Origin of the sequence: Nocardioides sp. NPDC092400, assembly GCF_040684155.1 — a bacterium.
GTDB lineage: Bacteria > Actinomycetota > Actinomycetes > Propionibacteriales > Nocardioidaceae > Nocardioides.
Window position 1 is genome coordinate 642333 of record NZ_JBFBFJ010000001.1, and the last position, 113742, is coordinate 756074.

Here is a 113742-nt window from a genome sequence, read left to right on the forward strand (position 1 = left end):
CGACACGGTGCCGGGAATACAACCGGACCGAGGTCCGTTTGGGCTGGCGACCGTTCGTCGCACGACCCCAGGAGCAACCATGTCCCAGACCCGCGTCGCCGTCCTCGTCGGCAGCCTCCGCGCCGACTCGCTCAACCGGAAGATCGCCGAGCTGCTCGCGGCCCGGGCCCCGGAGGGAGTCGAGGTCGACATCGTCGACGGCCTCGAGAACCTGCCGTTCTACAACGAGGACATCGACGGCGAGACCGCCCCCGACGCCGCCACCCACGTGCGCCGCCAGGTGGCCGCCGCCGACCGCGTCCTGGTCGTCACGCCGGAGTACAACGGCACCATGCCGGCCGTGCTCAACAACGCCATCGACTGGCTCTCGCGCCCCTACGGCGCCGGCGCGCTGGTCGCCAAGCCGTTCGCGGTCGTCGGCACCACGCCCACGCCGTACGGCGGCCGCTGGGCCCACGCCGACACGGTGCGCTCCGCCAACGTCGCGGGCGCGGTCGTCCTCGAGGACGTCACCGTCTCCCAGCCGGGCGTCGAGGTCGACGTCCTCAACGACGAGGAGGTCCTCGGCAAGCTGCGCGGCGCCCTCGAGGCGCTCGTCGCCTACGACGCCGCGCCGTCCTCGGCCGCCTGACCCGCCGGCTCCTGCCGGCTCCTGCCGGCCGAGCGACTGACGCAGTCGTGCCTGACGGCTAGCGTCGGTCGCATGGCCGACCTCCACGACCTGACCGCCCTCGAGCAGGGCGCCCTCGTCCGGCGTGGTGAGGTCTCGAGCCTCGAGCTCGTCGACCACTACCTCGAACGCGCCGACCGTCTCGACACGGTCGGCGCGTTCGTCACGCTCACCCCCGAGCAGGCGCGTTCGGCGGCCGCGACGGCGGCGTCCGCGCCCGGTCCGCTCGCGGGCGTGCCGACCGCGGTCAAGGACCTCAACCTGACCGCCGGTGTCCGGACGACGTTCGGGTCGGCGGCGTTCGACGACTTCGTCCCCGACACCTCCGACGGCGTCGTGCTGTCGCTGGAGGCCGCCGGGCTGGTGAGCCTCGGCAAGACGAGCACGCCGGAGTTCGGGTCGCCCTGCTACACCGAGCCGGACGGGCGCCCGCCGGCGGTGACCCCGTGGGACCGGACCCGGATGGCGGGCGGCTCCTCCGGCGGAGCGGCCGCGGCGGTCGCGGCCGGCCTGGTGCCGGTCGCGCAGGGCTCCGACGGCGGTGGGTCGATCCGGATCCCCGCCTCCTGCTGCGGACTGGTCGGCCTCAAGCCGTCCCGGGGGCGGATCTCCGGCTTCCCGATGTACGGCGACCCGGTCGGCCTGGCCACCGCCGGGCCGGTCGCGCGCACGGTCCGCGACGCGGCCGCGCTGCTCGACGTCCTGGCCGGCCGGCGGTCCGGCGACCCGTCCTGGGCGCCCGAGCCGAGCGGCACGTTCCTCGAGTCGTGCGACTGGTCGCCGGGGCGCCTGCGGGTCGCGCGGTTCGTGGAGCCGGTGATCGCCGACGCCGAGCTCGACCCGGCGGTCGTGCAGGCCTGGGAGGACGCCTCCCGCCTGCTGGAGTCGCTGGGCCACGAGGTCGAGGACGTCGCCGTCCCGCTGCCCCGCGAGGCGGTGCCGGAGTTCGAGACCTGCTGGGCGGTGCTGACCGCGATGTCGGCCGCCCCGGAGGGTCGCGAGCACCTGCTCAGGCCGCTCACCCGGTGGCTCGGCGACCGCGGTCGCGCCGTCAGCGGGCCGGAGCTGGGACTGGCGATCGGGGCGGTGCGGAGGTTCGCCGCGGAGGCACTGGTCGCGCTGGCGCCGTACGACGCGGTGCTGACGCCGACCCTCGCCGCGCCGCCGCTGCCGGTCGGCGCGATCCGGGACGACGCGGACCCGGCGGCGGACTTCGAGGCGCAGAAGCGCTTCACGCCCTGGACGTCGGCCTGGAACGTCACCGGCATGCCGGCCGTCTCGCTGCCGCTGCACTGGACCGACGACAGGCTGCCGGTCGGCGTGATGCTGGCCGCCCGGCCGGCCGAGGAGCAGCTGCTGCTCGCGCTCGCCGCCCAGGTCGAGGAGGCCGCTCCGTGGGCGCACCGCCGGCCGCCCCAGTGGTGACCGTCCTCGCGCACACCGCCCACCTGGCGGCCGCGGACCTGGCCGCCGCGCGGGCGCTGGTGGACGCGGCCTTCGACGACTTCACCGACGCCGACTGGTCCCACGCCCTCGGGGGGATGCACGCGCTGGTCCGCGTCGACGGCGTGCTGGTGGCGCACGGCTCGCTGGTCCAGCGGCGCCTGCTCGTGGGGGCCGGGGCGGGGGAGCGGTCGCTGCGGTGCGGGTACGTCGAGGCGGTCGCCACGCATCCCGGCCAGCGGCGTCGTGGTCACGCGACCGCGGTCATGGCGGCGCTGGAGGGGCTCGCTGCGGCGTACGACCTGCTGGCGCTGTCGTCCTCGGACGCCGGCGCCGGCCTGTACCGCGGCCGCGGGTGGGTCCCGTGGCGCGGGCCGACCTCCGTGCTCGGGCCGCGCGGCCGTGAGCGGACCGCGGACGACGACGGCTCGACGTACGTGCTGTGCGGCCCGGACCCCTCCGGCGTCCGCCCGCTCGACCTCGACCTGCCGCTGGCGTGCGACTGGCGGGAGGGCGACGTCTGGTGACGCCGCCCTCCGGCGCGGTCGTCGCTCAGATCGTGACCGCGATCTTGCCGCGGGTGCGGCCGTCCTCGTTGGCGCGGTGGGCGTCGCCGATCCGCTCGAGCGGGTACGTCGCGGCGAGGTCGACCCGCAGCGCCCCTGCCTCGGCGAGGGCGCGCAGCTCGTCGAGGTGCTCGGCCACGGGCCGGACGAAGACGTACCGGCCGCCGATGCGCAGCACCGTGTCGGCGTCCACGACGGAGGCGACCCTCGAGACGTCGTGCACCTGGTTCGGTGCGTCCTCGAGGGCGTCGCCGCCGATGAGGTCGACGACCGCGTCGACCTTGGCCGAGAGCTGCTCGCTGATCGTGCCCTGCGTGTAGTCGACGACCTCGTCGACACCGAGCCGGCGCAGGTAGTCGTGCTTGTCGCTGCGGGCGGTGCCGACGACCGTCGCACCGCGGGACTTGGCGACCTGGACCGCGAACTGCCCGACGCCGCCGGCCGCCGCGTGCACCAGCACGCGGTCGCCCTCGCCCACCTCGAGCGCCTCGACGACCAGCTGCCAGGCGGTGAGACCGGCGAGCGGGATCGCGGCGGCCTCCTCGAAGGAGAGGTTCGCCGGCTTCCGGACGACCGTCCGCTCGGGCGCTGGGACCAGCTCCGCCGCGGTGCCGAACGCGACGTCGTCGCGCCGCACGTAGCCGTAGACCTCGTCGCCCGGCTGGAGCCCGGACCGCACCGACGGCCCGACCGCCTCGACCACGCCCGCGACGTCCCAGCCCGGGATGATCGGCAGGTGGTGGGGGTAGGCGCCCTGCAGGTAGCCCTCGCGGATCTTCCAGTCCACCGGGTTGACGCTCGTCGCCCTGGCTCGGACCAGGACCGTGTCCGGGCCCACGGGCGGGTCGGCGACCTCCCGCACCTCGATCACGTCGGCCCCACCGAATCGGTCGTACACCGCTGCGCGCACGCGCTCTCCTCCGTCTGCTCGTCCTGCTCGGTCTCCGTTCCTCATCGGTCCCACCGCCCCAGGTATTCCATCCGGGCCCGCCCCGCCGCCGCCGGTCGAGCAGCGAGCGAGCGTCGCCTTGTTGGTCGAGCAGCGAGCGCGAGCGAGCGTCGCCGAGACCCGGCCCTGTTGGTCGAGCAGCGAGCCTTGGCGAGCGTCGTCGAGACCCCGTGAGGTGCGCAGGGCCTATGGGTGGTCGTCTGGGCCAGCTTGCCGCTGGTCGAGCAGCGAGCGCTGGCGAGCGTCGTCGAGACCCCGCGAGGTGCGCGCAGGACCTAGAGATGGTCGTCGGGCCGCCGGGTGGGCTCGGCTCGAGGCTCCTTTTTCGAGTCGTGTGGTTGCGCGCCGCTGGGGTCGAGGTCCTGGGCGCGGCTGCTTCTCGGCCCACGGCCGGCGGGGGTCGACCGCTGTGGTTGCGGTGGAGGAGGGAGTCGCTCTGCTCGGCCTAAGTCCTCCGGTGGAAGGCGACCTCCCCTCCGGGCAGGTGGGTGGTGTCGTACGCAGGGTCGTGGATGCGGGCGTGGTGCCTGGGGCAGAGGTTCCGGGCGTTCGTCAGGTCGGTGGCTCCGCCGGTGGACCAGGGTTGGTCGTGGTGGGCGTGGCAGAGGTGGGCGGGCCAGTCGCAGCCGTCTGCGGTGCAGGTCGGTTGGGTGAGGTTCAGCGCCCGGCGCTGAGCGCCGGAGAAGAGGCGGGTGGTGCGGCCGAGGTCGAGCAGCTCGGACCTCGACCCGAGGACGGCGGGAATCAAGCCTGCCTCGCAGGCCAGTCTCCGTGCGGTGGCTGCGGAGATGGTGGCGCCGTCGTCGAGGACACCGGGTGCGAGTCCGCCGAGGAGCGAGGCGATGTCCATGGTGATGACGACGGTGGCGTTGAGCCCGCCGAGCTTCGGGACCGAGGCGGTGGGGAGGCGTTCGAGGAGCTCGCAGAACGCGTCACCCATCCGTTCCGGTGACGGCCGCCGCTCCACGGGCTCGGATCCGCCTGGTTCCTGGGTGGCGGCTTGGTGCTTCGGGGCCGCGAACGCCAATAGGGTCTTCTTCAGCATGGCGCCGTGCAGCTCGGGGATCTTGAACTTCCCGACCACCGACCCGCGGCCGTCGGGGCTCATCGTCAGCCACGCGGTCTCGCGGGCGAGCCGCTCCTCGGCCTCCAGGGCACGGGCGTCGCGTGCCTCGCCGACCTCCGGGGCCACGACGGTAAGGACGTGCTTGGCCAGGACCCGCAACGCCTTGGGGTCACGGTGCCGCGCCTCGGCCAGCAGGTGCTGCTCCGCACGGAGCGGGATGGTCGGGTCGTCCAGGCCGGCGGGCAGCTTGTCGAGGCACTCGGTGATGACGCGAGCGTGATCGACCGACACCTCGCCCTCGGCGAAAGCCGTTGCCGTCTGGCAGTGGCGGTCCAAGGACTCGGCCAGCCGCATGCGGTGCTTCGCAGCGGGACGGGTCTGATGCGTTTCGGTCGCCCACCAAGCGGCGGTGTCGGTGGCACCGACCCGCTCGCCGGCGTGCCGGCGGTCGGCTTCCGCGACCAGGCGTAGCTCCAGGGCCTCGGCCTGCGCGCGCAACCGGGTCGCCTCGACCAGGGTGTCGGTGACGTCGTCGTCCGACATCGACCACAGGTGGACCTCGGCGGCCGAGCGCATCTGCTTGCGGGTCTTCGCGACGGCGCGGCACACCACGTGTGTGCTGCGTCGGGAGTCCTTGGCCATGGATCTACTCAAGCACCGACCACCGACAGTCCCGAGGTCGTTTCCCCAGGTCAGACCACATCGTGGACGACAAGTTCGGTGAGTTCTCGCCGGCCGACTCGAGAGCCCCAGGCCCTGCGCACCTCACCGGGTCTCGACGACGCCTCGCCAGGGCTCGGCTGCTCGACCAGCAGGGCGACCTGGCAGCCGGCAGACCGCCGCGTCCACCCGCCGTACCCCTCTCGAAGCTGCCCCCACCGCAACCCCCCATGACCAGGAAGCCGGAGGCGCGCACCCGAGGCCCTGCGCACCTCACCGGGTCTCGACGACGCCTCGCCAGGGCTCGGCTGCTCGACCAGCGGGGCACCGTCCGGCGGCCGGGGGCGAGCACCTGAGGCCCTGCGCACCTCACCGGGTCTCGACGACGCCTCGCTGGCGCTCGGCTGCTCGACCAGCGGCAGCCGGGAGACCGCCTCGGCCACGCGCCGTGCCTCTCCCGTAGCTGCCCCCACCGCCACCACCCATGACCCGGCACTAGGAGACGAGTACCCGAGGCCCGCATCTCACCGGGTCTCGACGACGCCTCGGTGGGGCTCGGCTGCTCGACCAGCGGGGCACCGTCCGGCGGCCTGAGGCGCGCACCCGAGGCCCTGCGCACCTGACCGAGTCTCGACGACGCCCCGCTGGCGCTCGGCTGCTCGACCAGCGGGGCACCGCCCGGCGGCCGGAGGTGAGCGCCCTGCGCGCCTCGCCGGGGCTCGGCTGCGCGACAGGCCGGGGTCAGTCGCCGAGGCCGCGGGCGTGCAGGGCGTCGCCGGTCTCGTGGGCGCGGGCGACGACGCGGACGACGAACGGTGTGAGGTGGGCGCGGGGGTGGCGGCCCAGGCCGCGGGCGCGGGCGGCGTCACGGGTCTCGAGGGCGAGGGTGAGGGTCGCGGGGAGGGCGGCGACGGCGAGGGAGAAGGCGAGCGCGACCCGCTCGGGGTTGACCCCGACCCGGCGGAACGGTCGCAACCACCGCACGATCGCGTCGAGCAGGGCGTTGACCGGGGTGGTGGCGGTGAGGACGAGCGCGGCGAGTGCGAGGGCGACCAGGTCGAGCGTGGTCTCGGCGGCGCGGGGGAGCCCGTTGACCCACCACTGGACCGCCGAGACCACGACGACGAGGACCAGCAGCCCGCGCAGCGCGCGTCCCACCGCCGCGAGCGCGACCCGGGCGAGGAGGGCGGCGCCGACCGCCAGGGCCAGCGTGACGAACGACGCCGGCATCGACCGGACGACCACGACGGCGACGCTGAAGACGGCGAGGAGGAGCACCTTCGGCCCGACCGGCATCCGGTGCAGCACCGTCCGGCCCGGCTGGTAGGTCCCGACGAGCAGCGGGTGGCTCACGGCGTGGTCACCGCGGCGACGTAGTGGGCCACGGCGGCGGCCGGCTCGCCGTCGTACGCCACGGCACCGTCGAGCACCACCAGCACCCGGTCGCAGCGGGCGGCCAGGTCGAGGTCGTGGGTGACCAGGACCAGCTGCTGGGGCAGCGAGAACAGCAGGTCGGCGATCCGCCGGGTGTTGGCCAGGTCGAGCAGCGTGGTCGGCTCGTCGGCGACCAGCACGTCGGGGGAGGTGGCGAGCACGCCGGCGAGGGCCAGCAGCTGCTTCTGCCCGCCGGAGAGGGCGTGCACCGACACGTCGGCGTGCCCGGCAAGGCCGTGCTCGGCGAGGACCGCGAGCGCGGCGGCGCGGCGGCGGGCGGGGTCGCGCTCGGTGCGCCGCAGGGACAGCTCGACGTCCTCCACGCAGGTGGGCATCACCAGCTGGGCGGACGGGTCGGTGAAGCAGAACCCCACCCGCCGGCGTACGGCGGCGCCCTCGCGCGCCACGTCGAGCCCGTCGACCAGCACCCGGCCGGACGTCGGCGCGACCAGCCCGTTGAGCAGCCGGGCGAGGGTGGACTTGCCCGAGCCGTTCGCGCCGACCACGCCGATCCGGTGCTCGGTGAGCGTCAGGGTCGTCGGCTCGAGGACGACGCGGTCCCCGTCGGGCGTGGGCACCGCGACGGACGCGGCGTCGAGGTCGATGCGGGGCACGCGAGCAGTATCAGCGGCGGTGCAGCAGCTGCGGGAACGCGCGGTGCACCTCGGCGGCGACGAGGGCGACGAGGGCGGCCTTGAGCAGGTCGCCGGCCCAGAACGGCGCGTCGTACCCCCACGCCACCGCCCAGGAGACGTCGAACCAGTACTTCATGCCGACGATCCCCAGCAGGTGGTTGACCACGACCGCGGGCACGGCGCAGAGGAACACCCAGAACGCCCGGCTCTTCCGCCTGCGCCCCGCCACCTGCCGCACGAGCAGCCCGGCGAGGCCGGCGACCAGCGGGAAGGACCACAGGTAGCCGGCGCTGGCGCCGGCGAACGAGCCCAGCCCGCCCTCCCTGCCGGAGAACACGGGCAGGCCCGCGGCCCCGAGGCCCAGGTAGAGCGCGACCGCGAGGAGGCCGCGGACCGGGCCCAGCACGCACCCGGCCAGCAGGATGCCGAAGGTCTGCAGCGTGATCTCCACGCCGGCGCCGCCGACGGGCACTCCTCCGACGAGCGCGCACGCCGCGACCAGGGCGGCGAACGCCGCGACCAGCGAGAGGTCCGTCGTCGTCAGTCGGGGACGGCGCGGCGCGGCGGTGGTGGGCTCGGAGGTCATCGTCATCGGTGGTCCTTCACGGAGGTGGCAGGCACCTGAACGCTGGTCAGGTGAACGGCGTTCAGGTTAGGGTGTGACCGGTCGTCCGGTCAACGGGACCGCACGACCACGGCCGAGGTGCGGCGGAGAGGGGCGGGACGGTGCGCAACCACCGGGTGGACGTGGTCGACCAGGCCCTGCGGGTGCTCGACGCCCACGGCCTCGCCGACCTCACGATGCGGCGGCTGGGCAAGGAGCTGGGCGTCCAGCCGAGCGCGCTCTACCACCACTTCCCGAGCAAGCAGCTCCTCCTCGCGGCGGTCGCCGACGAGCTCCTCGTCAGGGGAGCACGCCCGGCACCGGTCGGCACCTGGGAGCAGCGCGTGCTGGCCCTGTGCGTGGAGCTGCGGGACGCGATGCTGGCCTACCGCGACGGGGCCGAGGTCGTGGCCACCGTGCACGCCTTCGGGCTCGGCGCGCAGGCTCCCGAGCACGCCCTGGCCGAGGCCGTCGCCGGCTCGGGCGCACCCGACGACCTCGTCCGAGCCGCGACCCGCACCCTGCTCCACCTGGTCTTCGGTCACACGATGGACGAGCAGACCCACCTGCAGGCCGGCAGCGCCGGGGCGATCGAGGACGGCCCCCGCCAGCGCTCGGACTTCACCGTCGGTGTCGGCCTGGTGGTCGACGGGATCCGCGCACGCGTGGGCGCGGTCGGTGCGGCCGACGCGCAGCCGTAGGATCCGAGCGTGCTGATCCGTCTCCCGCTGTCGCTCCGCGCCGAGGAGCACGAGCTGAACCCCCTCGCGCCGCACCCGGTCGAGATCGCGATCATGGTGGGGACGCTGCTGGTGTTCCTCGCCCTCGTGGCGCTGGTCGTCGTGCTGGTCGTGCGGTCCCGCCGCCGGCGCTGACGAAGCGCTCAGCCCTCGACGAGCGCTCCGTGCTGCTCGGCGAGGAGGACGGCACCCGCCACGTCCAGCCTCGTACGACGCAGACGGGCCGTCGTCAGGTCGACCCCGTCGAGGGTGGCCCCCCGCAGGTCGGCGCCGTCGAGCACCGTTCCCTGGAGCACCGCGTCGGTGAGCAGGGCGTCGCGCAGCACCGCCCCGGTCAAGTCGGACGACGACAGGTCGCTCTCGCGGAGGTCGAGGCCGGTGAGGTCGAGGCGCGCCAGGCGCGTGCCCCGGACCGTGACGCCGCGCCAGACCCCGCCGCCGACGACCCGCAGCGACCGCAGGGTGCACTCGCTGAGCACCGACCCGGTGAGCTTGCAGCCCTCCAGGGTGGCGTCGGCGAAGGAAACCCGCCGGAAGTCGCAGCCCACGAACGCGGTCGAGACGTGCCGGGAGGAGTCGAGGCGGCCGCCGTGGAACGTGCACCGCTCGAAGACCGCTCCCCGCGAGGTCGCCCCGGTCAGGTCGACGCCGGTGAAGGTGCACCCGACGTACCGCGCGGCGCCGAGGTCCTCGCCGTACAGGTCCAGGTCGTGCAGGTGCTCGTCCTCGACGTCGACGGTGCTCATGGGCGTGAGCCAAGCACACGTCGCCGACGCTCACCCGCCGGCCAGCGACCAGCGGTGCAGCAGCCGGCAGCCGTCGGCCTCGTACCACGCCAGGTCCAGCGCGTCGACGCGGGAACGGGCCGGCAGCACCCCGCCCAGCAGCTCGAGCGTCGAGGCCTCCGTGACGGCGTCGGAGCGCAGGTCCAGGGTCAGGTGGGGGACCGGCTCGAACTCCCCGGCGTACGGCGGGCACTGCGGGAACGCCTGCGCCAGCCGCGCGGTCAGCTCGCGGAAGGGTCCGTCCGGCTGGGGCACGAGGTGGATGATCCCGTTCGGGAACGTCGCCACCTCGGCGAGCACGACGTCGAAGGCGGGGGTCGACGCCGCGATCGTGCCGACCGCCGCCAGGTCTCCGGCACCCGGCGCGGGCAGCCACGGCCCGAGCGCGGTCACGTGCGCGTGCACGAACGCCGGGTCGCTGGACACCCAGGCGGGGTCGTAGTGCGCGTGCCGGCCCCGCACGACCTGCTCGAGCGGCGGGACCGGCACCTGCAGCACGGTGTGGCCGGGATGCGTCACGCCGGGGAGTCAAGCACCCCCACCGGGTTCACCAGCGTGCCGGCGTACATCAGCGACTCCGCCTGGTCGGCGATGTCGACCATCTGCAGGGTGTTGCGCAGCTGCAGCCGGTTGAGGCAGCTGTGCCGGAACTCCGCCCGCAGCAGGTCGTACGCCGCGTGCCGCTCCGCCAGCTCGGGGTGGTCCTCGCGGTGGCGCACCAGGCAGTCGCGCACCTCCGCCCAGAACGCGCGCTCGTCCAGCACCCCGTCGAGGTGCAGGACCGCCGCCACGTGCCGCAGCACCCCGTCCAGGACGTCGGTGTGCAGCGCGAGGGCGCGGACGTCCTGCGGGACGTCGGCGCGGATCCGCTCGACCTCCGGCGGCAGCGGCTGGTCGTCCATGACCGCGACCTCCTCGCCGACGTCCTTCATCACGACGCGGTCGACGACGCCGTCGCGGAGCACCAGCACGAGGTTCTCGCCGTGGGGCATGAACGCCAGCTCGTGCGCGACCAGGCAGTGCGCGACCGGCCGGACGTAGGCGTCGAGCCAGCGCCGTACCCACTCCCGGGCGGGCAGCCCGGAGCGCGCCACCAGCGCGGAGACGAACGCGCGACCGTCGCCGTCGCGGTGCAGCAGCGAGGCCATCGTCGCCAGCCGCTCGCCCTCGGCGAGCCGGGGGAGCGGGCTCTCGCGCCAGAGCGCGGCGAGCATCTTCTGGTACGGCGACCGCACGCCCTGCCGCTCGGCGAGCCGGTGGTAGGCGTCGCCGGTGTAGCCGATCGCCGCCCGCTCGCGCAGCACCGTGAACCCGCATGCGCGGAGCTCGGGGTCGCCCTCGACCAGGCCGGCCACCCAGTCGTTGATGGCCGGCGTGGGACCCATGTAGGCGGGCGAGAGACCACGCAGGAAGCCCATGTTCTGCACCGCCAGCGCGGTCTTGACGTAGTGCCGCCCGGGCCGGCTGGTGTTGAAGAACGTCCGGATCGACTGCTGCGCCCGGTAGTGGTCGGGCCCCTCGCCGAGCGGCACGAGGTCGCGCCGCGCGACGTCGGGGGCGAAGGTCACCGCCACCCTGCTGCGCCACTGCCACGGGTGCAGCGGGAGGTAGAGGTACTCGCCCGGGTCGAGCCCCAGGTCGCGCAGCCGCTTCTCGAACCCCACGCGCGTGTCGTCGTCGAGCTCGGCCGCCCACAGCGCGTCCTCGGTGAGGTCCGCGGACAGCGAGAGCCGCGTGTGCTCGCGCCGGGCGGCGACCCACACCAGGCGGACCGGCGCACCCGCCTCGGGGGAGTACGCCGCGTGGTCGTCGACGCCGAAGCCGATCCGCCCGTTGTTGGCCAGGAAGCCCGGGTGGCCCTCGGTCATCGCGGCCTCGACCGCCTGGTAGCCCTCGGCCGCCGGGCGCTCCAGCAGCGTGTCGAGCAGCTCCTCGGCCGACCGCGTGGAGTGCTCGAGCTTCCAGGCCGCCGACGCGAGCGTGGCGGCGAGCTCCTCGAGGTAGGTGGGCAGCAGGCCGTCGGGGATGCCCAGCAGCGGCGCCAGCTCGACGACGAGGTCCTGCACGTCCAGCGGCGCCGGCTCGCCGTCGAGGGTCCGCTCGACGCTGGCCGGGTCGACGGCCCAGTGCTCGAGCGCGAGCCGCTCGGCACGGAACCGGTACGTCGCGCGGCCGTCGGGGGAGGCCAGCTCCCAGGCGCCGGGGGTGGTCGCGACCGGCTCCAGCAGGCGCTCGTGGGAGAGCTCGGAGAGCGCCTTGGTGACCAGGTGCCGCTGCGCGCGGGCCAGGTGGTCGGGCGCCAGGTGGTCGGCGAGCAGGTCGCTCGCGCGGCCGGTGGCCGCGGACGACGGGGTGGGCAGGGGGGACGGTCGGTCCAGGACGGACAGGACGGCCTCCTTCTCGACGGGGGTGGTCAGGTGGACGGTGCGGAGCTCGCGGAACCCGAAGGCGGTGTTCATCGCGCGGATCGCGCCGTTGCGGGCGTCGGGCTCGACCACCACGCGACGTACGGCGGGGTCGGCGAAGCAGTGGTCGAGGACGGCGGCGAAGACCCGGCGGGTGAAGCCCGGCACCGGGTCGCCGGTCGGCGGCGCGACGAGCACGTGCATGCCGAGGTCGCCGGGCCGCAGGTCGGGCAGGTCCGCGACCGGCGACTGCCCGGACCGGACCGGGTCGTAGGTCTCGGCCAGGAACGCCGGCTCGCCTCCGACCCGACCCAGCCAGGCGTGGTGGTGCGGGTCGTCGGCGATCGCGGCGTACTCCGCCGCGACGTCCTGCACGGTCGCGCCCTGCATCAGCCAGAACGCCGAGCGCGGGTGGGTGACCCAGCGGTGCAGCAGGCCGAGGTCGCGGTCCAGGTCGAGCGGCTCCAGGGTCGTGCCCGCGGAGGAGGGGGTCATCGCGGCACGCTCCGCAGGTGGTCGGGGACGCCGAAGGACTGCACGGCGATCCGCTTCTCCACGGGGTAGACCTCGCGGCCGGTCAGCGCCGCGATGATCACCGAGTTCCGGTAGGCACCCATGCCGAGGTCGGGAGCCACGAAGCCGTGGGTGTGCTCCTCGGCGTTCTGCACGAAGACCTCGGATCCGCCGTGGTCGACGGCGTAGGCCGCCGACGCGAGGTACCGCCCCTGCCCGTCCAGCCGCAGCCGGTCGCGCACCGGCTCGAGGAAGTCCGGCACGCGCGCGGCGTACCCGGTCGCGAGCACGAGGCCCTCGGTGCGCACCGAGACGTCCTCCCCGGTCTCGTCGTGGTGCAGCCCGAGCGTGTACGCCGTGCCGTCCCAGGCCGCCTCGGTCACGGCCGTGCCGGTCATCAGCGTGGTGCGCGGCCCGGCGCCCTGCACCCGCAGGCGGTAGTGCAGGTCGAAGATCGCGTCGACGAGGTCGCCGCTGATGCCCTTGTAGAGCGAGCGCTGCTCGCGCAGCAGCCGGTCGCGCGTCCCGGCCGGGAGCCCCTGGAAGTACGTCGTGTACTCCGGCGAGGTCATCTCGAGGGTGAGCTTGGTGTACTCCATCGGGAAGAACCGGGGGCTCCGCGTCAGCCACACCAGCTCGTAGTCGTGGTCGGGGCTCTCGCCGAGCAGGTCGTGGTAGATCTCCGCCGCGCTCTGCCCGCTGCCGACGATCGTGATCCGCGGCAGCCGCTGGAGCGCCTGCTTGTGGACGAGGTAGTCCGCGGAGTGGATGGCCGGCCCTCCGGCGTCGCGCACGCAGGAGAGCACGCGCGGCTGCGTGCCGGTGCCGAGCACGACCCGCCGGCCGCGGAACACCTCCCCGCGGGCGGTCGTCACCACGTAGCAGCTGCCGTCGTGCTCGACCGCGGTCACGGCCTGCCCGAAGCGCACCGACCCGAGCCGCTCGGCGGCCCAGCGGCAGTAGTCGTCGTACTCCCGCCGCAGCGGGTAGAAGGACTCGCGGATGTAGAACGGGTAGAGGTTGCCGGTCTCCTTGAGGTAGCTCAGGAACGACCAGCGCGAGGTCGGGTCGGCCATCGTCACCAGGTCGGCGAGGAACGGCACCTGCAGCGTCGCGTCGTCGAGCATCATCCCGGGGTGCCACGCCAGGTGGTCCCGCGCCTCGAGGAAGACACAGTCGAGGTCCTCGACCGGGTCGGCGAGGCAGGCGAGGCCGAGGTTGAACGGGCCCAGCCCGATGCCGACGACGTCGTGGACGTGGCCGGTGCTCATGCCGCCACCTCCGCGGTGAGCTCGCGGCCGAGCCCGGCGACGGCGTCGGTGACCGCGAGGACGTCCTCGAGGGTGGCCATCGGGTTCAGCAGGGTGAGCTTGAGCCAGCAGCGTCCGTCGACCTTGGTGGCGGCGACCATGGCCGCACCGCGCTCGTAGAGGGTGGCGCGGATGCGCCCGGCGAGCAGGTCGGCGGTGTCCTCCGCCAGCCCGGCGGGCCGGTAGCGGAACACCACCGTCGAGAGCTGCGGCGTCGCCGCGAGCTCGAGGTCCGGGTGGTCGGCCAGCCGCGCGCCGACCGCGGTGGCCAGGTCGACGACGTCCTCGACGTAGCCGCCGATGGTGTCGGGCCCCATCACGCGCAGCGTCAGCCACAGCTTGAGGGCGTCGAACCGGCGGGTGGTCTGCAGGCTCTTGTCGACCTGGTTGGGGTGCCCGGTGCCCTCGGGGTCCTTCGGGTTCAGGTAGTCGGCGTGCCAGGTCACGTGGCCGAGGTGGCGCCCGTCGCGGACGACCAGCGCGCTGGAGGAGACCGGCTGGAACCAGGTCTTGTGGTAGTCCACCGTCACCGAGTCGGCCCGCTCGATGCCGTCCAGGCGCGGGCGGAGCCGGGCGGAGGCGAGCATGCCGCCGCCGTACGCCGCGTCGACGTGCAGCCACGCGCCGTACGCCGAGGCGAGGGCGGCGACCGCCGGCAGCGGGTCGACCGCGCCGAAGTCGGTGGTGCCGGCCGTCGCGACGACGGCCATCGGCACCAGCCCCGCCTCCCGGACGCCGGCGAGCGCCCGGCCGAGCGCGGCGGGGTCCATCCGGTGGTCGGCGTCGACCGGGACGGTGAGGACCGCGTCAGGGGAGAGGCCCAGCAGTCGGGCGGCCTTCTGCACGCTGAAGTGGCCGTCGACCGAGGCCAGGACCCGCAGGTCCGTCACGGGGTGGCCGGCGACCAGCGCGGCGTCGCGCGCCAGGTGCAGCGCCTGGAGGTTGGACTGCGTCCCGCCGCTGGTGAAGATGCCGTCCGCGCCGGCTCCGAAGCCGATCCGGGCGGCGGTCCAGTCGACCAGGTGCCGCTCGACGAAGGTGCCTCCGACGCTCTGGTCGAAGGTGTCGAGGGAGGAGTTGACCGATGACACGAAGAGCTCGGCGAGGAGCGCCGGCACCACGACGGGGCAGTTGAGGTGCGCGACGTACGACGGGTCGTGGAACCAGACCGCGTCGTCGAGCCAGACCCGGCTCATCTCGGCGAGCGCGGCGCCGGTGTCGCCGAGCGGGCGGTCCAGGTCGACGTCGGCGACGACCTTCGCGGCCTGCTCGGGCAGCACGCCGGTCGCGGGCCCGGACTGGGCGCGCAGCGCGTCGGCGAGGTGGTCCAGGCCGAGGCGCATGCTGGCGAGGAAGTCGTCGAGGTGGTCGGGGTGGAACAGGTGGCGGGTGTCGCGGGCACGCTGGCGCGTCGGTGAGGCTGGGAGCACGAGCCTTGTCCTTCCGAGTTAGGTAAGGCTCACCTTATTGACACCCGATGACGGGTCCGCAACCCCTGGCCCGCTCCCTGGGACTCTTGTCACACTCCGGCCGCGTCGCGGCCGCGCGAGGCGGGAGGGCTCAGCGCGGGGAGAGGGCGACGATCGCGACGTCGTCGTGGGTGACGCCGGACTGGAACGCGACGACCTCGTCGGTGAGCGCCTCCACCAGGCTCGCGACGTCGCCGGTCCCGAGCCGGTCGAGGGTGGCCAGCAGGCGCTCGTCGCCGAAGTAGGCCTCCGCACCCCGCGCCTCGGTGACCCCGTCGGTGTAGAGCACGAGCGCCTCGCCCGGCAGCACCCGCAGCTCGACCTCGGCCCAGGTCTGGTCGCCGAGCACGCCCACGAGCGGGCCGCCCACCGCCAGCTCGACCGGGCGCCGGCCGGGCCGCAGCAGGATCGGCGGAGGGTGTCCGCCGGCGCTGACGGTGACCTGCCAGGCGCCGTCCGCCTCGCGCCTCATGCGCATCAGCACGACCGTGCAGAAGCGCTCGGTCTCGTGGGCGCCGACGACGTCGTTGAGCTCGGCCAGCAGGTCGGAGGGCCGGTGGTGGAGCACCGCGAGCGCGCGCACGGTATTGCGCACCAGCGAGGTCACGACCGCCGCGTCGACGCCCTTGCCGGACACGTCCCCGAGCACGACGACGTGCTCGTCGGGGGCCGTGGGGAAGACGTCGTAGAAGTCACCGCCGACCTGGGTGCCGTCGCCGGCGGGGCGGTACGCCGCGGCGAGGTCGAGGCCGGGGACCTGCGGCGGGACCGGCGGGATGAGCGTCTGCTGCAGGGTGCGGGCCAGCGAGCGGGCCCGGTCCTCGGCGGCCCGGGCCTCGTCGCGGGCGCGCAGCAGGTCCTGCTCGTAGCGCCGGCGCTCGGTCGCCTCGAAGACCGCGACGTGGACCTCCCGCTCCGCCCCGCCCGCCCCGTCCGGCCCGTCCGGCTCCCGCACGAGGGTCGCGTTGAGGAGCACCGGGAGCCGGGCCCCGTCCGCGCAGCGCAGGTCGACGGCCAGCTCGTGCACCGAGCCCTGGAGCCGCAGCAGCGGCGCGTAGTGGGTCTCGTGGAAGATCCGCCCGCCCGGGGTCAGCAGCTCGACCAGCCGTCGGCCGACCACCTCCTCGGCGCGCCGCGCCGTCCAGCGGAGGAACGTCGCGTTCACCGTCACGACCCGGCCGTCCGGGTCGGTCGTCAGGAGGCCGCACGGGGCCCGGTCGAGCAGCCGCGCGGCCGGCTCGGCCTGCTGGAGCCCACCCGTCGCGGGGCTCAGGCCGCGGCCTGCTCGTCGAGCCATGCGCGGATGGCGTCGGCCGTCAGCTCCGGGGAGCTGAGCTGGGGGCAGTGGCCGATGGCGTCGAGGACCACCAGGGTCGCGTCGGGCAGCTGCTCGGCGACGTACGCCCCCACCTCGACGGGGGCGATGACGTCCTCGCGGCACTGCAGGACCAGCGCCGGCACCGCCACGTGGGGCAGGTCGGCGCGGTTGTCGGAGAGGAACGTCGCCTCGGCGAAGCGGCGCGCGACGTCGGGGTGGGTGCGGCAGAACGCCGCTGTGAGCTCGTGGCCCAGCTCGGGTCGGTCGGGGTTCCCGACGATCGCCGGTGCCATGGCGGCCGACCAGCCCAGGTAGTTGCTGGCCAGGGAGGAGAGCAGCTCGTCGATGTCCTCGCGCGTGAAGCCGCCGGTGTAGCCGTCGTCGTCGAGGTAGCGGGGGGAGGGCCCGACCATGACCAGGCCCGCGAACAGCTCCGGCTCGGCGATGGTGGCCAGGGCCCCGATCATCGCCGCGACCGAGTGGCCGACCAGCACGACGTCGCGCAGGTCGAGGGCCTGCAGCACGTCGAGGAGGTCGGCGGCGTAGCCGTCGAGGTGCCGGTGCCGGTCGGGGTCGTACGCCGCGGGGTCGCTCCCGCCGGCGCCCGCGAAGTCGAACGTCACCACCCGGTGGCGGTCCGCGAACGCCGGGGCGACGTGCCGCCACATGCTCTGGTCGCACCCGAAGCCGTGGGCGAACACCAGGGGTGGGGCGTCGAGTGGTCCCTGGACGGTCACGGCGTGGCGCGTCACGGGGTCCATGCCGGTGACGCTAGCGGGGGGCCCGGCCGGCGGCCAAGAGTCGAACGGCTCCGTCCGGTCGCTTCAGTCGAGGCAGAACTCGTTGCCCTCGACGTCCTGCATCACCAGGCAGGACTCGTCGACCCCGTCGGCGGGCAGCAGCCGTACGTGCACGGCGCCGAGCGCCTCCAGCCGCGCCCCCTCGGCCTCGAGCGCCGCCACCCGCTCCTCGCCGACGAGTCCGGTGCCGACCCGCACGTCGAGGTGGACCCGGTTCTTCACGACCTTCCCCTCCGGGACGCGCTGGAAGAACAGCCGCGGCCCGGCACCCGTCGGGTCGACGCAGGCGAACGCCGAGCCCTGGTGCTCCGGCGGGAGCGAGGCGTCGAAGTCCGCCCACGAGCCGAAGCCCTCCGGCGGCGGCGGCACGACGTACCCCAGCACCTCGCACCAGAAGCGTGCGACCCGCTCCGGGTCCGCGCAGTCGAACGTCACCTGGACCTGCCGCACCGTCGCCGTCGCCATTGACGCACCCTAGTCCGCGGACCGCGCCTCGGTCAGCCGTCGCGGGAGCTTCAGCGGCCAGCCGACGAAGCTCCCGGTGGGCCGCTGAAACTTCATCGGCCAAGCGCCAGTTCCATCGGCCGGCCGATGAGATGTCGGCCGACCGAGCGGCCGCTCGACGATGTCGCCCTCGTGCTCGCCGCGGACGGTCAGGGCCGGCTCGGGGCCGTGGACCTGACGCTGTCCGACCCCTGATCCCGGCCCCGATCCCGGCCCTGACCCTGGCCGGGACCAGCGCTGACACCGGCGACCGCCAGCAGGCGCTCGCACTCCTCGACCAGCCGCCGGCGCAGGGGAGCGCCGCGCTCGGCGAAGGCGCGCTGCGCGGCGACGTACTCCTGCTTGCCCTCGGGCGTCTCGACGCGCACCGGGTCGAAGCCCAGGTCCTGCAGGTCGTACGGCGCGGCCCGCATGTCGAGCTCGCGGATGTCCCGCGCCAGCTCGAAGCAGTCCGCGACCACGTCCGAGCTGATCATCGGCGTGAGGCGGAAGGCGTGCTTGTAGAGGTCCATGCCCGCGTGCAGGCAGGCCGGCTGCTCGAACGCCGGCCGGTCGGCGCTGGTGGGCCGCAGCGTGTTCAGTGGACGGGCCGGGCCGGTGAAGAACCGGTAGGCGTCGAAGTGGGAGCAGGCCACCTTGTGCGACTCCACGACCGCGTCGGTGCCGGCCGGACCCAGGCGCAGCGGCCAGTCGGCGTGCCGCGTCTCGTCCTCCTCGAGCCGGTAGACCATCGCCCACTCGTGCATCCCGAAGCAGCCGAAGTTCGCGGGTCGCCCCTCGGTGGCCGTCAGCAGGGTGTGCAGCGACTCGAGCAGGGGCCGCTGAGAGCGCACGTGCTCGGCCGTGACGGTGACGACGTCCCCGGCCGTGCCGCCCGGGAGGACCCCGTACCCCTTGAGGTCGGAGAGCTCGTCGGCGCCGACCAGCCCCGTGCCGTGGCCCGGGTGCCAGCGCCGCAGCTGCGCGGGCCGCTGGGAGTAGTAGGTGAAGAGGAAGTCGTGGACCGGGTGCTTGACCCGTCCCTCGCGGCGCGTGAGGTGGGGGCGCACGAACGTGTCGACGCGGGCCGCGTGTGCCGCGGCTCTCGCCTGCCACTCGGCCCGGTCCAGCACCTCCACGGGCGTCGATGCTAGGTCGATAGTGTCGTGGTGTGCGCATCGCGAGATTCACCACAGGCGAGGACCCGCAGTACGGCGTCGTGACCGGCGACCTCGACGAGTTCGGCCAGCCCGGCGAGGACGCGGTCGTCGTCGCGCTCGCGGGCGACCCGTTGTACGTCGGCGTGAAGCTGCTCGACACCGAGCACCGGTTGGAGGACGTCCGGCTGCTGGCGCCGGTGCTGCCGCGCAGCAAGGTCGTCGGCATCGGCCGCAACTACGCCGCGCACGCCGCCGAGATGGGCAACGACCTCCCGACCGAGCCGCTGATGTTCCTCAAGCCCAACACCAGCGTGGTCGGGCCCGGCGACCCGATCTTCTACCCGCCGCAGACGAGCAACCTCCACTTCGAGGGCGAGCTCGCGGTGGTCATCGGCCGGATCTGCCGCGACGTGCCGCCGGAGCAGGCGACCGACGTCATCCACGGCTACACCATCGCCAACGACGTGACCGCGCGCGACCTGCAGAAGGGCGACGTGCAGTTCACCCGGGCCAAGGGCTTCGACTCCTTCTGCCCGCTGGGTCCCTGGATCGAGACCGACCTGGACCCCCAGCACTTCGCCGAGGGGGTCCGGGTCCAGACCTACCTCAACGGCGACCTGAAGCAGGACGGCAGCACCGCCGACCTGATCTTCGACGTCCCGACGCTCGTCTCGTACGTCTCGAGCGTGATGACGCTGCTGCCCGGCGACGTCATCCTCACCGGCACCCCGGAGGGTGTCGGTCCGATGGAGGTGGGCGACGAGGTCGAGATCTCGATCGCCGGCCTCGGCACTCTCACGAACAAGGTGGCCCAGCGTTGAGCAGCACCCCCGTCCGCGTCCGGATGGCCCCGTCCCCGACCGGCAGCCCGCACGTCGGCCTCGCCCGCACCGCCCTCTACAACTGGGCGTTCGCGCGGCGGCACGGCGGCACCTTCGTCTTCCGGATCGAGGACACCGACAAGGAGCGCAACACCCAGGAGTCCTACGACTCGCTCATCGACCTGATGCAGTGGCTCGGCCTCTCCTGGGACGAGGGCGTCGTGGTCGGCGGCCCGCACGGCCCCTACCGGCAGTCCGAGCGCACCGACATCTACACCGACGTGCTGGCGCGGCTGCGCGAGTCGTCCTACACCTACGACTGCTTCTGCACCACCGAGGAGGTCGACGCGCGCCGCAAGGAGTCCGGCTCCAAGGTGCTGGGGTACGACGGGTTCTGCCGCGACCTGTCCGCGGAGCAGCGTGCGGCGTTCGAGGCCGAGGGCCGCGCGCCGGTCGTGCGGTTCCGGATGCCCGACGGGTCGATCACCTTCGACGACCTCGTCCGCGGGGAGATCACCTTCCAGACCGAGCACGTGCCGGACTTCGCGCTGGCCCGCGCCAACGGCGACCCGCTCTACACGCTGACCGCCCCGGTCGACGACGCCACGATGGAGATCACCCACGTCCTCCGCGGTGAGGACCTGCTCTCCAGCACGCCCCGCCAGATCGCGCTTTTCGAGGGGCTCAAGGCGATCGGCGTGGCGAAGGAGACCCCGGCGTTCGGCCACCTGCCCTACGTCATGGGGGAGGGCAACAAGAAGCTCTCCAAGCGCGACCCGCAGGCCCACATGGCGCTCTACCGGGAGCAGGGCTTCCTCCCCGAGGGACTGCTCAACTACCTCGCGCTGCTGGGCTGGTCGATCGCGGCCGACCGCGACGTCTTCACGCTCGAGGAGATGGTCGAGGCCTTCGACATCGGCGACGTCAACCCCAACCCGGCACGCTTCGACCTGAAGAAGGCCGAGGCGATCAACGCCGCCCAGATGCGGCTGCTGTCGGTCGAGGAGATCACCCAGCGGGCGCTGCCGTTCCTCGAGGGCGCCGGCGTGGTCGACGCCACCTCCGCGGCCGACCGGCAGCTGCTGGACCTGGCGATGCCGCTGGTGACCGAGCGGATCAACAAGCTCACCGAGGCCGTCGACATGCTCGGGTTCCTCTTCGTAGCCGAGGAGGACTTCACGCGCGACGAGGCCGACGCCGCGAAGCTGCTGGACGAGAAGGGCGTCGAGGTCGTGCAGGCGGCGTACGACGCCGTCGAGGGGCTCGAGACGTGGAGCACCGCGGCCATCCAGGAGGCGCTGCAGGGCAAGCTGGTCGAGGAGCTGGGCCTGAAGCCGCGCAACGCCTTCGGGCCCGTCCGCGTCGCGATCACCGGGCGCCGGGTCTCCCCGCCGCTGTTCGAGTCGATGGAGCTGCTGGGGCGCGACCGCAGCCTCTCCCGCCTCCGCTCCGCGCTGGGCTGACCCCGTGACGCAGGCCCCCGCGCCGTACGCGCCCGTCCCGGTGGAGACCGGCCTCACCTACGAGCGGCTCCACCGGCTCGGGCGCACGGGCTGGTGGCGGCCGCTGGTCGGCGTGCTGTTCCTCGTCGTGCTCGTGCTGGTCCTCCAGATGGTCACGACGGTCGTGCTGGCGCTGGCCCTGGTGCTGCGCGGCGACACCGTCGACCAGGCGCTCGACCGGCTCGCGGGGGACACCGTCACCCCGTCGTTCCTGGCGCTGGTCAACATCGGCTGGGCGCTCGCCATCCCGGCGGTGTGGCTGGTCGGCTTCGCCCTGCACCGGATGCGGCCGGGCTGGGTGTCCTCGGTGGGCCTGCGGCTGCGGTGGAAGTGGTTCGCCGCCTGCTTCGGCGTGGCGTTCCTGGCGCTGTTCGCGACCCTGCTCGTCTCGGCGCTGCTGCCCGCGCAGGCCGACGGCGCCGAGGTGTCGACAGACCTCAACGAGTTCACGCGGACCACGCGTGACTTCGCGCTCGTCGTGCTGCTGCTCACCCCGCTGCAGGCCGCGGGGGAGGAGTACGCCTTCCGGGGCTACCTCACCCAGGCGTTCGGCGGCCTGGTCCGCTGGCGCTGGGTCGCCGTGGTCGTGCCGGCGTTCCTCTTCGCCCTCGCCCACGGCCTGGGGCAGGACCTGCCGATCTTCTTCGACCGGTTCGCCTTCGGCCTCGTCGCCGGCACGCTCGTGGTCCTCACCGGCGGGCTGGAGGCCGGGATCGCTATGCACGTGCTGAACAACTGGCTGGCCTTCGGCATCGCCCTGGCGTTCGGTGACATGACCTCGGCGCTCAACCCCACCGGCGGCACCTGGTGGAGCATCCCGGTGACCCTGACCCAGTCGCTGGTGTTCCTCGGCCTGACCCTGCTCGTGGCGCGGATGATGGGCGTCGGGAGGACGGTCGACCGGGCCGTTTTGGAGCGCCGAAACACTCGCGTGTAAGGTTCTCGACCGTGCCCACCGCCACGGCGGAGGGCACGAAACTGCCGTCATAAGTCTTGTCGGTCAGTGGGATATGGTGTAATTGGCAGCACGACTGGTTCTGGTCCAGTTAGTCTAGGTTCGAGTCCTAGTATCCCAGCGAGTCGCAGGTCCCAGGTCTCCTCGGAGGCACCGGAAAGCCCGCGATTTTGTGCGAACGACAGCCCCGGCTAGAGTTCCGCAGGCGCTCGAGAGAGTGCCAAGGCAAGCCCCCGTTGTGTAGCGGCCTAGCACGCCGCCCTCTCAAGGCGGTAGCGCCGGTTCGAATCCGGTCGGGGGTACGTCGCAGCAGGGCCCGGATCCGCTCTGGATCCGGGCCCTGACTCATTTCCGGCTGCTCCGCTGCCCGGTCTCGGTCGAGCAGCCCGGGCGCCGGTCCTCAGGCGCAGAGACCGTTGGCCGCGGCGACGTCCTTGGACCCGCTCTGCTCGTCGCCGCTGATCGCGTCGCGACCGAAGGTCCCGAGCGGCTCGTCGTCGACGACCTTCGTCCACAGGCGGTCGGCCTCGGGCGTGAGGTACAGCCGCCCGTAGTCCGGGTCGCCGACAGCGAACTCCGCGACCGGCGCGGTGACGAAGCGGATCTTCGCCAGGTCCGCCCGGCGGAGGGACCGAGCGAGGTCGGCGAGGTCGGTGACGCTCGCCAGGTCGGGGCTGGTCTGGATGGAGCCGGCGAGGGCGTTGGCGAACCCGAAGACGCGGTCGGGGCGGGTCAGGGTCCCTGCCGACATCAGCGTCGCCAGCATCGAGGAGACGAAGGCCTGCTGGCGCCGCATCCGGCCCAGGTCGGAGTTGGGGGTCGAGCTGCGCTGGCGCACGTAGGCGAGGGCGTCCTCGCCGTCGAGGACCTGCGTCCCCGCGTCGAGGTGGATCCGGTGCTCGGGGTCGTCGATCTCGGCCGGGATGCACACCTCGACGCCGCCGAGGGCGCCGACCATCTCCTTGAACCCGCCGAAGTCGACCACCACGTAGTCGTCGACGTAGACCCCCGTCACGGCCTCCACCTGCGTCGCGGTGCAGGCGGCGCCGCCGAGGGCGTACGCCTCGTTCCACATCGCGTCGCCGTCGCCGGGCACCACCTCGCCGTCGACCTCGCAGTCGGGTCGCTCGACGAGGGTGTCGCGCGGGATCGAGATGCCGTACGCCGAGCGCCGGCCCTCCGCGACGTGCAGCAGCATCGTCAGGTCCGACCCGCCGCCACCCGCCTCGCCGTCGATCCCGCAGCCCGCGCACGCGCGCTCGTCGGTGCCGATGACGAGGATGTTCAGCGAGCTGGTGGGCAGCTTCGGCTGCTCGCGGACGACCCCCGCGGTGTGGGGGATGGACGCGCCCTCGTCGATGCGTCCGTCGAGGTGGCGGACGACGAGGACGACGGCGATGCCGGTGACCAGGGCCAGGCACAGCTGGGTGACCAGCACGACCTTGAGGACGGTTCGGCGGTACGTGCGGTGGGCCACATCGCCCATCGTCCCAGGCGGACGGGCGCGGCGCGGCCGATCGCGGACGGCGGCAGTGTCCGATTCCCGCCAGCCGACGTCGGCGGCGTGGGCGAGGATGGGGCTGTGACGACGACCGACGGCGACCTCCGACTGGACCCCGAGTCCTGCTACCGCGCGGTGAAGTCGCGGGACCGTCGCTTCGACGGCGTCTTCTGGACCGCCGTGCGGACGACCGGGATCTACTGCCGGCCCAGCTGCCCGGCGCGCACCCCGGCGTACGGCAACGTCACCTTCCACCCCAGCGCCGCGGCGGCCCAGGCGGCCGGCTACCGGGCCTGCAAGCGGTGCCTGCCGGACGCGACCCCGGGCAGCCCGGACTGGGACGTCGCGGCGACGGTGGCCGGCCGGGCGATGCGGCTGCTCGCGGACGGCGTGGTCGACCGGGAGGGGGTCGAGGGGCTCGCCCGCCGGGTGGGTTACACCCCGCGCCACCTCTCCCGGATCCTCCTGGCCGAGCTCGGCGCCGGCCCCCTGGGCCTGGCGCGCGCCCGTCGCGCCCAGACCGCCCGCGTGCTGATCGAGACCACCGACCTGGCCTACGCCGACGTGGCCTTCGCCGCCGGGTTCGCGAGCGTCCGGCAGTTCAACGACACCGTCCGCGAGGTGTACGCCGCGTCCCCGACCCAGCTGCGCGGTCGTCGCGACCGGCGCGGCGGCGACGGCACCGTGACGATGCGGCTCGCCGTCCGCACCCCCTTCGCGGGCCGTGCGCTGCTGGACTTCCTCGCCTACCACCTGGTCCCGGGGGTGGAGGTCGCCGGCGACGGCTGGTACGCCCGGACCCTCGACCTGCCGCACGGGCCGGGCGTCGTGCGCCTCGACCTCGCCGACGAGCGGGACCCTGGGCGGACGGCGTTCGTCGCCGCGACGCTCACCCTGCACGACCTCCGCGACACGACCGCCGCCGTCGAGCGCGCCCGGCGCCTCCTCGACGCCGACTGCGACCCCGTGGCCGTCGACGACCACTTCGCCGGCGACCCGGTCGTCGGGCCGCTCGTGCGTGCCTGCCCGGGGTTGCGCGTGCCGGGCCAGGTCGACGGTGACGAGACCGCCCTGCGCACCGTCGTCGGGCAGCAGGTCAGCGTCGCGGGCGCCCGCACGGTGCTCGGGCGCCTGGTCGCCGAGCACGGCCGCCCGGTGGACACCGACGTCCCGGGCCTCACCCACCTGTTCCCGGACGCGGCCACGCTGGCCGCGGTGGACCCGGCGACCCTGCCGATGCCGCGGGCGCGTGGTCGGGCGCTCGTCGGCCTCGCCACGGCGCTCGCGGCCGGCGACGTCGCGCTCGACCGGGGCGCGGAACGCGGCGACGTGCGCCGCCGGCTCCTCGCCCTGCCCGGCATCGGGCCCTGGACGGCCGACTACGTCGCCATGCGCGCCCTGGCGCACCCCGACGTCTTCCTGCCGACCGACGTCGGCGTGCGCAACGCCCTGCGCGGGCTCGGCCACGACGACGTCTCCGTCACCAGGCTCGTCGCCGGGGCGGACGACTGGCGGCCCTGGCGCTCCTACGCGCTGCTGCACCTGTGGAACACCCTGATGCCACCCACCGCACCACCGGACCGGACGGAGGCCACCTGAGATGTGGACCGTGATCGAGAGCCCCGTCGGCGAGCTGCGCCTCGTCGAGCGCGACGACGCGCTGGTCGCGATCGAGTTCGCCCCCGTCGTCGAGCTGGCGGAGGAGAACCGCGACGACACCCACCCCCTGCTCGTCGAGACCGCGCGCCAGCTGCGCGCCTACTTCGACCGCGAGCTCGAGGAGTTCGACCTGCCGCTCGCGCCGGTCGGCAGCGACTTCCAGCAGCGGGTGTGGGCCGAGCTGCGCCGGATCGGGTACGGCGAGACCGCGTCGTACGGCCAGGTGGCGCTGCGGCTCGGCATGACCGCCGCCGCGTCCCGCGCGGTCGGCCTGGCCAACGGGCGCAACCCGATCCCCATCGTCGTGCCCTGCCACCGGGTGATCGGCGCCAACGGCACGCTGACCGGGTACGCCGGCGGCCTGCCGCGCAAGCAGCTGCTGCTCGGCCTGGAGTCCGCCGGGCTGTTCTGACGGGCAGGGGGCGTCACTCCGCGGCGGCGCGGCGCAGCGACTCCGAGAGCCGCTCGGCAGCCGCGAGCACCGCGGGGGCGTGCATGCGACCGGGCTGGCGGGAGAGCCGCTCGAGCGGGCCGGAGACGGAGACCGCGGCGATGACCTTGCCGCCGGGGGAGCGGACCGGCGCCGAGACCGACGCGACGCCCTGCTCGCGCTCGCCCACGGACTGCGCCCAGCCGCGGCGGCGGATGCCGGAGAGCGCGGCGGCGGAGAAGGCGGAGTTCTGCAGGCCACGGTGCATCCGCTCGGGGTCCTCCCACGCCAGGAGCACCTGGGCGGCCGAGCCGGCGCGCATCGTCAGCTGGGAGCCCACGGGGATCGTGTCGCGCAGGCCCGAGGGGCGCTCGGCGGCGGCGACGCACACCCGGTGCTCGCCCTGCCGGCGCCACAGCTGCGCGGACTCGCCGGTGATGTCGCGCAGTCGCGCGAGCACCGGCCCGGCGGTGGCGAGCAGCCGGTCCTCGCCGGCGGCGGCGGACAGCTCGGCGAGGCGGGGGCCCAGCACGAAGCGGCCCTGCATGTCGCGGGCCACCAGGCGGTGGTGCTCGAGGGCGACGGCGAGGCGGTGCGCGGTGGGGCGGGCCAGGCCGGTCCCGGCGACGAGCCCGGCCAGGGTGGCGGGGCCCGACTCGAGGGCGGTGAGCACGAGAGCGGCCTTGTCGAGCACGCCCACTCCGCTGGTGGTGTCCATATGGCAATACTGCCGTCTCGCATCATGGGATGCAAGGGTCTACAGTGGGGACGTACCGAGAAGTACGTCACGAGCACGTCATGAGGGAGAGACACCATGGGTCGGACCCTGTCCGAGAAGGTCTGGGACGAGCACGTCGTCCGCTCGACGCCGGGAGAGCCGGACCTGCTCTACATCGACCTCCACCTCATCCACGAGGTGACCTCGCCGCAGGCCTTCGACGGCCTCCGGCTCGCGGGCCGGCAGGTCCGCCGCCCCGACCTGACCCTGGCCACCGAGGACCACAACGTCCCGACGCTGGACTGGGACAAGCCGATCGCGGACCCGGTATCCCGCACGCAGGTCGAGACCCTGCGGCGCAACGCCGCGGAGTTCGGCGTCCGCCTGCACCCGCTCGGCGACCTCGACCAGGGCATCGTCCACGTCGTCGGCCCGCAGCTGGGCCTGACCCAGCCGGGCATGACGATCGTGTGCGGCGACAGCCACACCAGCACCCACGGGGCCTTCGGTGCGATCGCCTTCGGCATCGGCACCTCCGAGGTCGAGCACGTGCTGGCCACCCAGACGCTGATGCAGGCCAAGCCCAAGACGATGGCCGTCACCATCAACGGCAGCCTGCCCGAGGGCGTCACGGCCAAGGACATGGTCCTGAACCTCATCGCGCACACCGGCACCGGCGGCGGCCAGGGCTACATCGTGGAGTACCGCGGCCAGGCCATCGAGGAGCTCTCGATGGAGGGCCGGATGACGGTGTGCAACATGAGCATCGAGTGGGGCGCCAAGGCCGGGATGATCGCGCCCGACCAGACGACCTTCGACTACATCGCCGGCCGCCCCGAGGCGCCGACCGGCGCCGACTGGGACGCGGCCGTCGAGCACTGGGCGAGCCTGCGCACCGACGACGACGCGGTCTTCGACAAGGAGATCGTGCTCGACGCCAGCGTGATGACCCCGTTCGTCACCTGGGGCACCAACCCGGGCCAGGGCGTGCCGCTGGGCGCGGCCGTCCCGGTGCCCGCCGACTTCGAGGACGTCAGCGACCAGGTCGCCGCCGAGAAGGCCCTGGAGTACATGGGTCTCGAGGCCGGCACCCCGATGCGCGAGGTGAAGGTCGACACCGTCTTCGTCGGCTCCTGCACCAACGGCCGGATCGAGGACCTTCGGCTGGCCGCCGACATCATCAAGGGCCACCACGTCGCCGCCGACACGCGCCTGCTCGTCGTCCCCGGCTCGGTCCGGGTGCGGCTGCAGGCCGAGGAGGAGGGCCTGGACGTGGTCTTCAAGGAGGCGGGCGCCGAGTGGCGCGGCGCCGGCTGCTCGATGTGCCTGGGCATGAACCCCGACACCCTCCAGCCCGGCGAGCGCAGCGCCTCGACCTCCAACCGCAACTTCGAGGGCCGCCAGGGCAAGGGCGGGCGCACCCACCTGGTCTCGGTGCCGGTGGCTGCCGCCACGGCCGTCCGCGGCACCCTCTCCTCGCCCGCCGACCTCGAGCCCGTCGCCGCGCCGGCGACCGTCTGAACCGGAGCACGTCCATGGAGAAGTTCACGACCCACACCGGCGTCGGCGTCCCGCTGCGCCGCAGCAACGTCGACACCGACCAGATCATCCCCGCGGTCTACCTCAAGCGGGTGACCCGCACCGGCTTCGAGGACGGGCTCTTCGCAGCCTGGCGCAACGACCCGTCCTTCGTCCTCAACAACCCGGTGTACGCCGCCGGCTCGGTGCTCGTCGCCGGGCCGGACTTCGGCACCGGCTCCTCGCGCGAGCACGCCGTCTGGGCGCTGCAGAACTACGGCTTCAAGGCGGTCATCTCGCCGCGGTTCGCCGACATCTTCCGCGGCAACTCCGGCAAGGCCGGGCTGCTGGCCGCCCAGGTCGACGAGAAGGTCGTGCAGCGGCTCTGGGACCACCTCGACGAGCACCCGGGCGCCTCCATCACCGTCGACCTGGAGACCCGGACCGTCCGCGCCGGCGAGGGCGTCGACGCGATCGAGGACTCCTTCGACATCGACGACTACACCCGGTGGCGGCTCCTGGAGGGCCTCGACGACATCGGCATCACCCTCGGCCACGAGGGCGACATCTCCACCTACGAGGGCTCGCGCCCGCAGTGGAAGCCGGTCACCCAGCACGCCTGAACCGGCTCCCGCCAGCGCCCGCTGCCGACGTCCTGCGCCGACGACCGCCTCCCGCGGTCGTCGGCGCGGTCGTTGTGGCCCGGGCCACTTGTCCCTAGCGTGCGTGCTCGAGGGTCGAGCACGAGCTCGGCGTCCGGGGTTCGTCGGAAGGACAGCCAGATGAACAAGTCCGAGCTCATCGACACGCTCGCCGAGCGGTTCGACGGCAACAGGAAGGCGGCGGCGCACGCGCTGGAGTCGGTGGTCGACACCATCACCCGCGAGGTGGCCAAGGGCAACAAGGTCGCGATCACGGGCTTCGGCTCGTTCGAGAAGCGGGTCCGCGACGCGCGCTGGGTGCGCAACCCCTCGACGGGCGAGCGGGTCAAGGCCGAGAAGACCGCCGTGCCGAAGTTCAAGGCCGGCGCCCAGCTCAAGGACGTCGTCTCCGGGGCCAAGAAGCTCCCGGCGCTGACCGTCGCCGCCTCGACGGGTGCTGCGCGGGCGGCGGCCGGTGCGGCCCTCAAGGCCGCGCCCGTCGGGCCCGGCAAGGGCTCGGCCGCGGCCGGGAAGTCCGCGGGCAAGTCGGCGGGGAAGTCCGGGGGGAAGCAGCCCGCCAAGGCGCCGGCCAAGACGAGCGCGGCGGCGCCGACCGCGGGGAAGTCGGCCGTCACCACCTCCGCGGCGACGACGAAGGCGGCGGCCAAGAAGTCGCCGGCGACCAAGTCCGCCGGCACGAAGGCCGCGGCCTCGAGGACGACCCCGGCCAAGAAGGCGACCCCGGCCAAGAAGGCGACCCCGGCGAAGAAGGCGACCCCGGCGAAGAAGGCGACCGCCAAGAAGACGAGTGCCGCAGGGAGCACCGCCAAGAAGAGCACCGCCAAGACGAGCGCCGCGAAGAAGGCACCAGTCACGAAGACCGCCGCGAAGAAGACCCCCGCGAAGAAGGCCGCCGGCGGCTCCAGCTGACCACCGGCGGACCAGGCGCCTCAGGCCAGGCCGAGCTCCTCGACGAGCGGCGCCGTCCTCGGGCCCAGCCCGAGGACGGCGGCCTCGCGGAGGTCGTCGAGGTCGTCGACGTCGCGCCGCAGCGTCCGCAGCCCGCCGCGCACCTCGAGCGCGCCGACGGCCAGGTGAGCCTCACGCGAGCCGACGCCGAACTGCGGGTCGAACTCGGCGTACGGCGCGGTGTAGAGCGTCGTGCCGAGCCCGGCGGCGTCGGCGACGAACGACGCCCCTCCCGGGACCAGTCCGTGCAGGGCGTCGTCGAGGTCCTCGGCCCGCAGGGCCGGGAGGTCGGCGCACAGCGCCACCGGCTCGAGCTCGGGCCAGCGGCGCCCCGCCTCCGCGACGGCCTGCCGCAGCGCGGAGTTGAGGTCGTTGGTGTCGCCGTCGGGGATGGCGGCGCACCCGAGCGCCACCAGCTGCGCGCTGAACCCCGCGTCGTCGGTCGCCACGAGCACCTGTGCGACCGCGTCGGCGGCCAGGCAGGCGGCGACGGTGTCGACCGCGAACGCCGCGGCGAGGCGGCGTCGTTGGTCGTCGCCGAGGCCGCCGAGGCGGGACTTCCCGAAGGCGGGAGGCTTGACGGGGACGACCACGACGAAGCGGGCGGGGGAGCGAGGTCCCGGGGGCTGGGCAGACATCGCTCCCGATCCTCTCAGGCGCCGGCGACCCGGGCGAGTAGCCTGCGGTCGTGACGGTCCGGAAGCTGCAGCAGAAGCGAGGCTGGGCGTGGAACATCGCGGTCGCGATCGTGAAGCCCACGCTGCTCGCCACGACCCGCCACGAGTGGGAGGGCGGCGACAAGATCCCGGTGCGCGGCGGCTGCATCCTGGTCATGAACCACATCTCGCACGTCGACCCGCTCACCGCGGCGCACATCGTCTACGACCACGGCCGGATCCCGCGCTACCTGGCCAAGTCGGGACTGTTCAAGAACAAGGCGCTCGGCTTCTTCCTGCAGGCCGCCGGGCAGATCCCCGTCGAGCGGCTGACCCGCAACGCGATCGGCGCGTACGACGCCGCGGTCGCCGCCGTCCGCGCCGGTGAGTGCGTGGTGGTCTACCCCGAGGGCACGATCACCCGCGACCCCGACCTGTGGCCGATGACGGGGAAGTCGGGCGCCGCGCGGATCGCGCTGGAGACCGGGTGTCCCGTGATCCCCGTCGGGCAGTGGGGCGCGCAGGAGCTGCTGGCGCCGTACGCGAAGAAGCCGGACGTCGTCCCCCGCAAGCTGATCAGGATGAAGGTCGGCGACCCCGTCGACCTCGCCGACCTCCTCGCCCGGCCCCGCAGTCCCGAGGTCGTCCAGGAGGCGACCGACCGGATCATGGCCGCGATCACGGTGCTGGTCGAGGACGTGCGCGGCGGCACGGCACCCGCCGAGAGGTTCGACATGCGCAAGCACGGGGTACGACCGACCGGCAACCCGCGCCGCCACGAGATCGGGGAGGACCCCGCATGACCACTGTCCCGAGCCAGGACGCCCCGGGTGGGCGCGGCAAGGTCGCCGTCTTCAGCGCCGGGTCGTGGGGGACGGCGTTCTCCATCGTGCTCGCCGACGCGGGCAACGACGTCGTGCTGTGGGCGCGGCGGCCCGAGGTCGCCGAGTCGATCAACGAGCGGCGCGAGAACCCCGACTACCTGCCCGGCATCGAGCTGCCGCCGTCGGTGTCGGCCACGCACGACGTGGAGAAGGCGCTGCACGGCGCCGACGTCGTCGTGCTGGCCACCCCCAGCCAGTCCCTGCGCGAGAACCTCACCGCGTGGGCGCCGTACGTCGAGCCCGGCGCCGTGTTCGTCTCGCTGATGAAGGGCGTGGAGCTCGGCACGCTGGAGCGGATGAGCGAGGTGATTGGCCAGGTCACCGGCGCCGGACCGGAGCGGATCGCCGTCGTCAGCGGCCCCAACCTCGCCAAGGAGATCGCGCGGCGCGAGCCGGCCGCGTCGGTCGTCGCCTGCGAGGACGAGGACGTCGCGCGGATGCTGCAGCAGCGGTGCCACACGGCGGCCTTCCGGCCCTACACGAGCGTCGACGTCCTCGGCTGCGAGCTGGGTGGGGCGTACAAGAACGTCGTGGCGCTGTCGGTCGGCATGGCGGTCGGCCTGGGCTTCGGCGACAACACCACCGCCTCGTTGATCACCCGCGGCCTCGCCGAGACCGCGCGGCTCGCGATGGGCCTCGGCGCCAACCCGCTGACCCTGATGGGCCTCGCCGGGCTCGGCGACCTCGTGGCCACCTGCTCCTCGCCGCTGTCGCGCAACCGCACGTTCGGCGAGAAGCTCGGCCAGGGGCTGAGCGCCGCGGAGATCTACGCCTCGACCCGCCAGGTCGCGGAGGGCGCGAAGTCCTGCTCCTCCCTGCTGGCGCTGGCCCGGCAGACCGGTGTCGACGCACCGATCGCCGAGCACGTCGACGCCGTCGTCGCCGGGCGGATGACCGCCCAGGAGATGATGGAGTCCTTCATCGCCCGCGACACCAAGGCCGAGACCGACTGAGCGAGCGAGCAGCGGCGACCGAGCAACGAGGTCGCCGCGTGGCTCGCGAAGGTCGAGCAAGCGACGCGACCGAGGAACGAGGTCGCGCGAGCGGGTCGAGACCCGGTGAGGTGCGCACCGCGGGTGGGGACCTCACCGGGTCTCGACGACGCTCGCCGGCGCTCGCTGCTCGACCAGCGCGGCTGTTCGCGAGCGCTCGCTGCTCGACCAGCGGGCGGTGCCTCAGGTGAGGTCGTCCAGCGCGACGCGGAGGTCCTCCCACAGGTCGTCGACGTCCTCGACGCCGACGGAGAGCCGGACGAGCGCGTCGGGGATCGTGGCGGGCTCGGCCTTCCAGCGACGGCGCCGCTCGAAGGTGGACTCCACGCCGCCGAGGGACGTGGCGTGCACCCACAGCCTCGTCTTGTGGGTGAGCAGGTCCGCGGCCATGGCGCCCTGGGCCAGCACGATCGCCACGATGCCGCCGAACCCGGGGTAGCGGACCTCCCCGATCGCGGGGTGGTCGCCCAGCCGGCGCGCCAGCTCGGCGGCGTTCGACTGCGCCCGCTCGACGCGGAGGTGGAGGGTGCGCAGGCCGCGCAGGGCGAGGTAGGCCTCGAACGTGCCGGGCACCGCGCCGAGCAGGTCGCGACGGCCCTTGATCACCCCGTGCAGCTCGTCGTCGGCGGTGACGACCGCGCCCATGAGGACGTCGCTGTGGCCGGCGAGGTACTTGGTGACCGAGTGCACGACCAGGTCCGCGCCGGACTCCAGCGGCCGCTGGAGCAGGGGAGTGGCGAAGGTGTTGTCGACGACGGCGTACGCCCCGGCCTCGTGGGCGGCGGCGATGATCGTCGGGAGGTCCGCGATCTCGAGCGCCGGGTTGGTGGGCGACTCCAGCCACACCAGCGCGGCGTCCTCGCAGGCCCTGACCACCGCGGCGGTGTCGGTCACGTCGACCAGCTCGGTGCGCAGGCGGCCGCGGGCCTCGAGGTCGCCGAGCTGCATGGCCGTGCCGGTGTAGCAGTTGCGGGGCGCGACGACCTTGGCGCCGTTGCCGACGAGGTCCAGCACGGTCGCGACGGCGGCGAGCCCGGAGGAGAACGCCAGCGCGCGGCCGCCCTCGAGCCCGCCGAGGGCCGTCTCGAACGCGCTCCAGGTCGGGTTGCCGTACCGGCCGTACTCCCGGTCACCCCCGGCGACGAAGGTCGAGGCCGGCGTGATCGGCTCGTTCAGCGGCTGGTCGGCGACGTGCGGAGGGCGGCCCAGGTGCACCGCGCGGGTGCCGGTGCCCATCGACGCGAGGTGGTCGGTCAGGTGGTCGGGCGCGTCCGCAGTCATGGGACAACCCTAGGTCGATAGGGTCGGACGGTGATCCGCAAGCCCCGCGTCGCTGTCGTCTTCGGTGGCCGTTCCAGCGAGCACGCCATCTCGTGCGTGACCGCCGGCAGCGTCCTCCAGGCCATCGATCCCGAGCAGTACGACGTCGTGCCGGTCGGCATCGCCCGGGACGGCCGCTGGGTGCTGGAGTCCGGCGACGTCGAGCGGCTGCGGATCGGTGCCGGCGACGGCGCCGACCGGATGCCCAGCGTCGACGGCGAGCGCGCGACGGTCGCGCTCGCCCCCGACGCGGCCGGGACCGACCTCGTCGTCACCGAGGCCTCGGCGCCGCCGCGCACGCTCGGCGAGGTCGACGTGGTCTTCCCGCTGCTGCACGGCCCGTGGGGCGAGGACGGCACGATCCAGGGCATGCTCGAGATGGCCGGGGTGCGGTACGTCGGCGCCGGCGTGCTCGCGTCCGCGGTCGCGATGGACAAGGCCTACATGAAGGTCGTCCTCGCCGCCGCCGGCCTGCCGGTCATGCCGAGCGTGGTCGTCACCGCCCGCGAGTGGTCCGCGGACCCGCAGGAGTGCCGGGAGCGCTCCGCCGGGCTGGGCTACCCGCTCTTCGTGAAGCCCGCCCGCGGCGGCTCGTCGATCGGCATCTCCAAGGTCCACGACCCCGCCGGCCTCGACGCGGCGATCGAGCACGCCCTCGAGCACGACCCTCGGGTGCTGGTCGAGGTCTGCGCCACCGGGGCCCGCGAGGTCGAGTGCGGCGTGCTGCAGGCGCTGGACGGGTCGACCGAGACCAGCGTCCCGGCGGAGATCCGGATCACCGGTGACCACGAGTTCTACGACTTCGACGCCAAGTACCTCCCCGAGGAGGCCACCGAGCTCGACGTGCCCGCCGTGCTGCCCGACGGCGTGGAGGAGCGGCTGCGCAGCCTGTCGGCCGCGGCGTTCGAGGCGGTCGGGTGCGAGGGGCTGGCGCGGGTCGACTTCTTCGTCTTCCCCGACGGCTCGCTGGTGGTCAACGAGCTCAACACCATGCCCGGGTTCACCCCTCTGTCGATGTTCCCGCGAATGTGGGCGGCCACCGGCCTGGACTACCCGGCGCTGGTCGACCGGCTGCTCCGCCTCGCGCTGGCGCGCGACACCGGCCTGCGCTGACGCCCTGCCCCGGAGCAGCACGACGCCCCGCGCCCGGCGGGCACGGGGCGTCAGGTGCGGTCCTCAGATGTGGACGACCGGGCAGGTGAGGGTGCGGGTGATGCCGTCGAGGGTCTGCACCTTCGCGACGACGAGCTTGCCGAGCTCGTCGACGTTGCGCGCCTCGGCGCGCACGATCACGTCGTAGGGCCCGGTGACGTCCTCGGCGAGGGTGACACCCTTGACCTGCGCGATCTCGCGGGCGACCTCGGCAGCCTTGCCGACGTCGGTCTGGATCAGGATGTACGCCTGGACGACCATCGTGGTGCTCTCCCTGCTGCTCAGCGCTGGACTGCGGTTCGGCGTCAACCTACCCCCTGGTCGCCACGCGCCGACAGCCCGGCGCCCGCTCGCCGCCCGGCGGGCGTCTGGTGGGATGGGTCCATGGCTGCGAGTGCTCCGTTCCCCGCCGGCGCGACGTTGGGCGACGCCGGTGAGTTCGGCCTGATCGAGGCGTTCACCCGGCTCTTCGAGCAGGGCGAGCACGTCCTGGTGGGCCCCGGCGACGACGCGGCGGTGCTGCGCGTGCGCACCGGACACGTCGTGGTCTCCACCGACCTGATGGTCGAGGGCCGCCACTTCCGCCGGGAGTGGGCGTCCGCGGAGGACGTCGGGCACCGTGCCGCCGCGCAGAACATCTCCGACATCAACGCCATGGGCGGTCGCGCCGGCTCCCTGACCGTCGGGCTCGCCGCACCGGCCGACCTCGAGGCGCAGTGGGCGCTGGACTTCGCCCGCGGCTTCGCCGACGAGTGCGCCCTCGTCGGCGCGAGCGTCGTCGGCGGCGACCTGACCCGCGCGGACGAGATCGTCATCGCCGTGACCGTCCTCGGCGCCTGCACCGTCTCCCCGGTGCTCCGCTCGGGCGCCCGCCCCGGGGACGTGCTCGCCCTGCACGGCCGGCAGGGCTGGGCCGCCGGGGGACTGGCGGTGCTCGGCCGCGGCTTCCGCTCCCCGCGCGTGCTCGTCGAGGCCTACCGCCGCCCCGCCCCGCCGTACGACGCCGGGCCGGCCGCCGCCGAGGCCGGTGCGACCTCGATGATCGACGTCTCCGACGGCCTGCTCGCCGAGGCCGGCCACCTCGCCTCGGCTTCCGGGGTGGCGATCGACGTCCGCCGCGGCGCGTTCGAGGTCCCCGAGCCGCTGCACGCCGTCGGCGCTGCCCTCGGCGCCGACCCGCTCGGCTTCGTGCTCGGTGGCGGCGACGACCACGCCCTGCTCGCGACCTTCGACCCCGCCGACGTCCCCGAGGGCTGGGACGTGGTCGGCGAGGTCACCGAGCCGGCCGACGGCGCGGTCGGCGCCGTCACCGTCGACGGCGCCCCCTACGACGGCCCGACCGGCTGGACGCACTTCTGAGCCGTTCCGGCGCCCCGGGCGGGCGGGCGTCGCTGCTTGCAACGCGCCGTTCGAAGGACTACCGCGCCGGCGGATCGGCGCGGCAGTGCCTCCAACGGCGCGGCAGACCACCGAACGGCGCGTTGCACGCCCCGACGGCGCGGCAGACCACCGGACAGCGCGTTGCACGAACGCCCGGGTGCGCGCCGGAAGGCGGGGAAAAGCAGGAGGCCGCCACCCCTCAGGGGTGACGGCCTCCGCGGATCGACTCGCTCAGCGAGTGACCTTGCCGGCCTTGAGGCAGCCGGTGCAGACGTTGAGCCGCTTGGGCGTACCGTTGACGGTCGCACGAACCCGCTGGATGTTGGGGTCGAAACGACGCTTCGTGATCTTGCGCGACCACGGCCGGTTGTTGCCGAAGCCAGGCTTCTTGGCGCAGATGTCGCAGACGGCAGCCACCGTGAACTCCTGATGATCGATTACGTGTGAGGCGCCCGACGAGCGGGCAACCGGGCGAGAATATCTGACGAGTGGGTCCACCCGGAAATCGTCGCCCGAGGCCATACCCTGGCTCCTCGTCATCCGCCAGGACCGGCCCCGACCATCGTGCCACGGTCCACGGTCACCCACGACAGTCGAGGACGCCGATGGAGCAAGTGCCGGGCCACGGCGCCATCTCGCTCGCGGTCGTGCTGCGGTTCGTCGACATCGCGGTCGAGGCTCTCGCCGAGGCGCGCGAGGAGGTGGACGCGCTCAACGTCTACCCGGTGCCGGACGGCGACACGGGCACCAACATGTGGCTGACGGTCTCGGCGGCGCGCGACGCGCTGCGCGAGGCGACCGGTGGCGGGGACCCCGACGCCGACCTCGGCCCGGCCCTGGCGGCCCTGGCGCGCGGGGCGCTGCTCGGTGCCCGCGGCAACTCCGGGGTGATCTTCAGCGAGATGCTGGGGGCGATCGCCCGGCGGCTCGCGTCCGGCCGGGGCGGCGAGCGCAACGCCGCGGTCATGGCCGACGCGCTCCGGCACGCCAGCGACGCGGCGTACGCCGCGGTGGGGGAGCCGGTCGAGGGCACGATGCTCACCGTGGGTCGCGCCGCCGCCGAGGCGGCCGGGGAACGCGCTGCCCAGCCGGGTGCGCGCGCCCGCGACGTCTTCGCCGCCGCCGCGGAGGCGGCCCGCACCGCCCTCGCGCGTACGCCGGAGCAGCTGGCCGTGCTGCGCGACGCCGGCGTGGTCGATGCCGGCGGTCGCGGGCTGAGCGTGGTGCTCGACGCCGCCGAGACGGTCCTGACCGGCCGCCGGCCGGTGCCGGTGACCGCGCCCCTGGGCAGCCACCTGATCCCGCAGCCGGCCATGGTGCAGCACGAGCTGTCCCCGGACGGTCCGTCCTACGAGGTCATGTACCTGCTCGAGGCCGACGACGAGCACATCCCGCCGCTGCGCCGGTCGCTGGGCGCGCTCGGCGACTCGCTGGTGGTCGTCGGCGGCGAGGGGCTCTGGAACGTCCACGTCCACGTCGACGACGTCGGCGCCGCGATCGAGGCCGGCATCGAGGCCGGCCGGCCGCACCGGGTGCGCGTCACCCACTTCGCCGAGCAGGTCGCCGAGGCACGTCGCCGCACCCCCGCGCGCGCCGGGCGGAAGGTCGTGGCCGTCGCTGCCGGCCCGGGACTGGCCCGGTTGTTCGAGGAGGCCGGCGCGGTGGTCGTGCACGGCGGGCCGGGCCGCCGGCCGAGCACGGGGGAGCTGCTGGAGGCGATCACCTCCTGCGGCGCCTCCGAGGTCGTCGTGCTGCCCAACGACCACGACTCCGTGCGGGTCGCGCAGGTCGCGGCCAGCACCGCCGAGGGCGACGCCCAGGGCGGCCTGCGCGTGGCGGTCATCCCGACGCCCGCCCAGGTCTCGGGGCTGGCCGCGCTGGCGGTCCACGAGCCGGGCCGCTCCTTCGACCAGGACGTGCTCGAGATGACCGCGACCGCCCGGCACGCCCGCCAGGGGGCGGTCACCGTCGCGGCGCGCCGGGCGATGACGATGGCCGGCCCCTGCGAGGTCGGCGACGTCCTCGGCGTGGTGGCGGGCGACTTCGTGGTCGTCGGGGAGGACCAGTTCGCCGTGGGCACGCAGGTCCTCGACCGGCTGCTCGGCGGCGGCGGCGAGCTGGTGACGATCGTCGCCGGCGCCGAGGATCCCGAGGGCGCCCTCGCCACCCGGTGCGCCGGCTGGGTGGAGGAGCACCACCCCGCTGTCGACGTCGTGGTGTACGACGGTGGCCAGGAGCGGTACCCGCTCCTGGTGGCGGTCGAGTGAGGGGAGCGGACACCGCGTGATCACCGTCGAGACGCCGGTCGCAGCCGTGCTGGGCGACCACAAGGGCAAGCGCGCCAAGATCGAGGAGAAGCTCGGCATCCGCACGGTCGGCGACCTGCTGCACCACTTCCCGCGGCGCTACGTCGAGACCAAGGAGCTCACCAAGGTCGACGAGCTGCAGCCCGGCGAGGTCATCACCGTGGTCGGCGAGGTCGTCGCCTCCGACGTCCGCACCTACACCGACCGGCGCACCGGCCGCACGGCGTACCGCCTGGACACGACGCTGACCACCGACGGCCCGCGGCTGCGGATGTCGTTCTTCGCCAAGGGCCGCCACGTCGCGGAGTGGAACGCCCGCCGCCTGGCGGTCGGCCGGCGCGGGCTGTTCGTCGGCGGCGTCAACGCCTTCCGTGGCGAGTGGCAGCTGACCAACCCCAAGATGGTGCTCTTCGGCGAGGGCCCCGAGGGCGGTCCCGGCGGGCCCGACGCCGAGGACGTCGAGGCCGAGCTGGACGCCCTGGGCGCGCTCTACCCGATCTACCCGCTCACCAGCGGGGTGGAGTCGTGGGACCTGCAGCGGGCGATCACCTTCGCGCGCAGCGTCGTCGACGAGGTGCCCGACCTCCTGCCGCCCGACGTCCGCGACGAGCACGGCCTGCTGCCCGCCCGGCGGGCCCTGGACTGGGTGCACGCGCCCGACGACCGTCGCCAGGTCGGCGCGGCGATGAAGCGGTTCCGCTTCGAGGAGGCGCTGGTCACCCAGCTGGTCCTGGCGCGGCGCCGCCGGGCGCTGCGGGACCTCGGCGCCCGGACCCGCACCGGCGGCGAGGGCGGGCTGCTCGCGGCGTTCGACGCCCGGCTGCCCTTCGAGCTCACCGCCGGCCAGCGCACGGTGGGGGAGGAGATCGAGCGCGACCTCGCCGAGCCGCACCCGATGAACCGCCTCCTCCAGGGCGAGGTCGGCTCGGGCAAGACCCTGGTGGCGCTGCGGGCCATGCTCCGGGTCGTGGACTCCGGCGGGCAGGCGGCCCTGCTCGCGCCGACCGAGGTGCTCGCCCAGCAGCACCACCGCTCGATCACCGCCATGCTCGGCGACCTCGCCGCGGGCGGCATGCTCGGCGGCGCCGCGGACGGCACGAACGTCGAGCTGCTCACCGGGTCGATGACCAAGGCCCAGCGCACCGGTCCGCTGTCCCGGCTGGCCACCGGCGAGGCGGGCATCGTGATCGGCACCCACGCGCTGCTCGAGGAGCACGTCTCGTTCTTCGACCTCGGCCTGGTCGTCGTCGACGAGCAGCACCGCTTCGGCGTGGAGCAGCGGGCCGCGCTGACCGACAAGGCCGGCACCCCGCCGCACGTGCTGGTCATGACCGCCACGCCGATCCCGCGCACCGTGGCGATGACGGTCTTCGGCGACCTGGAGACCTCGACGCTCACCGAGCTGCCGGCGGGCCGGGCACCGATCCAGACCAACGTCGTGCCGCTCGCCGAGCACCCCGGCTGGATGGGGCGGGTGTGGGAGCGGGTCCGCGAGGAGGTCGCCGCCGGCCACCAGGTGTACGTCGTGTGCCCGCGCATCGCGGGCGACGAGCTCGAGCAGGGCGGCGAGGACGCACCCGCCGACGACCCCGGGGCGCCGGGGGAGGACACAGGTGAGAAGGCGGGGGAGAAGGCGGGGGAGAAGAAGGCCGCCCGCACCGGACCACCCCTGGCGGCCGTGGAGGAGGTCGTCGCGGAGCTCGCCGCCGGCCCGCTCGCCGACCTCCGCGTCCAGGCGCTGCACGGCCGGATGCACCCGGAGGAGAAGGACCGGACGATGCGCGCCTTCGCCGCGGGCGACGTCGACGTGCTGGTCTCGACCACGGTCATCGAGGTGGGCGTCGACGTCGCCAACGCGACCACGATGGTGCTGCTCGACGCCGACCGGTTCGGGGTCTCCCAGCTGCACCAGCTGCGTGGTCGCGTCGGCCGCGGCGGGCTGCCGGGGCTGTGCCTCCTGGTCTCGCGCGCCGAGGCCGGCACGCCGGCGCGCGAGCGGCTCGACGCCGTCGCCGGGACCACCGACGGCTTCGAGCTGAGCCGGGTGGACCTCGAGCAGCGCCGCGAGGGCGACGTGCTCGGCAAGAACCAGTCCGGCTACCGCTCGAGCCTGCAGAACCTCCGCGTGCTCCGGGACGAGGAGACCATCGTGGCGGCGCGGCAGGCCGCCGAGACGCTGCTGGACCGCGACCCCGCGCTGGCCGGTGCGCCCGAGCTGGCCGCGGTCGTGCGGGACATGGAGCTCTCGGTGGCCGGCGAGTACATGGAGAAGTCGTGAGGGACCAGTGACGAGGATCATCGGCGGGTCCGCCGGCGGGCGGCGGCTGGCCACCCCCCGCGGGGCCGCGACCAGGCCCACCAGCGACCGGGTCCGCGAGGCGCTGTTCTCCGCCGTGGAGTCCTGGTGCGGCTCGCTGCACGGCCTGCGCTTCCTCGACCTGTACGCCGGCTCCGGCGCGGTGGGCCTGGAGGCGTGGTCCCGGGGCGCCGGGGTGGTCACGCTGGTCGAGCAGGACCGCCGCACGGCCGCCCTCGTCCGCGAGAACGCCCGGACCATCGGCTTCCCCCGGGCCGACGTCGTCGCGGCCGCGGTCGGCACGACGCTGCACCGGGCGCCGGCCGCGCCGTACGACGTGGTCTTCAGCGACCCGCCGTACCCCCTGGACGAGGCGGGCCTGGCCCGCGACCTGCTCGCCCTGGTCGAGCACGGGTGGCTCGTCCCCGACGCGCTGGTCGTGGTCGAGCGGTCCGTGCGCAGCCCCGAGCCGACCTGGCCCGACGGCATCGAGCCGGTCCGGGAGCGCCGCTACGGGGAGACCGTGCTCTGGTACGGTCGCGCCGCCCGACCCACCGACGACCCTCCCGCCGGCGACGACCCGGCCGAGGACTAGAGCGGAGCCGCACGTGCGCCGAGCCGTCTGCCCGGGGTCCTTCGACCCCGTCACCCACGGCCACCTCGACATCGTCCGACGCGCCTCGGTGCTCTTCGACGAGGTCGTCGTCGCGGTCGGGGTCAACGCGTCGAAGAACCGGCTCTTCGAGGCCGAGGAGCGGATCTCGATGCTCGAGCAGGCCTGCGCCGGCTGGGACAACGTCCGCGTCGACGGCTTCACCGGCCTGCTCACGACGTACTGCCAGGAGAACGACGCCGTCGCCGTCGTGAAGGGCCTGCGGGGTGCGGGCGACTTCGAGTACGAGCTGCCGATGGCGCACATGAACACCTCGCTCACCGGCGTCGACACCGTCTTCGTCCCCACCAGCCCGGAGTGGTCCTTCCTCTCCAGCAGCCTGGTCAAGGAGGTCGCGACGTACGGCGGCGACGTCTCGGCGTTCGTGCCGGCACCCGTGCTCGAGCGGCTCACCGCGCGGCTGGCCGAACGGCGTGCCGCCCGTGCCTGACGCCTCGCGACCTGCGTTTTGTCCGATCGTCGGCACGCCGGTTAGGCTTCTCGCTGATCTGTACGTGCCCGGACCGGAAGTGATCTCCTGAACAGCCTGGACCCGAGAGCGCCGCTCGTGCTCGACACCCGCGAGCTCGGCCGCCGCCCGGGGTCCCAGCGACAGGTGACGCGGACGGTGCCGGCACCGCCAGATCTGGGCATCGAAGTCCTCAAGGTCCCCGAGGGGTCGCCGGTCGAGCTCGACCTGCGCCTCGAGGCGGTCATGGAGGGCGTGCTGGTGACGGGCACGGCGCGAGCCGTGCTCGAGGGCGAGTGCGCACGGTGCCTGGAACCGATCGAGGACGACACCGAGGTCACGTTCCAGGAGCTGTTCGTCTACGACGACCCTGCCCACCAGGGCGACTCCGAGGACGACGAGGTCAGCAAGCTCGAGGACGACCTGCTCGACCTCGAGCCGCTGCTGCGGGACGCGGTGGTGCTCGCACTGCCGTTCCAGCCCTTGTGCGAGGACGACTGTCCTGGCCTGTGCACCGAGTGCGGTGCACGCCTGGCCGAGGACCCCGACCACTCGCACGAGGCGCCGGTCGACCCGCGGTGGGCGGGCCTCGCGGCCCTGCAGGACCAGGACTCCCAGGACAGCTGAGAGCCACCAAGACAGCAGGACCGACCTCGGTCCCGCGAGCAGCACCGAAGCCAGGTACGGCCGGCACCACCGGTCCAGAACGAGGAGAGAACAGTGGCAGTCCCGAAGCGGAAGATGTCGCGCAGCAACACGCGTCACCGTCGGTCGGCCTGGAAGGCCGTCGCGCCCACCCTGGTGACCTGCGCGAACCCCGCCTGCGGTGCCAAGCACCTCCCGCACCGTGCGTGCGGCGAGTGCGGCCAGTACGGCGCTCGCGCCGACCGTCGTCAGGTCATCTGAGAACCGGTCCACTGACCAACTACAGCGAGCTGCGCGCGGCGCTCGGGGATCCGGAGCTGGACCCCGAGCTGCTGGAGCGTGCGCTCACGCACCGTTCCTACGCGTACGAGAACGGCGGCCTGCCGACCAACGAGCGCCTGGAGTTCCTGGGTGACTCGGTGCTCGGCGTCGTCGTGACCGAGACGCTCTACACGACCCACCCCGACCTCTCCGAGGGTCGGCTGGCCAAGCTCCGCGCCGCGGTCGTCAACGCCCGCGCGCTGGCCGAGGTGGGTCGGGCCATCGGCCTGGGCGACCACGTGAAGCTCGGTCGTGGCGAGGAGTCGACGGGCGGTCGGGGCAAGGCCTCGATCCTCTCCGACACCGTCGAGGCGGTCATCGGGGCCGTCCACCTCTCCGGTGGCGGCTTCGAGACCTCCGCCCGCGTCGTCCACCTCCTCTTCGACCCGCTCATCGAGGCCGCCTCGGCCATGGGTGCGGGCCTGGACTGGAAGACCTCGCTGCAGGAGCTCGCCGCCGAGCACGCCCTCGGGGTCCCCGAGTACGTCATCGAGGACGAGGGCCCCGACCACCAGAAGACCTTCACCGCGCAGGTCCGGGTCGGCGACAAGCTCTACGGCAACGGTGTGGGCCGCTCCAAGAAGGAGGCCGAGCAGGCCGCCGCGGAGACGGCGTACGGCGAGATCGCCACCGCCCTGGGCGTCACGGACCCGGCGGCCGACGCCGCCACGAGCACCGCCACGAGCACCGCCACGAGCACCGCCACCAGCACCTCCCAGCACTCCGCCTGAGCCGTGCCGGAGCTGCCCGAGGTCGAGGTCGTCCGCGCCGGCCTCGAGCGGCACGTGCTCGGCGCGACGATCACCCGCGTCGACGTCCTCCACCCGCGACCGGTGCGCCGCGACCCCCGCGGGCCGGAGGGCTTCGCCCAGGCGCTGGCGGGGCGCCGCATCGTCGCCGCCCGCCGGCGCGGGAAGTACCTCTGGCTGCCGCTCGACGACGGCGACGCGCTGATGGCGCACCTCGGCATGAGCGGGCAGCTGCTGGTGCAGCCGCCCGACGCGCCGGCCGAGCGGCACCTGCGGGTGCGGCTGGCGCTCGACGGCGCGGACGAGGGGCGCGAGCTGCGGTTCGTCGACCAGCGGATGTTCGGCGGCCTCTCGGTCTCGGCCGGCGGCGCCGGGTTGCCGCCCGAGATCGCCCACATCGCCCGCGACCCTCTCGACGAGCAGTTCGACCTCGACGACGTCGTACGTCGCGTGCGGCGCCGGACCTCGGGCGTCAAGCGGCTGCTGCTGGACCAGAACCTCGTCTCGGGTGTCGGCAACATCTACGCCGACGAGGCGCTGTGGCGCGCGCGCCTGCACGGCGAGCGTCCGGGGGACCGGCTGACGGGTCCGCAGGTGCGCGAGCTCCTCGGCCACGTGCGCGACGTGATGACCGACGCGCTCGCCCAGGGCGGGACGTCGTTCGACGCGCTGTACGTCAACGTCAACGGCGAGTCCGGCTACTTCGACCGCTCGTTGCACGCCTACGGGCGCGAGGGTGAGCCGTGCGACCGGTGCGGGACGCCCATCCGCCGGGTGGCGTTCATGAACCGCTCGTCGTACTTCTGCCCGCGCTGCCAGCCGGTGCCGCGCCGGCGACGCCCGGTGCCGGCGGGTGTCCCGCCGGTGGTGCCCGTCCCGGATTGACCGGACGGCGCCTCGGTGGGACTCTTGAAGACGGCCCGCCTCCGCGCGGCACGCCCCCGGTGGCCATCTGCGCCGCCCCCCCGGCCCCACGAGGACCGCCCTCCGCACGACCATCTCCGAACCGAAGGAAGACCCCATGGCCAAGGCGCTGATCGGCTACCTGGACAGCGACCTGCGTGACCCCCGCCTCTCGGCGGACAACGCCCGTCTCCGCGCCCGCGTCCGCGAGCTCGAGGCCCTCGTGCTCAAGCTGAGCGAGGAGAACGACCGCCTCGTCGCGGCGCAGGCCGCCGACATCCTCGACCGCGAGTCGGCGCTGCAGGAGATGCAGCCCGCCTGACCCGCCGACCGGCGCCGCGGGTCCTGCGACGGTCGCGGCTGGCGCCGCCCGCCGCGGGTACCTCCCCGGCATGGCGACGACGATCGGACGAGGCCTGGCCGCAGGGGCCGTGGGCACCACGCTGCTGAACGCGGCCACCTACCTCGACATGGCCCTCACCGGCCGCGAGGCGAGCGCGCAGCCGACGCGCACCGTGCTCCGCCTGGCCGGGTCCCTCGGGCTGGAGCCGCCCACCGACGGCGGTCGGCCCGAGGCGTACGGCGCGCTCGCCGGCACCGCGACCGGTCTCGGCCTCGGCGTGGCCGCCAGCGCGCTGCGCCGGGCCGGGCTGCGCCTGCCGGGGCCGGTCGGGGCGGTGGCGACCGGTCTCGCGGCGATGGCCGCGACCGACGTGCCGATGGCCGCCGGCGGGCTCACCGACCCGCGGGAGTGGTCGGCCGCGGACTGGACCCGTGACGTCCTCCCGCACCTCGCGTACGGCGCCGGCGTCCAGTGGACCCTCGACCGGGTCACGCCGCCGGCCGGCGAGGTGGCGCCGACCGGGCGGGTCACCGCCGGGCTGCTCGGGCGCAGCCTCGCGCTGGGCGCCGCTGCCGGCAGCCGCACGTCCCTCGCCGTCGCGGGTCCGGCCCTGACGTCTGGCAACCGTGCCCGGGGCGTCCTCAGCGCCGGGCTGGTGGCTGCAGAGGTGGTCGGCGACAAGCTGCCGCAGGCCCCGAGCCGGCTCCAGGCCCAGGCGACGGGCGGCCGGCTCCTGGCCGGCGCCGGCGGCGGCGCCGCCCTGGCCGGCCGTGCCGACGCCCCGCGGGTCCTCGCGGTCCTCGCCGGGGCCGCGGGCGCGGCGATCGGCACCGTCGCCGGAGCGCTGTGGCGGGACGCCGCCGAGCGCCGCGGGTGGACCTGGCGGGCCGCCGTCGCCGAGGACGTGGCCGCGGTCGGGCTCACCGCGCTCGCCGTGCGCCGGAGCTGAGGGCGCCGACGCGACGCGCGGGGGCCGCAGGGCGGCCTCACGGACCGGCGCGGGAGGTACCCTGAGGCCGCTGAGCTTCCCCCGCGCGGCGCCCGCCAGCCGCCGCGCGCACGTCAGCGCCGATGCCCACCGGTGTGAGGGAGCCCCCGTTGTACCTGAAGAGCCTGACCCTGAAGGGGTTCAAGTCCTTCGCGTCCTCGACGACGCTCCAGCTCGAGCCGGGCATCACCTGCATCGTCGGCCCGAACGGCTCGGGCAAGTCCAACGTCGTCGACGCGCTCGCCTGGGTGATGGGCGAGGCGAGCGCCAAGTCGCTGCGCGGCGGCAAGATGGACGACGTCATCTTCGCCGGCACCTCCGGCCGCCCACCGCTGGGGCGCGCCGAGGTGGTGCTGACCATCGACAACTCCGACGGCGCCCTGCCCATCGAGTACGCCGAGGTCACGATCAGCCGCACGATGTTCCGCTCCGGCGGGTCGGAGTACGCCATCAACGGCAGCACCTGTCGGCTGCTCGACGTCCAGGAGCTGCTCTCCGACTCCGGCATCGGCCGCGAGATGCACGTGATCGTCGGGCAGGGCCAGCTCGACCAGATCCTGCACGCCACGCCCGAGGACCGCCGCGGCTTCATCGAGGAGGCGGCGGGCGTCCTCAAGCACCGCAAGCGCAAGGAGAAGGCGCTCCGCAAGCTCGACGCGACCGAGGGCAACCTCAACCGCCTCAACGACCTCCTCAGCGAGATCCGCCGGCAGCTCAAGCCGCTGGGCCGGCAGGCCGAGGTCGCCCGGCGCGCCCAGACCGTGCAGGCCGACGTGCGCGACGCCCGCGCCCGGCTGCTCGCCGACGACCTGGTGACCGCGCGCACCGCGCTGGAGCAGGAGCTGGCCGACGAGTCGGTCCTGGTGCAGCGTCGCGAGCAGGTCGAGGCGGCGATCGCGTCGGCCCGGGAGGCCGAGGCCGCCCTCGAGGCGGCGCTGCGCGAGGACCTGCCGACGCTCGCTGCGGCCCAGGAGACGTGGTTCGCCCTGTCCGGGCTGCGCGAGCGCCTGCGCGGGACCCAGTCCCTGGCCGCCGAGCGCAGGCGCAACGCCGCCGGCAGCGCCGGCACCGAGCACCGCGGGGGGCGCGACCCTGAGGAGCTCGAGGCAGAGGCGGAGCGGATGCGCGAGAACGAGCAGCGCACCGCCGCCGAGGTCGACCGGCACCGCACCACGCTCGAGGAGGCCGTCGCGGCCCGCCGGGCCGCCGAGGACGCCGCCGCGGAGGAGGACCGCCGCATCGCGGCCCTCCAGCGTGCGGCCGCGGACCGCCGTGAGGGGCTCGCCCGGCTGCACGGCCAGGTCAACGCGCTGCGCTCGCGCGCCTCGGCCGCCGACGACGAGGTGGGTCGGCTCTCCCTCGCCCGCGAGGAGGCGCTGGCCCGCGCCGACCGGGCGCAGCGCGACTTCACCGCGCTGGAGACCCGGGTCGCCGGCCTCGACGCGGGGGAGGAGGGCCTCGACGCCGAGCACGAGGCGGCCACCTCGCTGCTCGACGACGTCGAGGAGCGGTTGGCCAAGGTCCGCGACGCGGCCCAGCAGGCCGACCGCGACCGCTCCGCGCTGGCGGCCCGCAAGGACGCCCTCGAGCTCGGCCTGGACCGCAAGGACGGCGCCGGCGCGCTGCTGGGCGCCGCCGACGCGGTCCCGGGCCTGCTCGGGTCGGTCGCGGCACTGCTCACGGTCCGTGCGGGCTTCGAGACCGCCGTCGCCGCCGCCCTCGGGCAGGCCGCCGACGCGGTCGCCGTCGCCGACGCGGCGGCCGCGGTCGACGCGATCGCCCACCTCAAGGGCGAGGACCTCGGCCGCGCCGGCCTCGTGCTCGGCGGCGCGGGGACCACCGGAGCGACCGACCGGCCGGCGCTGCCCGGCCACGCGACGTACGCCGTGGACGTGGTGGAGTGCCCGGAGGAGCTGCGACCGGCGCTGTCGCGCCTGCTCGACCGGGTGGCCGTCGTGGACGACCTCGACACCGCCCGGTCCCTGGTGGGCGACCTGCCGGACCTGACCGCCGTCACCCGCGAGGGCGACGTGCTGGCCGCCCACTTCGCCGCGGGCGGGTCCACGAGCCGCCCCAGCCTCATCGAGGTGCAGGCCGCGGTCGACGAGGCCGCCGCGCAGCTGGCCGAGGTGACGGCGGCGGGGGAGCGGCTCTCCTTCGACATCTCCCGGCTCGAGGCCGAGCGGCTGGAGGCGCAGAAGCGCGCCGACGTGGCGATGGCCAAGCTGCACGAGTCGGACGCGACGCTGGCGGCAGTGGCCGAGGAGCTGGGGCAGTACGGCTCGCAGGCCCGCGCGGCCCGCGGCGAGGCCGAGCGCCTCGCGCAGGCCATCGCCAAGGCCCAGGAGGCCCGCGAGCAGGCGGTGGCGGGACTCGCCGACCTCGAGACGCGCCTGGCCACGGCCCAGGACGCTCCCGAGGAGGAGCCCGACACCGGTGACCGCGAGCGCCTGGTCGCCGCCGCCCGCGACGCCCGCCAGGGCGAGATGGACGCCCGGCTCGCGCTGCGCACCTCCGAGGAGCGTGCCCGGGCGCTGCACGGGCGGGCCGACGGCCTGCTGCGCGCGGCGCGCGCGGAGCGCGAGGCGCGGGCGAAGGCGGCCGAGCGCCGCGAGCGGCTCATGCGCGAGGGGCGGGCCGCGGAGGCGGTCGGCACGGCCGTGGCGCACGTGCTCGTCCGGCTCGAGGTCTCGGTGACCCGCGCGGCCGAGGCACGGACCGCCGTCGAGCAGGCCAGGGCGGGGCGCGAGCAGCAGCTGCGCGACGTGCGGGCCCGGCTGCGCGACCTCGCCCGCGAGCACGACGAGCTCGTCAGCTCCGCCCACCGCGACGAGCTGGCCCGCGCGCAGCAGCAGATGCGGATCGAGCAGCTCGAGCAGCGCGCTGTCGAGGAGCTCGGCCTCGCGCCCGACGCACTGGTCGGCGACTACGGGCCCGACCAGCCGGTGCCGGTCGCACCTGCCGCCGACGCGGCCGAGGACGACCCAGCCCCCGAGCCTGCGCCGTACGTCCGCGCCGAGCAGGAGAAGCGGCTGCGCGCCGCCGAGCGCGCCCTGTCGATGCTGGGCCGGGTCAACCCGCTGGCGCTCGAGGAGTTCTCGGCGATGGAGGAGCGGCACAAGTTCCTCACCGAGCAGCTCGAGGACCTTCGCAAGACCCGCAAGGACCTCCTCGACATCGTCCGCGAGGTCGACACCCGCGTCGAGCAGGTCTTCACCGAGGCGTACGCCGACGTGGAGCGGGCCTTCGACGCGACGTTCGCGCGGCTCTTCCCCGGGGGCGAGGGACGCCTGGTGCTCACCGACCCGGGCAGCATGCTGACCACCGGCATCGAGGTCGAGGCCCGCCCCGCCGGCAAGAAGGTCAAGCGGCTCTCGCTGCTCTCCGGCGGCGAGCGCTCCCTGGTGGCGGTCTGCTTCCTGGTCTCGCTCTTCAAGGCCCGGCCCTCGCCGTTCTACATCCTCGACGAGGTCGAGGCGGCGCTCGACGACACCAACCTCGGGCGGCTGCTCGAGATCTACGAGGAGCTGCGGGAGAACTCCCAGCTGCTCGTCATCACCCACCAGAAGCGGACGATGGAGGTCGGGGACGCGTTGTACGGCGTGACCATGCGAGGGGACGGCGTCTCGGCCGTCATCAGCCAGCGGCTGCGGGAGCCGGAGCCGGCATGAGCGACCGCACCCGCCCCACGCGCGCCGACTACGTCGCGTGGCGCACGATCACGACCCGGTGGCGCGACGACGACGCCTACGGGCACCTCAACAACGCGACGTACTACGAGATGTTCGACACCGCGGTGAACGCCCACCTCTACGAGGCGACCGGCGTCGACATCCGCAGGCTGCCGCAGATCGGCATCGTCGCCGAGACCGGGTGCCGGTACTTCCGCGAGATCGGCTTCCCCGCACCGGTCGAGGCGGGCCTGGTCTGCGAGAAGGTCGGCACCTCCTCGGTCGTCTACCGGATCGGGCTGTTCCAGGGCGACGGCGAGGAGGCCGCCGCCGAGGGCCGGTTCGTGCACGTCTACGTCGACGACACCGATCCCGCGCGGCCGGTCACCCCGGTGCCCGACGTGATCCGCGCCGCCGTCGCCCCGCTCCTGCGCTGACCCGGTGGGTTGCCCCGTGCGCCCCAGGGGTAACACTGAGGAGTGCTGACGATCTCCCTGGTGATGCTGTTCATCGTTCTCGTGGCGGGGCTCGTGGTGACGTACGTCGCGTTCCCCCACCGCGGCCAGCAGGTGCCGCAGGCGCCCTGGCTCGGCGAGGCCATGGAGCGCGTGGCCGAGCGTGCCCCGGTGCTCGACCCCGAGGCCGACGAGGCCGCCGGCGCCCGCCGCCACTGACCCGCGGCACGCGTTTCGGGGGCTCCCGCCCCGGATGATTGGATGACGCCATGGAAGCCGTCTCCGCCCTGATCCTCATCGTCGCGCTCGTGGGCCTCGGCCTCGTCGCGGCCGTCACCGGGCTCATCGTCGGGCGGCGGCGGTCGCCGAAGCCGCTGCCGAACACCCACACCGACGTCATCGTCCGGCCGCCGTCGGAGGCGCCCGAGGATGAGGCGGCGGTCGAGCTCAGCTCACCGCCGGCGACCCTCGAGCCGGAGGTCGAGGCCGAGGTCGCGCCGGTCGACGAGGCGCCCGTCCTCGAGCGCCCCGAGGGCACGGCCAGCCGCCTGGTGCGGCTGCGCCAGCGCCTGGCCGGCTCCCAGGGCTCCCTGGGCCGCGGGCTGCTCGCCCTGCTGAGCCGCGACCGGCTCGACGAGGACACCTGGGAGTCGATCGAGGACACCCTGCTCACCGCCGACATCGGCGTCGCGCCCACCCAGGAGCTGGTCGACCGGCTGCGCACCCGGATGCGGGTCGAGGGCGGCACCGGCGCCGACGCCCGGACCGTCCTGCGCGAGGAGCTGCTCACGCTGGTCGACCCCTCGATGGACCGCCGGCTCCAGGTCAGCGGCGAGGACGGCCGGCCCGGCGTGGTGCTGGTCGTGGGCGTGAACGGCGCCGGCAAGACCACCACCGTCGGCAAGATCTCCCGGATCCTGGTCGCCGAGGACCGCAGCGTCGTCCTCGGGGCGGCCGACACGTTCCGTGCGGCTGCGGTCGAGCAGCTCGCGACCTGGGGCGAGCGGGTCGGCGTCGAGGTCGTCCGCGGCCCGGAGGGCACCGACCCCGCCAGCGTCGCCTTCGAGGCGGTCAAGGAGGGCGTGGACCGCGGCATCGACACCGTCATCGTGGACACCGCCGGCCGCCTGCAGAACAAGGCCGGCCTGATGGACGAGCTCGGCAAGGTCAAGCGCGTCATCGAGAAGCAGGCGCCGGTCACCGAGGTGCTGCTCGTCCTCGACGCCACGACCGGGCAGAACGGCATGATCCAGGCCCGCGTCTTCAGCGAGGTCGTCGACGTGACCGGCATCGTGCTCACCAAGCTCGACGGGTCCGCCAAGGGCGGCATCGTGGTCGCGGTCCAGCGCGAGCTCGGCGTACCGGTCAAGCTGGTCGGCCTCGGCGAGGGCGCCGACGACCTGGCGCCGTTCGACGCCGGCGCGTTCGTCGACGCACTGCTCGGCTGACGCGCCCGGCGACCGGGCCGGGCAAACACGGCACGCCCGGTCCGTAACCGGGACGTAACGAAACTCCAGGACTCGTTTCCTGCTCGCAACATCGCGCGGCGGGCAGCGAAACCTCGGCCGCCGAGTGTTCTCGACAGCGGCCGGACCCGCACCTGACAGCGACGTCAGTCGACGTGCGGGCCGGCCTTCGACGAGAGCAACCCTGGAGGTTTCGTGGACGGCTATTACGCCTTCATGCTGGTGGCGACAGCCCTGGTGCTGATGATGACGGTGCCCGCACTGGCGCTCTTCTACGGCGGCATGTCCCGCTCGAAGTCCGTGCTGAACATGATGATGATGTCCTACATCGCGGCTGCGATCGTCGGCATCCTGTACGTCGCGGTCGGCTGGTCGATGGGCTGGGCCGGCGACGGCACGCTCTTCGCGAACCCCTTCGACCTGTTCTGGCTCGACGGCGTCGGCACCGCCGACTACGTCTTCGTCATGTTCCAGATGACCTTCGCGATCATCACCGTCGCCCTGATCAGCGGCGCCGTCGAGGGCCGGATGAAGTTCGGCGCGTGGCTGGCCTTCGTGCCGCTGTGGGCGCTGCTCTGCTACTTCCCGATGGCCCACATGGTCTTCAGCTGCACCGAGGACTCGCTCATCTGCGGACGGATCGGCGCGCAGGACTACGCCGGTGGCACCGCGGTCCACATCAACGCCGGCGTCGCGGCGCTCGTGCTGGTGGTCCTCCTCGGCAAGCGCCTCGGCTGGCCCCGCGACAAGATGCGCCCGCACAACCTGACGCTGACCATGCTCGGCGCGGGCCTGCTGTGGTTCGGCTGGTACGGCTTCAACGTCGGCTCGATCGTCGTCGTCGACCAGGACATCCCCTCGGAGATGGGCCGCACGTTCGCCAACACCACGCTGGCCACCATGGCCGCCATCCTCGGCTGGCTGGCCGTGGAGAAGCTGATCCACAAGAAGGCCACCTCGCTCGGCGCCGCCTCCGGCATCGTCGCGGGCCTGGTCGCCATCACCCCGGCCGCGGGTGCGGTCGACATCGAGGGCGCGGTCGCCATCGGCGTCATCGCCGGTGCCGTGTGCGCCTGGGCCGTGGGCCTGAAGTTCCGCCTCGGCTACGACGACTCGCTCGACGTCGTCGGCGTCCACCTCGTGGGCGGCATCGTCGGCACGCTGCTCATCGGCCTGTTCTCCACCTCCGACGGGGCCGGCGGCATCGACGGCCTCTTCTACGGCGGCGGCGCCGGCTCCCTGGGCGACCAGGCGCTCGGCGTGGTCGTCGCGGTGGTCTACTCGGCGATCGTGACCGCGGTCATCGCCCTGGCCATCAAGTTCACCATCGGCCTGCGGATCACCGAGGACGACGAGGTCGAGGGCATCGACCTCAGCGCCCACGGCGAGTCGGCGTACGACCTGCACACCAGCAGCCTGGGCGGCGGCGGCAAGTCCGGCGTCCTCGCCGCACACACCGCCCCCGCCTCGGAAGGAGCCAACGCATGAAGCTCGTGACCGCGGTGATCAAGCCGCACAAGTGGGAGGACGTCCGCGAGGCGCTGGAGACCTTCGGGGTCACCGGCATGACCGTCAGCGAGGTCAGCGGGTACGGACGCCAGAAGGGCCACACCGAGGTCTACCGCGGCGCGGAGTACGACATCGCGCTCGTGCCGAAGATCCGCATCGAGATCGTGGTCGACGACAGCGACGCCGACGACGTGGTGGGGATCGTGGTCAAGACCGCGCAGACCGGCCGCATCGGCGACGGCAAGGTCTGGGTGAGCCCGGTCGAGACGGTGGTGCGGGTCCGCACCGGCGACAAGGACGAAGCCGCCCTGTGACCACCCCGACGGCCCGGCCCTCCCCGCGTGGGGGAGCCGGGCCGTCGGCATGGTCGGGCATGATCGGCCCACCTCAGCCCAGCGACCAGGAGAACCGATGAAGCTCGTCACCGCGGTGGTCAAGCCGCACAAGTGGGAGGACGTCCGGGTCGCCCTGGAGTCCGTCGGCGTCACCGGGATGACGGTCAGCGAGGTGAGCGGCTACGGGCGGCAGAAGGGGCACACCGAGGTCTACCGCGGCGCGGAGTACGACGTCGCGCTGGTGCCGAAGCTGCGGCTCGAGGTCGTCGTGGCCGACGGCGACGTCGACGAGGTCGTCGGCGCCATCGAGCGCGGCGCGCAGACCGGCAAGATCGGTGACGGCAAGGTCTGGGTGAGCCCGGTCGACTCGGTCCTGCGCGTCCGCACCGGCGAGCGCGACGACGAGGCCCTGTGATCTCTCGCGCCCCCGCCCCTCCCGGCACGGTCCTCCCCGCCGGCCCCAGGACGCCGTGACCGCCGCCGACCGTGCCGCCCGCACCGCCGACGCCGACGCGCTGTGCGTCAAGGCCTACGACGGCGTCGGCGGTCCCGATGCGGGGATGGCGCTCGTCGCCGTCGGTGGGTACGGCCGCTCCGAGCTGGCGCCCCACTCCGACCTCGACGTGGTCCTGGTCCACGACGAGGGGGTCGACCCCGGCGAGGTGGCCGAGCAGCTCTGGTACCCCCTGTGGGACTCCGGGGCCCGCGTGGACCACTCGGTGCGGGCGCTGCCGGAGATGGTCACCGCGGCCGAGGCCGACCTCAAGGTCGCGCTCGGCCTGCTCGACGTGCGCCACCTCGCGGGCGACCCCGGGCTGTCGCTGCGCCTGCGGACCACGATGCTCGCCCAGTGGCGCCGCGGTGCCCGGGAACGGCTGCCGGAGGTGCAGCGGCTGGTCCGCGCGCGCCACGACCTGGTCGGCGAGCTCGCCCACGTCTCGGTGCCGGACCTGAAGGAGGCCGAGGGCGGGATCCGCGACGCCACCGTGCTGCGAGCGCTGGTGGCCACCTGGCTGGTCGACGTCCCCCACGTCGAGCTCGAGCGGGTCCGGCTGGCGCTGCTCGACGTCCGCGACCTCGTCCACGACGTCGCCGGGCGGCCCAGCGACCGGGTGGTCCCGGAGATGTGGGCCGAGCTGGCCACCCGCCTCGAGCTACCCGACGCCCGCGCCGCGCAGGTGCACGTCCGCGAGCTCGGCCGGCGGATCACCCACCTGTCCCGGCTGACCTGGCGCCGCGTCGAGGACTACCTGGCCCGCCCCGCCGCGGTCGGCGCGCGCCGACCGGCCCTGACCCCGCTGGCCGAGGGGGTCGCGATGGCCGGGCGCGAGGTGGTGCTGGACGGCCGGGCGCGACCGGCCCAGGACCCCGTGCTGCTGCTGCGCGCGGCCGCGCACGCCGCCGAGCGCGACGTCGTCCTCGCACCGCCGACCGCCGCCCGCCTGGCGCGGGAGTGCGCGCCGCTGCCCGACCCGTGGCCCCCCGAGGCCCGCCAGCTGCTGGTGCGGATGCTCGCCTCCGGGCGCGGGCTGCTCGACACCTGGGAGACGCTGGAGGAGACCGGCGCGCTGGGGGCGGTCCTGCCGGAGTGGGACCGCATCCGGCTGCTCCCGCACGCCTCCGCGATCCACCGCTACACCGTCGACCGGCACGTGGTCGAGACCTGCGTGGAGGCCTCCGGCCTGATCCGGTCGGTGGCCCGCCCCGACGTGCTGATGGTCGCCGCGCTGCTGCACGACATCGGCAAGGGCAGCCTGACCGAGCACAGCGTGGCCGGCGAGCCGATCGCCCGGGACATCGCGCGGCGGATGGGGTTCGACGAGGCCGCCGTGGACCTGGTCGGCACGCTCGTGCGCTGGCACCTGCTGCTCGCCGAGACCGCCACGACCCGCGACCCCGACGACCCCGCGACGGTCGAGCTGGTCACCTCCCGGGTCGGGTCGGTCGAGGCGCTGTCGCTGCTGACCGCGCTCACCGAGGCCGACGCCAAGGCGACGTCCCCCAAGGCCTGGTCGTCCTGGCGCGCCGGCCTGGTGCTCGACCTGGCGCGCCGCGCCCGGGCCGCCCTGGACAGCGGGTCGGCGCCGCCGCCCGTCGTCGCCGACGAGGTCCCCGTGCCGGAGGAGGTGCGCCGCGGCGGGATCTCCGTCGAGGTCGAGGAGCTGGCCGACGGCTCGCGGGTCACGGTGGTTGCACCCGACCGGGTGGGCCTCCTCGCCGACCTCGCCGGTGTCCTCGCCCTGCAGCGCCTGCCCGTGCGCGCCGCCCGCGCCTGGTCCCAGGACCAGCACGCGGTCAGCATCTGGGAGGTCGGCGCGCAGGGGCTGGACCCCGCCGTCCTCCGCACCCGGTACGACGCCGTCCGCTCGGGCTCGGTCGACGCGGCCGCCCGGCTGCGGCCGGCCGGCCCGGACGTGCTGGCGCCGACCGTCGCGGTGCGCCCCGAGGCCTCCGAGCAGTCGACCGTCCTGGAGGTCCGGGCGACCGACCGGCCCGGCGTCGTGCACCTGGTCTGCGCGGCGCTGGCGCGGCTGGGGGTGGCGGTGCGATCGGCGCACGTCGACACCCTGGGGCCGCAGGCGGTCGACGTCTTCTACGTCCAGGAGGTCGACGCCGGGCCGCTGCCGGACGGCCGCGCGGCCGAGGCGGCCCACGCCGTCCGGGCGGCGCTGTCGGGGGAGTAGCGGCCCCGCGCCGACCGACCGCGACGGTCAGCAGCAGCGCGACTGGGGGTTGTGCTCGCGGAGGTCCGAGCGGTGCCGTTCGTACTCGCGACGGGTCATCGGCTGGACGCCGTCGCGCTCGCACCGCGCCAGGTAGGCCTCCCACCGGGACTCGCCGGTGACCTCCCTGAGGTACCACCGGACCTCGCCGAGGACGCCTCGCCCCGTCATCGTCGGCCCCCCACCGGTTCGGCTCGCCGGGACTCCTCCCAGGCGCGCAGCGCCTCCTTCTCCTCGGCGGTGGGGAAGAAGTCGGCCGGTGCGACGATCCGCGAGGGGGTGTGCGGCACCTCCGTGGTCGGCAGGCCGCCGGCCCGGGCGGCGCGCACCCAGACGACCACGGCGTTGGCGACGACCACGATGACGAGCACGGCGAAGGCCGCCTGCAGCACCCCGTTGAGCGTGGAGTTGAAGACCACCTGGTCCATCTGCCCGGCGTCGGCTGCCGGGGCCAGCACCTCACCGGCGTCCCGTGCCTCGCGGTAGCGGTCGGCCTGGGCGAAGTAGCCGATCGCCGGGTTGTCGGAGAACACCTTCTGCCAGCTCGCGGTCATGGTCGTGACCAGGTCCCAGACGAGGGGGATGCCGGGGACCCAGGCGTAGCGGAGCTTCCCGTGCTTGATGAGCAGGGTGACGCACAGCGCGAGCGCGATGGCGGCGAGCAGCTGGTTGGCGATGCCGAAGAGCGGGAAGAGCTGGTTGATCCCGCCCAGCGGGTCGGTCACGCCGATGTAGAGCATCGAGCCCCACGCGCCGACGACGACGGCGCTGGCGATCCAGGAGGCCGGCCGCCACGAGGTGTCGCCGAACCGCTTCCAGACGTTGCCGACGGTGTCCTGCAGCATGAACCGGCCCACGCGGGTGCCGGCGTCGACGGCGGTCAGGATGAAGAGCGCCTCGAACATGATCGCGAAGTGGTACCAGAACGCCTGGAGCCCTCCGCCGAACGCCTCGGAGAAGACCTGGGAGAGGCCGAAGGCCAGCGTCGGCGCACCGCCGGTGCGCGAGATGAGCGACTCCTCCTCGACGGCCGCCGCGGCCGCGGCCAGCTGGTCGGGGGTGATCGTGTAGCCGAGCCCGGCGACGAACTGGGCGGCGCTCTCGACCGTCCCTCCGGTGGCGCCGGCGGGGGCGTTCATCGAGTAGTAGAGCCCCTGGTCGATGACGACCGCGGCGATCAGCGCGCTGATGGCCACGAAGGACTCCATCAGCATGCCGCCGTACCCGATCATCCGGACCTGGCTCTCCTTGGCGATCAGCTTCGGCGTCGTGCCCGAGGAGATCAGCGCGTGGAAGCCCGACAGGGCGCCGCAGGCGATGGTGATGAACACGAACGGGAAGACCTTGCCGGAGAAGACCGGCCCGTCGCCGTCGGTGGCGAACGACGTCACCGCGTCGGCCTGGATCGACGGCGCGGCGATGACCAGGCCGACCGCGAGGAGCACGATCACGCCGACCTTCATGAACGTCGAGAGGTAGTCGCGCGGGGTCAGCAGCATCCACACCGGCAGCACGGAGGCGACGAAGCCGTAGACGACCAGGCAGATGACCAGCGTCTCCTTGGAGAGAGTCAGGTCGTCGCCGAGCGACGAGCCGTCGACCCAGCCGCCGCCGACGATCGCGAGCAGGAGCAGCACCACGCCGATCGCGGTGACCTCCAGGACGCGCCCCGGGCGCAGGTAGCGCAGGTAGAAGCCCATCAGCAGGGCGATGGGGATGGTGAGCCCGATCGAGAACACGCCCCACGGGGACTCCGCCAGCGCGTTGACCACCACCAGCGCGAGCACCGCCAGGATCAGGATCATGATCGCGAACACCGCGATGAGCGCCGCGACACCGCCGACCAACCCGACCTCGTCGCGGACCATCTGGCCCAGGCTCCGGCCGTCGCGGCGCATCGAGAAGAAGAGCACGACCATGTCCTGGACGGCGCCGGCCGCGACGACGCCGGCGACGATCCAGATCGTCCCCGGCAGGTAGCCCATCTGGGCGGCCAGGACCGGCCCGACGAGCGGCCCTGCGCCCGCGATGGCCGCGAAGTGGTGGCCGAAGAGCACCCGGCGGTCGGTGACCTCGAAGTCGACGCCGTTGTCGAGCCGCTCGGCGGGCGTGGCCCGGGTGTCGTCGACCTCGAGCACCTTCCGGGCGATGAAGCGTGCGTAGAACCGGTAGGCGATGGCGTAGGAGCACAGCGCTGCGAACAGCATCCACAGCGCCGAGACGTCCTCGCCCCGGGACAGGGCGAGGACCGCCCAGCAGACGGCGCCGACGACGCCCACGGCGGCCCAGAGGGCGATCGACCGGGGGTCGCGGCGGTGCGGCGGACGGGTGGGCTGGCGGACGTCGGTGGCCGTGCTCATGGGGGTGCTCCTGTCCCGAGTGACTGCGCTCACCCTCGCACGCCGAGCGGGCGGAGGGTAGCCACGGCACCCGGTTAGGATTTGGGTGTCCGACCACCCGTCGTACCCGTCACCGATCGTCAGGATTCACGTGTTCGCCACCCTCTCCGACCGGCTCGCCGACACCTTCAAGAACCTCCGGGGCAAGGGTCGGCTCTCCGAGGCCGACATCGACGCCACCGCCCGCGAGATCCGGATCGCCCTGCTCGAGGCGGACGTCGCGCTCCCGGTCGTCAAGGAGTTCGTGGCCGCGGTCAAGGACCGCGCCCGCGGCGAGGAGGTCAGCCAGGCGCTGAACCCCGCCCAGCAGATCGTCAAGATCGTCAACGAGGAGCTCGTGACGATCCTCGGCGGCGAGACGCGCCGCCTGCGGTACGCCAAGAGCGGCCCGACCGTGATCATGCTCGCCGGCCTCCAGGGCGCCGGCAAGACGACCCTGGCCGCGAAGCTCGCGCTCTGGCTCAAGGAGCAGGGCAAGACCCCGCTCCTCGTGGCCTGCGACCTGCAGCGCCCCAACGCCGTGCGCCAGCTCGAGGTCAACGGCGAGCGGGTCGGCGTCCCGGTGTTCGCGCCGGAGCCCGGCAACGGCGTGGGCGACCCCGTCGCGGTGGCCCGCGCGTCGATCGAGGAGGCCAAGCGCCGCCTGCACGACGTCGTCATCGTCGACACCGCCGGCCGCCTCGGCGTCGACGCCGAGCTGATGCAACAGGCCTCCGACATCCGCGACGCGGTCTCGCCCGACGAGGTCCTCTTCGTCGTCGACGCGATGATCGGCCAGGACGCCGTCTCCACCGCCCAGGCCTTCCTCGACGGCGTCGGGTACGACGGCGTCGTCCTCACCAAGCTCGACGGCGACGCCCGCGGTGGCGCGGCGCTGTCGATCGCCTCGATCACCGGCAAGCCGGTCATGTTCGCCTCCAACGGCGAGAAGATGACCGACTTCGACCTGTTCCACCCCGACCGCATGGCCTCGCGCATCCTCGACATGGGTGACGTGATGACCCTGATCGAGCAGGCCGAGAAGGCCTTCGACTCCGAGCAGGCCATGAAGGCGGCCGCGAAGCTCAGCGGCCAGGGCGGCGAGTTCACCCTCGACGACTTCCTCGAGCAGATGCAGCAGGTCCGCAAGCTCGGCTCGATGTCGAAGATCATGGGGATGCTCCCCGGGATGGGCCAGTTCCGCGAGCAGCTGGAGAACTTCGATGAGCGCGAGATCGACCGAATCCAGGCGATCATCCAGTCGATGACGCCGGCCGAGCGGGCCAACCCCAAGATCATCGACGGCTCGCGCCGGGCGCGCATCGCGAAGGGGTCGGGCCGCCAGGTCTCCGACGTCAACCAGCTCGTCGACCGGTTCTTCGAGGCGCGCAAGATGATGATGCAGATGGCGCGCGGCGGCGGGATCCCCGGCATGCCGGGCATGCCCGGCATGGGCGGTCCCAAGAAGGGCAAGGCCAAGCCGCAGCAGAAGAAGGGCAAGGGCGCCAAGCGGTCCGGCAACCCGGCCAAGGCCGCCCAGCAGGCGGCCGCCGAGAAGGAGAAGGCAGCCGCCGCCGCGGCCGCCAACCCCTTCGGCACCCCCGGCGGTGCGGACGTGGACTACGAGCAGGCCGCTGCCGCCCTCGACCTGCCGAAGGACTTCTCGAAGTTCCTCAAGTGACCACCACGCTGGTGGTCGACGGCGCCAACGTGGTGGGCAGCCGCCCGGACGGCTGGTGGAAGGACCGGGCGGGTGCCGCCCGCCGGCTGCACGAGCAGCTGCTGGTGGGGGACACGCCCCAGGACGTGGTCGTCCTCGTGCTGGAGGGGGCGGCCAAGGGCGGCGTCCGGCCCGGGCGCGACCAGCACGTGCGCACCGTGCACGCGAAGGGCTCCGGCGACGAGACGATCGTCGCCGAGGCCCGGGCGGCGGCCGGACGGGGCGAGCGGGTCACGGTGGTGACCGCCGACCGGATGCTGCAGGCGCGGGTCGAGGGCGTCGGCGCCCTCGCCGTCGGGCCCTCCTGGCTCCTCGACCTCATCGGCTGAGCCGGCCCGCTAGCGTCGGGGCATGGCTGCGTTGAGGTTCTCCGGACCGGTCCTGCCCGACGGCGGGAGCCGCGACCTGTACGTCGTGGACGGCACGGTCACCTACGAGCCGCAGGCCGGCGCGGAGACGGTCGCCCGCGGGTGGATCGTCCCGGGCCTGGTCGACGCCCACAACCACCTCGGCCTCGAGGACCACGGCGCGGTCGAGGAGTCCGAGGTCGAGGGCCAGGCGCTGGCCGACCGTGACGCCGGCGCGCTGCTGCTGCGCGACTGCGGCTCCCCGGCCGACACCCGCTGGGTCCAGGAGCGCGAGGACCTGCCACGCCTGGTGCGGGCCGGGCGGCACGTCGCGCGCACGAAGCGCTACATCCGGGGCTACGCCCACGAGGTCGAGCCGGCCGACCTCGCGACGTACGTCGGTCGGGAGGCGCAGGGGAGCGACGGCTGGGTGAAGGTGGTCGGCGACTGGATCTCCCGCGACGTGGGCGACCTGGCGCCGTCGTTCCCGCCGGAGGCGTTCGCCGAGGCGATCGCGACCGCCCACGCCGAGGGTGCGAAGGTGACCGCCCACTGCTTCGGCCGCGACGTGCTGCAGGGCCTGCTCGACGCGGGCATCGACTGCATCGAGCACGGCACGGGCCTCTCGCTCGACCAGCTCGACCAGATGGCGTCGCGGGGCGTGGCGCTGGTGCCGACCGTGATGCAGACGGCCAAGTTCCCGACCTTCGCCGAGCAGGGCCGCGACCGGTTCCCCGACTACGCGGCCACGATGGAGGACCTGCACGCCCGGCGCCGGGAGGTGCTGATGTCGGCCCACGAGGCGGGCGTGGCGATGTACGTCGGCAGCGACGGCGGCGGCGCGCAGCGGCACGGCTGGCTCGCCGGCGAGGTCCTGGCCATGGTCGAGCTGGGCCTGCCGGCCGAGGACGTCGTCGCCGCTGCGTCCTGGCGCGGCCGGGAATGGCTGGGGTTCCCGGGCTTGGAGGAGGGCGCGAGCGCCGACCTGGTCGTCTACGACCGCGACCCCGTCGCCGACCCCACCGTGCTGTGGGAGCCGGTCTGCGTCGTGCTGCGGGGCCGCGTCGTCGGTCGCGCGCCCGTCTAGGGCACCTGCCCGCCGGTGCGGGCCAGGGTGCGGGTCGGTCCCCGGGGGCGCCCCGTCCCCCAGCGGACGGCGGTGACGAGCAGGACGACCAGGCCGGCGAGCCCCAGGACGAGGGGCACGGCGACCGTCGCGACGATCCCGCCCACGAACCCGCGCACGTCCGGGGCGTGGCCCACCTGCACCGGCGCACCGCCCGCGGCGCAGGTGACCTCGAGCTCTCCGGAACCGGGGCGGAACCGGCTGTCGGCGGTCCACTCGCCGCTGCCGTCGGACTTCTCGAAGGTCCCGCCCACCGGCCCGAGGCGGACCTCCTGCCCGGTGGTCGCGTCGACGACCCGGCAGGCGGTCGGGTCGTCGGTGCGCAGCCAGAGCACGCGGTCGCGGTCGTCGTCCACCGTCACGAGGTGGGGCCGGCCGTCGCCGGAGACCGTGGCGTCGGTGTCGAGGAAGCCCGAGAGGGTCCAGACCAGGAGTCCGATCCCGGACGCGACGGCCGCCACGAGGAGCGCGCCGCCCATTGCGAACCACCAGCCGCTCGGCCGGGGCCGGCGCGGGTCCGGCGCGCCCGGCCCGGCGGCGTACGGTGGGGGTGTCGGGGGGCCCGGCGGGACGCTCATGCCCGCACCCTGCCCGATTTCGCCGCGCGGACGCCGTTCTGGCAGACTTCGCCGCTGAGTCCTGCGCGCCCGGACCCTCTCACCCGGACGCAGCTGGACCCATCCGAGGAGCCCGACCCGGTCCCCACCTGGTGGCGGTGCACCTCACCACACACGACATCCTGAGGAGACACCACAGCTGTGGCCGTCAAGATCCGTTTGAAGCGCCTGGGCAAGGTCCGGGTGCCGCAGTACCGCATCGTCGTCGTCGACTCGCGCAAGAAGCGCGACGGTCGCGTCCTCGAGGAGATCGGCAAGTACCACCCCAAGGAGGACCCGTCGTACATCGACGTCACCTCCGAGCGGGCGCAGTACTGGCTCGGCGTCGGCGCGCAGCCGACCGAGGCCGTCGCCGCCATCCTCAAGGTCACCGGCGACTGGCAGAAGTTCAAGGGTGAGCCGGGCGCCGAGGGCACCCTGCGCCACGCCGAGCCCAAGCGGGACAAGCTCGAGATCTTCAACGAGGCGCTCAAGGAGGCTCAGAGCGAGCCCCGCGGCGACGCGACGACCAAGAAGGCCGCGAAGAAGTCGGCCGAGGCCGCCGCTCCCGAGGCCAACGTGACCCCCGGCGTCGAGACCCCCGAGGGTGCGACCGAGGAGGCCGAGGCCGTGGAGACCGCCCAGACCAAGTCGGACGCCGACCCCGAGCGTCCTGACGCGGACAAGCAGGCCTGAGCACGATGCTGGCCGACGCGCTCGAGCACCTCGTCCGCGGCGTCGTGGACAACCCCGACGACGTGGTCGTCCGCGACAAGCAGCTCCGTCGCGGCTCGGTCCTCGAGGTCCTGGTGCACCCCGACGACCTCGGCAAGGTGATCGGGCGCGGCGGCCGCACGGCGTCCGCGTTCCGCACCGTCATCTCGGCGCTCGCCGGACGTGAGGGTGCGCGGATCGACTTCGTCGACGTCGACCGGCGTCGCTGAGTCCAGCACTCCGGACGGGTGCCGCTCCCTGTGGGGGCGGCACCCGTTCGCATTTTCACCGATTCCCTGGAGGAGAGCAGCAGTGGAGACGATCGAGCTGGTGGTCGGGCGGATCGGCAAGCCGCACGGCATCCGCGGCGAGGTGACGGTCGACGTGCGCACCGACGAGCCCGAGCGGCGGTACGCCGTGGGGGCCCGGCTGCGGGCCGAGCCGCCCCGCGGCTCGGCCTCCCCGCTGCGCGAGGTGACCGTCGAGAGCGCGCGCTGGCACCAGACGACGCTGCTGGTCTCCTTCGCCGAGATCGCCGACCGGAACGCCGCCGAGGCCGCCCGCGGCATCGTGCTGCACGCGACGATCCCCGCCGACGAGACCCCGGCCGACCCCGACGAGTACTACGACCACCAGCTCATCGGCCTGGCGGCGTACGACCTGGAGGGGACCGAGCTCGGCACGGTCTCCGCGCTGGTCCACGGCGGCGCGCAGGACCTGCTGACGATCCGCACGCCCGAGGGCCGCGAGGCGCTGGTGCCGTTCGTCAAGGCCCTCGTCCCCGAGGTCGACCTGGCGGCCCGACGCGTGGTCGTCGCCGACCGGCCCGGCCTGGTGACGCCGCTGCCCGAGGACGCGTGAGCCGGCGGTGCGGCTGGACTACCTGACGATCTTCCCCGACTACCTCGCGCCGCTGCAGCTCTCGCTGCCGGGCAAGGCGGTGGCGTCGGGGCTGATCGAGGTGCACGTGCACGACCTGCGCGCGTGGACCCACGACCGGCACCGCACCGTCGACGACACGCCGTACGGCGGCGGCGCCGGCATGGTGATGAAGCCCGAGCCGTGGGGCGCCGCGCTGGACGACCTGGCCGTCGAGGGGGCGACCGTGGTGGTGACGACGCCCTCGGGGGAGCCGTTCACCCAGGAGCTGGCCCGCGAGCTGGCTACCCGCGAGCGCCTGGTCTTCGCGTGCGGCCGCTACGAGGGGATCGACCAGCGGGTCCTCGACCACGCCCGGACCGTCACCGAGGTCCGCGAGGTCTCGATCGGCGACTACGTGCTCAACGGCGGCGAGGTGGCTGCGCTCGCGGTGACCGAGGCCGTCGTGCGGCTGCTGCCCGGATTCATGGGGAACGCCGCCTCGCTGGTCGAGGAGTCCCACGAGGACGGGCTGCTGGAGTACCCCGTCTACACCAAGCCGGCCAGCTGGCGCGGCCACGACGTGCCGCCCGTCCTGCTGTCGGGCGACCACGGTGCGATCGCCCGCTGGCGCCACGAGCAGGCGGTACGCCGCACCGCCGAGCGCCGGCCGGACCTGCTGCACGGCAGCGCGGTCGCGGGGGAGTGGGAGGTCGTGCCCGCCGTGCGCGCCGATGCCCCGGAGATCCTCACCCTCCAGCTCGCCTGCTGGGTCCGCGAGGCGATCGCCAACGACGACCTCGGGATCCCGCCCCTGCACGAGGACCTGGCGACCGTCACCGACTCGCTGGCCACCTGGGACACCTACGTGGTGCGGGTCGCCGGCCGGCTGGTCGGCTCCGTGCGCGGCCGGCTCGACGGCGACGTCTGGGAGATCGGGCGGCTGATGGTCGCCCCGGACCTGCGCGGGCGCGGCCTGGGCCGGCTGCTGCTCGAGCACGTCGAGGCGGTCGCGCCGGCCGGCGCCGCGTCGTACCGCCTCTTCACGGGCAAGGGCAGCGCCGACAACCTGCGGATGTACAAGAAGGCGGGCTTCCGCCTGCGCGAGGTGCTCGACGGGCGATCGGGCCCGGCGGTGCTCACCAAGCGGATTTCTGGCCGCTGATCGCGCTGTGGCAGACTGGTCCACCGGCCCAGTCGGCCGAAGGACCGCTCCGAGCACACACCCGGGGGGTCCGCGCCGGGCTCCTGCCACAGGGGGAGTCCTGCGCCGCCGGCCACGCGCACTGCGCCACCCGCACCGTCAACACTCGAACCGCGGCTGACCTGTGGCACTCGCGAGGAGCAGTCATGAGCAACAACCTGGTGGCCGAGCTCGGCAACAGCGCCAAGCGCGACGACGTCCCGGCCTTCCGCGCCGGTGACACCATCAAGGTCCACGTCAAGGTCGTCGAGGGCAACCGCTCCCGCGTCCAGGTGTTCCAGGGCGTCGTGATCCGCGTGCAGGGCTCCGGCATCGGCCGGACCTTCACCGTCCGCAAGGTCTCCTTCGGCGTCGGCGTCGAGCGCACCTTCCCGCTGAACTCCCCGATCTTCGAGCAGATCGAGATCGTCACCCGCGGTGACGTCCGTCGCGCGAAGCTGTACTACCTGCGCAACCTGCGCGGCAAGGCCGCCAAGATCAAGGAGCGCCGCGAGGCCTGATGCGTCTCGGGTGGGCCACTCCTCCCTAGACTCTGCGCGTGACCACCGAAGACCGCGACCTCGATCCCGCCGACGACACCGTCGGCACGCCGGACGGGTCGCGGTCTTCGTCGTCTCCCGACGGCGCGGCGGCCGAGAAGAAGCGCAAGCACCTGCCGGTCTGGCAGGAGACGATCCTGCTGCTCGGCATCGCGCTGGTGCTGGCCGTGGTCATCAAGGCGCTCTTCGTCCAGGCCTTCTACATCCCCTCGCAGTCCATGGAGCCCGGGCTGGTCAAGAACGACCGGATCCTGGTGCAGAAGGTCTCCTACTGGTTCGGCCGCGAGCCGCAGCGCGGCGACGTCGTCGTCTTCGAGGACCCGGGCAGCTGGCTCAGCGACAGCGAGGACGCCGAGCCCACCAACGGGCTGACCTCGCTGATGGCCAAGGTCGGGCTCTACCCGACCGGCGGCCACCTCGTGAAGCGGGTCGTCGGCGTCGCCGGCGACACCATCACCTGCTGCGACAAGAAGGGGCGGATCTCGGTCAACGGCAAGCCGCTGAACGAGGACGCCTACGTCAAGCAGGAGAAGGGCATCGACTGCCGCGGACCGATGACCGGCAACTGCAGCTGGTCGGCCGGCCCCGTGCCCGAGGGCCAGCTGTTCGTCATGGGTGACAACCGCGGCCACTCCGCCGACTCCAGCGCGCACCTGTGCCTGCCCGAGCAGGAGACCGACTGCACCGAGAACCCCTACGTCCCGGTGGACTCCGTGGTCGGCAAGGTGTTCGTGCTGCTCTGGCCCACCGACCGCTTCGACTGGGTGGGGCGTCCCGACGCGTTCGCGGACGTGCCCGACCCGTCCTGACCCCTCCGGGAACCCGTGAGCGTCCTCCCACGTGGCTCGACCGTCCGGCGTGACGCCGGCATCTACGGCTACGAGCGCGCCCTGCGCCGGCACGGAATCGAGCCGATCGCCGGGGTCGACGAGGCCGGCCGCGGCGCCTGCGCCGGGCCCCTGGTCGCCGGTGCCTGCATCCTCCCGTCGGGGAAGGCCGGCATCGTCCCGGGCCTGGCCGACAGCAAGCTGCTGACCGAGAGGGCGCGCGAGCGCTGCTACGACCAGGTCGTGCGGCGCGCGGTGGCCTGGTCGGTCGTCGTGGTCCCGCACGACGAGTGCGACCGGCTCGGCATGCACGTGGCGAACGTCGAGGCGCTGCGCCGGGCCGTCGCCCTGCTCGACGTGCCTCCCGCGTACGTGCTCACCGACGGGTTCCCCGTGGACGGCCTGGGGGTGCCCGGCCTGGCGGTCTGGAAGGGCGACCGGGTCGCGGCGTGCATCGCGGCGGCCTCGGTCCTCGCGAAGGTCACCCGCGACCGCATCATGCGCGAGATGGACGCCGACTGGCCGGCGTACGACTTCGCGACGCACAAGGGCTACATCACCGAGACCCACACCGCGGCGCTGCTGCAGCACGGCCCGTCGCCGGTGCACCGGATGCGGTTCGTCAACGTGCGCCGGGCGGCCGGGCTCAGGCCGGACGACCGCGTGCACAATGAGGACGCCGTACCCGTCGAGGCCCTGGAGGACCTGTCATGAGCGCCGAGGACCTCGAGAAGTACGAGGCCGAGATGGAGCTGACGCTCTACCGCGAGTACCGCGACGTCGTCGGCATCTTCAAGTACGTCGTCGAGACCGACCGCCGGTTCTACCTGTGCAACCAGGTCGACGTGAAGGCCCGCACCGAGGCCGGGGACGTCTTCTTCGAGGTGTCCATGTCCGACGCCTGGGTCTGGGACATGTACCGGCCGGCGCGCTTCGCCAAGAACGTCAAGGTGCTCACGTTCAAGGACGTGAACGTCGAGGAGCTCCAACCTTCGGACATCGATCCGCCCAAGCCGTAGTCCGAACGGGTCATTTCGGCCCGAAGTGCTAAGCCTCGGTCTTATGGTCGTCGCGGGGTCGGGCGGTCGTGGGGACAGCCCGCGGCACGCACGCCAGGGGACCAGCAGTGACGAGCAGACGCGCACGCACGCGCCGTACCGAGCGCGGGGCCGCTGCCGTGGAGTTCGCGCTGGTCGCCCCACTGCTGCTGATGCTCGTCTTCGGGATCATCAGCTACGGGTACATGCTCAGCTTCCGCCAGGCGCTGAGCCAGGCGGCGGCCGAGGGAGCCCGGGCGGCGGCCGTCTCGACCGTGGCGACCTCGCGCGAGAGCGATGCCGTGAAAGCGGTCAACGAGGGGCTGCGCTCGTACGGCGTGACGTGCGCCGCGGGCAAGCTGGTCAAAGGCTCCGCGCAGGTGGGGACCTGTGCGGTGTCCGCTCCCGCCTCGTGCGCCGGGCACGGTACGGCCCCGCCGCTCTGCCTGTCAGTGACCGTGGACTACGCCTACCGCGCACACCCGTTGACGCCTGCCTTCCCCGGGCTCGGCACCGTGCTCCCCGACCGGCTCGCGTACACCTCGTCCGCACGGGTGAGCTGAGTGCGTCGCCGTTCCGACGAGGGAGGCGTCACGGTCCTCGTGGCCGTCTCGATGACCGTCCTGCTGCTCGTCGCCGCCTTCGCGGTCGACCTCGGGATGCAGAGGGTGGCGAGACGGGACATGCAGGCGTTGTCGGACATCGTCGCCCTGGACCTCTCCCGGGAGATGACGGGCCACGACGCCGCGACCGTCCTCGCCAGTACCGCGTTCCGTGCTGCGGTCAAGGACGCGGTGGCCCGCAACGACGACAAGGTGCTCGGCAGCGCGCCGGACGTCCGCGTGGAGGTCGGTCGCGTGGTCGACGGGACCTTCACTGCCGCGGGAGCAGTCAGCTACGCGACGAGCTCGGCGACGGTGTCGTCGCCGTCGGTCACCGCAGGGTCGATGGTCCCGAACGCCGTCCGGGTGACCGCGTCGAACGGGGTCGACTTCGCCTTCGCGACCGGTCGCGGCGAGGTGTCGAGAGCGGCCACGGCGTCGTTGTCGTCCTTCGCCTGCTACAAGCTGGGATCCTGGGCCACCAAGGTCGACACGGGCGACTCCGCGCTGCTCGACCCCGTCCTCCGCAAGATCGCCGAGCAGTCCGGAGCGTTCTCCAACGGCGCGGCGGTCGCAGCGTTGAGCTACACCGGCCTGGCAACCGCCGCGGTGGACCTCACCCAGCTCGCGGTGCGGCTCGGCGTCGGGTCGGTCGACCAGCTCGCCACGACGACGGTGACCATGAAGCAGCTCCTGGTGGCCGTCCGGGCACTGGCCCAGCCCGCCAGCACGGCCGTCGTGAACGTGCTCGACGTCCTCGTGGCCAACGCCAGCTCGACCGTCAGCGTGCAGCTCGGCAAGCTGGTCGGCGTCTCGAGCGGGGCGGGCTCGATGGCGGGCGCCACCGCGAACCTCCTGGACCTGGTCGGAGGCGCCGTGTCCGCGGTCAACGGCACCAACCTCGCCAACGTCCATCTCGGCGCCGGGATCCCGGGCCTCGCCAACGTCAACCTCCGGGCCAAGCTGGTCCAGGGCCCCCGGCAGTACTGCGGTGCTCCCGGGGACGGCACCACCATCGGGGTCGCGTCCGACACCGAGCAGCTGGGCGTCCACGTCGACGGCACCCTGGCACCGACGACGACGAGCTTCGTGCCGCCGGTCATCGAGGGCCTCCTCGAGAACGTCGTCTCCGCGCAGATCACTGCCGAGAACCACGTCGCGATCGACCTCAGCGTCGCCGGGACGAGCTCGAGGCTGAAGGCGGTGACCTGTGGGCAGCCGGACGGCATCGTCGTCGACGTCGAGAACGGGGTCGCGACCCTCTCGGTCCGGACGCCGCTGCGCGCGCGGGTGGGGGCGAAGGTCCTGGACGGCTCCTTCCTCGGACTGCCGAGCCTCGCCGAGGCGGTGATCGCCGTGGACGCCGAGGTGCTGGTCCGGGTCGCGGTGGGCGCGAACGGGCACGTCGACGTGAGGGTCGACGTCCCACCCCGGTCCTTCGACACGCCCTACGACACGGGCAGCGGGAGCGCCACCCTCCAGTCGGTGTCGCGCACCTGGGCCAACATCAGCGCCCACGTGGGTGTCCTCGGAGGGCTGCTCGGCGCGGGCATCTACATCTCGCCGGCCAACCAGACGAAGCTGCTCGACGCCATCCTCACGTCCGGGCTCACCCGGCTCTTCGACCCGGCGAACCCGGCCAGCCTCACCGCCACGTTGCTCGACCCGCTCCTCGCGCTCGCCGGCGCACGCGTCGGGGGGTCCGACGTGGTGCTCGACAGCAGGCCCGCGCTCAGCTGCAGCGTGCCCAAGCTGGTCGGCTGAGGGCGGTCCGCCGACCGGACCTTCCTCCTAGTCCATCCGGACTAGCGACCCGGTCGGCCCGGGTAAAGATGCCTACGCTCCTGGTCTCGGACCATCGGGGGTCGTAGGGAGGAGCACCAGGTTGACCGGCCGTCGGCTCACGCAGCGCCGCGGCAAGGAGGGGGGAGCGGCTGCGGTCGAGTTCGCGCTCGTGCTGCCGCTCTTGCTGCTGCTCGTCTTCGGCATCGTCCAGTACGGCTTGTACTTCTGGACGTTGCAGGGAGGCAGCGACATCGCGCGCGACGCCGCGCGCCAGTCGGCTGTCGGCACGCCCGCGAGGTGCGTGGACTTCCGTACCTCGGTCCGGTCGCAGGTCGAGACGCTGAACGGCGCTGGGGAGGCCGCCTCGATCACCCGCACGTACGTCGACTCGATGCCTGCTGGCATCAACGTCGGCGACACCGTCAAGGTGCGCGTGGAGTTCCCTGCCGCCGACCTCCAGCTGCCGTTCCTGCCCTTCCTCCACGGAGGTCTGGTGTCGACGACCGCCGAGGCCCGGGTCGAGTTCGTGCCGTCCGCGCCCGAGGCGTGCTCATGAGGAGGCGGCTGGCGCACCGCGACGAGGGTGGAGCCGTCGCGGTGATGGTCGGTGTCCTCGCCGTCGTCCTCTTCGGGGTCGCCGCCCTCGCCGTCGACCTGGGCAACGCCTGGGCGCGCGAGCGGTCCGTGCAGAAGCAGGTCGACCTGACCGCACTGAGCGTGAGCCACCTCCTGCCGGCCTCCGAGACCGACCTGGCGACGATCACGACCGCTGCTGCGGCCTACCTGGTGCGCAACGCCGCCTCCGGCCAGGGAACGGTCCTGCCGGGCGACCTCCACAACGGCTCCGTCCTCGACGGCGAGGTGCACCTGCAGGACGAGAACGGAGCGCCCTGCCAGACCGACTGCGTACGGCTCTCCGTCACCGCTCCTCAGGCACGCGTCGACTTCGGCCTGGCCGGAGCGCTCGGACAGGGCGGTACGGACGTCCAGCGCTCCGCCACGGTGCAGGTGTTCTCGTCGATCCCCCGTGGCGAGAGCGTGCTGCCGTTCTGGTTGCCGAGCGGGTGTGCGCTGGGCCCGGCCATGCTCGATGCGACGCCGGGGAGCGGCCCGGGGAAGTTCGGCTCCACGACGGTCACGGCCGACGCGGACGAGGCCGCGACCAGCGCGCGGTCGGCTCCGAGCGCCGCGACGGCGTCCCCGGCCGCGACGCCGACCGCGACGCCGACCGCGACGCCGACCGCGACGCCGACCGCGACGCCGACGGTGCTCCCGAGCGACGTCCAGCAGGGTGGCCACACCGTCGTGGGCCCGATCGTCCCGAGCGTCGCCTGGGTGGGACAGACGCTGACGGTCAGCAACCTGCGGCTGACCAAGATCCCGAGCAACATCGACCGCGCTTCGATCCGGTTCGTGGCACCTGACGGCACCTGGCACGAGTACGCCGCGATGGACGTCGGCAGGACCGACCCACTGATCGTGCCCCCCTTCTCGATCGGACCCGAGGTCACCGGCACGCCCGGGACGTGGCGGGTCTACGGAGTGGTGCAGGAGAAGAACGACAGGAAGCTTCCGCAGATCTCGGTGGACCACCAGACGCTGACCGTCAACGGGACGCCGCCGGCCTCGGCACCGCCTGCCCCTGCGCCCGCGCCCCTCCCGGCGACCGGCGCCGGCATGGACTCCGAGATCGTCGTGCCCGCGTCGACGGCGGTCGGTTGCGTCGGGCAGCAGCGGGGCAACTTCGGACAGCTCGACAGCCCGCGCAAGAGCGGTGAGGGGACTGCGGACGCGCTCGCGCTGAACATCGCCGCCGGCCTCGACCACCTGCTCGAGCCCTACCGGTTCGCGAGCGGAGCTGCCGTGGTCAAGGAGTGCGGGTCCGGCACCAGGACGATCCCCGGCGCCCGCCTCGACGACGTGTCCCAGGACGGGCGGAACTGCATCACGGGTCTTCCGGGCAACCGGGTCTCCCCGCTGGGCCCCGGGTTCCTCACCGGAGTGGGGGCCCGGCCGGGTCGCATCGCTGCCGAGCGGGGCAGCACGACGTGCCAGGGTCGGTCGGACGTGTCGTACGGCGGCGCGACCATCAACAACGACGTCCTCTCCTGCTTCCTCCGGGGCGGGGCCTCCCTCGACGACATCAGCAAGGCGACGGGCGTGACGCCCGCGATGCTGGACCCGGCGGTCATCCGGTCGCCGCGGTTCGTCTGGGTGCCGGTGGTCCACGCCGCGGACCGCGTGCAGAAGGGCTTCCAGCCGATCCGCGAGTTCGTGCCGGCGTTCGTCACCGACGAGTCGCCGGTGAGCACCCGAGGGCTGTCGGACGCGACGGCGGCCAACGGGATCGTCCTGAACGGGGGAGGCAGGCAGGTCCAAGGCATCCAGGTCTACGTCTTCAACAAGGACGCCCTCCCGATCGAGGCGTCCGCGCCGACGGTGGCCTACGACCCGGTGGTGGGCATGAAAGTGGGGCGCCTGGTCCGCTGACGGCCCAGCTGGCGCTCACAGCGGGTCGGTGACGACGCTTGTCCACACGGCGGTCCTCGAGGCCGGTCGAGCGCCAGCCGTCCGCGGCAGCCTCCTGGGCAGGAGGTCGAGGACATGACGACGACAGCAGCGCGGAACCACGCGGTGGGGCAGTACGGCGAGACGCTGGCCGCCCGGCACCTGGTCGCGGAGGGCATGGCCCTCCTCGACCGCAACTGGCGGTGCGAGCAGGGCGAGATCGACCTGGTCCTGCGGGACGGGCGGACGGTCGTCGTCTGCGAGGTCAAGACCCGCAGCGGCAGGGTCGGCGGCACGCCGCACGAGGCGGTGACCGACATCAAGGTCGCCCGGCTGCGACGGCTGGCGAACCGCTGGCTGGAGGAGCACGGCGTGGCCCACCTCGAGGCACGCGTCGACATGGTCTGCGTGCAGCTGCCACGACGCGGTGCCGCCGAGTTGGACCACGTGCGGGGGATCGGCTGATGGCCTTCGCCACCGCGCACACCGTCTCGCTCCAGGGAGCGGTCGGCCACCTGATCGAGGTGCAGGCCGACGTGTCCCCGGGCATCGTCGCGACGATCGTCGTCGGCCGGCCGGACGTCTCCCTCAACGAGGCGCGGGACCGCTGCCGGATGGCGATCGCCAACAGCGACCTCGGGTGGCCCGCCACCAAGCGGGTGACGATCCTGCTGAGCCCCGCAGACCTGAGCAAGACCGGCAGCCACTTCGACCTCGCGATGGCGGTCGCGGTGCTCGGCGCCAACGGGGCGGTCCCGAAGGCCAGCCTCCAGGGCTGCCTCTTCGTCGGCGAGCTCACCCTGGCCGGTGGGCTCCGCTCGGTCCCCGGGGTGCTGCCGATGGTGCTGGCCGCCGCGCGCCGGGGGATCACCGAGGTCTACGTGCCCGAGCCGCAGGCGGCGGAGGCCGCGATGGTCCCCGGGGTGTCGGTGTACGGCATGCGGTCGCTGGCGCAGGTCGCGGCGCAGCTGGCGGGGGAGGAGGTGCCCGAGGCGCCGCCGGTGGCGGAGCAGTCCGGCAGCCGCCTGCTCTCGTGGCGGGGCGACGACCGGCTCGACGACACCGACATGGTCGACGTCCTCGGCCTGGCGGACGCCCGCTACGCCCTGGAGGTCGCCGCGGCCGGCGGCCACCACGTCATGCTCACCGGCCCGAAGGGCGCGGGCAAGACGACGCTGGCCGAGCGGATGCCCGGCCTGCTGCCGGACCTCGACGGTGAGGAGTCGCTCGAGCTGACGGCGATCCACTCGCTCGCCGGCGTCCTCGACCCCGCCGGCGGGATGCTCACCCGCCCGCCGTTCGCGGCGCCGCACCACGACGCCAGCAAGGCCAGCCTGATCGGCGGGGGGACCGGACGGGTCCGCCCGGGGGCGATCAGCCGGGCACACCACGGCGTCCTGTTCCTCGACGAGTTCCCGTTGTTCCGCACCGACGTCATCGAGGCGCTGCGCCAACCGCTCGAGAGCGGGGACGTGACCATCGCGCGGGGCGAGGAGTCGGCGACCTTCCCCGCGCGCGGCATCGTGGTCGTGGCCTGCAACCCCTGTCCGTGCGGTGAGTACTCGCCGGTCGCGCGGGACAACCAGTGCAAGTGTGGCGAGCGCGCACGCCGGGACTACCGCAGCCGGATCACCGGGCCGCTCAGCGACCGGATCGACATCACCCGCGAGGTCGCCCCGCTCAGGGGCGGGGAGGTCGGCGCGGCGCCCCCGGAGCCCACGGCGGCGATCCGGGCGCGGGTGACCGCGGCTCGCGACCGCCAGGCCCAGCGGTACGCCGGCTGCGGGTGGCGCCTGAACGGGCACGCGCCCGGACCTGCGCTCCGCGACCTGTGGCCGCTGACGGCGTCCGCGCAGCGGGTGCTGGACGACAAGATCAGCAAGGGCCTGCTGACCCGGCGCGGGGCGGTGCGGGTCCACCGCCTCGCCTGGACGGTCGCCGACCTCGCGGGTGCTCCGGGCCCCGGGGAGGTCGAGCTGTGCACTGCCCTGAGGCTGCGCACGGCCGAGCCGCTCATGCTCTCGGACCTGACCAGGAGGGCGGGATGAGCGAGCCGTACCGGTCAACGCCGGACACCCCGCCGGACACCCGGCCGGACCACACGCGGGACAGGACGCCCGGGGAGCCGTCGGACCGCGAGCGGGTGGCACGCGTCGCCCTCTCGCGGCTGACCGAGCCCGGCGACCCGCGCATCGCCGGGCTCACCGCCGAGCTCGGCGCGGTCGAGCTGCACCAGGCCCTCGCCCACGAGCGGGACCCGGGCAACGGGGTCCTGACCGACGTCGCGGAGCGGCTGGCGACCATGGAGCCGGAGCGCGACCTGGAGATCGCCGCCCGGCTGGGCATCCGGTTCGTCGTCCCGGGCGACGCCGAGTGGCCGGCGCAGCTCGACGGGCTCGGGTCCGCGGGGGACGTGCAGGGGCGCACCGGCGCACCCCTCGGCCTGTGGGCGAGAGGGCCTCTGCGTCTCGACGGGCTCGACGGCTCGCTGGCGGTGGTCGGCTCCCGCTCCGCCACGACGTACGGCGCGGACGTCGCCGCCTCGATCGGCGCCTGCGCCGCCGGGGCCGGCGTCCCGGTGGTCTCCGGCGCGGCGTTCGGGATCGACCAGGCGGCCCACCGCGGGGCGATCGCGGTCGACGGCCCGACCGTGGCCGTCCTGGCCTGCGGGGTCGACCGGGCCTACCCCGCCGCGCACCGCTCGTTGCTGGCCCACCTCGCAGCGGAGGGGCTGGTCGTCTCCGAGCTCCCGCCGGGGTCGGCACCGACCCGGCTGCGCTTCCTCGCCCGGAACCGGCTCATCGCTGCCCTGACGCGAGGCACGGTCGTCGTCGAGGCGGCCGTGCGGAGCGGCGCGCTGAACACCGCCAACTGGGCCGGACGGCTCAACCGCGTCCTGATGGGCGTTCCCGGCCCGGTGACGAGCGCGCCCTCCCAGGGCGTGCACCAGCTGGTGCGAACCGGCGCGGCCACCCTGGTGACGTCCGGGGAGGACGTCCTGGAGCTGATCGGGGTCTCCGGAGCCCACCTGGTCGAGGAGCCGCGTGGGCCGGTGCGCCAGCGGGACCGGTTGTCGCTGCGCCAGCAGCAGGTGCTCGACGCGGTGCCGGTCGCGTCCGGGGCCAGGTCCGACTCGATCGCGCGAGCGGCCGGGCTCGGGCTGGTCGAGGTGCGTTCCGGGCTGGTGCGCCTGCACGCCCTCGGTCTCGTCGACGAGGGACCGGACGGGTGGCGGCTCGCCGCGCTGGCTCACCGGTGAGGGGGCTCGCGCTTCCTAGACTCGGCGACCGTGGGGGACCAGGAGCACGATCCGCGGGCGGCCGGACCGCAGCCCGAGGACCTGCCCGAGGGCCGGCCCGACGACCGGCCCGGGGACTTGCCGGACGTGCTGCCCGAGCCGATGGCCCGCGTGCTCGCCGACTACGAGCGCCACCTGGTCTCCGAGCGGGACCTGACGCCGCACACGGTGCGCGCCTACACCACCGACGTCGCCGGCCTGCTCGAGCACGCGGCCCGGCTCGGCCACACCGACCCGGCCGAGCTGGACCTGCGCGCCCTGCGCAGCTGGCTGGCCAAGCAGCAGACCCTGGGCCGTTCCCGGACGACGGTCGCTCGCCGGGCGACCGCGGCCCGGGTGTTCACCGCCTGGCTGCTGCGCACCGGGCGCGCGGCGACCGACGCCGGCGCCAGCCTGGGATCGCCCAAGGCGCACAAGACGCTGCCGCCGGTGCTGCGGGCCGACGAGGCCGCGGACCTGGTGCGCGCGGCAGCCGAGCGCGCCGACGACGGCAGCCCGGTCGGCCTGCGCGACGTCGCGATGATCGAGCTGCTCTACGCCACCGGGATCCGGGTGGGCGAGCTCGTCGGTCTCGACGTCGACGACGTCGACCGCGACCGCAACGTCGTGCGGGTGCTGGGCAAGGGCCGCAAGGAGCGGACGGTGCCGTTCGGCCGCCCCGCCGCGCGCGCCCTCGACTTCTGGACCAAGCACGGTCGGCCGCACCTGGCCGCCGACGGTTCGGGGCCGGCCCTGTTCCTCGGTGTCCGCGGCCGGCGGATCGACCAGCGGGCCGTCCGGACGCTCGTCCACCGGCGCATCGCCGACGTCCCGGGCGCCCCGGACATCGGTCCGCACGGCCTGCGGCACACCGCTGCGACCCACCTGCTCGAGGGCGGCGCCGACCTGCGCTCGGTCCAGGAGATCCTCGGCCACGCGTCCCTGGCCACGACCCAGCTCTACACGCACGTCACCACCGACCGCCTGCGTCGCGCCTACCAGCAGGCGCACCCCCGGGCCTGAGGTCGCCACCCGTCGTAGGGTGGGCGACGGAGGGGTGGGCGACAGGGACGGCGACCCGCCCGGTGACCGGCTCGTCGCGCCACAGCGGCAGGAGCCGCACCGGTCCCGCCCCGACGAGGTCGAGGGGGTCGAGGTACGTCTCGCCCTCGATCCACCCCCAGTGCAGGCACGCGCGCGGGAAGCAGTGCGAGCCGGGGACCTGCAGCGTGCCGATCATGTCGCCGGCGGTCACGACGGTCCCCACGGCCAGGGCAGCGGAGACCGGCTCGTAGGTCGTCCGGGTCGTGCCGTGGTCGACCACGACGACGCCACGCCCGGCGAGGGTGCCGGCCCACGAGACCCGGCCGGCGAGCGCCGCGTGGACCGGTTGCCCGGGGGAGCCGAGCAGGTCGACACCGCGGTGGCCCGCGCCGTACGGATCGTCGGGTGGGTCGAAGTGCTCGACGACCGCCGGCTCCGGCCGCAGCGGCCACTCGCCGACCGGGTCGGTCCCGGAGCCGGCCGGCGCGCCCGCACCGGCGGGGGACGGGAGCAGCAGGAGGACGGCGGCGGCGAGTGTCGGGGAGACCATGGGCGCCACGGTGCGCCGGTCGCCGGACCGGCGCGACCGCCGGGCGGCGGCCTGGGGAGGAGCCGGCGGAGGACGAGGCCTGGGGACGGTTCCCGGTGGATTGGCGGGCGCCTGCCGGAGTCGCGTACGCTGGCAGGGCAGTCCGCACGTCACCACGCGTACTGACTTCGCACGTCGGCAGACCGCGGCGGTCCCCTCCGGGTTCCATCCTGGGAGGGCCCGACCACCCGCGGGCGACGACCCTCGGTCCCAGCGAGAGCCGGGTCGGGTCGCGCGCCGGCGTCAGGGCGACCGGCACCCGTCGGCTCGCGGCAACTGAAAACGACCGGAGCGCGTCACCGGTCCGTCCTCGTTCGCAAGGGCGGGCGCACGGCGGCGGCTCCACCACACAGGAGAACACACACCATGGCAGTCGTGACCATGCGCCAGCTCCTCGAGAGCGGCGTTCACTTCGGGCACCAGACCCGTCGCTGGAACCCGAAGATGAAGCGCTTCATCATGACCGAGCGCAACGGCATCTACATCATCGACCTGCAGCAGTCGCTGGCCTACATCGACCGCTCCTACGCCTTCATCAAGGAGACGGTGGCCAAGGGCGGGACGATCATGTTCGTCGGCACCAAGAAGCAGGCCCAGGAGGCGATCGCCGAGCAGGCGACCCGCGTCGGCATGCCCTACGTCAACCAGCGCTGGCTGGGCGGCATGCTCACCAACTTCCAGACCGTGCACCAGCGGATCAACCGCCTCAAGGAGCTCGACGACGTCGACTTCGACAACGTGGCGGGCTCGGGTCGCACCAAGAAGGAGCTCCTGCAGATGAAGCGGGAGCGCGACAAGCTCGAGAAGACCCTCGGCGGCATCCGCGAGATGGGTCGCACCCCCTCGGCCGTCTGGATCGTCGACACCAAGAAGGAGCACCTCGCCGTCGAGGAGGCTCGCAAGCTCCGGATCCCGATCATCGGCATCCTGGACACCAACTGCGACCCCGACGAGGTCGACTTCCCGATCCCGGGCAACGACGACGCGATCCGCGCCGTCGGCCTGCTGACCCGCGTGGTCGCCGACGCCGTCGCCGAGGGCCTCATCGCCCGCTCCGGTGGCAAGGCCGCCGCTGACACCGCGACCGCGGCCGAGCCGCTCGCCGAGTGGGAGCGCGAGCTCCTCGGTGGCGACGCCGAGAAGGCCGCCGTCGAGGCGACCGGCGGCGACGCCGCGACCGACGAGGCCCCGGCCTCCGAGGCGACCGGTGCCTCCTCCGAGGGCGCTGCCTCCGACGAGGCCGCCGCCGCTGCGACCGACGAGCCCGCCGCCGAGCAGGCCGTCGAGACCGCCGACCAGGCCCAGGCCTGACCCTCCGCGCCCGCGGCGCCGCTCGTACGACGTACGCAGCGGCGCCGCGGCGCGGTGCCGGGACGAGCCCGACTCGTCCCCTCCACTCCTGAATCCTGCGACCCAGACGGGACAACACCATGGCGAACATCTCCGCCGCCGACGTCAAGAAGCTCCGTGAGCTCACCGGCGCCGGCATGATGGACTGCAAGAAGGCCCTGACCGAGGCCGACGGCGACTTCGACAAGGCCGTCGAGATCCTGCGCGTCAAGGGCGCTGCGAAGGCCGAGGCCCGCGGCGCCGAGCGCGAGGCCACCGCCGGCCTCGTCGCCACCTCCGGCGGCGCTCTCGTCGAGCTGCGCTGCGAGACCGACTTCGTGGCCAAGGGTGACGAGTTCGTCGCCACCGCCCAGAAGATCGCCGACGCCGCCGCCGAGGCCAAGGCCGGCGACGCCGAGACCCTCAAGGCCGTCCAGCTCGGCGACAAGACCGTCGGCGACGTCGTCGGCGACCTCGCGATCTCCATCGGCGAGAAGATCGAGCTCGGCCAGGTGGCGTACTTCGACGGCCCGGTCGTCGTCTACATGCACAAGCGTGCCGCCGACCTCCCGCCCGCCGTCGGCGTGCTGGTGGAGTACGACGGCAGCGAGGACGCCGCCCGCGGCGCCGCGATGCAGGTCGCGGCCATGCGCCCGCAGTACCTCACCCGCGACGAGGTCCCGGCCGACGTCGTGGCCCACGAGCGCAGCATCGCCGAGCAGAAGTCCCGCGAGGAGGGCAAGCCCGAGCAGGCGATCGCCAAGATCACCGAGGGTCGCCTCAACGGCTTCTTCAAGGAGGTCGTGCTCCTCGAGCAGGCCTCGGTGACCGAGAGCAAGAAGTCGGTCAAGGCCGTCCTCGACGAGGCCGGCACCACCCTCAAGCGCTTCGCCCGTTTCGAGGTCGGCGCCTGAGGCACTAAGGTCTGGCCAGACATCACGAGGAGGCCGGTTCGATGGAGCAGACACTGTCCATCGGACCGGCCTTCGTCGTACCCACCGAGGAGAGGAGAGCCGGTTGACCGCCTACAAGCGAGTCCTGCTCAAGCTGTCGGGCGAGGTCTTCGGTGGCGGCAAGGTCGGGGTGGATCCCGACGTCGTGCAGAAGATCGCGCGGGAGATCGCGGCCGTGTCGCGGGCCGGCGTCCAGGTCGCCATCGTGACCGGGGGCGGGAACTTCTTCCGCGGCGCCGAGCTGCAGCAGCGCGGCATGGACCGCGCCCGCGCGGACTACATGGGCATGCTGGGCATCGTCATGAACTGCCTGGCCCTCCAGGACTTCCTGGAGAAGGAGGGCGTCGAGACCCGCGTCCAGACGGCCATCACCATGGGCCAGGTCGCCGAGCCCTACATCCCGCGCCGGGCCATCCGGCACATGGAGAAGGGCCGCGTCGTGATCTTCGGCGCCGGCATGGGTATGCCGTTCTTCTCCACCGACACCGTCGCGGTCCAGCGCGCGCTCGAGAGCAAGTGCGACGTGGTGCTGGTGGCCAAGAACGGCGTCGACGGCGTCTACAGCGCCGACCCGCGGATCGACCCCACGGCGACGAAGTACGACGACCTCACCTACGACGACGCGATCAGCCAGGGCCTGCGGATCATGGACCAGACCGCCTTCGCGCTCTGCGGGGAGAACAAGCTGCCGATGGTCGTGTTCGGCATGGAGCCCGAGGGCAACATCCTGCGCGTCGTGCAGGGTGAGAGGATCGGGACGTTGGTCAGCGCCGGCTGAGGCGCCGACCCCCTCAGCAAGCAGCACGCGCAGCGACGAGACGAAGCGAACGAGTCAGGAGCACCGGTGATCAACGACATCCTCAACGAGGCCGACAGCAAGATGGACAAGTCGGTCGAGGCGACGCGCGAGGAGTTCGCCGCGATCCGCGCCGGCCGCGCCCACCCGAGCATGTTCAGCAAGATCATGGTCGACTACTACGGGACCCCGACCCCGATCCAGCAGCTCGCGTCGTTCACCGCCCCCGAGGCGCGCACGATCCTGATCTCGCCCTTCGACCAGGGCGCGATGAAGAACATCGAGCGGGCCATCCGCGACTCCGACCTGGGCGTGAACCCGGCCGACGACGGCAAGGTCATCCGCTGCGTCTTCCCCGAGCTGACCGAGGAGCGCCGCAAGGAGTACATCAAGGTCGCCCGCGGCAAGGCCGAGGACGGCCGCGTCGCCGTGCGCAACCTGCGCCGCACCGCCAAGCAGAACCTCGAGAAGCTCGAGAAGGACGGCGAGGTCGGCAAGGACGACGTCACCGGCGCGGAGAAGCGGCTCGACAGCATCACCAAGAACCACACCGACGCCATCGACGAGATGCTGAAGAACAAGGAGTCCGAGCTCCTCGAGGTCTGAGGGCCTCGGGACTCCATGACCGACTCGCCACAGCCGGCGGCACCGCCGGCCAAGGACCACGGGCGCGCCGGGCGGGACCTGCGCGCCGCCGTCGCGTCGGCCGTCGTGCTGCTCGGCGCGATCGCCGCGTCGCTGTTCTTCTGGAAGACCGCGTTCATGGTGATCGTCGCCGTGGCGGTCGTCGTCGCGGTGTGGGAGCTGCGCAAGGGCTTCTCCGCCAAGGGCATCGACCTGCCCGAGCAGCCGCTGATGGTCGGCGGCGTCGTGATGGTCGTGGTCGCCTACTTCTACGGCGCGCCCGCGCTGGTGACCGCCACGGCGGTCTCCGCGCTCGCGACGATGCTGTGGCTGCTGCGGCGCGGCATCGACGGCTACGTGCAGAACGCCACGGCGTCGGTCTTCACGCTCGTCTACGTGCCGTTCCTGGGCTCGTTCGTGGCCCTGCTGCTCGCTGAGGGCGGCACCGGCCTCGGCTCGGACTCCGGCGGCGCCGGGCTGGACGACCCGGGCGTGCAGGGCATCATCGCCTTCATCCTGGTGACCATCGCCTCGGACATCGGGGGGTACGTCGCGGGCGTGCTGTTCGGCAAGCACCCGATGGCCCCGGTGATCTCCCCGAAGAAGTCCTGGGAGGGATTCGCCGGGTCGCTCGTGTTCACCGTCGCGGCGGGCTGGGCCCTGGTGACCTGCCTGCTCGACGGCGACTGGTGGGTGGGCGTCGCCCTCGGCCTCATCGCCGTGGTCATGGCGACCCTCGGTGACCTGTGCGAGTCGGTCATCAAGCGCGACCTGGGCATCAAGGACATGAGCCAGGTGATCCCCGGTCACGGCGGGCTGATGGACCGGCTCGACTCGCTCCTCGCCACCGTCGCGCCGATCTGGCTGCTGCTGCACTACGCCGTCTTCTAGCGGGTCGTCTTCCAGCGGGCGGTCTCGCAGCGGGCCCTGCGCCCGCCGGCGGTGGCTCCGCGCGAGCGACGTACGGAGCCGTTATGGTCGCGCTGGTGGAGAGCGACGCGCGCGAGCAGGAGTCCGCCGCGGGGGAGGAGACCCCCGCGGGACAGGCCCTCGAGGAACGGACCGGCACCGATCGGGAGGAGCCCGACTGGTGGCACCGCGACCATCCCGTGTTCACCCCGCTCAGCGGGTTCTTCGCGGGGTTGCTGGCCGTGACGCTCCTGCCGGGGATCTACGCAGCGGTGCTCGGCGCGCTCTTCGACAGCGACACCGCCGAGCGCCTCTTCCCGTTCGTGGTGGTCGTCCTCGCCGTGCCGCTCGTCCTCCTGGCGGTGCCGCGCGCCCGGCGCTTCGCCCGCTACATGCTGCTGGGCGCGGTCCTGACCGCCCTGGTCGTGGGTGGCGTCGCGGCGCTCGTGCTCTGGTACCTGATGCGCGTCGAGTCCTGACGCGGCTCCGCGTGCCGGACCCCCGCGGCTCCGTGGATTCATCGCGGTGACCGGCCGGGTGGGAGAATGGGCGGCGATGTCCGACCCGAAGCCCCTCCCTCTCGTCTTCAACGAGCCGCGCGGCCGCAAGAAGCCCCCGCGGCACCTCGCCGACCTCACCTCAGCCGAGCGCAAGACGCTGCTCGAGGAGCAGGGCCTGCCGGGCTTCCGCGCCAAGCAGCTCTCGACCCACTACTTCGCGCGCCTCGTCGACGACCCCGCGCAGATGACCGACCTTCCGGCCGGTCAGCGCGAGGAGCTGGTCTCGGCGCTGCTGCCGGAGCTGATGACCCCGCTGCGGACCCTCGAGGCGGACCGCGGCACGACCCGCAAGACGCTGTGGAAGCTCTTCGACGGCGCGCTGGTGGAGTCGGTGCTCATGCGCTATCCCGACCGCGCGACCATCTGCGTCTCCAGCCAGGCCGGCTGCGGCATGGCCTGCCCGTTCTGCGCGACCGGCCAGGGCGGCCTGCAGCGCAACATGTCCACCGCTGAGATCGTCGAGCAGGTCGTCGCCGGCGCCCGGGCGATGACCCGCGGCGAGGTCCCCGGCGGGCCGGGCCGGGTCTCCAACGTGGTCTTCATGGGCATGGGTGAGCCGCTGGCCAACTACAAGGCGGTCATCGGCGCCGTACGACGCCTCACCGACCCCGCGCCCGACGGCCTGGGCATGTCCGCGCGCGGGATCACCGTCTCCACCGTCGGGCTGGTCCCGCGGATCAACCAGCTGGCCGAGGAGGGCATCCCCGTCACGCTCGCCCTGAGCCTGCACGCGCCCGACGACGAGCTGCGCAACGAGCTGGTGCCGATCAACACCCGGTTCTCGGTCGCCGAGACCGTCGAGGCGGCGTGGAACTACGCCCGCACGACCAAGCGTCGCGTCTCGATCGAGTACGCCATGATGCGCGGCATCAACGACCAGGCGCACCGCGCCGACCTGCTGGCCGACGTCCTCAACTCCTACGGCGACTGGGGCTGGGTGCACGTCAACCTGATCCCGCTGAACCCGACGCCGGGCTCGAAGTGGACCGCCTCGGACCCCGCCGACGAGCGCGAGTTCGTGCGCCGGCTCGAGGCCAAGGGCATCCCGACCACCGTCCGCGACACCCGCGGCCGCGAGATCGACGGCGCCTGCGGACAGCTCGCCGCGGCGGAGTGACCACCTCCACCACCGATCGCCGTTAACCTTCTCGACGGCCAGCAGGAGCGACGAGCGGGGCGAGCGCGATGACGACCGAGACCACCATCGCGACCGGGGTGACCCCGGCGGAGCTGGCCCGGGCCCAGGTGCTGCTCGCCCGGGTGACCGAGACCTTCGCCTCCCGCGTCGTGGGGCAGGAGCGGCTCCGCCGAGCTCTGCTCGTGGCGCTGCTCGCCGAGGGGCACGTGCTGCTGGAGAGCGTGCCGGGCCTCGCGAAGACCCTGGCCGCCTCGACGCTCGCGGGGGCCGTCGACGGCCGGTTCGCGCGCATCCAGTGCACGCCCGACCTCCTGCCCAGCGACATCGTCGGCACCCAGGTCTACGACCCGCGCACCCACGTGTTCGAGACCCAGCTCGGTCCCGTCCACGCGAACTTCGTGCTCTTCGACGAGATCAACCGAGCGAGCGCGAAGACCCAGTCGGCGATGCTCGAAGCGATGCAGGAGCGGCAGACCTCCATCGCCGGTGAGGTGCACCGGCTCCCGACGCCCTTCCTGGTGCTCGCCACGCAGAACCCCATCGACGAAGAGGGCACCTACCTCCTCCCGCACGCCCAGATGGACCGCTTCCTGCTCAAGGAGGTCGTCGAGTACCCCCGCGCCGCCGACGAGGTCACCGTCCTGGACCGCATCGCCGACGGCACGCTGGGCCGGTCGGCGGCACCGGTGACCGCGGCGATCGACCTCGCCGACGTCGCGGCCCTGCACCGCACGGTGGGCCGGGTGTACGTCGACCGGTCGGTCAAGCAGTACATCGTCGACGTCGTCCAGGCGACACGAGACGCCGTCGGCACGATCGGCGCCGGGCTCGGCCGGTACGTCGAGGTGGGCGCGAGCCCGCGCGCGACGATCGCCTTCTTCCAGGTCGCCCGCGCCGTCGCCGTCCTCGAGGGCCGCGACCACGTCGTGCCCGAGGACGTCCGCGAGCTGCGGCACAGCGTCCTGCGGCACCGGCTGCACCTGGGCTACGAGGCGCTCGCCGACGACGTGCGCCCCGAGCAGGTCGTCGACGCGGTCTTCGCGGCGGTCCCCACGCCGTGAGCGGGCACCTGACGCGGGTCCGCACGTCGGTGCGGATCCACGCCCACCGCCGGGTGCGCGGGCAGCTGGAGGGGGAGTACGCCGCGCTGGACCCGGGCCGCAGCACCGACTTCAACGACCTGCGTGAGTACGTCCGAGGTGACGACGTCAAGGACCTGGACTGGAAGGCGTCGGCGCGCACCCGCACGATGCTGGTGCGGCGCTACACCGCCAACCGCAAGCTGCTGGTGAGCCTCGTCGTCCCGACCGGCCGCTCGATGGCCGCCGCGAACGACCTCGACGTGCCCAAGCGTGACCTCGCCGTGACGGTCGTCGGCGTGATGGGCCACCTCGCCGTCGGCCACGGCGACCGGGTGTGCCTCGTGCTCGGGGACGCCGACCGGCAGGCGCACCGTCCGTCCACGGGCGGCGAGCTGGGCCTGGAGCGCTGCCTGGCCGCGGTCCACGACGCGATCGGACCAGACGCCGGCTCCACGGACCTGGCCGCCGTCCTGCGGCACGCCGCCCGGGTCGTCCGCACCCGGACGGTGATGCTGGTGGTCTGCGACGCGCCCGTGCTCGAGGACGACGCCGTGGCCGCGCTGCGGCGCCTCCGGGTGCAGCACGAGGTCCTGCTCGTGACCGTCGGCGACCTGGACCCCTCCGTGGTCCGCACCGGGCGAGCGTTGCGGGACGTGGACTCCGGCCAGGGGCTCCCGGCGTGGCTGCGCGAGGACACCCGGCTCGGCCTCGAGCTGCTGGACCGCACCCGCGCGGACGCGGAGCGGCTCGCCGGGCAGCTGCGGTCGACGGGCGTCGTCCACGAGCACGTCGCCGGGCACGCCGACGCCGTGCCGGCGCTCCTGCGCCTGCTGGAGAGGCACCGCCGTGCTCGCCGCAGGTGAGCTGGCCGGGCCGGCCGACTACGCCGACGGGTGGCTCGCGCTCGCCGTCCTCCTCCTCGTCGCGGTCGTCGCCTGGAACGCCGGCGTCGCGTGGTGGGGCCGCCCCACCCGGCTCCCCGTGGTCCCGCCGGCCCAGCGGGTCGACGTCGAGGCGGTCCGCGCCGCGCACCTGGCGCGCCTGGACCGGGTCGAGGCCGCCGTCCGCGCGGGCGACCTGGACCTGCGTTCGGCCCACCACGAGCTGAGCGCCACCGCCCGGTCCTTCGTGCACGAGACCACCGACGTGCCGGCGCGCCACCTCACCCTCGCCGAGCTGCGCGAGCGCGACGTACCGGCCGTGGCGGCGGCCGTCGAGGTGATGTACCCGCCCGAGTTCGCGCCCGGCGACGCACACGCCGAGGCGGCGTGGGGTCGGGCCCTCCGGCTGGCCCGCGAAGTCGTGGGGTCCCGGTGAGCCTTGTCGACGATCCTCGGTGGCCCGCTCTCGGGCTGCTCGGCGCGGCGCTCGTGCTCGGGCTGCTCGTCTGGTGGGGCCGCCGGCCCTCCCCGGAGCCGCACCATCGTGACGTACTCGTCGCCCACACGGCACGACTGCGCGAGCTGCCCCGGTTCCGAGCGCTGGTCCGGGCCCGGCTGTGGCGGACCGCCGCGCGGTCGGCGTTCCTGCTGGTGGCCGCCGCCGGCTGCCTGGTCCTGGTCGCCCGGCCGACGGCGACCACGCGCGACGCGACGGTCCCCGGGCGCGACGTCGTGCTCTGCCTGGACGCCTCGGGCTCGATGAGCCGCTACAACGAAGCGGTGGTCGGGGCGCTCGAGCAGGTCGCGGACGGGCTCCCGGGGGACCGCTTCGGGCTGTGGACGTTCGACGGCGTGGCGGTGATGAAGTTCCCGCTGACCGATGACGCGGGTTTCGTGGCCGACCGGCTCGAGGAGGCCCAGCGTGCCTTCGCGCGCGACGACGTCGACTACCGGCGCACGGCGGAGGCGCCGTTCCGCAGCTCCCAGCTCGGCGACGGCCTGCTGTCGTGCATCCAGGGCTTCGACCGGGTGACGGAGGCCCGGAACCGGATCGTGCTCGTCGCCACCGACAACGAGCCGCTGGGCGAGCGCGTCCGCACCCTCGAGGACGCCGCGGCGGCGGCCGCCACCCGCGACGTCGTGATCGAGGCGCTCGGGGTGGAGTCGTTGCGGGGTCGTCCTAGCGCGGAGGCGGAGCTCCGCGACGCCGTCGGCAGCACCGGCGGGAGCCTGGCGTACGTGGGTGACGCGGACGCCGTCCCCTCGGTGGTCTCGCGGATCGCGGGCCGGCGCGAGGCTCCGCCGTCGCGGGTCGTCGAGACCGCCCGCGACGTGACCGGCCCGGGGGTCCTGCTGGTCGTGCTGGGGGTCGCCGGTGCCGTGCTGTCCTCGGTTACGAGGCGCCCGTGAGCACCGCTCTCGGCCTCGCCTGGGAGCCCCTGGTCCCGGGGGCCCCGGCCCTCGTCGTCGGAGGCGCGGTGTGCCTAGCCGCGCTGGTCCAGCTCGGGCGCTCCTCCGGCCGCGGGCGATGGGCGTGGGCGGTACGGGCGGCCATGGCGGTCCTCGCCACCGTCGCGGTGCTCGGTCCGGGCCTGCCCGGCGAGCGCCCGACGTACGCCGGGCGCGGCGAGCTCCAGGTGGTGGTCGTCGTCGACCGCACGGTCAGCATGTCGGCCGTGGACGGAGCCGGCGGCGCCTCGCGCCTCGAGACCGCTCGCGCCGACCTGCTCGCACTCCCGGGGCTCGTGCCGGAGGGCACCCGCCTGGCGCTCGTGCAGTGGGGGTCGGTCGCCCAGGTGGCGCTGCCGTTCACCAGCGACCTCACCGCCTGGACCGACGCCGTGGGGCTCCTCCGCCGCGAGTCGCCGACCGAGGGGACCGGCTCCCGGGTCGACCGTCCCCTGCGGCTCGTCGAGCGGACCCTGGAGGAGGCGCGCGCGCAGTACCCCGACCGCCACCCGACCGTGCTGCTCCTCAGCGACGGGGAGAACACCGCGCCCGGGGTCCAGCGCTCGTTCGCGCCCCTCGACGAGCTCGTCGCCGGCGGCGCGGTGCTCGGCTACGGCACGGAGGCCGGCGGCCGGATGCCGGTCGAGGAGGGCCGCCCCGGCGCGGGCTGGGTGCCGGACCGGACCCGCGGCGGGGACGCCGTCTCGCGGCGCGACACCGCGAACCTGAGGCGGCTCGCCGACGAGATCGGCGTCGCGTACGTCGACCGGTCGGCCGGCGGACCGGCGGCCGGCCTCGCGGACCTGCTCGAGCCGCCGGTGCGCGTCGAGCAGGGTGCGACCGTGGTGGAGCGGCCCCTCACCTGGCTGGTCGCCCTGCTCCTCCTGCCGTTCGTGCTCGTGGACCTGCGCCTGGGCTGGCGGGGTCTGCACGAGGCGCGCCGGCTGAGGTGGGCGCGATGAGGCGGCCGATGGACCGGAGCCGACGGTGGCGGCCGTCGCCGCGTCGCGCCCGTCGTGACCAGCTGCTGCTGGCGGGGGCCGTGCCGTCCCTGGCGGCGCTGGTCGTGGCGCTCGTGCTCCTCACGCTGGTGGTCCGCAACGACCTCGGCGCCGCGGCGTACGACGAAGGCGACCACGAGTCCGCGCGAGAGCGGTTCGCGGCCAACCGCTGGCTGCGACTGGTCGAGCCGTGGGTCGCACCGCTCAACGAGGGCGACGCGCACCACCGCCTGGGGGAGTACGCCGACGCCGTCGACGACTTCACCGTCGCGCTGCGCGACGCGCCCACCGCGTGGGTCTGCCCGATCCGTCTCAACCTGGCGCTCGCCTGGGAGCGCCTCGGCGACGAGCGCGCGGCTGCCGACGATGCGGACTCCGGGGGCGCGGAAGAGGCTCGGGGTGCGGCCGCACGGGACGCGGAGGACGCCTGGCGCACCGGACGGACCGCGCTCGCCGACGGCCGGTGCACCGAGCTGGTCGACGACCCGACGGTGGACTGGCGACGAGCCGACGCGCAGGAGGCCGACGAGCGGCTCAGCGACAAGGTGACCGCGTCGGTCGAGGAGTCGGCCGCCCGCCTGGAGGAGGAGCTCAGCGCCGAGGAGCTGGCGCGGTTGCGCGAGCTGGAGCGCCAGCAGGCCCGGGCCCGGGAGCGGGAGGCCCGGATCCGGGAGGAGCAGCCGGACGACGCGCCCCTGGACGGACCCCAGGACGACGAGGACCCGCCCACCCCCGGTGAGCCTGGTGGCCCGGGGGAGGGCGGGTCCTTCGAGTGGTGAGGCCGGTCAGCCCAGCGGGTTGCGGATGATCAGCTCGACGTTGCGGTCCTGACGCGTGCCCTCGTGGCTGCTGGAGCGCTCGTGCCAGTCGTTCGCGGCCAGCTCCCGGCCCCAGGCGGCGAGGGCGTGGGTGTCGGAGAGGTCCGTGCCGGGCGTCACCGGGCCGCCGTGGTCGACCATCGTGGTGAAGATCGACAGCGTGCCGTCCTTGTTGTCGGCGATCTCGATCAGGCGCGCCTGCTGCGGCCAGTCGATGTGGGAGGCCGTGTTGATCTCCCAGAAGCCGCGGCCCTTGTTCTTCTTCTTGTTCGCCTTCACCAGGCGGGGCCACACGTGGTTGCTGTGGGTGTGGCCGTTGACCCAGGCGACGACGACGGGGTTGGCGAGCAGCACCTTCATGATGTCGGCTGCGAGGACGCGCCCGCCGCCGGTGTTGTTCGTCATCGAGGTCGACGGGTGGTGCGAGCAGACGACGACGTACTTCTTGTCCCGCTTGGCCTTCTTCAGCACCGTCTTGAGCCAGGCGAACTGCGCCTGGTCCAGCGAGCCGTTCTGCTCACCGGCGGTGTTGACCGAGTCGAGGACGACGAAGCGCACGCGGCCGCGGTCGTGGGTGTAGTACGCCGTGCCCTGGGCGCGGTTGGTGGCGGTGAACCCGTGCCCGACCGGCTTGCTGCTGGTGGTGAAGTGCTCGGCGACGACCTCGGCGCGGCTGAGCAGGCGGCGGTCCTCGTCGGGGGTGACGGTGCGGGCGCCGGGCGCGGCGATCACCTTCTGCAGGATCTCGGCGACCTTGCCGGACTTCAGGGCGAGGAGCACCTCGAGCTTGGTGACGTTCTCGGGCGGCGAGATCACCTTGGTCGAGCCGGTGGCGACCGCGTTGAGGCCCTCGATGCTGGTGGGGAAGTTGCCTTGGACGAGCCCGTCGTGGTTGCCGAAGGCGCTGATCCACGGCATCTTCAGGCCCTCGGCGGTGAACGGCCGGCGCGCGGCGTCGAGCAGCCCGGGCACGCTCGGGAAGCCGTAGCGCGAGCGGGCGCGGTCGGCATCGGCGCCGGCGGGCGCACCGTCGGGGTGCCAGTAGTGGATGTCGTAGTGGTCGGGGTCGAGGTCGGCGACGCCCTCCCACTTCTCGGGGTCGCCCGAGTCGACGCGCACCTCGCCGCCGTCGAGGACGTCGATGTTCCAGCGGATCTCGTTGCGCTGGGAGTTGTCGGAGTTGTCGCCGGTCTGCACGGCGAGGGCCAGCGGCTTGCCGGTGACCGGGCCCTTCCCGATGGAGTTGATCCGGCGGACCATCGAGTCGGCGATGTGCGCGGCGAGCATCTCGTGGGCGCGGTAGGAGGAGGCCAGCTGGCCGGTCGGCCCGTTCTCGGCGTCCTCGTCGTCCCAGCGGTCGACCCACTCCACGCGCAGCGGCGACTGGGCGTCGACCACGTGGACGTCGCTGAGCTGCGCGAAGGCCAGCAGGCCCTTGCGGCGCCGGCCGCGGCCCTTCTTGGCGGCCAGGCCCAGGTCGGTGCGCACCAGGTGCTTCTCGCCCGCTCCGGCGACGAGCGTGCGGTAGCCGAGCGGGTTCGCGACCGGGCCCTTGCGGATGACGCCCGCGAGGGTCGTCCCGCGGACGACGCGCGCGACCGCGGACGAGGCGGACGCCGCGGCCGAGGAGGCAGCGGACGACGCGGCCGAGGAGGCGGACGACAGCGCGCCCGACGCGGCGGCCGTGGCGGCGAGGGCGGCGGCCCCGGCGGAGCGGAGCAGGTGGCGGCGGGAGATCTCTGGCATAGGCATGGTCCCAGCACCCTAGGTGTGACGACCGCCACCGCGAAGCGGATTCACCGAACTCGTGCGACCACCTCGGCGGCCTCCTCGACGGTGTCGACGAGGTGGACGTGCGGCGCCATGTGCCGCCCGCGGGCGAGCGCCTCCAGCAGCGGCCAGACGGGGTAGGTCTCGGTCCAGTAGGAGCCGCCGACCAGCACCATCGGCGCCACCGACGACTCGTCGGCGTAGTAGTTCTCGCACGCGTCCTGGAAGACCTCCTGGACGGTCCCGGCGGCGCCGGGCAGGAACACGATCCCGGCGTCGCACACCTCGAGGAGCACCGCCTCGCGGGTCGCGTTGCGGAAGTACTTCGCGATGGCGGTCGCGAAGACGTTGGGTGGCTCGTGCCCGTAGTGCCAGGTGGGGATCCCCAGCGTCTCGACCGGGTCGGGGTGGGCGGCGCAGACGGCGAGCGCGGCGTGCGCCCAGGCGCCGATCGAGGGACGGTACGTCGGCACGCTCGCCAGCCCGGCCAGCGCGGCGGTCAGCTCCTCGACGGACCGGCGGGCCAGCCGGGCCCCGAGGTTCGCCGCCTCCATCGCGCCCGGCCCGCCGCCGGTGGCCACCGTGCGTGAGCCGTCGCGGGCCAGCGCGTGCCCGAGCGCCGCCGCCGCGGCGTACCCGTCGGACCCGCGCTCGAGCGCGTGGCCGCCCATGACCCCGACCAGCCGCCGGCCCCCGACCCACCTGTCGAGCGCCTGGTCGACCGCGTGGTCGTGCACGGCCTCCGCGAGCGCCGACTCCGGCGTGGGGGGCTCCTGCGACCAGGCGTAGGCCCGGGCGTCGAGCGAGAGCGGGTACTCGCCCTCGCCGTAGAGCTCCTCGGCGGTGTAGAGCGTCGACCGCGCGGTGTCCAGGGGCGCGGACGGCACGGCGGGCAGCACCAGCGCGCCCTGCGCCAGGAGGCGCTCGCCGTCCCCGGGTGCGAGCGTGCACCCGAGGAACGCCGCGCCCGCCACCTGGCAGCGCGACAGCAGGTCCGAGCGGTCGCTGAGGTCGACCGCCCGGACCCGCCAGCCCGACAGGGAGCTGACCCCGGCAGCCATGCGACGGTCGAAGTCGGCCAGCGACTCGACGTGGACGACGCGGCCGTGGGTCTGCTTCACCACGTCAACCTAGGGGGCCGTCCCAGGAGGGCTCAGAAGGCGTGCGCCAGGAGGTCGCCGAAGAGCTCCTGCTCGTCGACCTCGAGCCCCCGCGCACGGAACCACCGGCAGACGTTGGTGCAGTCGCGCAGCAGGTAGTCCATCCCGCTGGGGTTCGCGACCAGGTCGACCACCTGGGGGAGGTCGATGACCACGAGGCGCTCACCGGCGGCGAGGATGTTGTACGGCGACAGGTCGCCGTGCACCACGCCGTGCTGGACCATCGTCGCGAGCGCGTCGCGCAGCTGGTCGAACCACGAGGCGAGCAGCGCGCCGTCCGGTCGCGTCTGCGCGAGCCTGGGGGCGGTCTCCGGCCCGTCCTCGCCCTCGACGCACACCCACTCCATCAGCAGCTCGGTGCCGTCCACCTGGACCGGGTAGGGGACCGGCAGGCCGAGGGTCCACAGCCGCTTGAGCGCGGCCCACTCCGCGACGGCCCACTCCGCGGCCGCCACCTGGCGGCCGAAGGTGGACCCGCGCTTGACCGCGCGGACGTCCCGCGAGCGCTTCATGCCCCGGCCCTCGGTGTAGGACGCGGCCCGGTGGAAGGTGCGGTGCTCGGTCGAGCGGTAGCGCTTGGCCGCCATCACGACCGAGCTCCCCGGGTCGTGCGGGTCGCCCCGCTCGAGCAGGAAGACGTCGGCCTCCTTGCCTGTCTTGAGGACGCCGAGGTCGGTGTCGACCGCGCCGCGGGACGTCACCACCCAGGCCGGACGCGGCTCCGGGCCACGGGCGAGCGGCTCCACGTCGTACCACGTGGTCCAGCGCTGGCCGTCGGCCAGCTCGTCGTAGGTCCGCCACTCGGTGACGAAGGCGGGGTCGACCCCGGCGAGGGGCTCAGCGGTGCTGCGGGCGTGCTGGTCGTGCTGGTCGTGCTGTGTCACGGGTGCTCCAGGGATGCGAGAGGAGGTGGTCTGCTGGGGGCAGGCCGGAGACAGTCGTGGACATGTCACGCTCCTCTCGATCGCTGGGGCCGCTGCGCCGCTGCGGACGCCGTCACCCGGACGGGCACGGCGCCCGGTCGCGGACCATGGTGGAGGTCCGCGACCGGGCGCCGCAACTGGATTACCGGGCGGTCAGCAGACCGAGTCCGAAGGCTTGGGGTTGCCCAGCCCGAACAGCGGGCGCAGCGCGAGCCCGCCGAAGGTCCCGGCGACGGCCATGACGCCCCAGAGCCAGCCGTGCAGGCTGAACGAGGCGATGCCACCGAAGTAGGCGCCGATGTTGCAGCCGAAGGCGATGCGGGCGCCGTACCCCATCATGATCCCGCCGATGACCGCGCCGGCCGCGAGCCGCCAGGGGATCCGGCGGTGCAGCACCCACGAGCCCGCCGCGGCGGACGCGACCAGGGCGCCGAGGATGATGCCGAGGTCCATCACGGAGGTCTTCTCCACGAGGACGCCGGCCTGGTACTTCGCGAGGTTCGCCGGGTCGGACCAGAAGCCCCACGAGAGCACGTCGACCCCGACCGCGTCGAGGATCTTCGAGCCCCACAGCGAGAACGCGAACGTGATGCCCCACGCCCCGCCCGAGACCAGCAGTGTGAGGGCGTTGAGACCGGCGAGCAGCAGCGCGCCGACCCACAGCGGCCAGGACCCGCGTACGGCGCGTGCCGCCCCGGTCGCGACCGGCGGCTGCTGGACGGGCGGCACGGACCGGCCGCGGGCGAGCAGGTAGGTCAGCCCGACGACCACGGCCATCACCGCCAGCGAGATCGCCCACGCCCCCAGGTAGCCGCCGCCGACGTCGGTCAGCGACACCGGGGCGTGGCTGGGGAGGTCCTCGGTCCACCACGGGAAGTGCAGCGCGCCGATCGTCGAGCCGACGACGAAGCCCGCGAGGGTCAGCACGATGGCGGTCTGGCCCGAGCCGATGGCGAACAGGGTGCCGGAGGCGCACGATCCGCCCAGCTGCATCCCGACGCCGAAGAGGAACGACCCGACGAACAGGCCGAAGCCGATCGGGGCCAGGCTCGGCGCGGGCACGGCGTCGCCGATCGCGGCGCCCGTGGCGAGGATCGGCGCGAACAGCGTGCACGCGACGGCGAGCATCAGCATGTGCGCGCGCAGGGCCTTGCCCTGGCGCACCGCCACGAGCTGGCGCCAGGCGGAGGTGAACCCGAAGCGGCTGTGGAAGAGCACGAAGCCCAGGGCCAGGCCGATCGCGAAGAGCGCGGTCGGCACGCCGCCGGAGCGGGTCCAGATGACGCCGCCCAGGACGAGGGCCGCGAGCAGGCCGCCGACCACGAGGCCGGCCTGGGCCGGGGGCGCCTGGGCCGGCGGGGGGCCCGGCGGGACGGCGCGGGGGCCGTCGGCCGCAGCGCTGCGGGGTCCGGGTCGTTGCAGGATGGACATGGTCGCCTTCCGGTCGCGGGCACGGACCTGGCACAACCAGACCGACCCCCGTGCCTGTTCCCGTGCTGTTCCCGTTCCTGTTCCCGGGCCCGTCAGCGGCGTGGGGGTTACGGTTCGCGCGTGCCACGACCACGCCGCCTCCTCCCGGGCCTCCTCGCCGCTGCGCTCGTCCTCGGCGGCACGTCCGCCTCGTCCGGGCTCGCCGGGACCTCCGGGCGGGCCGCCGGGCCCGCGACACCCGGGGCGGCCGGGATCGGCGACCCCTACTTCCCCCGGGACGGCAACGGCGGCATCGACGTCCGGCGCTACGACGTGGACGTCGCGTACGACTTCGCCACCGGCCGGCTGCGGGGCACCACCCGCCTGCGGCTCCGCGCGACCCAGCACCTCTCGCGGTTCAACCTCGACCTGCTCCTGCCGGTGCAGGAGGTCAGGGTCGGCGGACGGCCCGCCCGCTGGTCGCGACCGGACCGTCACGAGCTGCGGGTCACCCCGGCCAGGCCGGTGGCCCGCGGCGACGTCGTGACGGTCCTCGCGCGGTACGCCGGGCACCCCGGGCGCATCGGCTGGCGCGGGGAGCGCAGCTGGCTCGCCGACGACACCGAGGTCGTGGCGATGAACGAGCCGCACATGGCCGCCTGGTGGTTCCCCGCGAACGACCACCCCCGGGACAAGGCGCTCATGGACGTCGAGGTGACCGTCCCGGCCCGCAACCAGGTCGTCGCCAACGGACGGCGGGTCTCGCGCACCGTGCACGGTGCCAACGCGACGACCCGGTGGCGGGCCGACGAGCCGATGGCGCCGTACCTCGCCTTCTTCGCGGCCGGACGCTTCGAGGTCGACCGCGGCAGCCGCGACGGGCTGCCCTGGTACGTCGCGGTGTCCAAGCAGGTCCCGCCCGCGGCGCGCAGGCGGTCGATGGACCTGATGCGACGCACGCCTGCGGTCGTGGCGTGGACCGAGGAGCAGCTGGGCGCCTACCCCTTCAGCACGACCGGCGGGCTGACGACCGGGCTGCAGCCGGGCTTCGCGCTGGAGAACCAGTCGCGTCCGACGTACCCGGTCATGGGCAGGGCCTACGGCGAGACGATCCTCGTCCACGAGATCGCCCACCAGTGGTTCGGCGACTCGGTGTCGGTGCGCGGGTGGCGCGACATCTGGCTCAACGAGGGCGCCGCGACGTTCATGGAGGCGCGGTACGCCGAGACGCACGGCGGCCCGTCCGCGCAGCGCGCGCTGCAGCGCGACCACGCCGCGGTCTCCGGCTCGCGGGAGTTCTGGGACCTGCGGATCGACGACCCCGGACCGGACCGGATCTTCGACGCACCGGTCTACCAGCGCGGGGGGATGGCGATGCAGGCGCTGCGCCATCGGATCGGCGAGACCGACTTCTGGACCCTGCTGCGCACCTGGCTCGGCACGCGCCGGGGCGGGAACGGCTCGAGCCCGCAGTTCGAGGCGCTCGCGGCCGAGGTGAGCGGCGAGGACCTCGACGGCTTCTTCGAGGCCTGGCTGCGCGCGGACGAGCCGCCGGCGCGCACGGCTGCGAACGGGCTGGTCTGATGGGCCCGGTGCCCGACGGGGAGCGCCGGGAGCTGCTCGTCCCGCTGCTGGAGTTCGCGGGACGGTCGCGGCTCGAGCGCGGTTTCGGCCACCTGCGCCGCGACGGCACGGTCGACTCCGCCCGCGGTCTCGAGCTGTGGGTCAACGCCCGGATGACCTACGTCTTCGCGCTCGCCTCGCTGCTCGGGGTGGAGCACGCCTCCGACCAGGCCCGCCACGGCGTCGACGCGCTGACCGGGCTCTTCGAGGACCGCGTCCACGGCGGCTGGTGGAGCACCGTGGACGACGCCGGCCGGCCGGGGAGCGCGACCAAGTCCTGCTACGACCACGCCTTCGTGGTCCTCGCCGGTGCGACCGCGACCGTCGCCGACGTGCCGGGCGCCGCGGCGCTCCTCGAGCGCGCGCTGCGCGTGCACGAGGAGCGGTTCTGGGAGGAGCCGCTCGGCCGGTGCATGGACCAGCGGGCGGGGGACTGGTCGACGACCGAGGACTACCGGGGCGCCAACAGCAACATGCACACGGTCGAGGCCTACCTCGTCGCCGCCGACGCCACCGGCGACGCGGTCTGGCGCGACCGCGCCCTGCGCATCGCCGAGCACCTCGTGCACCGGGTCGCCCGGGAGCACGACTGGCGGGTCGTGGAGCACTTCGACGGCGACTGGCGTCCGCTGCCCGAGCACTCCCGCGACCGTCCGGCGGACCCGTTCCGTCCGTACGGCGCGACGCCGGGCCACGGCCTGGAGTGGGCGCGGCTGCTCCTGCACCTCCGTGCCGCGCACTCGCTCGCCGGCGAGGCGTCCCCGGACTGGTTGCTCGAGGCCGCGGTCGGACTGGTCGAGCGGGCCGCTGCCGACTGCGACGAGGGCCGTACCGGCTTCCCGTACACCACCGACTGGGACGGCACGCCCGTCGTCGACCAACGCTTCCACTGGGTGCACTGCGAGGCCGTGCTGGCCGCCCGCGCCCTCGCCTCGGCGACGGGGGAGCAGCGGTACGCCGACCTGGCCGACCGCTGGTGGACCTTCACCCGCGAGCACTTCGTCGAGGCCGACGGCTCCTGGCTGCACGAGCTCGACGCCGGCCTCGCCCCGGCCGGGGTCACCTGGCCGGGCAAGCCGGACGCCTACCACGCCTTCAACGCCCTCCTGCTCCCGTCGCTCCCGCTCGCCCCCTCCGCCGCCGTCGCCCTCCGGTCGGCCGACTGAGGCCCGCCGCCCTGTTGGTCGAGCGAGCGCTGGCGAGCGTCGTCGAGACCGCGCCCGCTGGTCGAGCAGCGAGCCCTGGCGAGCGTCGCCGAGACCGCGCGCCTGCTGGTCGAGCAGCGAGCGCGAGCGAGCGTCGTCGAGACCCGGTGAGGTGCGCAGGGCGTCGGGGTGGTCGTCGGGCCGGCCTCCTGCTGGTCGAGCAGCGAGCGCTGGCGAGCGTCGTCGAGACCCGGTGAGGGTGGTTACGGGCAACGAGTGGCTCGGGGGTCTCGACGACGTTCGGCGCTGGGGCGCCACTCTGCTCGACCATCAGCATGGACCGGCGGGTTCGGCCTACGTCCTGCGGTGGAAGGCGACCTTTCCTCCGGGCAGGTGGGTGGTCTCGTAGGCCGGGTCGTGGATCCGGGCGTGGTGTCTCGGGCAGAGTTTGCGGGCGTTGACCAGGTCGGTGGCACCACCACTCGACCACGGTTGGTCGTGGTGGGCGTGGCAGAGGTGGGCGGGCCAGTCGCAGCCTTCTGCGGTGCATGTCGGTTGGGTCAGGTTCAGCGCCCGCCGCTGAGAGCCGGAGAGGAGGCGGGTGGTGCGCCCCAGGTCGAGCAGCTCGGACTGAGTGCCGAGGACGGCGGGGATGAGTCCTGCTTCGCAGGCGAGCCGTCGTGCGGTGGCTGCGGAGATGGTGCTGCCGTCGTCGAGGACGCCTGGTGCGAGGCCGCCCGTGAGCGAGGCGATGTCCATGGTGATGACGACGGTGGCGTTGAGGCCGCCGAGCTTGGGGATCGAGGCGGTGGGGAGGCGTTCGAGGAGCTCGCAGAACGCGTCGCCCATCCGTTCCGGTGACGGGCGGCGCTCCATCGGCTCGGCGGCAGCGCGGTCCTGGGTGGCGGCTTGGTGCTTCGGAGCCGCGAAGGCGAGGAGGGTCTTCTTCAGCATCGCCCCGTTCAGCTCGGGGATCTTGAACTTCCCGACCACCGACCCGCGTCCGTCGGGGCTCATCGTCAGCCAAGCGGTCTCCCGGGCGAGGCGCTCCTCGGCTTCGAGGGCCTTGGCGTCGCGTGCTTCACCGATCTCGGGTGCGACGACGGTGAGGACGTGCTTGGCCAGGATGCGTAGCGCCTTGGGGTCACGGTGCCGCGCCTCGGCCAGGAGGTGCTGCTCGGCGCGGAGCGGGATGGTCGGGTCGTCGAGGTCGGTAGGGAGCCCGTCGAGGCACTCGGTGATCACGCGTGCGTGGTCGACCGACACATCGCCCTCCGCGAAAGCGGTGGCCGTCGGGCTGTGGCGGTCCAGCGACTCGGCCAGCCGCATGCGGTGCTTCGCGGCGGGTCGGGTCTGGCGGGTCTCGGTCGCCCACCAGGCGGCGGTGTCGGTGGCACCGACCCGTTCGCCGGCGTGCCGGCGGTCGGCCTCGGCGGCGAGGCGGAGCTCGAGAGCCTCGGCCTGTGCGCGCAGCTTCGCGGCTTCGCTGAGCGTGTCGGTGACGTCGTCGTCCGACATCGACCACAGGTGGACCTCGGCGGCCGACCGCATCTGCTTTCGCGACTTCGCGACAGCGCGGCACACCACGTGCGCGCTGCGTCGGGAGTCCTTGGCCATGGGTCTACTCAAGCACCGACCACCGACAGTCGTGGTCCTGTTTCCCCAGGTCAGACCACATCGTGGACTACGGGTTCAGGGACTAGTTGCCGGCCGACTCGAGTGCCCGAGGCCCTGCGCATGTCACCGGGTCTCGACGACGCCTCGCCGGGGCTCGGCTGCTCGACCAGCAGGTCTTGCGCACCTCACCGGGTCTCGACGACGCCTCGCCGGGGCTCGCTGCTCGACCAGCAGACGCCTCGCCGGGGCTCGGCTGCTCGACCAGCAGGTCTTGCGCACCTCACCGGGTCTCGACGACGCCTCGCCAGGGCTCGGCTACTCGACCAGCGGTCAGCCGAGGAGGGGAGCGGTGGCGCGGGCGACGAGGCTGGGGCGGCCGGTGAGGGCCTCCTCGGCGTCGGCGAGCCGGGTGGCGCGCAGGCCGAGGTTGATGCCCAGCCAGCGCAGGGGCTCGCGCTCCCAGGCCGGCGAGCGGTGGTCGACCCACGGCAGGCGGACGAGGCCGGTGTCGTGCCCGAGGACGAGGTCGCGGAGGGTGCGGCCGGCGAGGTTCGTGGTCGCGACCCCGTCGCCGACGTACCCGCCCGCCCAGGCGAGCCCGGTGCTCCGGTCGAGCCCGACGGAGGCGCACCAGTCGCGGGGGATGCCCAGAGGTCCGCCCCAGGCGTGCGTGACCCGCGTGCCGGCCAGCACCGGGAACATCTCGGTGAGGGTCGCGTAGAGCCCCGCGAAGACCCGCTCGTCCCGGTCGAACGCCGGGCGCACCCGCGAGCCGAGGTGGTACGGCGCGCCGCGGCCGCCGAAGGCCAGCCGGTCGTCGGAAGTCCGCTGGCCGTAGATCACCAGGTGCCGGTGGTCGCTGAACGTCTCGCGCCGCGCCAGGCCGATCTCGTCCCACACCTCGGCGGGCAACGGCTCGGTCGCGATCATCAGGGAGTAGACCGGGACGACCGCGCGCCGCAGGCCCGGGAGGGTCGGGGTGAAGCCTTCGGTGGCGCGCACGACCACGTCGGCCCGGACGTCCCCGTGCTCGGTGCGGGCTACTCCCGGCTCGATCGCGGTCACGCGGGTCTGCTCGTGGATGGTCACGCCGTGCCGCTCGCACGCCTCGGCCAGCCCCCGGGCCAGGCGGAGCGGGTGGACGGCGGCGCAGTCGGGGGTGTACGTCGCACCGAGCGTGCCGCCGGCGCGGAGGACCCGGTCGGCCTCGGCGGCGCCCAGCAGGCGCAGGTCGTCCTCGCCGCGCCCCCAGCGGCGGGCGTCGGCGACCTCGTCCCGGGCACGCGTCCACTGCGCGCGGCTGCGGGCGAGCACGACGGTGCCGCCCTTGGCCAGGTGGCAGTCGATGCCCTCCGCGGCGGTCGTGCGGGCGACCTCGTCGACGGTCTCCCGCATCGCCCGGTGCTGGGCGAGGGCGGCGTCGCGGCCGGCCGTCGCGGCCAGCGAGGGCAGCGAGGCGGGGAACAGCGCCGAGCACCAGCCGCCGTTGCGCCCCGACGCGCCGTGCCCGACCCGCTCGGCCTCGAGCACCACGATGCGCAGGGAGGGATCGGCCACGGCGAGGGAGTACGCCGTCCACAACCCGGTGTAGCCGCCGCCGACGACCGCCACGTCGGCGTCGCGGCCGCCCGGGAGGGGCGGTCGCGCGGGAGCCGGCGGAGCGGTGTCCTGCCACAGCGAGGCGGTCAGCGGACACCCCAGGAGTAGGTCTGCTTGCGCAGGCTGAGGTACATGAACGTCTCGGTCGCCACGACGCCGTCGATCGCGCGGATCCGGTGGGAGAGCAGGTCCAGGAGGTGCTCGTCGCTCTCGCACACGACCTCGACGAGCAGGTCGAACGAGCCAGCGGTGACCACCACGTAGTCCACCTCGTCGAGGGCCGCGAGCGCGTCGGCCACCGCGTCCAAGGGCCCCTGCACCTTGATGCCGACCATCGCTTGGCGGGCGAACCCGAGCTCGAGCGGGTCGGTGACCGCGACGACCTGCATCACCCCGCCGTCGACGAGGCGCTGCACCCGTTGCCGGACCGCGGCCTCGGAGAGCCCAACGACCTTGCCGATCGCGGCGTAGGACCGGCGCCCGTCCTGCTGGAGCTGCTCGATGATCGCCTTGGAGACCTCGTCGAGCGCCATGGGGGCTCGGTCCTGCTTGCGACTCATGGGCGGCACTCTCCCACGGGGGCGTGGTCCTGGCGAGCGCGGACCGCCGGTCGGAGGGGTGCCGGACGAGCGATTTCGTTGCGAACAGGTTTCGTGTCGACGGTTTCCCTTGCCGGTGACGGTCACCGGTGGCACGATCCGGAGCACGCCAGCCACGGAGCGCTGCGGCCGGCCGGGCCGCGGAGGGGAGCGGAGCCGGATGACACCGCGAACACCCACCGGCCCGTCGGCTGCCCGGGGGGCGCTGACCTCCCGACGTACCGTCCTGCGAGGCCTGGGGGGCCTCGTGGTGGCGGGCGCCAGCGTCGGCGTCCTGCCGCTGTTCGGCCAGGACGGTGCGCAGCAGGACCCGGCGAAGTGCCGGGCAACGGACCGGTCGGAGGACGACGGCCTGCTCGTGGTGTCGAACTGGCCGGGCTACATCGACCCGCGCCGCGACGCCGGGAACACCCGCGAGCTCTACGAGGAGCGGACCGGCGTCACGGTCCGCTACACCGACGACGTCAACGACAACGCCGAGTTCTACGCCAAGGTCAAGAACCAGCTCAGCAGCTGCGAGCCGGTCGGTCGCGACCTGATGATGCTCACCGACTGGATGGCCGCGCGGATGATCAGCCTCGGCTGGGTGCAGCCGATCGACCGGCGGGCGGTGCCGAACCTGCACGCCAACCTGATCGAGCCGCTGCGCGGCGTCGCCTGGGACCCCGACCTCCAGTTCCACGCGCCCTGGCAGACCGGGCTGACCGGCGTCGCCTACAACGCCGCCAAGACCGGCGAGATCGGCAGCTTCGCCGAGCTGCTCGACAACCCCGAGCTCAAGGGGCGCGTCACGCTGCTCTCGGAGATGCGCGACACGATGGCGTTCGCGCTGAAGATCGTCGGCGCCGACCCCGAGGACTTCACCCAGGACGAGTGGGACGACGCCGTGGACCGGCTGCGCAAGGCCGTCAGCGACGGCCAGGTGCGCGCCTTCACGGGGAACGAGTACATCCAGGACCTGGCCGCGGGCAACATCGTCGCCTGCGAGGCGTGGTCCGGCGACGTCATCCAGCTCCAGTTCGAGAACCCCGACATCAAGTTCGTCGCGCCCGAGGAGGGCCTGGCGCTGTGGAGCGACAACATGCTCGTGCCCAACGGCGCCGAGCACCAGGCGAACGCCGAGGCCTGGATCGACCACTTCTACGACCCGGCCGTCGCCGCGCGCCTCGCCGCCTGGGTGAACTACATCTGCCCCGTCGAGGGGGCGCGCGAGGAGATGGAGAAGATCGACGGCTCGCTGGTCGACAACACCCTGATCTTCCCCGACGAGGAGATGCTCGCCCGCACCTTCGCCTTCATGCCGCTGGACGACCGGCAGGCGACGGCCTACGAAAGGGACTGGTCCGATGTCACAGGTGGCTGAGAACCCCGCGAGCCGGACGACCCCGGGCGACCACGGCGACGACGCGCCGTACGACGGGCTCCGGCTTCGCCAGGTGACCAAGAGGTTCGCCGGCTTCACCGCGGTCCGCGACCTCGACCTCGACGTCCCGCGCGGGTCGTTCTTCGCGCTGCTCGGGCCGTCGGGGTGCGGCAAGACCACCACGCTGCGGATGGTCGCCGGCCTCGAGACGCCGACCTCGGGGACGATCACCCTGGCCGGCCAGGACATCACCTACGCCAAGCCCTACCGCCGCCCGGTCAACACGGTCTTCCAGAGCTACGCGCTCTTCCCGCACCTCGACATCTTCGAGAACGTCGCGTTCGGCCTGCGCCGGCGCAAGGAGAAGGACGTCGACACCCGGGTCCGCGAGATGCTCGAGCTGGTCGAGCTGACCTCGCAGGCCCGCAAGCGGCCCGCCCAGCTCTCCGGCGGCCAGCAGCAGCGGGTCGCGCTGGCGCGGGCCCTGATCAACAGCCCCGAGGTCCTGCTGCTCGACGAGCCGCTCGGCGCGCTCGACCTCAAGCTGCGCCGGTCGATGCAGATCGAGGTCAAGCGGATCCAGGTCGAGGTGGGCCGGACGTTCGTCCACGTGACCCACGACCAGGAGGAGGCGATGACGATGGCCGACACCGTGGCGGTGATGAACGGCGGCGTCATCGAGCAGATGGGCGCGCCGGCCGAGCTGTACGAGAACCCGCGCAGCACCTTCGTCGCCAACTTCCTGGGCCAGTCCAACCTCATCGAGGGGCGGGTACGCCGCCGGGCCGGCGACGTGGCCACCGTCGACATGCAGGGGATCGAGGTGTCGGTGCCGACCGCGCGGGTGCACACCGGCTCCGACGCCGGCTGGGTCGGCATCCGGCCCGAGAAGGTGCTCATCGGCCGGCCCGGCGAGGAGCTCGACGCGCCGGGCAACACCATCCCCGGCGGCGTCGTCAGCGACGTCAGCTTCGTCGGCGTCAGCACGCAGTACCTCGTCCGGATGCCGTGGGGCCAGGAGCTGCAGGTCTTCTCGCAGAACACCGGCCGCACCCGCCTCTTCCGGCAGGGCGAGCCCGTCGAGCTGTCCTGGCGCCCGGAGTACGCGTTCCTCCTCGACCGCAGCCAGGCCGCCGACGCCGGCGCCGCCGAGCGGGCGGGGGCCTGAGTGACGAGCACCGCGGGGGTCGCCCCGCTCGCCGAGACCGACGTCGCGCCGGAGACCCCCGCCGAGACCGGCCGCCGCCGCGGGCGCACCGGCTACCTGCTGCTCCTGCCCGGCCTGCTGTGGCTGGCGCTCTTCTTCGTCGTGCCGTTCTACTCCCTGGTCGCGACCAGCCTCTACGACCCGGCCGGCTCGGACTTCCGCGGCTACGAGATGACGTGGGCGTTCGGGAACTACGTCGACGCCCTCCAGGAGTACTGGCGGCCGATGCTCCGCTCGCTGTGGTACGGCGGCCTCGCGACGCTGTTCTGCCTGGTGCTCGGCTACGTGCTGGCCTACGCCATCGCCTTCAAGGCGGGGCGGTGGAAGAACCTGATGCTGGTGCTCGTCGTCGCGCCGTTCTTCACCAGCTTCCTGGTGCGCACGCTGTCGTGGAAGCTGATCCTGGCCGACGACGGCTGGATCGTCGACGGCCTCCAGCTGCTGCACGTGCTCGGCGACGACGGCCGCCTGCTTGCCACCCCGGTCGCCGTCGTGGCGGGGCTGACGTACAACTTCCTGCCGTTCATGGTGCTGCCGCTCTACGCCAGCCTCGACAAGATCGACCCGCGGCTCGTGGAGGCCTCCAGCGACCTCTACGCCCACCCGGCCGTCGGCTTCTTCAAGGTGACCTGGCCGCTCTCCTTGCCGGGGGTGGTGTCCGGCACGCTGCTCACCTTCATCCCGGCCTCCGGCGACTACATCAACGCCGAGCTGCTCGGCTCGCCGAACCAGCGCATGGTCGGCGGCGTCATCCAGAGCCTGTTCACCGACGCCAACGACTACCCGGCCGCCGCCGCGCTGTCGATGGTGCTGATGGTGCTGATCGTCGTGATGGTGCTCGTCTACGTCCGCCGCGCCGGCACCGAGGAGCTGCTGTGAGCGCCCCCGTCCGCTGGCTGCGCGAGCACCTGGTGCTGGTCCTCGGCCTGCTGGTGCTGGCCTACACGTTCGTGCCGATCGCGGTCGTCGTCCTGATGAGCTTCAACGAGCCGGCCAGCCGCAACGTCTACGCCTTCGGCTCCTTCACCCTCGACAACTGGGCGAACCCGTGCGCGGACCCGAGCATGTGCGACGCGCTGGTCCGCAGCGTCGAGATCGGGGCGCTCTCGACGCTGGTCGCCACGGTGCTGGGCACGCTGGCGGCGTTCGCGCTCGTGCGCCACGACTTCGCCGGCCGCTCGGCCACCAACCTGCTGGTGTTCCTGCCCATGGCGGCCCCGGAGATCGTGCTGGGGTCCTCGCTGCTGGCGCTCTTCGTGGCGACCGGGTTCAGCGGGCAGCTGGGCTTCTGGACCATCTTCGTGGCCCACGTGATGTTCTGCCTGTCGTTCGTGGTCGTGGCGGTGCGCGCACGGCTCGCCGGCATGGACGACCACCTCGAGCAGGCGGCGATGGACCTGTACGCCACCCCGGCCCAGACGTTCTGGCGGGTGACGTTCCCGCTCGTCTTCCCGGGCATCCTCGGCGCGGCGCTGCTGAGCTTCTCGCTGTCCTTCGACGACTTCATCATCACCAACCTCAACGCCGGCACCACCACGACGTTCCCGATGTACGTCTGGGGCGTCGCCCAGCGCGGCGTGCCGATGCAGGTCAACGTCATCGGCGCGGTGATGTTCCTGGTCTCGGTCGTCGTCGTGGTCCTGGGCGAGGTCGGCAACTGCCGCCGGGTCCGCGCCCGCACCTGAGCCTGGACCGCCTCGTGATGCCCAGCGAGCGCTCCGGCGCGCGCTGGGCATCACGAGGCGGGGTCAGAGGAGCGAGGAGGCCTTGTCCAGGACGACGCGGAGGACCTGCTCCATCTCCGCGAAGTGCTCGGGGCCGCAGATGAGCGGGGGAGCGAGCTGGACGACCGGGTCGCCGCGGTCGTCGGCGCGGCAGTAGAGACCCTCGGCGTAGAGCTGCTTGGAGACGAAGCCGTAGAGGATCCGCTCGGACTCCTCGGCGGTGAAGGACTCCTTGGTCGCCTTGTCCTTGACCAGCTCGATCCCGTAGAAGTACCCGTCGCCGCGGACGTCGCCGACGATCGGCAGGTCGAGCAGCCGCTCGAGGATCGCGCGGCACTCCGCCTCGTTGTCGCGGACGTTCTCCAGGACGCGCTCCTCCTCGAACAGCTGGAGGTTGCGCAGCCCGACCGCGGTGGAGACCGGGTGGCCGCCGAAGGTGTAGCCGTGGGCGAACATCGCCTTCTCCTCGAGGAACGGCTCCATCAGCCGGTCCGAGGCGATCATCGCGCCGAGCGGGGCGTAGCCGGACGTGATGCCCTTCGCGCAGGTGATGATGTCGGGCTGGTAGCCGTAGCGCTCGGCGCCGAACATGTGCCCGAGGCGCCCGAAGGCGCAGATCACCTCGTCGGAGACCAGCAGCACGTCGTACTCGTCGCAGATCTCGCGCACCCGCTGGAAGTAGCCCGGCGGGGGCGGGAAGCAGCCGCCGGCGTTCTGCACCGGCTCGAGGAAGACGGCCGCGACCGTGTCGGGGCCCTCGTTCTCGATCGCGACCGCGATCTGGTCGGCCGCCCAGCGGCCGAACGCCTCGGGGTCGGAGCCGTCGAGGAACCCGGAGGTGATCTCGTCGGCGCGGTAGGCGTTGGTGTTCGGCACCCGGAACGTCGAGGGCACGAGCGGCTCGAACTGCTGCTTGAGCAGCGGGAGGCCGGTGATGGACAGCGCGCCCTGGGTCGTGCCGTGGTAGGCGATCGACCGGCTGACCACCTTGTGCTTCATCGGCCGGCCGGTGAGCTTGAAGTAGTTCTTCGCCAGCTTCCACGCCGTCTCGACGGCCTCGCCACCGCCGCTGGTGAAGAAGACGCGGTTGAGGTCGCCCGGTGCGTACGACGCCACCTTGGCGGCCAGCTCGATGGCCGGCGGGTGGGCGTAGGACCACAGCGGCATGAAGGCCAGCTCCTTGGCCTGCGCGGCGGCGGCCTCGGCCAGCTCGGTGCGCCCGTGGCCGAGCTGGGAGACGAACAGGCCGGCCAGGCCGTCGAGGTAGCGCTTCCCGGTCGCGTCCCACAGGTAGGCGCCCTCGCCGCGCACCATGACGGGCACGTCGCCCTGGGCGTAGGCGTCGTGGCGGGAGAAGTGCAGCCACAGGTGGTCCTTGGCGGCCTGCTGCAGGTGGTCGTAGTCCGGGTGCATGGGTCCATGGTGCGCGCCCTGACCCCCGGCGAGCAAGACCGCGACGAGGGAATCCGCATGTGTCGCCCATGTTTCACGACGAAATCCGTGGACAAGTGCCGTTCAGACCTCCCCAATCGCGTGCCCGATCACTAGGGTCGGGCCATGGCTGAGCAGACGTTCCGCAATGTCGTCGACGGGAAGGCCGTCGACTCCGCCTCCGGCGAGACCTACGAGGTGATCGACCCGAGCACGGGCGAGGTCTACGCCACCGCGCCGCGGTCGGGCGCCGAGGACGTCGACCGCGCGTACGCCGCCGCGAGCCGGGCCTTCGACGGCTGGGGGAGCACGACGCCCCAGGAGCGCTCGCTCGCCCTGCTGCGGATCGCCGACGCGCTCGAGGCGCGCACCGAGGAGTTCGTGGCCGCGGAGTGCCGCGACACCGGCAAGCCCCTCCACCTGACCACCAGCGAGGAGATGCCGCCGACCGTCGACCACTTCCGCTTCTTCGCCGGCGCCTGCCGTGTGCTGGAGGGCAAGTCCGCGGGGGAGTACCTCCCCGACCACACCTCCTTCGTCCGCCGCGAGCCGATCGGCGTGGTCGGGCAGGTGACGCCCTGGAACTACCCGCTGCCGATGATGGTCTGGAAGATCGCGCCCGCGCTCGCCGCCGGCAACACCGTCGTCCTCAAGCCCTCGGACACCACCCCGGCGACCTCGACGATGCTCGCCGAGCTGGCCCAGGAGTTCCTGCCGCCCGGAGTGCTGAACGTCGTGTGCGGCGACCGGGAGACCGGCCGTGCGCTGGTCGCCCACCCGACGCCGCAGATGGTGGCGATCACCGGCTCCGTGCGCGCCGGGATGGAGGTCGCCGGCTCCGCGGCCACCGACCTCAAGCGGGTCCACCTCGAGCTGGGTGGCAAGGCGCCCGTGATCGTCTTCGACGACGCCGACGTGGGACGGGCCGCCGCCGCGATCGCCGAGGCCGGCTACTTCAACGCCGGCCAGGACTGCACCGCCGCCACCCGCGTGCTGGCCGGCCCGGGCGTCCACGACGACTTCGTGGCCGCGCTCACCGAGCAGGCGCGCAGCACCCGGACCGGCATGCCCGACGACGAGGACGTCCTCTACGGCGCGCTCAACAACGCCGACCAGCTCGCCCGGGTCAGCGCGATGGTCGACCGGCTGCCCGACCACGCCCGGCTCGACGCCGGCGGCCACCGGCAGGGGGAGGCCGGCTACTTCTACGAGCCCACGGTCCTCTCGGGTCTGCGGCAGGACGACGAGCAGGTGCAGCAGGAGATCTTCGGCCCGGTGATCACCGTCCAGCGGTTCGCCGACGAGGCGGAGGCGCTCCGGTGGGCCAACGGGGTGCAGTACGGCCTCGCCTCGAGCGTGTGGACCCGGGACCACGGCACCGCGATGCGGATGTCGCGCGCCCTCGACTTCGGCGTCGTGTGGATCAACACCCACATCCCCTACGTCTCGGAGATGCCGCACGGCGGCTTCAAGCACTCCGGCTACGGCAAGGACCTCTCGATGTACGGCCTCGAGGACTACACCCGCATCAAGCACGTCATGAGCTACCTCGGCTGAGCGCCGCGACACCGACCTCCACACCCAGCCACCACCCACCAGCCACGGGAAAGAGACCCATGCGCATCCTCCTGGTCGGCGCCGGCGGCGTCGGCGCCGCCTTCTGCTCCATCGCGACCCGCCGCGACTTCTTCTCCTCCGTCGTGGTCGCCGACTACTCGCTGGCCTCGGCCGAGCGGGCGGCCGCGGCCGCCGACGACCGGTTCACACCCGCGCAGGTCGACGCGTCCAGCGCGGAGTCGGTCGCGGCGCTGGCCCGCGAGCACCGCGCCACCCACGTCATGAACGCCGTCGACCCGCGCTTCGTGATGCCGGTCTTCGAGGGCGCACGCGCCGCCGGCGCCGACTACCTCGACATGGCGATGTCGCTGTCGCGCCCGCACCCGGACGCGCCGTACGAGCAGACCGGCGTGAAGCTCGGCGACGAGCAGTTCGCCCAGGCGGAGGCCTGGGAGTCCGACGGGCGGCTGGCCCTGGTCGGCATCGGCGTCGAGCCGGGGCTCTCCGACGTCTTCGCGCGGTACGCCGCGGACCACCTGTTCTCCGAGATCGACGAGCTCGGCACCCGCGACGGCGCCAACCTCGCGGTCGAGGGGTACGACTTCGCGCCGTCGTTCTCGATCTGGACGACGATCGAGGAGTGCCTCAACCCGCCGGTGATCTGGGAGGACGGCCGCTGGCGCACGACCGCGCCGTTCTCGGAGCCGGAGGTCTTCGACTTCCCCGAGGGGATCGGGCCGGTCGAGTGCGTGAACGTCGAGCACGAGGAGGTGCTCCTCATGCCGCGCTGGATCGACTGCCGGCGGGCAACGTTCAAGTACGGCCTCGGCAACGAGTTCATCGAGGTGCTCAAGACCCTGCACAAGCTGGGCCTGGACCGCACCGAGAAGGTGCGCGTCGGCGGGGTCGAGGTCAGCCCCCGCGACGTGGTGGCCGCCTGCCTGCCCAACCCCGCCGAGCTCGGCCCGCTGATGACCGGCAAGACCTGCGCCGGGCTGTGGGTCACCGGGCGCGGCACGGACGGGGCGCCGCGGTCGACGTACCTCTACCACGTGGTCGACAACGAGTGGTCGATGCAGGAGTACGGCCACCAGTGCGTGGTCTGGCAGACGGCGGTCAACCCGGTCGTCGCGCTGGAGCTGCTCGCCACCGGGGCCTGGAAGGGGGCCGGCGTGCTCGGCCCAGAGGCCTTCGACGCCGTCCCTTTCCTCGACCTGCTCACGGCCTACGGCAGCCCGTGGGGGATCCAGGAGCTCGACGCCTGAGGGCCCGCCTCCGGGCTCCGGGCGGGCGGCCGGCGAGGGTCAGCTGGCCGACGGGAGGGTGTCGGCGCCGCTGGCCGGCAACGGGTCCACGGCCGGCTGCCCGGCGCGGAGGAAGCGCCCGGTCCGCTCGCGGCCGAGCACCTCGCCCGCGCGGCCGTCGCGCCAGACCGTGCGGCCACCGACCATGACCAGCGGCACGGCGGCGTCGTTGCGGTTGACCATCCGCGAGAGGCCGCCGTACTGCTCGACGGGGCTCTCGGCGTACTCCTCGAGCGAGGCGTCCAGCCGCTCGGGGTCAACGACGACGAGGTCGGCCCGGTCGCCCTCGCGCAGGTGGCCGGCGTCGAGGTCGTACCACTCGGCGAGCTCGCCGGTCAGCCGGTGCACGGCCTGCTCGGTGGTGAGGAACGGCGTGCCGGCCCGCTCGGCGTCGCGCACGTGCTTGAGCAGGCGCAGGCCGAAGTTGTAGAAGGCCATGTTGCGCAGGTGGGCGCCGGCGTCGGAGAACCCCATCTGGATGCTCGGGGTCTGCGCCATCCTCCGCAGCACCTTCGGGCGGTGGTTGGAGATCGTGGTGCGCCAGCGCAGCGCGGTCCCGTGCTCGAGCACGAGGTCGAGGAACGCGTCGACCGGGTGCGCGCCGCCGCGCTCGACGCCGACCTGCCCGAAGGACCTGCCGACCACCGAGGCGTCGGGGCACTCGACGATCTCGGCGTCGAAGAAGTCGCGGTGCCACACCCGCGGGCCGTACTTGGACTCGTAGTCCTTGCGGAAGCGGGCGCGGTACGCCGGGTCGCGCATGAGCTCGTCGCGGGCGAGCTTCTCCTGCAGGTGCAGCGCCGCGGCCCCGGAGCCGAACTCCTCGAAGATCACCAGGTCGATGCCGTCGGCGTAGACCTCGAAGGGCACCGGGAGGTGCTGCCAGCGGAAGTCGGCGCCGAGCCGGTTGACGACCCCGCCGAGCAGCCGCATCAGGTGGATGACGAACGGGATCGCCTTGATGTCGGCGGCGGAGAGCAGGCTGGTCTTCAGCGGGCGGCGGCCGAGGAGGCCGATCGAGCCGAGCGCCTGGGTGACGATCGTGTGCGGGTGGGTGGCGTCCGGTCCGGCCTGCAGCGCGCGGCCGCGCCGGCGCAGGACGTCGCGCAGCCGCTTCATCTCGTGCCGCCGGGCGTACGTCGAGGGCAGCGTGCGCGAGCGGCACAGGTCGCCGTCGAGCTTGTCGAAGAGCAGCTGCTGGGCCGACATGCCGATGAAGCCGGCGTCGAGCGCCTCGGTGAGCATCCCCTCCATCCGGTCCAGCTCGCTGCGCGTGGGCCGGACGTCGTCGCGGGTGGCGCGGTCCAGGCCCATCGTGGCGGTGCGCATGTCGGAGTGCCCGATGAAGCTGGCCAGGTTGGGGCCCAGCGGCAGGGACTCCAGCGCCGCGACGTACTCCTGGGCGGAGCGCCAGGTCCGGTGCGCGCCGACCGAGCGGATCACGTGCTGGCGCGGGATGGCCTCGACGCGGCCGAAGAGGTCGCCGGCGTCGACCGCGTCGACGTGCACCGTCGACAGCGAGCAGGATCCCAGCAGGATCGTCGTCACGCCGTGCCGCAGCGACTCCTCCAGCGCCGGTCCCTCGAGCACCTCGACGTCGTAGTGGGTGTGGATGTCGACCATGCCCGGCATGACCCACCGCCCCGCCGCGTCGACCACCTCGGGGCACCCGGCCTCCTCCAGCGGGACGGCCGAGACCGTCGCGACGCGACCCTCGCGGATCCCGAGGTGGCGCACCGCGGACGGTGCACCCGTCCCGTCGAACCAGCGGCCACCCTTGATGATCGTGTCGTAGGTCACAACCGGATCGAAGCGGCCTTCCCGACGCGCGTCAAGCGGTCGCGCGGAACCTCCCACCCGGGCCGGACGGGCGCCGGCTGGGAGACTGGGCGGGTGACTGCCCGCCGCGACATCGTCATCCTCGGCTCGACCGGCTCCATCGGCACCCAGGCGATCGACCTGGTCCGGGCCAACCCCGACCGCTTCCGCGTCGTCGGGCTGACCGCCGGCGGCTCCCACCCCGAGCTGTTCGAGCAGCAGGTCGCCGAGCTGCGGCCGGCGTACGCCGGGCTGGGGGAGGACGCCTCGGTCGAGGCCGCCTCGATGGAGGCGGACGTCGTGCTCAACGGCATCACCGGTGCGGTCGGGCTGCGCCCGACGCTCGCCGCGCTCGACGCGGGCACCACCCTGGCGCTGGCCAACAAGGAGTCGCTGGTCATGGGCGGCCCGCTCGTACTCGAGCGCGCGCGGCCCGGCCAGATCGTGCCGGTGGACTCCGAGCACTCGGCGCTGGCCCAGTGCCTGCGCGGCGGCTCGCCCGAGGAGGTGCGGCGCCTGGTGCTGACCGCCAGCGGAGGGCCGTTCCGCGGACGCACCCGCGCGGAGCTCGCCGACGTCACCCCCGAGCAGGCGATGGCGCACCCCACCTGGGCGATGGGCCCGGTGATCACGATCAACTCCGCGACGCTGGTCAACAAGGGGCTGGAGGTGATCGAGGCGCACCTGCTCTTCGGTATCCCCTACGACCGGATCGAGGTCGTGGTCCACCCGACGAGCGTCGTGCACTCGATGGTGGAGTTCGTCGACGGCTCCACGCTGGTGCAGGCGAGCCCGCCGACCATGATGATCCCGATCGCGCTGGGCCTGGCCTGGCCCGACCGGGTGCCGGACGCCGCGCCCGCGGTCGACTGGACCCGGACCGAGACCTGGGAGTTCCACCCGCTCGACGACGAGGCGTTCCCCGCGGTGTCGCTGGCCCGGGCGGCCGGGGAGCGCGGCGCCACCGCGCCCGCGGTCTACAACGCGGCCAACGAGGTCTGCGTCGACGCCTTCCGCCGCGGGCGGCTCGGCTTCATCGACATCGTGCCCACGGTTCAGGCCGTTCTCAGCGAGCACGACGTACCCTCGATCGAGCACCTCTCCGTCGACGACGTCCTCGCTGCCGACGCCTGGGCACGTCGCCGGGCCGAGGAGCTCGTCTCGTGACCCACCCCTGATCGGACCCGGATGACCGCGTTGCTCTACCTGCTCGGAGTGGTGACCTTCGTCGTCGCCATCCTCGCCTCGATCGGCCTGCACGAGCTCGGCCACATGATCCCCGCCAAGCGGTTCGGCGGGAAGGTCACCCAGTACATGATCGGGTTCGGCCCCACCGTGTGGAGCAGGAAGGTCGGCGAGACCGAGTACGGCCTGAAGGCCATCCCGCTCGGCGGGTACGTGAAGATCATCGGGATGCTGCCCCCGGGCGCCACCGCGGTCGCCGACGAGGTGACGTACGACGAGCACGGCCAGCAGGTCGTGAAGGTCCGCAAGTCCAACACCGGCATGTTCACCCAGCTGATCTCCGACGCCCGCGCGGCGGAGTGGGAGCTGGTCCAGCCCGGCGACGACGGGCGCCTGTTCTACAAGATGGCCTGGTGGAAGAAGGTCGTCGTGATGGCCGGGGGTCCGACGGTCAACATCCTCATCGCGTTCGGCATCTACGCCTCGGTCTTCGGGACCTACGGCAACCCCGGCGACGTCGAGATCCAGCCGGTCGTCAGCTCGGTGCAGAAGTGCGTGGTCCCGGCGGCCGAGGACGGTCGCGTCTGCACCGACGAGGACCCCGCCACGCCGGCCGTCGAGGCGGGGCTGCAGCCGGGTGACCGGTTCGTCTCCTTCAACGGCACGCCGGTGGCGGACTGGGAGCAGCTGCAGGACCTGATCCGCGGCAACGACGACGGCCGCGCGGAGATCGTCATCGAGCGCGACGGCGAGCAGCAGACCGTGGTCACCAACACGACCGTCTCGGCGCGGCCGACCTCGGCGACCGACGAGACGCTGCAGCAGGTCGGGTTCCTCGGCATCTCGCCGAGCGCCGACCTCGTGAGCGGCGGCATCGGCTACACCCTGGGCCAGATGGGGGAGATGACCAAGGACACCTTCGTGGCCCTCGGGACGCTCCCGGCGAAGGTGTGGGACGTCGGCCAGGCGATCGTCGGCCTCGAGGAGCGCGACCCCGAGGGCCCGGTCAGCATCGTCGGCGGCGGCCGCCTCGCGGGGGAGACCACCTCGCACGAGGAGATCCCCGGCGGCGACAAGGCCGTCTTCCTGCTGCTGCTGATCGCCGGGTTCAACTTCTTCATCGGCATGTTCAACTTCCTGCCGCTGCTCCCGCTCGACGGCGGCCACATCGCCAGCGCGCTGTGGGAGGCAGTCCGCCGCGGCTTCGCCCGGGTCGTCGGCCGCCCCGACCCCGGGTACGTCGACGCCGCCAAGCTGCTGCCGGTCGCGTACGTCGTCGCCTCGGCCATGCTGGTGATGGGCGTCGTGCTGATCGTCGGCGACCTCGTCGTGCCGCTGCATCTCGAGTCGTGACCGTGCCTGGGCGGCCCGTAGGCTGGAGGGCATGACCGCCATCAGCCTGGGGATGCCCGCAGCGCCGCCGCCGGTGCTCGCGCCCCGCCGCAAGACCCGCCAGATCCAGGTCGGCAAGGTGGGCGTCGGCAGCGACCACCCGGTCTCGGTGCAGTCGATGACCACGACGGTCACCGCGGACATCAACGCCACCCTCCAGCAGATCGCCGAGCTCACCGCGTCGGGCTGCGACATCGTGCGCGTGGCGTGCCCGAGCCAGGACGACGCCGAGGCCCTGCCCGCGATCGCCGCGAAGAGCCAGATCCCGGTCATCGCCGACATCCA

111 protein-coding genes and 2 tRNA genes (1 of these 113 cut by a window edge) are annotated in these 113742 nt (G+C 73.5%); 80 read left to right on the plus strand and 33 right to left on the minus strand.

What is annotated here, in order from left to right; translation table 11 throughout:
• The first annotated feature begins 79 nt into the window (after window positions 1–79).
• From AB0N29_RS03150 to AB0N29_RS03160, 3 genes are all read left to right on the plus strand, one after another.
• Entirely contained in the window at window positions 80–631 is a 552-nt protein-coding gene (locus AB0N29_RS03150) for an NAD(P)H-dependent oxidoreductase (protein ID WP_364864040.1), read from the plus strand.
• Between the two features lie 72 nt (window positions 632–703).
• Entirely contained in the window at window positions 704–2095 is a 1392-nt protein-coding gene (locus tag AB0N29_RS03155) for an amidase (RefSeq protein ID WP_364864042.1), read from the plus strand.
• Entirely contained in the window at window positions 2065–2640 is a 576-nt protein-coding gene (locus tag AB0N29_RS03160; protein WP_364864044.1) for a GNAT family N-acetyltransferase, read from the plus strand. The genes AB0N29_RS03155 and AB0N29_RS03160 overlap by 31 nt, the downstream gene beginning before the upstream one ends.
• 25 nt (window positions 2641–2665) lie before the next feature.
• Here AB0N29_RS03160 and AB0N29_RS03165 read toward each other — a convergent pair whose 3' ends face one another.
• The 5 genes from AB0N29_RS03165 to AB0N29_RS03185 form a co-directional block, all read right to left on the minus strand.
• On the minus strand, window positions 2666–3589 hold the full coding sequence (locus tag AB0N29_RS03165; protein WP_364864046.1) for an NADP-dependent oxidoreductase: 924 nt from the start codon (window positions 3587–3589) through the stop codon (window positions 2666–2668).
• Window positions 3590–4073: 484 nt separating this feature from the next.
• The gene (locus tag AB0N29_RS03170) at window positions 4074–5336 is read right to left on the minus strand and encodes a DUF222 domain-containing protein (protein WP_364864048.1); all 1263 of its coding nucleotides are present in this window, start codon (window positions 5334–5336) and stop codon (window positions 4074–4076) included.
• 759 nt (window positions 5337–6095) lie between these two features.
• Window positions 6096–6707, minus strand: a complete 612-nt coding sequence (locus AB0N29_RS03175) for a CbiQ family ECF transporter T component (RefSeq protein ID WP_364864050.1) — start codon at window positions 6705–6707, stop codon at window positions 6096–6098.
• Complete coding sequence (locus AB0N29_RS03180; protein WP_302270504.1) at window positions 6704–7402, minus strand: ABC transporter ATP-binding protein; 699 nt, start codon at window positions 7400–7402, stop codon at window positions 6704–6706. Before AB0N29_RS03180 ends, AB0N29_RS03175 begins: the two co-directional genes overlap by 4 nt.
• A gap of 10 nt (window positions 7403–7412) precedes the next feature.
• The gene (locus AB0N29_RS03185; RefSeq protein WP_364864052.1) at window positions 7413–8015 is read right to left on the minus strand and encodes a biotin transporter BioY; all 603 of its coding nucleotides are present in this window, start codon (window positions 8013–8015) and stop codon (window positions 7413–7415) included.
• A 134-nt stretch (window positions 8016–8149) separates the two neighbouring features.
• Here AB0N29_RS03185 and AB0N29_RS03190 point away from each other — a divergent pair, with 134 nt between their 5' ends.
• Both AB0N29_RS03190 and AB0N29_RS03195 read left to right on the plus strand, forming a co-directional pair.
• Entirely contained in the window at window positions 8150–8728 is a 579-nt protein-coding gene (locus AB0N29_RS03190; protein ID WP_364864054.1) for a TetR family transcriptional regulator, read from the plus strand.
• Between the two features lie 9 nt (window positions 8729–8737).
• Window positions 8738–8902, plus strand: coding sequence for a hypothetical protein (locus AB0N29_RS03195; RefSeq protein ID WP_302270508.1), 165 nt, complete (start codon window positions 8738–8740; stop codon window positions 8900–8902).
• 8 nt (window positions 8903–8910) lie between these two features.
• Here AB0N29_RS03195 and AB0N29_RS03200 read toward each other — a convergent pair whose 3' ends face one another.
• The 9 genes from AB0N29_RS03200 to AB0N29_RS03240 all read right to left on the minus strand — a co-directional run bounded on the left by AB0N29_RS03200 (window position 8911) and on the right by AB0N29_RS03240 (window position 18989).
• Window positions 8911–9513 (minus strand): pentapeptide repeat-containing protein, encoded by a 603-nt coding sequence (locus AB0N29_RS03200; RefSeq protein ID WP_364864056.1) that lies wholly within the window; start codon window positions 9511–9513, stop codon window positions 8911–8913.
• A 30-nt stretch (window positions 9514–9543) separates the two neighbouring features.
• Entirely contained in the window at window positions 9544–10071 is a 528-nt protein-coding gene (locus AB0N29_RS03205) for a 2'-5' RNA ligase family protein (protein WP_364864058.1), read from the minus strand.
• Window positions 10068–12452: a GNAT family N-acetyltransferase gene (locus AB0N29_RS03210; protein ID WP_364864060.1), complete on the minus strand. Its 2385-nt coding sequence runs from the start codon at window positions 12450–12452 to the stop codon at window positions 10068–10070. Before AB0N29_RS03210 ends, AB0N29_RS03205 begins: the two co-directional genes overlap by 4 nt.
• The gene (locus AB0N29_RS03215; protein ID WP_364864062.1) at window positions 12449–13741 is read right to left on the minus strand and encodes a SidA/IucD/PvdA family monooxygenase; all 1293 of its coding nucleotides are present in this window, start codon (window positions 13739–13741) and stop codon (window positions 12449–12451) included. The genes AB0N29_RS03210 and AB0N29_RS03215 overlap by 4 nt, the downstream gene beginning before the upstream one ends.
• Window positions 13738–15210, minus strand: coding sequence for an aspartate aminotransferase family protein (locus AB0N29_RS03220; RefSeq protein WP_364864064.1), 1473 nt, complete (start codon window positions 15208–15210; stop codon window positions 13738–13740). The genes AB0N29_RS03215 and AB0N29_RS03220 overlap by 4 nt, the downstream gene beginning before the upstream one ends.
• 130 nt (window positions 15211–15340) lie before the next feature.
• Window positions 15341–16546 carry a SpoIIE family protein phosphatase gene (locus AB0N29_RS03225; protein ID WP_364864066.1) on the minus strand — a complete coding sequence of 402 codons (1206 nt, stop codon included), beginning with the start codon at window positions 16544–16546 and terminating at the stop codon, window positions 15341–15343.
• Window positions 16519–17328, minus strand: a complete 810-nt coding sequence (locus tag AB0N29_RS03230) for an alpha/beta hydrolase (RefSeq protein WP_364864068.1) — start codon at window positions 17326–17328, stop codon at window positions 16519–16521. The genes AB0N29_RS03225 and AB0N29_RS03230 overlap by 28 nt, the downstream gene beginning before the upstream one ends.
• A gap of 63 nt (window positions 17329–17391) precedes the next feature.
• Window positions 17392–17832 (minus strand): VOC family protein, encoded by a 441-nt coding sequence (locus AB0N29_RS03235; protein ID WP_364864070.1) that lies wholly within the window; start codon window positions 17830–17832, stop codon window positions 17392–17394.
• A 188-nt stretch (window positions 17833–18020) separates the two neighbouring features.
• Window positions 18021–18989: a 3-methyladenine DNA glycosylase gene (locus AB0N29_RS03240; protein ID WP_364864072.1), complete on the minus strand. Its 969-nt coding sequence runs from the start codon at window positions 18987–18989 to the stop codon at window positions 18021–18023.
• Between the two features lie 32 nt (window positions 18990–19021).
• On the opposite strand from AB0N29_RS03240, the gene AB0N29_RS03245 reads away from it, so the two are divergent.
• The 5 genes from AB0N29_RS03245 (at window position 19022) to AB0N29_RS03265 (ending at window position 22590) form a co-directional block, all read left to right on the plus strand.
• Entirely contained in the window at window positions 19022–19831 is an 810-nt protein-coding gene (locus AB0N29_RS03245; RefSeq protein WP_302270524.1) for a fumarylacetoacetate hydrolase family protein, read from the plus strand.
• Window positions 19832–19854: 23 nt separating this feature from the next.
• Window positions 19855–21294 carry a glutamate--tRNA ligase gene (gltX, locus tag AB0N29_RS03250; protein WP_364865430.1) on the plus strand — a complete coding sequence of 480 codons (1440 nt, stop codon included), beginning with the start codon at window positions 19855–19857 and terminating at the stop codon, window positions 21292–21294.
• Window positions 21295–21298: 4 nt separating this feature from the next.
• On the plus strand, window positions 21299–22270 hold the full coding sequence (locus AB0N29_RS03255) for a CPBP family intramembrane glutamic endopeptidase (protein ID WP_302270526.1): 972 nt from the start codon (window positions 21299–21301) through the stop codon (window positions 22268–22270).
• A 67-nt stretch (window positions 22271–22337) separates the two neighbouring features.
• A tRNA-Gln gene (locus AB0N29_RS03260) sits at window positions 22338–22409 on the plus strand.
• Window positions 22410–22517: 108 nt separating this feature from the next.
• Window positions 22518–22590: transfer RNA gene (locus AB0N29_RS03265), tRNA-Glu, on the plus strand.
• Between the two features lie 98 nt (window positions 22591–22688).
• Here AB0N29_RS03265 and AB0N29_RS03270 read toward each other — a convergent pair.
• Entirely contained in the window at window positions 22689–23765 is a 1077-nt protein-coding gene (locus AB0N29_RS03270; RefSeq protein WP_302270528.1) for an LCP family protein, read from the minus strand.
• A gap of 105 nt (window positions 23766–23870) precedes the next feature.
• On the opposite strand from AB0N29_RS03270, the gene AB0N29_RS03275 reads away from it, so the two are divergent.
• A complete protein-coding gene (locus tag AB0N29_RS03275) occupies window positions 23871–25388 on the plus strand; it encodes an AlkA N-terminal domain-containing protein (protein WP_364864076.1) in 1518 nt (505 codons plus the stop codon).
• A 1-nt stretch (window position 25389) separates the two neighbouring features.
• A complete protein-coding gene (locus tag AB0N29_RS03280) occupies window positions 25390–25860 on the plus strand; it encodes a methylated-DNA--[protein]-cysteine S-methyltransferase (RefSeq protein ID WP_364864078.1) in 471 nt (156 codons plus the stop codon).
• 13 nt (window positions 25861–25873) lie between these two features.
• Here the strand turns inward: AB0N29_RS03280 and AB0N29_RS03285 are convergent, their stop codons facing one another.
• On the minus strand, window positions 25874–26596 hold the full coding sequence (locus AB0N29_RS03285) for an IclR family transcriptional regulator (protein ID WP_154615004.1): 723 nt from the start codon (window positions 26594–26596) through the stop codon (window positions 25874–25876).
• A 96-nt stretch (window positions 26597–26692) separates the two neighbouring features.
• Between AB0N29_RS03285 and leuC the strand changes: the two genes are divergently transcribed.
• From leuC to AB0N29_RS03300, 3 genes are all read left to right on the plus strand, one after another.
• On the plus strand, window positions 26693–28117 hold the full coding sequence (gene leuC / locus AB0N29_RS03290) for a 3-isopropylmalate dehydratase large subunit (RefSeq protein ID WP_364864081.1): 1425 nt from the start codon (window positions 26693–26695) through the stop codon (window positions 28115–28117).
• 14 nt (window positions 28118–28131) lie between these two features.
• Window positions 28132–28737 carry a 3-isopropylmalate dehydratase small subunit gene (leuD, locus tag AB0N29_RS03295; protein WP_364864083.1) on the plus strand — a complete coding sequence of 202 codons (606 nt, stop codon included), beginning with the start codon at window positions 28132–28134 and terminating at the stop codon, window positions 28735–28737.
• Between the two features lie 159 nt (window positions 28738–28896).
• On the plus strand, window positions 28897–29685 hold the full coding sequence (locus AB0N29_RS03300) for an HU family DNA-binding protein (RefSeq protein ID WP_364864085.1): 789 nt from the start codon (window positions 28897–28899) through the stop codon (window positions 29683–29685).
• Window positions 29686–29705: 20 nt separating this feature from the next.
• Here the strand turns inward: AB0N29_RS03300 and cofC are convergent, their stop codons facing one another.
• Window positions 29706–30362: a 2-phospho-L-lactate guanylyltransferase gene (gene cofC, locus AB0N29_RS03305; RefSeq protein WP_302270539.1), complete on the minus strand. Its 657-nt coding sequence runs from the start codon at window positions 30360–30362 to the stop codon at window positions 29706–29708.
• Window positions 30363–30412: 50 nt separating this feature from the next.
• Here cofC and AB0N29_RS03310 point away from each other — a divergent pair, with 50 nt between their 5' ends.
• On the plus strand, window positions 30413–31183 hold the full coding sequence (locus AB0N29_RS03310) for a lysophospholipid acyltransferase family protein (protein ID WP_302270541.1): 771 nt from the start codon (window positions 30413–30415) through the stop codon (window positions 31181–31183).
• Window positions 31180–32217 (plus strand): NAD(P)H-dependent glycerol-3-phosphate dehydrogenase, encoded by a 1038-nt coding sequence (locus tag AB0N29_RS03315; RefSeq protein WP_302270542.1) that lies wholly within the window; start codon window positions 31180–31182, stop codon window positions 32215–32217. Before AB0N29_RS03310 ends, AB0N29_RS03315 begins: the two co-directional genes overlap by 4 nt.
• A gap of 222 nt (window positions 32218–32439) precedes the next feature.
• Here the strand turns inward: AB0N29_RS03315 and AB0N29_RS03320 are convergent, their stop codons facing one another.
• Window positions 32440–33537 (minus strand): PLP-dependent transferase, encoded by a 1098-nt coding sequence (locus tag AB0N29_RS03320; RefSeq protein WP_364864087.1) that lies wholly within the window; start codon window positions 33535–33537, stop codon window positions 32440–32442.
• A gap of 30 nt (window positions 33538–33567) precedes the next feature.
• Here AB0N29_RS03320 and AB0N29_RS03325 point away from each other — a divergent pair, with 30 nt between their 5' ends.
• The gene (locus AB0N29_RS03325) at window positions 33568–34689 is read left to right on the plus strand and encodes a D-alanine--D-alanine ligase family protein (RefSeq protein ID WP_302270545.1); all 1122 of its coding nucleotides are present in this window, start codon (window positions 33568–33570) and stop codon (window positions 34687–34689) included.
• A gap of 63 nt (window positions 34690–34752) precedes the next feature.
• Here AB0N29_RS03325 and AB0N29_RS03330 read toward each other — a convergent pair whose 3' ends face one another.
• Window positions 34753–34989 carry an Lrp/AsnC ligand binding domain-containing protein gene (locus AB0N29_RS03330; protein ID WP_166190128.1) on the minus strand — a complete coding sequence of 79 codons (237 nt, stop codon included), beginning with the start codon at window positions 34987–34989 and terminating at the stop codon, window positions 34753–34755.
• 123 nt (window positions 34990–35112) lie between these two features.
• Between AB0N29_RS03330 and AB0N29_RS03335 the strand changes: the two genes are divergently transcribed.
• A complete protein-coding gene (locus tag AB0N29_RS03335) occupies window positions 35113–36087 on the plus strand; it encodes a thiamine-phosphate kinase (protein ID WP_364864090.1) in 975 nt (324 codons plus the stop codon).
• A 252-nt stretch (window positions 36088–36339) separates the two neighbouring features.
• Here the strand turns inward: AB0N29_RS03335 and rpmB are convergent, their stop codons facing one another.
• Window positions 36340–36525: a 50S ribosomal protein L28 gene (gene rpmB / locus AB0N29_RS03340; RefSeq protein ID WP_011756723.1), complete on the minus strand. Its 186-nt coding sequence runs from the start codon at window positions 36523–36525 to the stop codon at window positions 36340–36342.
• A gap of 188 nt (window positions 36526–36713) precedes the next feature.
• On the opposite strand from rpmB, the gene AB0N29_RS03345 reads away from it, so the two are divergent.
• From AB0N29_RS03345 to AB0N29_RS03430, 18 genes are all read left to right on the plus strand, one after another.
• Window positions 36714–38375 carry a DAK2 domain-containing protein gene (locus AB0N29_RS03345; protein ID WP_302270548.1) on the plus strand — a complete coding sequence of 554 codons (1662 nt, stop codon included), beginning with the start codon at window positions 36714–36716 and terminating at the stop codon, window positions 38373–38375.
• Between the two features lie 16 nt (window positions 38376–38391).
• Complete coding sequence (locus AB0N29_RS03350) at window positions 38392–40692, plus strand: ATP-dependent DNA helicase RecG (protein WP_364864092.1); 2301 nt, start codon at window positions 38392–38394, stop codon at window positions 40690–40692.
• 7 nt (window positions 40693–40699) lie between these two features.
• Window positions 40700–41305, plus strand: coding sequence for a 16S rRNA (guanine(966)-N(2))-methyltransferase RsmD (rsmD, locus tag AB0N29_RS03355; RefSeq protein WP_364864094.1), 606 nt, complete (start codon window positions 40700–40702; stop codon window positions 41303–41305).
• Between the two features lie 13 nt (window positions 41306–41318).
• A complete protein-coding gene (gene coaD / locus AB0N29_RS03360) occupies window positions 41319–41813 on the plus strand; it encodes a pantetheine-phosphate adenylyltransferase (protein ID WP_302270552.1) in 495 nt (164 codons plus the stop codon).
• 117 nt (window positions 41814–41930) lie between these two features.
• Entirely contained in the window at window positions 41931–42458 is a 528-nt protein-coding gene (locus AB0N29_RS03365) for a YceD family protein (RefSeq protein ID WP_302270553.1), read from the plus strand.
• 93 nt (window positions 42459–42551) lie between these two features.
• Window positions 42552–42737 (plus strand): 50S ribosomal protein L32, encoded by a 186-nt coding sequence (gene rpmF / locus AB0N29_RS03370; protein ID WP_166189999.1) that lies wholly within the window; start codon window positions 42552–42554, stop codon window positions 42735–42737.
• An 11-nt stretch (window positions 42738–42748) separates the two neighbouring features.
• Entirely contained in the window at window positions 42749–43528 is a 780-nt protein-coding gene (rnc, locus tag AB0N29_RS03375) for a ribonuclease III (RefSeq protein WP_364865434.1), read from the plus strand.
• Window positions 43529–43531: 3 nt separating this feature from the next.
• The gene (gene mutM, locus AB0N29_RS03380) at window positions 43532–44431 is read left to right on the plus strand and encodes a bifunctional DNA-formamidopyrimidine glycosylase/DNA-(apurinic or apyrimidinic site) lyase (RefSeq protein WP_364864097.1); all 900 of its coding nucleotides are present in this window, start codon (window positions 43532–43534) and stop codon (window positions 44429–44431) included.
• Between the two features lie 136 nt (window positions 44432–44567).
• The gene (locus AB0N29_RS03385) at window positions 44568–44771 is read left to right on the plus strand and encodes a hypothetical protein (protein WP_302270556.1); all 204 of its coding nucleotides are present in this window, start codon (window positions 44568–44570) and stop codon (window positions 44769–44771) included.
• Window positions 44772–44841: 70 nt separating this feature from the next.
• The gene (locus AB0N29_RS03390) at window positions 44842–45741 is read left to right on the plus strand and encodes a hypothetical protein (RefSeq protein WP_364864099.1); all 900 of its coding nucleotides are present in this window, start codon (window positions 44842–44844) and stop codon (window positions 45739–45741) included.
• A gap of 149 nt (window positions 45742–45890) precedes the next feature.
• A complete protein-coding gene (gene smc / locus AB0N29_RS03395) occupies window positions 45891–49451 on the plus strand; it encodes a chromosome segregation protein SMC (RefSeq protein ID WP_364864102.1) in 3561 nt (1186 codons plus the stop codon).
• On the plus strand, window positions 49448–49888 hold the full coding sequence (locus tag AB0N29_RS03400; protein WP_364864103.1) for a thioesterase family protein: 441 nt from the start codon (window positions 49448–49450) through the stop codon (window positions 49886–49888). Before smc ends, AB0N29_RS03400 begins: the two co-directional genes overlap by 4 nt.
• Window positions 49889–49930: 42 nt before the next feature.
• Window positions 49931–50125, plus strand: coding sequence for a hypothetical protein (locus AB0N29_RS03405; protein WP_302270560.1), 195 nt, complete (start codon window positions 49931–49933; stop codon window positions 50123–50125).
• 50 nt (window positions 50126–50175) lie between these two features.
• On the plus strand, window positions 50176–51354 hold the full coding sequence (ftsY, locus tag AB0N29_RS03410; RefSeq protein WP_364864106.1) for a signal recognition particle-docking protein FtsY: 1179 nt from the start codon (window positions 50176–50178) through the stop codon (window positions 51352–51354).
• 213 nt (window positions 51355–51567) lie between these two features.
• On the plus strand, window positions 51568–52860 hold the full coding sequence (locus AB0N29_RS03415) for an ammonium transporter (protein ID WP_302270562.1): 1293 nt from the start codon (window positions 51568–51570) through the stop codon (window positions 52858–52860).
• The gene (locus tag AB0N29_RS03420; protein WP_302270563.1) at window positions 52857–53195 is read left to right on the plus strand and encodes a P-II family nitrogen regulator; all 339 of its coding nucleotides are present in this window, start codon (window positions 52857–52859) and stop codon (window positions 53193–53195) included. Before AB0N29_RS03415 ends, AB0N29_RS03420 begins: the two co-directional genes overlap by 4 nt.
• Before the next feature lie 97 nt (window positions 53196–53292).
• The gene (locus AB0N29_RS03425; RefSeq protein ID WP_302270565.1) at window positions 53293–53631 is read left to right on the plus strand and encodes a P-II family nitrogen regulator; all 339 of its coding nucleotides are present in this window, start codon (window positions 53293–53295) and stop codon (window positions 53629–53631) included.
• Between the two features lie 55 nt (window positions 53632–53686).
• On the plus strand, window positions 53687–55900 hold the full coding sequence (locus AB0N29_RS03430) for a [protein-PII] uridylyltransferase (RefSeq protein ID WP_364864109.1): 2214 nt from the start codon (window positions 53687–53689) through the stop codon (window positions 55898–55900).
• 27 nt (window positions 55901–55927) lie between these two features.
• Here the strand turns inward: AB0N29_RS03430 and AB0N29_RS03435 are convergent, their stop codons facing one another.
• The gene (locus tag AB0N29_RS03435) at window positions 55928–56110 is read right to left on the minus strand and encodes a YbdD/YjiX family protein (RefSeq protein ID WP_364864111.1); all 183 of its coding nucleotides are present in this window, start codon (window positions 56108–56110) and stop codon (window positions 55928–55930) included.
• Window positions 56107–58299: a carbon starvation CstA family protein gene (locus tag AB0N29_RS03440; protein ID WP_364864113.1), complete on the minus strand. Its 2193-nt coding sequence runs from the start codon at window positions 58297–58299 to the stop codon at window positions 56107–56109. The genes AB0N29_RS03435 and AB0N29_RS03440 overlap by 4 nt, the downstream gene beginning before the upstream one ends.
• A 130-nt stretch (window positions 58300–58429) precedes the next feature.
• On the opposite strand from AB0N29_RS03440, the gene ffh reads away from it, so the two are divergent.
• From ffh to AB0N29_RS03455, 3 genes are read left to right on the plus strand one after another with little or no spacing between them, the layout of a single operon-like run.
• The gene (gene ffh, locus AB0N29_RS03445) at window positions 58430–59998 is read left to right on the plus strand and encodes a signal recognition particle protein (RefSeq protein ID WP_364864115.1); all 1569 of its coding nucleotides are present in this window, start codon (window positions 58430–58432) and stop codon (window positions 59996–59998) included.
• Window positions 59995–60366 (plus strand): NYN domain-containing protein, encoded by a 372-nt coding sequence (locus AB0N29_RS03450; RefSeq protein ID WP_364864118.1) that lies wholly within the window; start codon window positions 59995–59997, stop codon window positions 60364–60366. The genes ffh and AB0N29_RS03450 overlap by 4 nt, the downstream gene beginning before the upstream one ends.
• 22 nt (window positions 60367–60388) lie before the next feature.
• The gene (locus AB0N29_RS03455) at window positions 60389–61471 is read left to right on the plus strand and encodes an amidohydrolase family protein (protein WP_364864121.1); all 1083 of its coding nucleotides are present in this window, start codon (window positions 60389–60391) and stop codon (window positions 61469–61471) included.
• On the opposite strand, the gene AB0N29_RS03460 is transcribed toward AB0N29_RS03455, so the two are convergent.
• On the minus strand, window positions 61468–62088 hold the full coding sequence (locus AB0N29_RS03460; protein WP_364864124.1) for a hypothetical protein: 621 nt from the start codon (window positions 62086–62088) through the stop codon (window positions 61468–61470). The genes AB0N29_RS03455 and AB0N29_RS03460 overlap by 4 nt on opposite strands.
• Before the next feature lie 180 nt (window positions 62089–62268).
• Between AB0N29_RS03460 and rpsP the strand changes: the two genes are divergently transcribed.
• The 16 genes from rpsP (at window position 62269) to AB0N29_RS03540 (ending at window position 76480) form a co-directional block, all read left to right on the plus strand.
• A complete protein-coding gene (gene rpsP / locus AB0N29_RS03465; RefSeq protein ID WP_302270575.1) occupies window positions 62269–62802 on the plus strand; it encodes a 30S ribosomal protein S16 in 534 nt (177 codons plus the stop codon).
• A 5-nt stretch (window positions 62803–62807) separates the two neighbouring features.
• A complete protein-coding gene (locus AB0N29_RS03470; protein WP_302270576.1) occupies window positions 62808–63050 on the plus strand; it encodes an RNA-binding protein in 243 nt (80 codons plus the stop codon).
• A gap of 82 nt (window positions 63051–63132) precedes the next feature.
• Window positions 63133–63681: a ribosome maturation factor RimM gene (rimM, locus tag AB0N29_RS03475; RefSeq protein WP_302270577.1), complete on the plus strand. Its 549-nt coding sequence runs from the start codon at window positions 63133–63135 to the stop codon at window positions 63679–63681.
• Between the two features lie 7 nt (window positions 63682–63688).
• Window positions 63689–64843 carry a tRNA (guanosine(37)-N1)-methyltransferase TrmD gene (gene trmD, locus AB0N29_RS03480; RefSeq protein WP_364864129.1) on the plus strand — a complete coding sequence of 385 codons (1155 nt, stop codon included), beginning with the start codon at window positions 63689–63691 and terminating at the stop codon, window positions 64841–64843.
• A 185-nt stretch (window positions 64844–65028) separates the two neighbouring features.
• Entirely contained in the window at window positions 65029–65382 is a 354-nt protein-coding gene (rplS, locus tag AB0N29_RS03485) for a 50S ribosomal protein L19 (protein WP_302270578.1), read from the plus strand.
• A 38-nt stretch (window positions 65383–65420) separates the two neighbouring features.
• Entirely contained in the window at window positions 65421–66230 is an 810-nt protein-coding gene (lepB, locus tag AB0N29_RS03490; protein ID WP_364864132.1) for a signal peptidase I, read from the plus strand.
• Window positions 66231–66245: 15 nt separating this feature from the next.
• Window positions 66246–66962, plus strand: coding sequence for a ribonuclease HII (locus AB0N29_RS03495; RefSeq protein WP_364864134.1), 717 nt, complete (start codon window positions 66246–66248; stop codon window positions 66960–66962).
• A complete protein-coding gene (locus tag AB0N29_RS03500) occupies window positions 66959–67267 on the plus strand; it encodes a DUF2469 domain-containing protein (protein ID WP_154612081.1) in 309 nt (102 codons plus the stop codon). Before AB0N29_RS03495 ends, AB0N29_RS03500 begins: the two co-directional genes overlap by 4 nt.
• 107 nt (window positions 67268–67374) lie before the next feature.
• A complete protein-coding gene (locus AB0N29_RS03505) occupies window positions 67375–67848 on the plus strand; it encodes a TadE/TadG family type IV pilus assembly protein (protein WP_364864137.1) in 474 nt (157 codons plus the stop codon).
• On the plus strand, window positions 67849–69651 hold the full coding sequence (locus tag AB0N29_RS03510) for a pilus assembly protein TadG-related protein (RefSeq protein WP_364864139.1): 1803 nt from the start codon (window positions 67849–67851) through the stop codon (window positions 69649–69651).
• Between the two features lie 121 nt (window positions 69652–69772).
• A complete protein-coding gene (locus AB0N29_RS03515; protein ID WP_364864141.1) occupies window positions 69773–70228 on the plus strand; it encodes a TadE/TadG family type IV pilus assembly protein in 456 nt (151 codons plus the stop codon).
• Window positions 70225–72162, plus strand: coding sequence for a TadE/TadG family type IV pilus assembly protein (locus tag AB0N29_RS03520; protein ID WP_364864143.1), 1938 nt, complete (start codon window positions 70225–70227; stop codon window positions 72160–72162). Before AB0N29_RS03515 ends, AB0N29_RS03520 begins: the two co-directional genes overlap by 4 nt.
• A gap of 114 nt (window positions 72163–72276) precedes the next feature.
• Window positions 72277–72645 carry a YraN family protein gene (locus AB0N29_RS03525; protein ID WP_302270587.1) on the plus strand — a complete coding sequence of 123 codons (369 nt, stop codon included), beginning with the start codon at window positions 72277–72279 and terminating at the stop codon, window positions 72643–72645.
• Complete coding sequence (locus tag AB0N29_RS03530; RefSeq protein WP_364864146.1) at window positions 72645–74228, plus strand: YifB family Mg chelatase-like AAA ATPase; 1584 nt, start codon at window positions 72645–72647, stop codon at window positions 74226–74228. The genes AB0N29_RS03525 and AB0N29_RS03530 overlap by 1 nt, the downstream gene beginning before the upstream one ends.
• On the plus strand, window positions 74225–75439 hold the full coding sequence (gene dprA / locus AB0N29_RS03535) for a DNA-processing protein DprA (protein ID WP_364864149.1): 1215 nt from the start codon (window positions 74225–74227) through the stop codon (window positions 75437–75439). Before AB0N29_RS03530 ends, dprA begins: the two co-directional genes overlap by 4 nt.
• A 141-nt stretch (window positions 75440–75580) precedes the next feature.
• Window positions 75581–76480 carry a tyrosine recombinase XerC gene (locus AB0N29_RS03540; RefSeq protein WP_364865436.1) on the plus strand — a complete coding sequence of 300 codons (900 nt, stop codon included), beginning with the start codon at window positions 75581–75583 and terminating at the stop codon, window positions 76478–76480.
• On the opposite strand, the gene AB0N29_RS03545 is transcribed toward AB0N29_RS03540, so the two are convergent.
• Window positions 76428–77051 (minus strand): M23 family metallopeptidase, encoded by a 624-nt coding sequence (locus tag AB0N29_RS03545; protein ID WP_364864151.1) that lies wholly within the window; start codon window positions 77049–77051, stop codon window positions 76428–76430. The two genes, AB0N29_RS03540 and AB0N29_RS03545, sit on opposite strands and share 53 nt — an antisense overlap.
• 405 nt (window positions 77052–77456) lie before the next feature.
• Between AB0N29_RS03545 and rpsB the strand changes: the two genes are divergently transcribed.
• The 13 genes from rpsB to AB0N29_RS03610 all read left to right on the plus strand — a co-directional run bounded on the left by rpsB (window position 77457) and on the right by AB0N29_RS03610 (window position 88591).
• Window positions 77457–78401, plus strand: a complete 945-nt coding sequence (gene rpsB / locus AB0N29_RS03550) for a 30S ribosomal protein S2 (protein ID WP_302270591.1) — start codon at window positions 77457–77459, stop codon at window positions 78399–78401.
• 119 nt (window positions 78402–78520) lie between these two features.
• Window positions 78521–79333, plus strand: a complete 813-nt coding sequence (gene tsf / locus AB0N29_RS03555) for a translation elongation factor Ts (protein ID WP_302270592.1) — start codon at window positions 78521–78523, stop codon at window positions 79331–79333.
• 103 nt (window positions 79334–79436) lie between these two features.
• Window positions 79437–80150, plus strand: a complete 714-nt coding sequence (gene pyrH, locus AB0N29_RS03560) for a UMP kinase (protein ID WP_302270594.1) — start codon at window positions 79437–79439, stop codon at window positions 80148–80150.
• 69 nt (window positions 80151–80219) lie between these two features.
• On the plus strand, window positions 80220–80774 hold the full coding sequence (gene frr, locus AB0N29_RS03565) for a ribosome recycling factor (protein WP_302271624.1): 555 nt from the start codon (window positions 80220–80222) through the stop codon (window positions 80772–80774).
• Window positions 80775–80789: 15 nt separating this feature from the next.
• Window positions 80790–81683 (plus strand): phosphatidate cytidylyltransferase, encoded by an 894-nt coding sequence (locus AB0N29_RS03570; RefSeq protein ID WP_364864154.1) that lies wholly within the window; start codon window positions 80790–80792, stop codon window positions 81681–81683.
• Window positions 81684–81778: 95 nt separating this feature from the next.
• A complete protein-coding gene (locus AB0N29_RS03575) occupies window positions 81779–82180 on the plus strand; it encodes a hypothetical protein (protein ID WP_302270596.1) in 402 nt (133 codons plus the stop codon).
• Window positions 82181–82256: 76 nt separating this feature from the next.
• Window positions 82257–83378, plus strand: coding sequence for a 23S rRNA (adenine(2503)-C(2))-methyltransferase RlmN (rlmN, locus tag AB0N29_RS03580; protein ID WP_302270598.1), 1122 nt, complete (start codon window positions 82257–82259; stop codon window positions 83376–83378).
• A gap of 68 nt (window positions 83379–83446) precedes the next feature.
• Complete coding sequence (locus tag AB0N29_RS03585; RefSeq protein ID WP_364864157.1) at window positions 83447–84460, plus strand: MoxR family ATPase; 1014 nt, start codon at window positions 83447–83449, stop codon at window positions 84458–84460.
• The gene (locus AB0N29_RS03590; RefSeq protein ID WP_364864159.1) at window positions 84457–85344 is read left to right on the plus strand and encodes a DUF58 domain-containing protein; all 888 of its coding nucleotides are present in this window, start codon (window positions 84457–84459) and stop codon (window positions 85342–85344) included. The genes AB0N29_RS03585 and AB0N29_RS03590 overlap by 4 nt, the downstream gene beginning before the upstream one ends.
• The gene (locus AB0N29_RS03595) at window positions 85328–85798 is read left to right on the plus strand and encodes a hypothetical protein (RefSeq protein WP_364864162.1); all 471 of its coding nucleotides are present in this window, start codon (window positions 85328–85330) and stop codon (window positions 85796–85798) included. The genes AB0N29_RS03590 and AB0N29_RS03595 overlap by 17 nt, the downstream gene beginning before the upstream one ends.
• The gene (locus AB0N29_RS03600; protein ID WP_364864164.1) at window positions 85795–86772 is read left to right on the plus strand and encodes a vWA domain-containing protein; all 978 of its coding nucleotides are present in this window, start codon (window positions 85795–85797) and stop codon (window positions 86770–86772) included. The genes AB0N29_RS03595 and AB0N29_RS03600 overlap by 4 nt, the downstream gene beginning before the upstream one ends.
• Window positions 86769–87773, plus strand: coding sequence for a vWA domain-containing protein (locus AB0N29_RS03605; protein ID WP_364864166.1), 1005 nt, complete (start codon window positions 86769–86771; stop codon window positions 87771–87773). Before AB0N29_RS03600 ends, AB0N29_RS03605 begins: the two co-directional genes overlap by 4 nt.
• 8 nt (window positions 87774–87781) lie before the next feature.
• Window positions 87782–88591, plus strand: coding sequence for a hypothetical protein (locus tag AB0N29_RS03610; RefSeq protein ID WP_364864168.1), 810 nt, complete (start codon window positions 87782–87784; stop codon window positions 88589–88591).
• Window positions 88592–88597: 6 nt separating this feature from the next.
• Here the strand turns inward: AB0N29_RS03610 and AB0N29_RS03615 are convergent, their stop codons facing one another.
• From AB0N29_RS03615 to AB0N29_RS03630, 4 genes are all read right to left on the minus strand, one after another.
• Window positions 88598–90382: a TIGR03767 family metallophosphoesterase gene (locus tag AB0N29_RS03615; protein WP_364864170.1), complete on the minus strand. Its 1785-nt coding sequence runs from the start codon at window positions 90380–90382 to the stop codon at window positions 88598–88600.
• Window positions 90383–90426: 44 nt separating this feature from the next.
• Window positions 90427–91461, minus strand: coding sequence for a Rossmann fold nucleotide-binding protein (locus AB0N29_RS03620; protein ID WP_364865439.1), 1035 nt, complete (start codon window positions 91459–91461; stop codon window positions 90427–90429).
• A 92-nt stretch (window positions 91462–91553) separates the two neighbouring features.
• Window positions 91554–92444, minus strand: coding sequence for an RIO1 family regulatory kinase/ATPase (locus tag AB0N29_RS03625; protein ID WP_364864173.1), 891 nt, complete (start codon window positions 92442–92444; stop codon window positions 91554–91556).
• A gap of 192 nt (window positions 92445–92636) precedes the next feature.
• Entirely contained in the window at window positions 92637–93914 is a 1278-nt protein-coding gene (locus tag AB0N29_RS03630; protein ID WP_302270602.1) for a YeeE/YedE family protein, read from the minus strand.
• A gap of 120 nt (window positions 93915–94034) precedes the next feature.
• On the opposite strand from AB0N29_RS03630, the gene AB0N29_RS03635 reads away from it, so the two are divergent.
• On the plus strand, window positions 94035–95477 hold the full coding sequence (locus AB0N29_RS03635; protein ID WP_364864176.1) for a M1 family metallopeptidase: 1443 nt from the start codon (window positions 94035–94037) through the stop codon (window positions 95475–95477).
• The gene (locus AB0N29_RS03640; protein ID WP_364864178.1) at window positions 95477–96682 is read left to right on the plus strand and encodes an AGE family epimerase/isomerase; all 1206 of its coding nucleotides are present in this window, start codon (window positions 95477–95479) and stop codon (window positions 96680–96682) included. The genes AB0N29_RS03635 and AB0N29_RS03640 overlap by 1 nt, the downstream gene beginning before the upstream one ends.
• 333 nt (window positions 96683–97015) lie before the next feature.
• Here AB0N29_RS03640 and AB0N29_RS03645 read toward each other — a convergent pair whose 3' ends face one another.
• From AB0N29_RS03645 to AB0N29_RS03655, 3 genes are all read right to left on the minus strand, one after another.
• Window positions 97016–98278: a DUF222 domain-containing protein gene (locus AB0N29_RS03645; protein WP_364864180.1), complete on the minus strand. Its 1263-nt coding sequence runs from the start codon at window positions 98276–98278 to the stop codon at window positions 97016–97018.
• A gap of 330 nt (window positions 98279–98608) precedes the next feature.
• Window positions 98609–99889 (minus strand): FAD-binding oxidoreductase, encoded by a 1281-nt coding sequence (locus tag AB0N29_RS03650; protein WP_364864182.1) that lies wholly within the window; start codon window positions 99887–99889, stop codon window positions 98609–98611.
• A gap of 74 nt (window positions 99890–99963) precedes the next feature.
• The gene (locus AB0N29_RS03655) at window positions 99964–100437 is read right to left on the minus strand and encodes an Lrp/AsnC family transcriptional regulator (protein ID WP_302270609.1); all 474 of its coding nucleotides are present in this window, start codon (window positions 100435–100437) and stop codon (window positions 99964–99966) included.
• A 289-nt stretch (window positions 100438–100726) separates the two neighbouring features.
• Here AB0N29_RS03655 and AB0N29_RS03660 point away from each other — a divergent pair, with 289 nt between their 5' ends.
• The 4 genes from AB0N29_RS03660 to AB0N29_RS03675 are packed head-to-tail and all read left to right on the plus strand — an operon-like array spanning window position 100727 to window position 104731.
• Complete coding sequence (locus AB0N29_RS03660; protein ID WP_364864185.1) at window positions 100727–101839, plus strand: spermidine/putrescine ABC transporter substrate-binding protein; 1113 nt, start codon at window positions 100727–100729, stop codon at window positions 101837–101839.
• Window positions 101832–103007 (plus strand): ABC transporter ATP-binding protein, encoded by a 1176-nt coding sequence (locus AB0N29_RS03665; RefSeq protein ID WP_364864187.1) that lies wholly within the window; start codon window positions 101832–101834, stop codon window positions 103005–103007. Before AB0N29_RS03660 ends, AB0N29_RS03665 begins: the two co-directional genes overlap by 8 nt.
• Complete coding sequence (locus AB0N29_RS03670; RefSeq protein ID WP_302270613.1) at window positions 103008–103925, plus strand: ABC transporter permease; 918 nt, start codon at window positions 103008–103010, stop codon at window positions 103923–103925.
• Window positions 103922–104731: an ABC transporter permease gene (locus tag AB0N29_RS03675; protein ID WP_364864189.1), complete on the plus strand. Its 810-nt coding sequence runs from the start codon at window positions 103922–103924 to the stop codon at window positions 104729–104731. The genes AB0N29_RS03670 and AB0N29_RS03675 overlap by 4 nt, the downstream gene beginning before the upstream one ends.
• A gap of 63 nt (window positions 104732–104794) precedes the next feature.
• Here the strand turns inward: AB0N29_RS03675 and AB0N29_RS03680 are convergent, their stop codons facing one another.
• Window positions 104795–106183 (minus strand): aspartate aminotransferase family protein, encoded by a 1389-nt coding sequence (locus AB0N29_RS03680; protein WP_364864191.1) that lies wholly within the window; start codon window positions 106181–106183, stop codon window positions 104795–104797.
• A 144-nt stretch (window positions 106184–106327) separates the two neighbouring features.
• Between AB0N29_RS03680 and AB0N29_RS03685 the strand changes: the two genes are divergently transcribed.
• On the plus strand, window positions 106328–107758 hold the full coding sequence (locus AB0N29_RS03685; protein ID WP_364864193.1) for a gamma-aminobutyraldehyde dehydrogenase: 1431 nt from the start codon (window positions 106328–106330) through the stop codon (window positions 107756–107758).
• A gap of 59 nt (window positions 107759–107817) precedes the next feature.
• Entirely contained in the window at window positions 107818–109023 is a 1206-nt protein-coding gene (locus tag AB0N29_RS03690; RefSeq protein ID WP_302270617.1) for a saccharopine dehydrogenase C-terminal domain-containing protein, read from the plus strand.
• A gap of 39 nt (window positions 109024–109062) precedes the next feature.
• Here AB0N29_RS03690 and AB0N29_RS03695 read toward each other — a convergent pair whose 3' ends face one another.
• The gene (locus AB0N29_RS03695; RefSeq protein WP_302270618.1) at window positions 109063–110862 is read right to left on the minus strand and encodes an amidohydrolase family protein; all 1800 of its coding nucleotides are present in this window, start codon (window positions 110860–110862) and stop codon (window positions 109063–109065) included.
• Between the two features lie 93 nt (window positions 110863–110955).
• Here AB0N29_RS03695 and dxr point away from each other — a divergent pair, with 93 nt between their 5' ends.
• The 3 genes in view from dxr to ispG are tightly spaced (at most 31 nt apart) and all read left to right on the plus strand, a layout consistent with a single transcriptional unit that may run on beyond the window.
• A complete protein-coding gene (gene dxr, locus AB0N29_RS03700; RefSeq protein WP_302270619.1) occupies window positions 110956–112047 on the plus strand; it encodes a 1-deoxy-D-xylulose-5-phosphate reductoisomerase in 1092 nt (363 codons plus the stop codon).
• A 21-nt stretch (window positions 112048–112068) separates the two neighbouring features.
• Window positions 112069–113418: a site-2 protease family protein gene (locus tag AB0N29_RS03705; RefSeq protein WP_302270620.1), complete on the plus strand. Its 1350-nt coding sequence runs from the start codon at window positions 112069–112071 to the stop codon at window positions 113416–113418.
• Between the two features lie 31 nt (window positions 113419–113449).
• On the plus strand, window positions 113450–113742 hold the 5' portion of the coding sequence (gene ispG / locus AB0N29_RS03710) for a flavodoxin-dependent (E)-4-hydroxy-3-methylbut-2-enyl-diphosphate synthase (RefSeq protein WP_302270621.1). Its footprint extends 859 nt past the window's final position; the window shows 293 of its 1152 coding nt (coding positions 1–293); it begins with the start codon at window positions 113450–113452; its stop codon lies beyond the right edge, outside the window.

Coding starts and splice junctions, on each gene's coding strand:
- AB0N29_RS03455 (WP_364864121.1), top strand. CDS start 60,389: ATGGCTGCGTTGAGGTTCTCCGGACCGGTCCTGCCCGACGGCGGGAGC.
- AB0N29_RS03425 (WP_302270565.1), top strand. CDS start 53,293: ATGAAGCTCGTCACCGCGGTGGTCAAGCCGCACAAGTGGGAGGACGTC.
- AB0N29_RS03300 (WP_364864085.1), top strand. CDS start 28,897: ATGAACAAGTCCGAGCTCATCGACACGCTCGCCGAGCGGTTCGACGGC.
- AB0N29_RS03315 (WP_302270542.1), top strand. CDS start 31,180: ATGACCACTGTCCCGAGCCAGGACGCCCCGGGTGGGCGCGGCAAGGTC.
- AB0N29_RS03320 (WP_364864087.1), bottom strand. CDS start 33,537: ATGACTGCGGACGCGCCCGACCACCTGACCGACCACCTCGCGTCGATG.
- rlmN (WP_302270598.1), top strand. CDS start 82,257: ATGTCCGACCCGAAGCCCCTCCCTCTCGTCTTCAACGAGCCGCGCGGC.
- AB0N29_RS03285 (WP_154615004.1), bottom strand. CDS start 26,596: ATGGACACCACCAGCGGAGTGGGCGTGCTCGACAAGGCCGCTCTCGTG.
- AB0N29_RS03215 (WP_364864062.1), bottom strand. CDS start 13,741: ATGAGCACCGGCCACGTCCACGACGTCGTCGGCATCGGGCTGGGCCCG.
- AB0N29_RS03335 (WP_364864090.1), top strand. CDS start 35,113: ATGGCTGCGAGTGCTCCGTTCCCCGCCGGCGCGACGTTGGGCGACGCC.
- AB0N29_RS03520 (WP_364864143.1), top strand. CDS start 70,225: ATGAGGAGGCGGCTGGCGCACCGCGACGAGGGTGGAGCCGTCGCGGTG.
- AB0N29_RS03690 (WP_302270617.1), top strand. CDS start 107,818: ATGCGCATCCTCCTGGTCGGCGCCGGCGGCGTCGGCGCCGCCTTCTGC.
- tsf (WP_302270592.1), top strand. CDS start 78,521: ATGGCGAACATCTCCGCCGCCGACGTCAAGAAGCTCCGTGAGCTCACC.
- ftsY (WP_364864106.1), top strand. CDS start 50,176: ATGGAAGCCGTCTCCGCCCTGATCCTCATCGTCGCGCTCGTGGGCCTC.
- AB0N29_RS03235 (WP_364864070.1), bottom strand. CDS start 17,832: ATGGCGACGGCGACGGTGCGGCAGGTCCAGGTGACGTTCGACTGCGCG.
- AB0N29_RS03545 (WP_364864151.1), bottom strand. CDS start 77,051: ATGGTCTCCCCGACACTCGCCGCCGCCGTCCTCCTGCTGCTCCCGTCC.
- AB0N29_RS03390 (WP_364864099.1), top strand. CDS start 44,842: ATGGCGACGACGATCGGACGAGGCCTGGCCGCAGGGGCCGTGGGCACC.
- AB0N29_RS03420 (WP_302270563.1), top strand. CDS start 52,857: ATGAAGCTCGTGACCGCGGTGATCAAGCCGCACAAGTGGGAGGACGTC.
- dprA (WP_364864149.1), top strand. CDS start 74,225: ATGAGCGAGCCGTACCGGTCAACGCCGGACACCCCGCCGGACACCCGG.
- AB0N29_RS03150 (WP_364864040.1), top strand. CDS start 80: ATGTCCCAGACCCGCGTCGCCGTCCTCGTCGGCAGCCTCCGCGCCGAC.
- AB0N29_RS03620 (WP_364865439.1), bottom strand. CDS start 91,461: ATGGCTGCCGGGGTCAGCTCCCTGTCGGGCTGGCGGGTCCGGGCGGTC.
- AB0N29_RS03630 (WP_302270602.1), bottom strand. CDS start 93,914: ATGTCCATCCTGCAACGACCCGGACCCCGCAGCGCTGCGGCCGACGGC.
- AB0N29_RS03705 (WP_302270620.1), top strand. CDS start 112,069: ATGACCGCGTTGCTCTACCTGCTCGGAGTGGTGACCTTCGTCGTCGCC.
- AB0N29_RS03540 (WP_364865436.1), top strand. CDS start 75,581: ATGGCCCGCGTGCTCGCCGACTACGAGCGCCACCTGGTCTCCGAGCGG.
- AB0N29_RS03500 (WP_154612081.1), top strand. CDS start 66,959: ATGAGCGCCGAGGACCTCGAGAAGTACGAGGCCGAGATGGAGCTGACG.
- AB0N29_RS03225 (WP_364864066.1), bottom strand. CDS start 16,546: ATGGCTCGACGAGCAGGCCGCGGCCTGAGCCCCGCGACGGGTGGGCTC.
- AB0N29_RS03570 (WP_364864154.1), top strand. CDS start 80,790: ATGACCGACTCGCCACAGCCGGCGGCACCGCCGGCCAAGGACCACGGG.
- AB0N29_RS03645 (WP_364864180.1), bottom strand. CDS start 98,278: ATGGCCAAGGACTCCCGACGCAGCGCGCACGTGGTGTGCCGCGCTGTC.
- AB0N29_RS03230 (WP_364864068.1), bottom strand. CDS start 17,328: ATGGACCCCGTGACGCGCCACGCCGTGACCGTCCAGGGACCACTCGAC.
- AB0N29_RS03400 (WP_364864103.1), top strand. CDS start 49,448: ATGAGCGACCGCACCCGCCCCACGCGCGCCGACTACGTCGCGTGGCGC.
- AB0N29_RS03585 (WP_364864157.1), top strand. CDS start 83,447: ATGACGACCGAGACCACCATCGCGACCGGGGTGACCCCGGCGGAGCTG.
- AB0N29_RS03385 (WP_302270556.1), top strand. CDS start 44,568: ATGGCCAAGGCGCTGATCGGCTACCTGGACAGCGACCTGCGTGACCCC.
- AB0N29_RS03435 (WP_364864111.1), bottom strand. CDS start 56,110: ATGACGGGGCGAGGCGTCCTCGGCGAGGTCCGGTGGTACCTCAGGGAG.
- AB0N29_RS03680 (WP_364864191.1), bottom strand. CDS start 106,183: ATGCACCCGGACTACGACCACCTGCAGCAGGCCGCCAAGGACCACCTG.
- AB0N29_RS03155 (WP_364864042.1), top strand. CDS start 704: ATGGCCGACCTCCACGACCTGACCGCCCTCGAGCAGGGCGCCCTCGTC.
- rplS (WP_302270578.1), top strand. CDS start 65,029: ATGAGCAACAACCTGGTGGCCGAGCTCGGCAACAGCGCCAAGCGCGAC.
- AB0N29_RS03460 (WP_364864124.1), bottom strand. CDS start 62,088: ATGAGCGTCCCGCCGGGCCCCCCGACACCCCCACCGTACGCCGCCGGG.
- AB0N29_RS03200 (WP_364864056.1), bottom strand. CDS start 9,513: ATGAGCACCGTCGACGTCGAGGACGAGCACCTGCACGACCTGGACCTG.
- AB0N29_RS03685 (WP_364864193.1), top strand. CDS start 106,328: ATGGCTGAGCAGACGTTCCGCAATGTCGTCGACGGGAAGGCCGTCGAC.
- AB0N29_RS03330 (WP_166190128.1), bottom strand. CDS start 34,989: ATGGTCGTCCAGGCGTACATCCTGATCCAGACCGACGTCGGCAAGGCT.
- leuC (WP_364864081.1), top strand. CDS start 26,693: ATGGGTCGGACCCTGTCCGAGAAGGTCTGGGACGAGCACGTCGTCCGC.
- AB0N29_RS03280 (WP_364864078.1), top strand. CDS start 25,390: ATGTGGACCGTGATCGAGAGCCCCGTCGGCGAGCTGCGCCTCGTCGAG.
- leuD (WP_364864083.1), top strand. CDS start 28,132: ATGGAGAAGTTCACGACCCACACCGGCGTCGGCGTCCCGCTGCGCCGC.
- gltX (WP_364865430.1), top strand. CDS start 19,855: ATGGCCCCGTCCCCGACCGGCAGCCCGCACGTCGGCCTCGCCCGCACC.
- rpsB (WP_302270591.1), top strand. CDS start 77,457: ATGGCAGTCGTGACCATGCGCCAGCTCCTCGAGAGCGGCGTTCACTTC.
- AB0N29_RS03210 (WP_364864060.1), bottom strand. CDS start 12,452: ATGACCCCCTCCTCCGCGGGCACGACCCTGGAGCCGCTCGACCTGGAC.
- AB0N29_RS03615 (WP_364864170.1), bottom strand. CDS start 90,382: ATGCCTATGCCAGAGATCTCCCGCCGCCACCTGCTCCGCTCCGCCGGG.
- cofC (WP_302270539.1), bottom strand. CDS start 30,362: ATGTCTGCCCAGCCCCCGGGACCTCGCTCCCCCGCCCGCTTCGTCGTG.
- AB0N29_RS03525 (WP_302270587.1), top strand. CDS start 72,277: ATGACGACGACAGCAGCGCGGAACCACGCGGTGGGGCAGTACGGCGAG.
- AB0N29_RS03610 (WP_364864168.1), top strand. CDS start 87,782: ATGGACCGGAGCCGACGGTGGCGGCCGTCGCCGCGTCGCGCCCGTCGT.
- AB0N29_RS03440 (WP_364864113.1), bottom strand. CDS start 58,299: ATGAGCACGGCCACCGACGTCCGCCAGCCCACCCGTCCGCCGCACCGC.
- AB0N29_RS03640 (WP_364864178.1), top strand. CDS start 95,477: ATGGGCCCGGTGCCCGACGGGGAGCGCCGGGAGCTGCTCGTCCCGCTG.
- AB0N29_RS03470 (WP_302270576.1), top strand. CDS start 62,808: ATGCTGGCCGACGCGCTCGAGCACCTCGTCCGCGGCGTCGTGGACAAC.
- AB0N29_RS03530 (WP_364864146.1), top strand. CDS start 72,645: ATGGCCTTCGCCACCGCGCACACCGTCTCGCTCCAGGGAGCGGTCGGC.
- AB0N29_RS03185 (WP_364864052.1), bottom strand. CDS start 8,015: ATGACGATGACCTCCGAGCCCACCACCGCCGCGCCGCGCCGTCCCCGA.
- AB0N29_RS03170 (WP_364864048.1), bottom strand. CDS start 5,336: ATGGCCAAGGACTCCCGACGCAGCACACACGTGGTGTGCCGCGCCGTC.
- AB0N29_RS03655 (WP_302270609.1), bottom strand. CDS start 100,437: ATGAGTCGCAAGCAGGACCGAGCCCCCATGGCGCTCGACGAGGTCTCC.
- AB0N29_RS03345 (WP_302270548.1), top strand. CDS start 36,714: ATGGAGCAAGTGCCGGGCCACGGCGCCATCTCGCTCGCGGTCGTGCTG.